Consider the following 95,214-nt stretch of genomic DNA (forward strand, 5'->3'; position numbering starts at 1 on the left):
GGCGCCGCGGCGGCGTCGGGGCCGGCCGACCCGCCCCCGCCGCCACCGGTGCGGGTCGACACCCCCGCGGGGAGCAGGCCGGGGCCCGCCCCGGGCCTGCGCAGACCCGAGCGCTGCACACCGCCCCCTGCCGACCCGGCCACCGCCCCGACCGGCCCCGACGCGCCGGGCTCCGCCCGCATGCAGCTCGCCAAGGTCCACCGGCTCGCCACCGGGCGCGGCCAGCTCATCGCGGTGATCGACACCGGGGTCTTCCCGCACCGGCTGCTCGGCGACCGGCTGCGCGGCGGCGGCGACTACCTCACCGGCGGCGACGGCCTCGACGACTGCGACGGGCACGGCACCGCCGTCGCCGGTCTGCTCGGGGCCGCCCCCGCGCCCGGCCGGGACGGCCGCGCACCTACACCGATCGGCATCGCCCCCGCTGCCGAGCTGCTCGCGATCCGGCAGTCGAGCCCGTCGTTCGAGGTGCCGGCGCCCGACGGCGGGCTGCGCCCGGCGGGCGACACCGACACCCTTGCCGACGCCGTGGTACTCGCCGTCCGCGGCGGGGCGGACGTCGTCAACATCTCGGAGGCGGTCTGCCTGTCACCGGACCGCGCGGCCGTGGCGGGCGCATCGCTGCATGCCGCGCTGCGGTACGCAGCAGCCGCGGACGTCGTGGTGGTGGCCGCGGCGGGCAACGCGGGGCCGTTGTCGTGCGCGGCGCCGGGCCCGGAGCAGGTCGCCCTGCCCGGCTGGTACGACGCGGAGATCCTCACGGTGGGTGCGGTCGGGCCGGACGACGCGCCCGCGCCGTTCACGGTGCCGGGCCCCTGGGTCGACGTCGCGGCGCCGGGCATCGGCCTGCGCTCGCTCGCCGTCGGGGGCGGCACCACCGGCAGCGGTCTCGACGGCACGAGCTTCGCCGCGCCGTGGGTGGCCGGCCTGGCCGCGCTGGTGCGCGAGCGGTTTCCCGATCTGACCGCCGAGCAGGTGGTCGACCGGATCCTCGCCACCGCCCGCAGGCCGGCCGGTGGCCACAGCGCGGCCCTCGGCCACGGCGTGATCGACCCGGTGGCAGCGCTCACCGCGGTGCCCGCCGTGCTCGAACCGGCCCCGGAGGGCACGGTCGGGGTGCGGACCGCCGAACTGCCGGGCACCGCCCCGCGGGCCGCGCGGTCGGAGTCGCCGTGGCCGGTCGACGTGCTCGCGGTGGCCCTGCTCGCGCTCGCGAGTGGCGCGACGGCAACGCTGCTGCGGCGCCGGCCGGCGCGACCCCGACGGGTGCCCTGACCCGACCATGCACACCTGGCGGTGGCCGTGCACGGCGCCGGACATGTGCACGGCCACCCGCGCGTGTGCACGCCGGTCGTCAGCCCGGGCCCAGCACGTCGACGACGCGGTCGGCGGCCGTGATCCCCAGCGCGGCTGCGGTGGCGTCGTCGGCCACCCCGTGTGCCACCCCGGTGGCCGACACGAGCCACAGTGGCCCCGCGCCCGGCGTCCGTCCCGGCCCGGTGGCGCGCACGGGCCCACCGGGCCCGACGGCGACGGCGTCGATGTCCTCGCCGGCGTCGTCGGCCTGGGCGAGCGCGACCGGGGCGGTGCCGGAGGCCACCGGCAGCCCGGCTCCGAACCACGCCGCCCCGTAGGGATCGCCGTCGGCGGCCCAGGTCCAGCACAGGGCCGGTGCCTCGGCCGCGCCGCGCAGCGGTGGTGCGGCCGCCGGCCACCCGGCGACGGGCAACTCTTCCACGAATGTGGCACGGGCGAGCACGTCGGCGCCGACGGGCACCACCGCGTGTGCGCCCGAGGCGACCCGCAGGAGCTCCGCCACGGGTTCCGGCACCTCCTGCAGGCCGCTCGCGAGCACGACGAAGTACTGCGCCCGGCCGTCCACCCGCTCGGCGACCAGCACGTCGCCGATGCGGCCCGGCAGCTCGCCGGGAGCGGGCTCGCCCCGCTGCGGCACGTGCGGGGTGGCGAGGACCGGGCCCTCCGGGAGCAGCGACACCAGCCCGGCGGACGCCGCCCGCGGCACCTCGTTGCGCAGGCCCAGCGCGACCATGAGCCCGCCGTCGCCCGTGTCGACGCGATGGCGGCGACCGCCCGCGACGAGCCAGGTGGAGCCGTCGGGCGCGGCCAGGAGCACCCGCTCTTCCGGCGGGAGCGGCGCGGACGGCGCCGCCCCGCCGATCACGGTGGTCGCGACGAGCGTCCCGTCGGCCGCGACCACGTCGCACACCGCCCACCGTGGGGCCACGCCCGACCCGTCCGGCCACACCGCGACCGCGCCCGGCACGGCTGCCGTGGCCGTCCGCGGTCCACCGTCGAGATCGGCATCGGGGACGAGGACGGGGGTGGCGGTGGCGGGATCGGCTTCGGTGGCCCCACCCCGGCGGAGCGCGGCGAGCACGAGCCGGCCCGCTGCCAGGTTCGCGACCGGCACCAGCCGGTCCGGATGGTGGGCCACGACGTACATCGCGCCCGAGCCGGCCCCGACGACGAGCGTGTTGCGGCGCCAGTCCGGGGCAGGCACCGCCCACGCGTACACCGCGACGCCGACGACACCGAGCAGCCCGAGCAGCACACCGGCGAGGGCGGCCCTGCGCTGCGAGCGGATCTGTTCGTGCAGGGGTACGGGGTCGCCGCGGACCAGCGCGGCGTCGAGCCTGCGCAGCCCGTACCGGTACGCGTCGGCCTGGTCCCGGGTGGCAGGCGCCCGCACGCTCGCTCTGGGCACCTCGCGACGCTAACCGGCGCGGCCCTCGTCCCGCGGGCGTTCGGCAGAAGAGGCGCCCGCCCGCCGGACGCGGGCGGCGCGCGTCACCGCGGCCCGGGTGCGTCCTGATCCGGCGCGATGGTCAGGTCGAGCGCACGCAGCACGGCCTGGAGCTGCTCGGCCGCGGTCTGGCCGCGACGCTCGCGCAGTTGCAACACGGCCCGGTTCACCTGGGCCGGGGTGACGACCCGTTCGCCGCGCGGAGCCGGGACGTGTGGCGTCCGCTCGGCCTCTGGGGCCGCCGGGCAGTCGGGTTCGGTCGGCCGCGTGGAGGGTGTCGGGATCACGGCGTCTCCGTTCTGGTCGGCATGCTGGGGAGCGGGGCCGGGGCGGCCCGCGGTGCCGGAGCAACCGGATGGGGGCAAGGTACGTCTTCGGCGCCTTTGCCCGCATGGGGAAGAACGTAGATTTCGCCCCGATCACGGGGAGTGTAGGGAAAACAGCTCTTTCGGGCGAATCCGTCCTCGCGCGTCACCCTCCATCAGGGCGTGCCACGTACGGACGAGAAGCGCGGACCGCGCCCGCCCGACCCACCCCGGGTCACGGGCCGATCACGGTGCGTCGGTCACGCGCAACCGGCGCGTCGCGTTCACGCGGTCCGCCAGCTCCGCGTCCGGCGGGTAGTCGACTCCGACGAGCGTGAGCCCGTGCGCGGGGGCGACACCGACCTCGCTGGCGCGCCCGCCGCGGGTCAGCAGCTCGGCGGGCCACGACACCGGCCTGCGGCCGCGGCCCACGTCGAGCAACGCGCCGACCAGGCTGCGGACCATCGAGTGGCAGAACGCGTCGGCGGACACGGCCGCCTCCACCACTCCGTCGTCCGCGCGCGTCCAGGCCAGTCGTTGCAGCGCCCGCACCGTGGTGGCGCCCTCGCGCCGCTTGCAGAACGCGGCGAAGTCGTGCTCGCCGAGCAGGCCCGCGGAGGCGGCGTTCAGTGCCTCCACGTCCACGGGGTACGGCCAGGAGAGGGTGTCGCGGGCGCGCAGCGGCTCGGCGCCGTGCGGCGCCGTGGCGACGCGGTAGCGGTAGTGGCGGCGCAGTGCGCCGAACCGGGCATCGAAGGCGGGTGGGACCGGCACGATCGCACGCACCCGGACGTCGGGCGGCAGCAGGCGGGCGAGCCTGCGCACGAGCCACGTGCCGTCGAGGTCGGCGGGCAGGTCGGCGTGCGCGACCTGGCCGGTGGCGTGCACTCCGGCATCGGTGCGGCCGGCGACGGTGAGCGCGACGGGCCGCCGCAGCACCCGCGAGAGCGACTCGGTGAGCTCGCCGCACACCGTGCGCCGTCCCGGCTGGATCGCCCAGCCCGAGAAGTCCGTGCCGTCGTAGGCGATGTCGAACCGGAACCGCGCCGACAGCGCCTCGACCGCCTCGGAAACGCCGCGGAGCCCGCCGTCCGGAGGGACGGCGGGCTCGCGCGGGTGGTGCGGGTGGGTCAGGACTTCGCCTCGGGCTTGCCGGGCTCGTCCGCACTCGAGGTGCTCTCCTCCTCGGCCCGGGCCTCGGCGGCGGCCTCGGCGGTCGCGTCGGCCGCTTCCTCCGCCGCCACGGCAGCGTCCACCGCGTCGTCCGCGGCCTGGCTGCCCGGGCTGGCCTCGTCCGCCGCGACGGCGGCGTCGAGAGCCTTGTCGGCCGCGTCCTCGGCGGCGTCGGCCGCCTCGCCCGCGGTGGCGGCGTCGGCCGTGTCGCCTTCGACGGTCTCAGCAGCGGCCGGGGCCGGCTTCTGCTGCTGGGACGCGGCGACGCGGCGCGCCCGGTCGGCCTCGTCGGTGACCGTCTTCTGCGCGACCAGCTCGATCACGGCCATGGGGGCGTTGTCGCCCTTGCGCGGCAGCGTCTTGGTGATCCGCGTGTAGCCGCCGTTGCGGTCGGCGAAGAACGGACCGATCTCGGCGACGAGCCGGTGCACGACCGACTTGTCCCGGATCACCTTCATGATCTCACGGCGGTTGTGCAGGTCGCCCCGCTTCGCCTTGGTGATCAGGCGCTCCGCGTACGGCCGCAGCCGCCGCGCCTTGGCCTCGGTGGTGGTGATCCGGCCGTGCTCGAACAGCGCCGTGGCCAGGTTGGCCAGGATCAGCCGCTGATGGGCAGGTGACCCGCCGAGACGAGGCCCCTTGGTGGGCTGAGGCATGGCTACAGCTGCTCCGTTTCTGCGTAGTCCTGGCCGTCGTCCCCGAACGTGTCGGGGTCGAACCCGTCGGAGCCGTACTCGGCGGCCGCGGCCGACGGGTCGAATCCGGGCGGGCTGTCCTTGAGGGCCAGGCCGAGGCCGACGAGCTTCATCTTGACCTCGTCGATCGACTTGGCGCCGAAGTTGCGGATGTCGAGCAGGTCGGCCTCGCTGCGGCCCACCAGCTCACCCACGGTGTGGATGCCCTCGCGCTTCAGGCAGTTGTAGGAGCGGACGGTGAGGTCCAGCTCCTCGATCGGCATCGCGAAGGCCGCGATGGTGTCGGCCTCCTGCGGCGACGGGCCGATCTCGATGCCCTCCGCGTCGACGTTGAGCTCGCGGGCGAGCCCGAACAGCTCCACGAGGGTCTTGCCGGCCGAGGCCAGCGCGTCCCGCGGGGTGATCGAGGGCTTGGTCTCGACGTCGAGCACCAGCTTGTCGAAGTCGGTGCGCTGCTCGACGCGGGTGGCCTCGACCTTGTAGGTCACCTTGAGGACCGGCGAGTAGATCGAGTCGACCGGGATGCGGCCGATCTCGGCGCCGGTGGCCTTGTTCTGCATGGCCGGCACGTAGCCGCGGCCCCGCTCGACGACGAGCTCGACCTCGAGGCGGCCCTTGTCGTTCAGGGTGGCGATGTGCAGGTCCGGGTTGTGCACGGTGACACCGGCCGGGGGCACGATGTCGCCTGCGGTGACCGGGCCGGGGCCCTGCTTGCGCAGGTACATGGTCACCGGCTCGTCCTCCTCGGAGCTCACGACGAGCTCCTTGAGGTTGAGGATGATGTCGGTGACGTCCTCCTTGACCCCGGGCACGGTGGTGAACTCGTGCAGGACGCCGTCGATGCGGATGCTGGTGACGGCCGCCCCCGGGATGGAGGAGAGCAGGGTACGCCGGAGCGAGTTGCCCAGCGTGTAGCCGAAGCCCGGCTCCAGCGGCTCGATGACGAACCGGGAGCGGGTGTCGACGACCGATTCCTCGGCCAGTGCGGGACGCTGAGAGATCAGCATGGGATGTGCCTCCTTAGCACCCGCGGCAACCGCTATTTGATGCCGCGGTGAACCCCCGGCCCCACCCTGCGGGACCGGGGGAGCCGAGCCTTACTTGCTGTAAAGCTCGACGATCAGCTGCTCGGTGACCTGCGTGTCGATCTGAGAACGCTCGGGCAGCTGGTGGACCAGGATGCGCATGTTCGACGGGACGACCTGCAGCCACGCGGGAACCGGACGGTCGCCGAGGAGCTCCTTGGCGATGATGAACGGATCGGTGTTCATCGACTTCGGCCGGACGTCGATGATGTCGTAGCGCGACACCTGGAAGCTGGGGATGTCGACCTTCTTCCCGTTGACCAGGAAGTGGCCGTGGTTCACCAGCTGGCGGGCCATCCGCCGGGTGCGGGCGAGCCCGGCCCGGTAGACGACGTTGTCCAGGCGGGACTCGAGGATCTGCAGCAGGTTGTCGCCGGTCTTGCCGGGACGCCTGTTGGCCTCCTCGTAGTAGCGGCTGAACTGCCGCTCCAGGACGCCGTACGCGAAGCGCGCCTTCTGCTTCTCCTGCATCTGCAGGAGGTACTCGGTCTCCTTGATCCGGATCCGGCCGTGCTGGCCGGGCGGGTACGGACGACGCTCGAACGCCTGGTCGCCGCCGACGAGGTCGACCTTCAGCCGGCGGGACTTGCGGGTCATGGGTCCGGTGTAACGAGCCATGTCTGGTTACTCCCTTTCCCTAGACCCGGCGCCGCTTGGGCGGCCGGCAGCCGTTGTGCGGCTGCGGGGTGACGTCGGAGATGGTGCCGACCTCGAGGCCGGCTGCCTGCAGCGAGCGGATCGCGGTCTCCCGGCCGGAGCCGGGGCCCTTCACGAACACGTCGACCTTCTTCATGCCGTGCTCGGCGGCCTTGCGGGCGGCGCTCTCGGCGGCCATCTGCGCGGCGAACGGCGTGGACTTGCGCGAGCCCTTGAAACCGACGTGGCCGGAGGAGGCCCACGCGATCACGGCACCGGTCGGGTCGGTGATCGACACGATGGTGTTGTTGAAGGTGCTCTTGATGTGCGCGTGGCCGTGCGCGACGTTCTTCTTCTCCTTGCGCCGGACCTTCTTGGGCCCGGACGCAGCGCGAGTGCGGGGCGGCATTACTTCTTACCTGCCTTCTTCTTGCCGGCGACCGTCTTCTTCGGGCCCTTGCGGCTACGGGCGTTGGTCTTGGTGCGCTGGCCGCGGACCGGCAGGCCCCGGCGGTGCCGGATCCCCTGGTAGGTGCCGATCTCGATCTTGCGACGGATGTCGGCCTGCACCTCACGGCGCAGGTCACCCTCGACGCGGTAGCTGTTCTCGATGTACTCGCGGAGCTTCGCGAGGTCCTCGTCGGTCAGATCGCGCGACCGCAGGTCCGGGCTGATCCCGGTTGCGTCGAGGATCTCCTTCGAGCGGGACCGGCCGATCCCGTAGATGTAAGTGAGCGCGATCTCCATCCGCTTCTCGCGGGGGAGGTCGACGCCGGACAGGCGTGCCATACGGCGGGTTCTCCTCGTTCTGTCGACCAGGTCTGCTCGGCGCCCGTCCCGGTTCGCCTGGTGATCCGGGCCCCGGCCTGGTTCCGGGGGTGAACCGGGCCCGTGTGGCCCGGCAGGTGCGCTGAGTTCCTCTGTGTTGCTGCGTCTCCGCCTGCGACGGCGGCGATCAGCCCTGGCGCTGCTTGTGGCGCAGGTTCTCGCAGATCACCATGACCCGCCCGTGACGGCGGATCACCTTGCACTTGTCGCAGATCTTCTTGACGCTTGGCTGGACCTTCACGTCCGTCGCTCTCTCGGTTGGTGGTGCGTCACTTGTACCGGTAGACGATGCGGCCACGGGTGAGGTCGTAGGGAGACAGCTCCACGACCACCCGGTCCTCGGGGAGGATCCGGATGTAGTGCTGCCGCATCTTCCCGCTGATGTGCGCGAGGACCCGGTGCCCGTTCTCCAGCTCCACGCGGAACATCGCGTTCGGCAGGGGTTCGACGACCCGGCCCTCGACCTCGATCGCCCCGTCCTTCTTGGCCATGTCCTCCGCGTTCCGTGACGATGTACGTACTCTTGGATGTGCGTGCTGTACTGCCTGGTGCAGGCACGCCTCTACTCCAGGTCCGTGGGGTGCGGGAGGCACGACGGAACTGGCGGCAACGGGCGCGCCGAAACACCAGTGTACGACCGTTGCGGAGCGGTACGCACATGGGGTAGTGAGCGCCACGTTCGCGGGACGCACCACACGTGGATCCGGTACTGCGAGCAGCATGACGTACCGCCGCACGTCACTCGGCCTGCCGGAAATCGGACGTCGGATGTCGGGGGTCCCGGCTACCGTTGGCCTGCTCTTGACCTCAACTCCGGTTCACGGTGTGCCATGAGGCCGTGACGACCCGACCCACAGCGACTGGACGGCCATGACCCCCGGCGACAACCCCACGGAGACGACGACCGGGGCGCGCCGCCCGCTCCCCCGGGCCCTGCGGCCCTTCCGCCACCGCGACTACCGCTTCCTGGTGGCGTCGATGGCCGCGTCGCTGTTCGCCAGCGGGCTGTGGATCGTCGCGGTCGTCTACCAGGTGATCGCGCTCGGCGGCGGGCCGTCGGAGCTGTCGCTCGTCGCCACGGCGTCGAGCGTCGGGCTGCTGGTCAGCGTGCTCATCGGCGGTGTCGCCGCCGACCGGCTGCCCAAGCGGGCCCTGCTGATCGGGGTCGAGGCCGTGCGGATCGGCGCGGCGGCGGGCGCCGGGGCGCTCGCGGTGACGGGAGCGCTCGAGCTGTGGCACCTGGCCGTCATCGCGTTCGTGGTCGGCGCGGCGGAGGCGTTCTTCTTCCCGGCGTATTCGGCGCTGCTGCCGACCCTGCTGCCGCAGGACGAGCTGCTGGCCGCCAACGGCGTGGAGGGCACGCTGCGGCCGATCGCGCAGCAGGCGCTCGGCCCGGCGCTGGCCGGCGCCCTGGTCGGGGCGTTCGCGCCGGCCATCGCCCTCCTGCTGGCGGCGGTGATCTACGCCCTGGCACTCGTCGCGCTGGTGGCGATGTGCTCCGTGCCGGTGGCGGCGACGGCGACCGGGCAGAAGCGGTCGGTGCTGGCCGACCTGGGCGAAGGGTTCGCCTATCTGTTCCGCACGGGCTGGCTGTTCGCCTCGCTCGCCTTCGCCACGCTCTACGTGCTCGTGCTCATCGGGCCGATCGAGGTGCTGCTGCCCTTCGCCGTGCGCGACCAGACCGGCGGCGGGGCGAGCAGCTTCGCCTTCGTCCTGGCCGCGTTCGGCGTGGGCGGGGCCGTCGGCTCGCTGCTCGTGTCCTCGTGGCGGATGCCGCGGCGCTACCTCACCGCGATGCTCCTGCTGTGGGGCGCCGGTGCCGCACCGATGACGCTCATCGGGATCACCGACCGGTTGTGGGTGATGGCCGCTGCCGTGTTCGTGGTCGGGTTCACCGGCGCCGCCGCCATGGTCATCTGGGGCACCCTGCTCCAGCGGCGGGTCCCGCCGCACCTGCTGGGACGCGTCTCGAGCCTGGACTTCTTCGTGTCGCTGGCCCTGATGCCGGTGTCCATGGCGCTGGCCGGCCCGGTGGGCGAATGGCTCGGGGTGCCGCTCACGTTCGTCCTCGCCGGGGCGATCCCGGTGTTCCTCGCCGTGGCCGCGATCCTGGGCTGGCGGCTGCCGCGGGACGAGGTCGCCCACCCGCTCGACCCGGCCCCGGCCGCGCCCGACGCACGGACCCCCACCCCCGCCTGACGCACCCCGAATCGGTCCGCGCACCTGCTCGACGGGGAGCGTGAGCCGCGACGGGGTGCGTGGGCGGAGACGGGGTGCGTGGGCGGAACGGAGGTGCCATGCTCGTGCCGTGGCCGCGACGGATCTCGTCGACGAGACGGAGCCGGGCGCCGAACCCGGCGGCCCGGTCGCCACGCTGCTGCCCGGGCGGGGCTACGGGCCGCAGGCGCCGCTGCTGTACTACGCGCGTGTCCTGCTCCGGCAGCGCGGGTGGGGCGTGCGGGTCGTCCAGTGGGACCGGGTGCCCGGCCTCGACCCGGCGGACGGGACGGCCGTGGCCGACGCCGCCCGCGCGCTGCTCGCCGACGCCGACCCGGGCCGCGACCTCGTCGTCGCCAAGTCGCTCGGCAGCCGAGCGCTCCCGGCCGCAGCCGAGCGCGGCCTGAGGGGCGTCTGGCTCACGCCGCTACTCGGCGTCGAGGAGGTCCGGCGGGCGGCCGCCCGCGCACCGGCCGGGACCCTGCTGATCGGGGGCGGTGCCGACCCGTACTGGGACCGCGCGGCGGCGGCGAGCACCGGCTGCACGGTCGTCGAGGTGCCGGGCGCGGACCACTCCCTGGAGCTGCCCGGCGATCTGGACGGCACGCTCACCGCGCTCGCGGCAGTGCTCGCGCGGGTGGGGGCTCACCTCGACGGGCTGTAGCCGCACTACAGGGCCTTGAGCTCCTCGGTCACCTCCAGCACCGACTTCTTCGCGTCCCCGAACAGCATGGACGTCCGGTCGGCGTAGAACAGCGGGTTGTCGATCCCGGCGAACCCGCTGTTCATCGAGCGCTTGAGCACGATCACGGACCGGGACTCGTCGACGTTGAGGATCGGCATCCCGTGGATCGGCGAGCTGGGGTCGGTGCGCGCCGCCGGGTTGGTGACGTCGTTCGCCCCGATCACGAGCGTGACGTCGGCGCGGGCGAACTCCCCGTTGATCTCGTCCATCTCCTTGAGCGCCTCGTAGGCGACGTCGGCCTCCGCGAGCAGGACGTTCATGTGGCCCGGCATGCGCCCGGCCACCGGGTGGATGGCGTACTTGACCTCCACCCCGCGCGCCTCGAGCAGCTTGGCCATGTCCTTCACGGCGTGCTGGGCCTGGGCGACGGCCATCCCGTAGCCGGGCACCACGATCACCTGCGACGCGTACGCCATCTGGATCGCCGCGTCCGCGGGCGACGTCGAGGTGACGGTGCGCTCCACGCCGTCGCCCGCCCCGGGCAGCGTGGCCGTGCCTCCGAAGCCGCCCGCCACGATCGCCGGGATCGAGCGGTTCATCGCCCGCGCCATCAGGTTGGTGAGGATCGAGCCGGACGCACCGACGATCATGCCGGCCACGATCATCGCCGTGTTGTCCAGCGCCAGTCCAGCCGCCGCGGCGGACAGGCCGGTCATCGCGTTGAGCAGCGAGATGACCACGGGCATGTCCGCGCCGCCGATCGGGAGCACCACGAGCACGCCGAGCACGGCGGCCAGCACGAGCACCCCGACGATCCACAGCTCGGCCGCCCCGCCCAGCCCCGCCACCACGGCGCACGCGACCGCCCCGAGGAGCAGCAGCCCGTTGACGACCTGCTGCGCGCTGCCGAGCCCGATCGGTCGCCCCGGCACGATCTCCTGGAGCTTGCCGAAGGCGACCAGCGATCCCCAGAACGACACCGACCCGACGATCGCCGCGAACAGCGACGCCACGATCACGTGGGTCGGCTCGGCGGTGAAGCCCTCGGTGGAGCGGAACTCCGACCACGCGATGAGCGCGACGGCACCGCCGCCGACGCCGTTGAACAGCGCCACCATCTGCGGCATCGCGGTCATCTTGACCTGCCGGGCCGACGGGACGCCCAGCGCGGCACCGACGACCAGGCCGACGGCGATGAGCAGCCAGTTGTGCTCCACCTGCAGCAGCGTCGCGACCACGGCGAGCGTCATGCCGACGGCCGCGATCCAGTTGCCCCGCACAGCGGTCTTCGGGCCGGTGAGGCCCATCAGGCCGTAGATGAACAGCGCGAACGCAACGATGTAGAGGACCGGGACGAGCGTGTCCATCAGCGCTGCTCCTTCTCCCGGTCGGGCCGCGCCTTGAACATGCCCAGCATCCGGTCCGTGACCAGGAACCCGCCGATCACGTTGATCATGCCGAAGGCGATCGCGACCACCAGGATGATCGCGTCGACGACCGAGGGATTCTCCAGCTCGCCGAGCACGATCAGACCGCCGAGCAGCACGATCCCGTGGATGGCGTTCGTTCCCGACATCAGCGGCGTGTGCAGCGTGTTCGGCACCTTCGAGATCACCGCGAAGCCGACGAAGCCGGCCAGCACCAGGATGGCGAGGTTCGCCAGCAGACCCGTTTCCATCACCGCTCCCCCCTCGTGACACACGACTTCGCGAGCACCTCGTCGTCCCAGTCCGGGGCGAGCGCGCCGTGCTCGTCGAGCATCAGCTCCAGCAGCGCGGACACGTTGCGGGAGTACAGCTCCGACGCGTGCTCCGGCATCGTCGCCGGCAGGTTGAGCGGCGCCGCGATCGTCACGTCGTGCCGCACCACGACCTCGCCCGGTTCGGTGAGCTCGCAGTTGCCGCCGCTCTCCCCCGCCAGGTCCACCACGACACTGCCGGGCCGCATCCCGGCCACCGCCTCCGCCGTGACGAGCGTGGGGGCCCGCCTGCCCGGAACGTTGGCGGTGGTGATCACGACGTCGAAGCCGCTGATCGCCTCCTCCAGGCGCTTCATCTGTTCGGCGCGCTCGTCCTCGGTGAGCTCCCGCGCGTAGCCGCCCTCACCCGCCGCCTCGATCCCGAGGTCGAGCCACTGCGCGCCAAGCGAGCGGACCTGGTCGGCGACCTCGGGGCGCACGTCGTACCCGGTGGTGCGAGCCCCGAGCCGCTTCGCCGTGGCGAGTGCCTGCAGGCCCGCCACCCCGACCCCCAGCACGAGGGCCGTGGCCGGCTTCACCGTGCCCGCGGCGGTGGTGAGCATGGGGAAGAACCGCGTCGACCGCTCGGCCGCCAGCAGCACGGCCTTGTATCCCGCGACGTTCGCCTGCGAGGACAGCGCGTCCATCGACTGGGCGCGGGAGATCCGTGGGATCGACTCCATGGCGAACGCCTGCACGTCCGCGGCGCGCAGGGCGGCGATCGTCTCCGGCGAGGTCAACGGGGACAGGAAGCCGATGAGCGTGCCACCGGCCCGCAGCCGCCCGATCTCCTCGCGGGTCGGCGGCGCGACCTTCACCACGACCTCGGACGGCCACGGGTCGCCCATCGTGGCCCCCGCGGCGCGGTATGCCTCGTCGGGGATCAGGGCGCCCGCGCCGGCGCCGGGCTCGACGACGACCTGCGCGCCCCGCGACCGGAGCCGCTCGACCGCCTTGGGCACCAGGGCGACCCGGCGCTCACCGGCGCCGGACTCCCGGGGCACACCGACGGTGACGGCCCCCTGGCCCGTCGCTTCGGATCTCATGGGGGGAACCTAGACCAGCATGGAGCAGACCACGCCCGCCGTGTGATCAGGTCTCCTGCACAGATCGCGCTCAACCGATTCAGGCCGGCAGCCCGGTCGCGTCGATCCGCACCTGGATCGCGTCGAGGACGAGACCGAGCCCGAAGGCGAAGCGGTCCAGCGCCCGCTGCAGCGTGTAGGGCAGCGCGGAGTCCGACACCGTGAACGCCCCGGCTTCCTCCAGCGCGGCGAGCCGCGGGAAGCGGTTGTTCATGCGCTCGCCGAGCAGCGGGGCGCGCCGCTCCCACCACTCGTCGTCACTGCTGCCGGTCCGCAGCGGCGCCTGCTCGGCCTCGACGACCGCCGACGCGGCCCCCCGGGTGCAGGACTCGACCGTCGCGACGCACCCCGTGACCTCGACCGCCGCCAGCCCGAGCCCGTCGAGCAGGGCCAGCGCGGCGTCGTAGCGGGCGAGGACGTGCGGACCGAACACCGTGCGCGACGTGGCCACCTGTAGCAGCCAGGGGTGGGACCGGTACACAGCGAGGTCGGACGTGGCGAGGTCGTGCAGTCCGGTCCGCCACCCGGCGTCCGCCGTGGGCAGGGGTTGGGCGCCCACGACCCGGTCGACCATCAGCTCCAGCAGTTCCGCCTTGCCCGGCACGTAGGTGTACAGCGACGCCGGGCCGATGCCGAGGGTCTGCGCGAGCGCCCGCATCGAGAGCGCGGCAGGCCCGCCGCGGTCGGCCTCGGCGATCGCGGCGTCGACGATCCGCGGAAGGTCGAGCCGTTGCCGCGGCCCGCGCCTGGGCACGGGCGCTCCGTCCCAGAGCAGCGCCATCGTCCGCGCCGGATCGCCACGTCCCGCGTACTCCACGCCGCGAACCTCCTTCCGCAAATACTCCGAACACCGTACGGTGTCGTGATGCCCGCCGAATCCGTCATCCCCGGCCTGCCCTGCCGGAACCTCGACGACATCCTGCCCTTCTACACGGCGCTCGGGTTCGACGTGACCTACCACCAGCAGCGCCCCAACCCGTACGCCGCGGTCCGGCGCGACGGGATCGAGCTGCACTTCTTCGCCGTTCCCGAGTTCGATCCGGCCGAGTCGATGGGCACGGTGATCGTGCTCGTCCCGGACACGGGAGCCCTGCACGCGGCGTTCGCCGCCGGGCTGCGCGCCGCGTTCTGGAAGGTGCCGATCTCCGGGATCCCGCGGATGACCCGCCCGCGCCGGATGCAGGGCACCCGCGGCGGGTTCATGGTCGTCGACCCCGGGGGCAACTGGCTGCGGATCAGCCGGCAGCGAACCGGCTCCGACGACGACCTGGACGGCGGACCACAGGACCGACCGGCGCCGTCCGAGGGACGGATCGCCCAGGTCGTGGCCGCCGCCGCCCGCCAGGCCGACTCCCACGGCGACGAGGCCGCGGGCATCCGCATGCTCGAGACCGGGCTCGCCCGGCACGCCGACTCACCGCCCGCCCAGCGCCTGCCGGCACTGGTCTACCTCGCCGAGCTACGGCAGCGCATCGGCGACCACGCCGCTGCGGCCGCGCTGCTCGCGGAGATCAATGCACTGGAGCTGTCCGCGACCGATCGCGAAGCACTCGCCACCGATCTCGCGGCCGCGGCCGAGCTGGCCGCCGCGCCGGGCTCCTGATGGAACGTCCGGGTCAGGCGGGCAGGGTGAGGATTCGCGGGCCGTCCTCGGTGACCGCGACGCTGTGCTCCCAGTGCACCGCACGGCTGCCGTCGGCGGTCACCACGGTCCAGCCGTCCTCGAGCTCCAGCGTCTCCGGGTCGCCGGCGGTGAGCATCGGCTCCACCGCGAGGGCCATTCCCGGCCGCAGCCGGGGGCCGTGCCCCGGGTCGCCGTAGTTGGGCAGGAACGGGTCCATGTGCATCGACGTGCCGATCCCGTGCCCGCCGTACTCGGCGACGATCCCGTACTCCACGCCGTCGCGCCGGCCCGCGGCCTCGGTGGCGACCTGTACCGCGTGGGAGATGTCCGAGAGCCGCCCACCGGGCAGCACCGCGGCGATCCCGGCGTGCAGCGCGGCCTCACAGGCCGCGGACAGCGCGAGGTCGGCATCGGACACCGCGCCGACCGCGATCGTCACCGCCGCGTCCCCGTGCCAGCCCTCCAGGACGGCCCCGCAGTCGACCGACAGCAGGTCGCCGTCGGCGAGCACCTGGGTGCGCGCCGGGATGCCGTGCACGATCTGCTCGTTCACCGACGCGCAGATCGACGCCGGGTACCCGTGGTAGCCCAGGAACGACGGGACGGCGCCCGCCCCACGGATGGTCTCCTCGGCCAGCGCGTCCAGCTCGCCGGTGCTCACTCCCGGCCGGGCCCGCTCGGTGACCGCGGCGAGAGTGCGCGCGACGAGCGCGCCCGCGACGCGCATCGCGTCCAGCTCGCCCGGGGTCTTGAGCTCGATGTCCCGGCCCCGCCAGCGGGCCAGCATGCCGCGGACCCCGCTCTTGCCGCCGGTCACCGCGACCGGAGCGCGTCGGACACCCGGTCGGTGATCTCCTCGACCGTGCCGACGGCGTCGATGGTGACGAGCCGGTCCGCGTAGTGCGCGAGCAGCGGGGCCGTCTCGTCACGGTAGATCTGCTGGCGGCGACGGATGACGTCCTCGGTGTCGTCGTCGCGGCCGCGGACGAGCAGACGCTGCACCAGCTCGTCCTCCGGCACCCGGAACTCCACGACGGCGTCGAGGTCCTCGCCCCGCTCCGTCAGCAGCTCGCCGAGCGACACCGCCTGGCTCCCGGTGCGCGGGAACCCGTCGAGGATGAACCCCTTGGCGGCGTCGTCGGAGTTGAGCCGTTCGCGCACCATCGCGACGGTGACGGCGTCCGGCACCAGCTCACCGGCATCCATGTACCGCTTGGCCTCGACCCCGAGCTCGGTCTCGTTCTTGAGGTTGGCCCGGAAGAGATCCCCGGTGGAGATGTGCGGTACGTCGAGACGCTCCGCGAGACGCACCGCCTGGGTGCCCTTGCCCGCTCCCGGCGGACCGACCAGCACGAGTCGCACGCGACACCGACCTCCCTGAACCCGAACTTCGACGACCGACGATCCGCTGGGCGGACGTCAGCGAAGGAAACCCTCGTAGTTGCGCTGCATCAGCTGGCTCTCGATCTGCTTGACCGTGTCCAGCCCCACCCCGACCATGATCAGTACTGCGACCCCGCCGAACGGGAAGTTCTGGTTCTGGCCGGTGCCGGTGATGCCGAGGAAGAAGTTGGGAATCACGGCGACGACGCCGAGGTACAGCGAGCCGGGCAACGTGATGCGCGAGAGCACGAACTGCAGGTACTCGGCCGTCGGTCGGCCCGGGCGGATGCCGGGGATGAAGCCGCCGAACTTCTTCATCTCCTCGGCACGTTCGTCGGGATTGAACGTGATGCCGACGTAGAAGTACGTGAAGAAGATGATCAGCGCGATGTAGAGGGTGATGTGCACCCAGCTCGACTGGTCGACCAGATACGTCTGGACGAACTGCTGCAGCCCGCCACTCGCGCTGCCCACGAGCTGAGAGATGAGCGTGGGCAGGTAGAGCAGCGAGGAGGCGAAGATGACCGGGATGACACCGGCCTGGTTGACCTTGAGCGGCAGGTAGGTGGACGTGCCGCCGTACATGCGGCGGCCGACCATGCGCTTGGCGTACTGCACCGGGATACGGCGCTGGCCCTGCTCCACGAACACGACGCTGGCGAGGATGGCGAGAGCGAAGACGCAGATGCCGGCGAACACCAGGCCGCCCGAGTTGGTGAGGATGTTGCCACCCTCGGACGGGATGCGCGCCGCGATCGAGGTGAAGATGAGCAGCGACATGCCGTTGCCGATGCCACGCTCGGTGATCTGCTCGCCCAGCCACATGACGACCGCGGTGCCCGCCGTCATCACGATCACGATGACCGAGAGGCGGAACACGTCGGAGTCCGGGATCACCGGCAGCGTGCACCCGACGAGCAACTGTCCGCGGTCGGCGAGCGCCACGATGCCGGTGGCCTGCAGGACGGCCAGCGCGATCGTGAGATAGCGGGTGTACTGGGTCAGCTTGTTCTGACCCGACTGCCCTTCCTTCTTCAACTGCTCGAACCGCGGGATCACCACGGTGAGCAGCTGGACGATGATGCTCGCCGTGATGTACGGCATGATGCCGAGCGCAAAGATCGACAGTTGCAGTAGCGCACCGCCGGAGAACAGGTTGATGAGCGAGTAGACGCTCGCGTTCTCGCTGCCCTGAACCTGCTCGATGCATTCCTGCACATTGGGGTACGACACGCCGGGCGACGGGATGGCCGCGCCGAGCCGGTAGGCCGCCGCCAACGCGAGCGTGAAGAGGATCTTCTTCCGGAGATCCGGCGTGGTCAGTGCCGACCGAAAAGCGCTGAGCACTCGGTGATCCTCCTGTACTGGTGGCCCGCTGCACGATGGACCCGCAGCGGACGTGCGGCGCCCGTGAGCGTGGCGCGCGCCCGGACCAGGCGGCGTCCGGGGTGAGAACGACTGTAACAGCGGCCGTGCCGCCCGCACGGCGCGGACCGGCGGGATACCGCCGGCCCGCACCGAACGGACCCGGTCACTCCTACAGCTCGGTGACCGTCCCGCCTGCGGCCGTGATCTTGTCACGAGCGCTGCCCGAGAAGGCGTGCGCGCTGACGGTCAGCGCGACGCCGTCCAGGTCACCGTTGCCCAGCACCTTGACCGGCTGGTTGCGCCGGACGGCGCCGGCCTCGACCAGCTCGTCCGGGCCGACCTCGCCGCCCTGCGGGAACAGCTGGGCGAGATCGCCCACGTTCACCACCTGGTACTCGACGCGGAAGCGGTTCTTGAAGCCCTTGAGCTTGGGCAGCCGCATGTGCAGCGGCATCTGCCCACCCTCGAAGGCCGGCGAGACGTTCTTCCGGGCCTTGGTGCCCTTGGTACCGCGGCCCGCGGTCTTGCCGCCCTTGCCGCCCTCACCACGACCGACGCGGGTCTTCTCGGTCTTCGACCCGGGGGCCGGGCGGAGGTGGTGGATCTTGATGGCACTCATCAGGAGGTGACCTCCTCGACCGTCACCAGGTGGCGAACGATGTGGATCATGCCGCGGATCTGCGGGGTGTCATCCCGCTCGACCGTCTGGCGGATCTTGCGCAGGCCCAGCGACTTGAGCGTGGCGCGCTGGTTCTGCTTGCAGCCGATGCTGCTGCGGACCTGGGTGACCTTCAGCTTCTCGGCCATCAGGACCTCGCACCCTGCGCCGCGGCAGCCCGGGCGCGCAGCATCTGGGCCGGCGCGACGTCCTCGAGCGGCAGGCCACGGCGGGCCGCCACCTCCTCGGGACGCTGGATCTGCTTCAGCGCGGCCACCGTGGCGTGCACGATGTTGATCGCGTTGTCGCTGCCCAGCGACTTCGAGAGGACGTCGTGGATACCGGCGCACTCCAGCACGGCACGCACCGGGCCACCGGCGATGACACCGGTACCGGCGCTGGCCGGACGCAGCAGCACGACGCCGGCAGCGGCCTCGCCCTGCACGCGGTGCACGATCGTGCCGCCGATGCGCGGGACGCGGAAGAAGTTCTTCTTCGCCTCCTCCACGCCCTTGGCGATCGCGGCCGGCACCTCCTTGGCCTTGCCGTAGCCGACGCCCACGAGGCCGTCGCCGTCGCCGACGATCATCAGCGCTGTGAAGCTGAAGCGCCGACCACCCTTGACGACCTTCGCGACGCGGTTGATCGTGACCAGCCGCTCGATGTACGGGGTCTTGTCCTGGGCCGCCCCGCCACGGCCTCCGTCCCGGCGGTCCCGGCGGTCGCGGTTGTCGCCGCCCCCGGGGCCCCCGCCGTCACGCCGTGCACGTCCCGGCATCAGACGTTCCCTTCCATCTTGTTCACGTTGTTGTGCATCAGAACTCCAGCCCGCCCTCGCGAGCGGCGTCCGCCAGGGCGGCGATCCGGCCGTGGTAGTCGTAGCCACCCCGGTCGAACACCACCGCGGTCACGCCGGCCTCGCGCGCACGGGCGGCGACGAGCTCGCCGACCTTGGCCGCGCGGGCCTTCTTGTCGCCCTCGAGCCCGCGGGCCTCGGCCTCCAGGGACGACGCCGACGCCAGCGTGTTGCCGGCGACGTCGTCGATCAGCTGCACGAGGATGTGCCGCGAGCTGCGCTTCACCGCGAGACGCGGACGCTCCGCGGTGCCGGCGACCCTCTTGCGCAGGCGGGCGTGCCGACGGGCGCGCGAGGTGCGGCGCTTGGCCGACACCTGGGACGCAGTGCGCTTCTTGGCGTTCGCAGAAATCGTCTCGGCCATGCTCACTTACCCGTCTTCCCGACCTTGCGGCGGATGACCTCGCCGGCGTAGCGCACGCCCTTGCCCTTGTACGGGTCGGGCTTGCGCAGCTTGCGGATGTTGGCGGCGGTCTCGCCGACCAACTGCTTGTCGATGCCGGACACCGAGAACCGGGTGGGCGTCTCGACCGCGAACGTGATGCCCTCCGGCGCCTCGATCACGACCGGGTGGCTGAACCCGAGCGCGAACTCCAGCGACGAGCCCTTCAGCGCGACGCGGTAGCCGACGCCGTGGATCTCCAGCTTCTTCTCGTAGCCGGCGGTGACACCGACGACGAGGTTGTTCACCAGCGAGCGGGACAGGCCGTGGTAGGCCTTGCTCTTCCGCTCGTCGTCGGGGCGGTTCACGAGGACGTTGCCGTCCTCCCCGCGCTCGACGGTGATCGGCTCGATCACGGTGTGCGACAGGGTGCCCTTGGGCCCCTTGACGGTCACCGTGCGGCCGTCGATGGTCACGTCCACCCCGGACGGCACGGTGACGGGCAGCTTCCCGATGCGGGACATGGTGTTACCCCCTCACCAGACGTAGGCGAGGACTTCCCCGCCCACGCCGTTCTTCTTGGCCTGCTGGTCGGTCTGCAGGCCGCTGGACGTCGAGATGATCGCGACGCCCAGGCCGCCGAGGACCCGGGGCAGGTTCGTGGACTTCGCGTAGACCCGCAGGCCCGGCTTCGAGACCCGGCGCAGGCCGGCGATGCTGCGCTCGCGGTTGCGCCCGTACTTCAGCTCGATGACCAGGGACTTGCCGACCTCGGCGTCCTCGACCGCGTGCGACGCGATGTAGCCCTCCTTCTGGAGGATCTCAGCGATCGCGACCTTGAGCTTGGAGTGCGGCATGACCACGCGGTCGTGGTACGCCGAGTTGGCGTTGCGCAGACGCGTGAGCATGTCTGCGATGGGATCGGTCATCGTCATGTGACGTCACTGCTTTCCCGCCTGGTTCCCCCGGGATCCCGGGGGCCTGTGGCGATAGAGGGAGTGCCTTACCAGCTGCTCTTGTTGACGCCCGGCAGCTCGCCGGCGTGCGCCATCTCACGGACGCAGACGCGGCAGAGGCCGAACTTGCGCAGCACGGCGCGGGGCCGGCCGCACTTGTTGCAGCGGGTGTAGCCGCGGACCGCGAACTTCGGCTTCTTCGCGGCCTTGATGATCAGCGCCTTCTTGGCCATCGCGGATCAGCTCTCCTTGAAGGGGAAGCCGAGCTTGCGCAGCAGCGCCCGGCCTTCCTCGTCGGTGGTGGCCGTGGTGACGACCGTGATGTCCATGCCGCGCGGCCGGTCGATCGTGTCCGGGTCGATCTCGTGGAACATCGACTGCTCGTTGAGCCCGAACGTGTAGTTGCCCCGCCCGTCGAACTGCGTGGCCGAGAGGCCGCGGAAGTCGCGGATGCGCGGCAGCGCGATCGTGAGCAGGCGGTCGAGGAACTCCCACATCCGGTCGCCCCGCAGGGTCACCTTCGCCCCGATGGGCATGCCCTCTCGCAGCTTGAACTGCGCGATGGACTTGGTGGCCCGGCGGATCTGCGGCTTCTGGCCGGTGATGGTGGCCAGGTCGCGGACCGCACCGTCGATCAGCTTCGCGTCACGGGCGGCGTCACCGACACCCATGTTGACGACGACCTTCACGACGCCGGGGATCTGCATGACGTTGCCGTAGGAGAACTGCTCGCGCAGCTCGCCCGCGATCTCGTCCCGGTAGCGCTGCTTGAGCCGCGGCGCCACGCGCTCTGCCGTGGTCATCGCTGTAGTCGAGGTCATTACAGCTCCTTCCCGGAACGCCGGGAGATCCGGACGCGCTTGCCCTCGTCCGTGACCTTCTTGCCGACCCGGGTGGGCTTGCCGTCGCCGTCGACCAGCATCACGTTCGAGACGTGGATGGCGGCCTCCTGCGTGACGATCCCGCCGGACTGCGCACCGCGCTGGTTCTGGCTGATCCGGGTGTGCTTCTTGATCCGGTTCACGCCTTCGACCAGCACGCGGTCGCGGTCGGGGTAGGCCTGGATGACCTTGCCCTTCGCGCCCTTGTCCTTGCCCGCGATCACCTGGACGGTGTCGCCCTTCTTGATCTTCATGTCAGAGCACCTCCGGAGCGAGGGAGATGATCTTCATGAACTTCTTGTCGCGCAGCTCACGACCGACCGGGCCGAAGATGCGGGTCCCCCGCGGTTCGTTGTTGTCCTTGATCAGGACGGCAGCGTTCTCGTCGAACCGGATGTAGCTGCCGTCCGGCCGGCGCCGCTCCTTGACGGTGCGTACGATGACGGCCTTGACGACGTCACCGCGCTTCACCCCGGCGGCGGGGATGGCGTCCTTCACCGTGGCGACGATGATGTCGCCGATACCGGCGTAGCGCCGACCCGACCCGCCCAGCACCCGGATGCAGAGGATCTCCTTGGCACCGGTGTTGTCGGCGACGCGCAGCCGCGACTCCTGCTGGATCACTTCGCCTTCTCCAGGATCTCCACCAGCCGCCAGCACTTGGTGGCCGACAGCGGGCGGGTCTCCATCAGCCGGACGCGGTCACCGACGCCGGCCGTGTTGGCCTCGTCGTGTGCCTTGACCTTGCTCGTCCGGCGGATGACCTTGCCGTACAGCGGGTGCTTCACGCGGTCCTCGAGCGTGACCACGATCGTCTTGTCCATCTTGTCGGACACGACGTAGCCCTCACGGACCTTCCGCTCCCCGCGCTGCCGCGCCGGAGGCGCAATGTTGTTACCAGCTTGAGTCTGGGTCTCTTCGCTCATGCCGCGCCCTCGTCGTTCTCCTCGGGGGCGGCCGAGAGGCCCAGCTCGCGCTCACGCATGATCGTGTAGATCCGCGCGATGTCGTGCCGGACGGTACGCAGCCGCCGGTTGTTGTCCAGCTGCCCCGTGGCCATCTGGAACCGGAGGTTGAACAGCTCCTCCTTGGCCTCCCGCACGCGCAGGACGAGCTCCTCGTCGGAGAGCTCGCGCAGTTCGGCGGCGGTGGTCGTGGCGGCCATCAGATGTCACCACCCTCACGGGTCACGATCCGGCACTTCATCGGCAGCTTGTGGATCGCGCGGCGCAGGGCCTCGCGAGCCATCTCCTCGTTCGGGTAGCTCATCTCGAACAGCACCCGGCCGGGCTTGACGTTGGTCACCCACTTCTCCGGGGAGCCCTTACCCGAACCCATGCGGGTCTCGGCAGGCTTCTTGGTGAGCGGGCGGTCCGGGAAGATCGGGATCCAGACCTTGCCACCACGGCGGATGTGCCGGTTGATGGCGATACGGGCCGACTCGATCTGCCGGTTGGTGATGTAGGCGGGCTCCAGGGCCTGGATGCCGTAGTCACCGAAGTTCACCTGCGTGCCGCCCGTGGCCAGGCCCGTGCGGTGCGGCCGGTGCTGCTTGCGGTGCTTCACCTTGCGTGGGATCAGCATGGGTCAGCCCTCCCCGCCCTGCTGCTGGACCTGCTGTGCGGCCTGGTCGGCCTCGATCGTGGCGATGCCACCCTCGTTGCCCGGGGCGTCGGCCCGCTCGGCGGCGGCCCGCCCGGCCTCGGTGCCCGAGCCGGTGGTGCCCGACGCGCCCGAACGGCGCCGCTGCGGGCGCTCGCGGCGCGGACGCTCCGGCGCGGCCGCGGCGGCGGGAGCGCCCTCACGGCGGCCACCGACGACATCGCCCTTGTAGATCCACACCTTCACGCCGATCCGGCCGAAGGTGGTGCGGGCCTCGAACAGGCCGTAGTCGATGTCGGCGCGCAGCGTGTGCAGCGGCACGCGACCCTCGCGGTAGAACTCCGAGCGCGACATCTCCGCACCGCCGAGGCGGCCCGAGCACTGCACCCGGATGCCCTTGACCTGCGGCGAGCGCATCGCCGACTGGATCGCCTTGCGCATCGCGCGGCGGAACGCCACACGGTTGGACAGCTGCTCGGCGACACCCTGCGCGACGAGCTGAGCGTCCGACTCCGAGTTCTTGACCTCGAGGATGTTGAGCTGGACCTGCTTCTTGGTCAGCTTCTCGAGCTGACCGCGGATGCGGTCCGCCTCGGCGCCGCGGCGGCCGATGACGATGCCCGGACGCGCGGTGTGGATGTCCACACGCACGCGGTCGCGGGTGCGCTCGATCTCCACCTTGGAGATGCCGGCCCGCTCCATGCCCTTGGAGAGCATGCGGCGGATCTCGACGTCCTCCTTGACGTAGTCGGCGTACTGCTTGTCGGCGTACCACCGCGACTTCCAGTCGGTGGTGATGCCGAGTCGGAACCCGTGCGGGTTGATCTTCTGACCCATCAGCGGGCCCTCCCCTTCGCGCCACGCGCGCCGGCCGTGGCCGTCGGCTGCGACTCGACCTCGACGGTGATGTGGCTCGTCCGCTTGAAGATCCGGTAGGCGCGCCCCTGGGCGCGCGGCCGGATCCGCTTGAGCGTCGGGCCCTCGTCGGCGTAGGCCGCGGCCACCACGAGGGTGTCGCGGTCCAGGTCGAGGTTGTTCTCGGCGTTCGCCGCAGCGCTCGCGATGAGCTTGTACAGCGGCTGTGCCGCAGCCTGCGGCGAGAACCGCAGGATGTCCAGAGCCTCCTGCAGCGGCCGCCCCTTGACCAGCGCGATCACGCGCCGGACCTTGGTCGGCGACATGTGCACGAACCGTGCCACCGCGCGCGCCCGAACCGGCTCGAGCGCGGCGACAGGGCTCTGGCTGGTAGTTGTCTCAGCCATTCCGTTCACCCTTCCTTATCGCTACGTCGAACCGGGTCAGCGCCTGCGCGCCTTGCGGTCGTCCTTGATGTGACCCCGGAAGGTCCGCGTGGGCGCAAACTCTCCCAGCTTGTGCCCGACCATCGAGTCCGACACGAAGACCGGCACGTGCTTGCGGCCGTCGTGCACCGCGATCGTGTGGCCGATCATGTCCGGGATGATGGTGGACCGGCGGGACCAGGTCCGGATCACGGTCTTCTTGCCCGACTCGTTGAGGGCGTCCACCTTCTTGAGCAGGTGGTCGTCCACGAACGGGCCCTTCTTCAGGCTGCGCGGCATTGGTTACCTCCCTGCTCAGCGCTTCTTGCCGGTACGGCGCCGGCGGACGATCAACTTGTCAGACGGCTTGGTGCGGCGCGTGCGGCCCTCGGGCTTACCGGCCGGGTTCACCGGGTGGCGACCACCGGAGGTCTTGCCCTCACCACCACCGTGCGGGTGGTCGACCGGGTTCATGGCGACACCGCGGACGGTCGGGCGCTTGCCCTTCCACCGCATGCGGCCCGCCTTACCCCAGTTGATGTTGGAGTGCTCGGCGTTGCCCACCTCGCCGACGGTGGCGCGGCAGCGCACGTCGACGTTGCGGATCTCACCGGACGGCATGCGCAGCTGCGCGTACGGCCCGTCCTTCGCCACGAGCTGCACGCCCGAGCCGGCCGAGCGGGCGATCTTCGCGCCGCCGCCGGGGCGGAGCTCGATCGCGTGCACCACGGTGCCGGTGGGGATGTTGCGCAGCGGCAGGTTGTTGCCGACCTTGATGTCGGCCCGCGGCCCCGCCTCGACCTTGTCGCCCTGCTTCAGCTTCGCCGGCGCGAGGATGTAGCGCTTTTCGCCGTCGGCGTAGTGCAGCAGCGCGATGCGGCTGGTGCGGTTCGGGTCGTACTCGATGTGCGCGACCTTGGCCGGCACGCCGTCCTTGTCGTTGCGCCGGAAGTCGATCAGGCGGTAGGCGCGCTTGTGCCCGCCGCCCTGGTGCCGGGTGGTGACCCGCCCGTGCACGTTGCGCCCGCCCTTGCTGTGCAGCGGACGGATCAGTGACTTCTCCGGCGTCGACCGGGTGATCTCAGCGAAGTCGGAGACGCTGGACCCACGCCGGCCGGGTGTCGTCGGCTTGTACTTGCGAATACCCATCGCTTCGCCCCTCAGCTCGCCCGGCCACCGAAGACGTCGATCTCACGGCTCTCCGCGGAGAGCGTGACGACCGCACGCTTCGTGTCCTTGCGCTTGCCGTAGCCGGTGCGGGAGCGCTTGCGCTTGCCCGGGCGGTTCAGCGTATTGACGCTGAGCACCTTGACCCCGAACACCTTCTCCACGGCGATCTTGATCTCGGTCTTGTTCGCGTTCGGCGCGACGACGAAGGTGTACTGGCGCTCCTCGAGCAGCCCGTAGCTCTTCTCCGACACCACCGGCGCGAGCAGGATGTCCCGCGGGTCGGGGATCACTTCGCAGCCTCCTTCTCCAGGCCCACCAGCTCGCTCTCGCGCGCCGTGGCCTTCGCCGACCGGGTCCCAGAACTCCGTGTCACAGCGGCGATCGGGCCGGCCAAAAATGCATCGAGCGCCTCACGCGTGAAGACCACGACGTCGTTGACGAGGACGTCGTAGGTGTTCAGCTGGTCGGGGGCGATCACGTGCACGGTCGGGAGGTTGCGCAGCGAGAGCCAGCTGACCTCGTCGTCGCGGCCGACGACCGCGAGCACGCGGCGCCCGGCCTCGCCCACCACGGCCTCCAGCGCGGTGCGCGCGGACTTGGTGGACGGGGTGTCGCCCGTGACCACCGAGGAGACGACCTGCACCAGGCCGCCACGGGCCCGGTCGGACAGCGCACCGCGCAGCGCGGCGGCCTTCATCTTCTTCGGGGTCTTCTGGCTGTAGTCACGCGGCGTGGGGCCGTGCACCGTGCCACCACCGGTGAACTGCGGCGCGCGGGTCGAGCCCTGCCGGGCGCGGCCGGTGCCCTTCTGGCGGTACGGCTTCTTGCCACCACCGCGGACCTCGCCGCGGGTCTTCGTGTCGTGCGTGCCCTGGCGCGCTGCGGCCTGCTGGGCCACCACGACCTGGTGCATCAGCGGCACGTTGGCCGTGACGTCGAAGACGTGCGCAGGCAGCTCGACGCTGCCGTCGGCCTTCCCGTCCGGGGTGCGGATCTCGACGCTCGTCCCAGAGGAAGTCATTACTGTGCACCGCCCTTCGCGGCCGTCTTGACCAGGATCAGGCCGCCGCGCGGGCCGGGGACGGCACCCTTGAGCAGCAGCAGGCCGTTGTCGGTGTCGACGCGGTGCACCGTGAGGTTCTGCGTGGTGGTGCGCGCGGTGCCCATGCGACCGGCCATCCGCAGGCCCTTGAAGACGCGACCCGGGGTGGCACACCCGCCGATGGAACCCGGCGAACGGTGCTTGCGCTGCGTGCCGTGGCTCGCGCCGAGGCCCTTGAAGCCGTGCCGCTTCATGACACCCGCGGTGCCCTTGCCCTTGCTCGTGCCCACCACGTCGACCACGGCGCCGGCCTCGAAGACCTCGGCCGTGACCTCCTGGCCGACGGTGTACTCGCCCGCGTCGGAGGTGCGCAGCTCGACCAGGTGCCGGCGCGGCGTGGTGCCCGCCTTGGCGAAGTGGCCGGTGCGCGGCTTGTTCACCTTGCGCGGGTCGATCGCGCCGTAGGCCAGCTGAACGGCGGTGTAGCCGTCGTTCTCCGGCGTGCGGACCTGCGTCACCACGTTCGGGCCCGCCTGGACCACGGTGACCGGGACCACCCGGTTGTTCTCGTCGAAGACCTGGGTCATCCCGAGCTTGGTGCCCAGGATCCCGGTGATTTGCCTATCAGTCATCGTCGGTCAGGCCCTACTGGATGTTCACGTCGACGCTGGCCGGCAGGTCGATGCGCATCAGCGCGTCGACCGTCTTGGGCGTCGGGTCGAGGATGTCGATCAGCCGCTTGTGCGTGCGCATCTCGAAGTGCTCGCGCGAGTCCTTGTACTTGTGCGGCGAGCGGATGACGCAGTACACGTTCTTCTCCGTCGGCAGCGGCACCGGCCCGACGACCCGAGCGCCCGTACGCGTGACCGTCTCGACGATCTTGCGTGCGGAGGCGTCGATGGCCTCGTGGTCATAGGCCTTCAGCCTGATGCGGATCTTTTGTCCCGCCATGGTCGTCGGTCGTCCTCTTCTTCCTGCCGCTCATGTACGCGTGCTCCGGGGTGGTGCACCCACAAGGAGCCCCGGATGGGTCTCACTCGTGGTGGCTCCGGTCCACGAGGTCGGGCGTGTCGCCGTGATCCTCATGCCTGCCGAATGCATCCGACTGGCACTGGGGGGTGTTCAGCGGATCCTGGGGCCACTCGCATGCATTCGTCCCCGGGTCACCTGCGTCCCCTGGGGGGTGCTGTGCTCAGGGGCTGGGCGTGGATGCGGCGCGCTCGAACCGGGGTTCGGGCGCGCCGCAGCCCAACGCGCAACCCGTCAAGGATGCCACACCGCGATGCGGCGCCCTCAACCGGGGGGGTGTTACTTGTTGATCTTGGTGACCTGGCCGGCGCCGACGGTGCGGCCGCCCTCGCGGATGGCGAGCTGCAGGCCCTCCTCCATCGCGATCGGCTGGATCAGCTGGACGCTGACCGCGGTGTTGTCGCCGGGCATGACCATCTCGGTGCCCTGCGGCAGCGTCACGACGCCCGTCACGTCCGTGGTCCGGAAGTAGAACTGCGGACGGTAGTTGTTGAAGAACGGCGTGTGGCGGCCACCCTCGTCCTTGGACAGGATGTAGACCTGCGCCTCGAACTCCGTGTGCGGCGTGATCGAGTTGGGCTTCACGACGACCTGGCCGCGCTCGACGTCCTCGCGCTTGATGCCGCGGAGCAGCAGACCGACGTTCTCACCCGCGCGACCCTCGTCGAGGATCTTGCGGAACATCTCGACACCGGTGACGGTGGTCTTGGTCGACTTCTCGCGGATGCCGACGATCTCGACCTCCTCGTTCACCTTCACGATGCCGCGCTCGATGCGGCCGGTGACCACGGTGCCGCGGCCGGTGATGGTGAAGACGTCCTCGACGGGCATGAGGAACGGCTTCTCGGTGTCGCGCTCCGGCTCCGGGATGCTCTCGTCCACGGCGTCCATGAGCTCGAGCAGCTTCGCGCCCCACTCGGCGTCGCCCTCAAGGGCCTTGAGCGCCGAGACGCGCACGATCGGCAGGTCGTCGCCCGGGTAGTCCTGCGACGACAGCAGCTCGCGGACCTCCAGCTCGACGAGCTCGAGGATCTCCTCGTCGTCGACCATGTCGGCCTTGTTCAGCGCCACCACGATGTAGGGCACGCCGACCTGGCGGGCGAGCAGCACGTGCTCACGCGTCTGCGGCATCGGGCCGTCGGTGGCCGCGACCACCAGGATGGCGCCGTCCATCTGCGCCGCACCGGTGATCATGTTCTTGATGTAGTCGGCGTGACCGGGGCAGTCGACGTGCGCGTAGTGCCGCTTCTCGGTCTGGTACTCGACGTGCGCGATCGAGATGGTGATACCGCGCTGGCGCTCCTCCGGCGCCTTGTCGATCATGTCGAACGCCGACGCCTCGTTGAGGTTCGGGTACTTGTCGTGCAGGACCTTCGTGATGGCCGCCGTCAGCGTGGTCTTGCCGTGGTCGATGTGACCAATGGTGCCGATGTTGACGTGCGGCTTGGTCCGCTCGAACTTCGCCTTCGCCACTGCAGTGTCCTCCTGGACTTGATGATTCGTGTCCGCCGTGCTGACGGCAGGTCTTCCGGTTGTGGTGCGGGCCGTGGACCTTACCGATCCGCGACCCGCCACTCGCGAGCGGTCGGGGCTACTCGCCCGTCGCCTTCACAGTGTTCGTCCGGGCTCGCGGCGCTCCTCGCTCGCTGGCGCTCGCTGCGGTGCTCACTCGCCCGTTGCCTTCGCGATAATCTCCTTGGCCACGTTGGTCGGGACCTCCGCGTAGGAGTCGAAGACCATCGTGTAGTTCGCCCGGCCCTGCGTCCGCGACCGCAGGTCGCCGACGTAGCCGAACATCTCCGAGAGCGGCACCAGCGCCTTGACGACGCGGGCACCCGCCCGCTCCTCCATGGCCTGGATCTGGCCACGGCGGGAGTTCAGGTCGCCGATCACGTCGCCCATGTAGTCCTCGGGCGTGGTGACCTCGACGGCCATCATCGGCTCGAGCAGGGCCGGGTCGGCCTTGCGCGCAGCCTCCTTCAGGGCCATCGAGCCGGCGACCTTGAAGGCCATCTCGGACGAGTCGACCTCGTGGTACTGACCGTCGAGCAGCGTCAGCTTGATGCCGACCAGCGGGTAGCCCGCCAGCACGCCGTACTGCATGGCGTCCTGGGCACCGGCGTCGACCGACGGGATGTACTCCCGCGGGATGCGGCCACCGGTGACCTTGTTGTCGAACTCGTACAGCGCACCGTCGGCCGCCGCGGTGTCGAGCGGCTCGAGCTTGATGATGACGCGGGCGAACTGGCCCGAACCACCGGTCTGCTTCTTGTGCGTGTACTCGTACTTGTCGACCGAGCGACGGATCGTCTCGCGGTAGGCCACCTGCGGCTTGCCGATGTTGGCCTCGACCTTGAAGTCGCTCTTCATGCGGTTGACCAGCACCTCGAGGTGCAGCTCACCCATGCCGGCGAGGATCGTCTGGCCGGTCTCGTCGTCCAGGCTGACCTGGAACGTCGGGTCCTCCTCGGCCAGCTTCTGGATCGCCGTGGACAGCTTCTCCTGGTCGGCCTTGGTCTTCGGCTCCACCGCGACCTGGATGACCGGCTCCGGGAAGGTCATCGACTCCAGCACGATCGGCGCCTGCGGGTCGCAGAGCGTGTCGCCCGTGGTGGTGTCCTTCAGGCCGATGACCGCGTAGATGTGACCGACAAGGGCCTCGTCGACCGGGTTCTCCTTGTTGGCGTGCATCTGGAAGATCTTCCCGATGCGCTCCTTGCGGTCCTTGGTCGAGTTGATGACCTGGGAGCCCGCGGCAACCCGGCCCGAGTACACCCGGACGTAGGTCAGCTTGCCGAAGAACGGGTGCGCAGCGATCTTGAAGGCCAGGGCCGAGAACGGCTCGTCCTTCACCGGCTTGCGGCTGGCCGGGGTCTCCCCGTCGGTCAGCGTGCCCTCGACCGGCGGCAGGTCGATCGGCGACGGCAGGTAGTCGATGACGGCGTCGAGCAGGGGCTGCACGCCCTTGTTCTTGAACGCCGAGCCGCACATCACCGGGTAGGCGCTGCGGTTGTTCACGATCTTCCGGATGCCGTGCTTGATCTGCTCGGTCGTGAGCTCCTCGCCGCCGAGGTAGAGCTCCATGAGCTCGTCGTCGGTCTCGGCGACGGCCTCCACGAGCGCCGTGCGGTACTCCGCGGCGCGGTCGGCGAGGTCGGCCGGGATCTCCTCGACCGCGTAGTCCTCGCCCTTCTGGACCTCACCGCGCCACGTCAGCGCCCGCATCTCGACGAGGTCGACGACGCCGATGAAGTCGTTCTCCGAGCCGATGGGCAGCTGGATCGGCAGCGGCGTGGCGCCGAGCCGCTCCTTGATCGTGCTGACGGTGAAGTAGAAGTCCGCACCCAGCTTGTCCATCTTGTTGACGAAGCAGATGCGCGGGACGTCGTACTTGGTGGCCTGCCGCCAGACCTGCTCGGACTGCGGCTCGACACCTTCCTTGCCGTCGAACACCGCGACGGCGCCGTCGAGCACCCGCAGGTTGCGCTCCACCTCGACGGTGAAGTCGACGTGCCCGGGGGTGTCGATCAGGTTGATCTGGTGGTCTTTCCAGAAGCAGGTGGTGGCGGCGGACGTGATCGTGATGCCGCGCTTCTGCTCCTCCTCCATCCAGTCCATGGTGGCGGCGCCGTCGTGGACCTCACCGATCTTGTAGTTGATCCCGGTGTAGAACAGGATCCGCTCGGTGGTGGTGGTCTTGCCGGCGTCGATGTGGGCCATGATGCCGATGTTGCGGACCTTGCCGAGGTCCGTCAGCACGTCCCGTGCCACTGTCAGCTCTCTTCCCTCTTCGAGGTTGGCGCGGACGTTCGGCCCGTCACCAGCGGTAGTGGGCGAAGGCCCTGTTGGACTCCGCCATCTTGTGCATGTCCTCGCGCCGCTTCACGCTGGCGCCGAGGCCGTTGCTCGCGTCGAGCAGCTCGTTCATCAGGCGCTCGACCATGGTCTTCTCGCGGCGCTGCTTCGCGAAGCCCACCAGCCACCGCAGCCCCAGCGTGGTCTGGCGGACGGCGCGGACCTCGACCGGCACCTGGTAGGTGGCGCCACCGACCCGGCGGCTGCGCACCTCGAGGGCGGGCTTGACGTTGTCCAGCGCGCGCTTGAGCGTGACGACCGGGTCGGTGCCGGTCTTGTCGCGCGTGCCCTCCAGGGCGGCGTAGACGATGCGCTCGGCGAGCGACCGCTTGCCGTCCTGCAGGATCTTGTTCACCAGCTGGGTGACCAGCGGCGAGCTGTACACCGGGTCAGCAACCAGCGGGCGCTTCGGCGCCGGGCCCTTGCGAGGCATCAGCTCTTCTCCTTCTTCGCGCCGTAGCGGCTGCGGGACTGCTTGCGGTTGCGGACGCCCTGCGTGTCCAGCGAACCGCGAATGATCTTGTAGCGAACGCCGGGGAGGTCCTTCACCCGGCCGCCGCGCACGAGCACGATGGAGTGCTCCTGGAGGTTGTGCCCCTCACCCGGGATGTAGGCCGTGACCTCGATCTGGCTGGACAGCTTGACGCGGGCAACCTTGCGCAGGGCGGAGTTCGGCTTCTTCGGCGTCGTGGTGTACACGCGAGTGCACACCCCGCGGCGCTGGGGGCTTCCCTTCAGCGCGGCGGTCTTGGTCTTGCCGACCTTGTCCTGACGGCCCTTGCGGACCAGCTGCTGGATCGTGGGCATGAACCGTCTACTTCTTCCCGTCGGTGGTGCTCTATCTGATGCTTGTCGTGCTGGTGCGGGGAGGCCGGTGGCACCGGCCGCCCTCCCCCGAGGTCGGGCGTGTCCCGCGTACTTGCGTGCTGACGCCCGGGCGCTGCGATGCGAGATCGGGGAACCTCACGAACTCCCGGGCCCACGCTCCCGACGACGCGTAGCCGCACCGTGATGCGGATCGGCGGGCGACAGGCACGCGGATCGGCCCGACCGTGGCCGAGCGCAAGACACAAGGGTACCCGCCCCGTCGGAAGGGGGTCAAAACGGGTCCCGGTCGACGCGTGCCGGTACTGGCAGGGTGCCGCAAACCCCGCCCCACCCGCAAGAGGACGCGCCGCTCGCCGCGCAGAAACCCCCGCTCGTCGCAACCGGATAGTGTGCCGACGTGCGCCTGCCCCGTGCTGCGGCCCGGCTGTTGGCCAGCGTCGTCATCGCACCGTTGCTCTCCCCTCGGCTCCCGCTGCCCGTCCGGCGGACCCTGCTCGACGCCACCGGTCACGTCGTGCCCGGCCCGCGCGGCACGCGCCGGAGCCGGGGCGCGCTCGGCGGCGTGCCGACAGAACGCGTGGCAGCCCGCGGCTCAGGAGGCCCGCACCAGGTGCTCTATCTGCACGGCGGCGGCTACCAGACGGGGTCACCACGATCGCACCGCGGGCTCGGCCGGGCCGCGGGCGCACCCGTGCACGTGCCGCACTACCGGCGCGCACCCGAGAGCCCGTACCCGGCCGCGGTCGACGACGCCGCGGCGGCCTACCACGCGCTCCGCGCGGCCGGCCACACTTCTCAACACATCGCGTTGGCCGGGGATTCCGCAGGCGGCGGGATCGTCCTCGCCCTCCTGCTGCGGCTGCGCGACAACGGGGAGGAGCTGCCCGGATCGGTCGGCCTGATCTCCCCGTGGCTCGACCTCGAGCTCCGGTCACCCACCCTGCGCGCCAACGCGCGCACCGACGCGATGCTCGATCCGGCCTGGCTGGGCGAGGCGGCCGCCGACTACCGCGGCGACGCCGAAGGTCCCGAGCTGCGACCCCTCGAGGCCGATCTCGCGGGGCTGCCGCCGGTGCACGTCGTCGCCGGGACCGACGAGATCCTGCTCGGCGACGCCGACGCCCTGGTCGAGCGGCTGCGCGCGGCCGGTGGGCCGGTCACCTACCGGCGGGCCGAGCGGATGTGGCACGCCTACCCCGTGCTGGCCAGCATGCTGCGCGAGGCCGACGACGCGGTGGCGGCGCTCGGTGCCGCGCTGCGGCGCGACTGCACGCCGGGGTGAGGCCGCAGCCCCGATCGCCGCCGGTCGGCGCGGCGGTCGGGTCGGTCGGGCCGCTCCGTCGGCGATCACGGGCGGAGGGCCGCGGCACGGCGCCGGGAATCCACCTTCTGCCCGTGATCACCGAGGCACGGGGCGGGCGGCGCTCCTCGGCGACGCGGCCTGGGCCGCCGGCCGCCGGGTAGGGCCAGGCGATGCCGATTCGCACCGGAACGACGAACGGGGCCGGATACCGCCACGGGAGAGCGGTACCCGGCCCCGTTCAGGTGCCGGACCTCAGGTCACGACCAGCCGCTCGTCAGCGGAAGTCGCGCCCGAAGTCGTAGTCGTCCAGGGGCACTGCGGCACCGGTGCCCGTGCCGAACACGTCGGGGCTGTAGTAGCCGTCGTCGTAGCTCGGCAGCGCGTAGGCGGCCGCACGGGCCTCCTCCGTGGGCTGGACCTGAATGTTGCGGTACCGGTTGATGCCGGTACCGGCCGGGATCAGCTTACCGATGATCACGTTCTCCTTGAGCCCGACGAGCTTGTCGCGCTTTCCGTTGATCGCGGCATCGGTGAGGATCCGGGTGGTCTCCTGGAACGACGCCGCGGACAGCCACGACTCCGTGGCCAGCGAGGCCTTCGTGATCCCCATGAGCACCGGACGGCCGGAGGCCGGCTCGCCGCCCTCGGCCACCACCTGACGGTTGGCGTTCTCGAACTCGGCACGCTCGGCGAGCGCACCCGGCAGGAACTCCGTGGAGCCCGAGTCGATGATCGTGACCCGGCGCAGCATCTGCCGGACGATGACCTCGATGTGCTTGTCGTGGATGTCCACGCTCTGCGTGCGGTACACCCGCTGCACCTCGCGCACCAGGTGCAGCTGCACCTCGCGCGGGCCCATGACGCGCAGCACCTCGTGCGGGTCGGCCGTGCCCTCGAGGAGCAGCTGGCCCACGTGCACGTGGTCGCCGTCGGCCAGCGGCCGCTCCTGACCGTCGACGACGGTCATCGCCAGCCACTGCCGCTTCGACAGCTTGTCGTAGACGATCTCCTCGCCGCCGTCGTCCGGCGTGAGGGTGATCTTCCAGAAGCGGTCGCCGTCCTCGATCGCGATGCGCCCGTCGACGTCGGCGATCGGGGCCTTGCCCTTGGGGACGCGGGCCTCGAACAGCTCCTGCACACGCGGCAGACCGGTGGTGATGTCGTCACCGGCCACACCACCGGTGTGGAAGGTACGCATCGTCAGCTGCGTGCCGGGCTCACCGATGGACTGCGCCGCGACGATGCCGACCGCCTCGCCGACGTCCACCAGCTTGCCGGTGGCCATCGAACGGCCGTAGCACATGCCGCAGATGCCGGTGGCCGACGTGCAGGTGAGCGCGCTGCGCACCTTGATCGTCTTGACGCCCGCGGCGACGAGCACGTCGAGCGCCGGGTCGCCCAGGTCGTCGTTGCGGCGCACGATGATCTCACCGTCGGGCCCGTACACGTCCTCCGCCGAATTGCGGGCGTAGACGCTGGTTCGCAGGTACCGGTGCGGGATCCGGCGGCCGTCCGAGGTCTCCTCCGTGACGGCCATCGCGATGCTGCGCTCGGTGCCGCAGTCGACCTCGCGGACGATGACGTCCTGCGACACGTCCACCAGACGACGGGTCAGGTAACCCGAGTCGGCGGTGCGCAGGGCGGTGTCGGCGAGGCCCTTGCGGGTGCCGTGCGTGGAGATGAAGTACTCCAGCACCGACAGGCCCTCACGGAAGTTGGCCTTGATCGGGCGGGGGATGTACTCACCCTTCGGGTTGGCGACCAGACCACGCATACCGGCGAGCTGCCGGACCTGCGTCATGTTGCCCGCCGCGCCGGACTTCACGATCGTGGGGATCGGGTTGTCGTCGGGGAAGTTGTCCTCCATGGCCCGGGCCACCTCTTCGGAGGCCTGGGTCCAGATCTTGACCATCTCGTCGTTGCGCTCCTGGTGCGACAGGGCGCCGCGCTGGTAGCGCTTGTTGACCTGGTCGGCCTTGGCCTCGTAGCCGTCGAGGATCTCCTGCTTGTTCGGCGGCACCACGACGTCGGAGACGGCCAGCGTGACCCCGGAGCGCGTGGCCCAGTAGAAGCCGGCCTCCTTGAGGCGGTCGAGAACCTGCGCGACCTCTGTCATCGAGTACCGCTCGGCCAGGTCGTTGATGATCGCGGCCTGGCGCTTCTTCGGCAGCGGCTCGTTGACGAACGGGTAGTCCTCCGGGAGCAGCTCGTTGAACAGCGCCCGGCCGAGCGTGGTCTCGGCGACCCACGGCTCGCCCGCGCTCCAGCCGCGCTCGGAGAGCGTGGGGTACAGCTCGGCGGGCGGCACCACACCGGTGAGCCGGATCTTGATCGGCGCCTGGAGGTGGAGCACCTTGCGGTCGTAGGCCATGATCGCCTCGGCCGGCGAGGAGTACACCTGGCCCTCACCGGTGGCGCCGGGACGCTCCCGGGTGAGGTGGAACAGGCCCGTGACCATGTCCAGCCGGGGCATCGCGAGCGGACGTCCCGACGCGGGCGACAGGATGTTGTTGCTCGAGAGCATCAGCACCCTGGCCTCGGACTGCGCCTCGGCCGACAGCGGCAGGTGCACCGCCATCTGGTCACCGTCGAAGTCGGCGTTGAACGCCTCGCAGACCAGCGGGTGCAGCTGGATGGCCTTGCCCTCCACCAGCTGCGGCTCGAAGGCCTGGATGCCGAGGCGGTGCAGCGTGGGCGCGCGGTTGAGCAGCACCGGGTGCTCGGAGATGACCTCCTCGAGCACGTCCCACACCTGCGAGCGGCCGCGCTCAACCATGCGCTTCGCGGACTTGATGTTCTGCGCGTGGTTGAGGTCGACCAGCCGCTTCATCACGAACGGCTTGAACAGCTCCAGCGCCATGCCCTTGGGCAGACCGCACTGGTGCAGCTTGAGCTGCGGGCCGACCACGATGACCGAACGGCCCGAGTAGTCGACGCGCTTGCCGAGCAGGTTCTGGCGGAACCGGCCCTGCTTGCCCTTGAGCAGGTCGGACAGCGACTTGAGCGGGCGGTTGCCCGGCCCGGTCACCGGCCGGCCGCGGCGGCCGTTGTCGAACAGCGCGTCGACGGCCTCCTGCAGCATCCGCTTCTCGTTGTTGACGATGATCTCGGGCGCGCCGAGGTCGATCAGTCGCTTGAGGCGGTTGTTGCGGTTGATGACCCGGCGGTACAGGTCGTTGAGGTCCGAGGTGGCGAAGCGGCCACCGTCGAGCTGCACCATCGGGCGCAGGTCCGGCGGGATGACCGGCACGCAGTCGAGCACCATGCCCATCGGCGAGTTGCCGGTGGACTGGAACGCCGCGACGACCTTGAGCCGCTTGAGGGCGCGGAGCTTCTTCTGCCCCTTGCCGCTGCGGATGGTCTCCCGCAGGCTCTCGGCCTCGGCCTCGATGTCGAAGTTCTGCAGCAGGGTCTGGATCGCCTCGGCGCCCATCGCCCCGGTGAAGTAGTCGCCGTAGCGGTCGTAGAGCTCGCGGTAGAGCCCCTCGTCCGCGATCAGCTGCTGCACCTCGAGCTTGGTGAAGGTGCTCCAGATCTCGTCGAGCCGGTCCAGCTCGCGCTGGGCGCGGTCGCGGAGCTGGCGCATCTCGCGCTCGCCGCCCTCCTTGACCTTGCGGCGGACGTCGCTCTTGGCGCCCTCCGCCTCCAGCTCGGCGATGTCGGCCTCGAGCTTCTGCGCCCTGGCCTCCAGATCGGCGTCGCGCCGGTTCTCGACCCGCTTGCGCTCCACGCTCATCTCGGTCTCGAGCGTGGACAGGTCGTTGTGGCGCAGCTCCTTGTTGACCGAGGTGATCACGTACGCGGCGAAGTAGATGATCTTCTCGAGGTCCTTGGGCGCCAGGTCGAGCAGGTAGCCCAGGCGGCTCGGCACACCCTTGAAGTACCAGATGTGCGTGACCGGGGCGGCCAGCTCGATGTGGCCCATCCGCTCGCGCCGCACCTTGGCGCGCGTGACCTCCACGCCGCAGCGCTCGCAGATGATGCCCTTGAACCGGACGCGCTTGTACTTACCGCAGTAGCACTCCCAGTCGCGGGTCGGGCCGAAGATCTTCTCGCAGAAGAGCCCGTCCTTCTCCGGCTTCAGGGTGCGGTAGTTGATGGTTTCCGGCTTCTTGACCTCGCCGTGCGACCACTGACGGATGTCCTCGGCGGTGGCCAGGCCGATGCGCAGCTCGTCGAAGAAGTTGACGTCGAGCACTAGTAGTCCTCAGTTCCTTCGTTCGTTCTCGGCTCTGGGCGGGGTCAGTTGACGACGTCGTCGACGGTCATCGACTCGGATCCGGGGCGGCTGGACAGGTTGATGCCCAGGTTCGCCGCGGCCCGCTCGAGGTCCTCGTCGTCGGTGTCGCGCATCTCGATCGCCGCGCCGTCGCTGGAGAGCACCTCGACGTTCAGGCACAGCGACTGGAGCTCCTTGAGGAGCACCTTGAACGACTCCGGGATGCCCGGCTCGGGGATGTTCTCGCCCTTGACGATCGCCTCGTAGACCTTGACCCGGCCCACCACGTCGTCGGACTTGATGGTGAGCAGCTCCTGCAGCGTGTACGCCGCGCCGTAAGCCTGCATCGCCCAGCACTCCATCTCACCGAAGCGCTGGCCACCGAACTGGGCCTTACCGCCGAGCGGCTGCTGGGTGATCATCGAGTACGGACCCGTGGAGCGCGCGTGGATCTTGTCGTCCACCAGGTGCGCGAGCTTCAGGATGTACATGTAGCCGACGGCCACCGGGAACGGGTACGGCTCGCCCGAGCGCCCGTCGAACAGCTGGGCCTTGCCGTCGGGGTTGACCATCCGCTCACCGTCGCGGTTGGGCAGCGTGGACGCGAGCAGCCCGCTGATCTCGTGCTCCCTGGCGCCGTCGAAGACCGGGGTGGCGGTCTTCGTGCCGGCGGGCACGGAGTAGAGCTCCTCGGGCATCTTCGACGCCCACTCGGGCTTGCCCTCGATCTCCCAGCCGGTCTTGGCGATCCACCCGAGGTGGGTCTCCAGCACCTGGCCGATGTTCATCCGTCGCGGCACACCGTGGGTGTTGAGGATGATGTCGACCGGGGTGCCGTCCGGGAGGAACGGCATGTCCTCGGCGGGCAGGATCTTGCCGATGACGCCCTTGTTGCCGTGGCGGCCGGCGAGCTTGTCGCCGTCCTGGATCTTGCGCTTCTGGGCCACGTAGACGCGGACCAGCTCGTTGACGCCCGGCGCCAGCTCGTCCTCGTCGTCGCGGGAGAAGACGCGGATGCCGATGACCTTGCCGGTCTCGCCGTGGGGCACCTTCAGCGACGTGTCGCGCACCTCGCGCGCCTTCTCACCGAAGATCGCCCGCAGCAGGCGCTCCTCCGGGGTCAGCTCCGTCTCGCCCTTCGGCGTGACCTTGCCGACCAGGATGTCGCCCGGCTGCACCTCGGCACCGATGCGGATGATCCCGCGCTCGTCGAGGTCGGCGAGGACCTCCTCGGACACGTTCGGGATGTCCCGGGTGATCTCCTCGGCGCCCAGCTTGGTGTCGCGGGCGTCGATCTCGTGCTCCTCGATGTGGATCGACGTGAGCACGTCGTCCTGCACCAGGCGCTGCGAGAGGATGATCGCGTCCTCGTAGTTGTGCCCCTCCCACGGCATGATCGCCACGAGCAGGTTCTTGCCCAGGGCCATCTCACCGTCCTCGGTGCACGGCCCGTCGGCGATGACCTGGCCCGCCTCGACACGGGCGCCCTCGTCGACGATCGGCTTCTGGTTGTTGCACGTGCCCTGGTTGGACCGGCGGAACTTGTTCAGCCGGTACGTGGTGCGCGTGCCGTCGTCGGCCATCACCGTGATGTAGTCGGCGCACAGCTCCTCGACCACACCGGCCTTGTCGGCGACGAGGACGTCACCGGCGTCGACCGCGGCGCGCAGCTCCATGCCCGTGCCGACCAGCGGCGACTCGCTGCGCAGCAGCGGCACCGCCTGGCGCTGCATGTTGGCGCCCATCAGCGCGCGGTTGGCGTCGTCGTGCTCGAGGAACGGGATCATCGCCGTGGCGACCGACACCATCTGGCGCGGCGACACGTCCATGTAGTCCACCGCGGCGGGGGTGACGAGGTCGACCTCGCCGCCCTTGCGGCGGACCAGGATGCGGTCCTCCTGGAAGTTGCCGTCGTCGGTCAGCGGCGCGTTGGCCTGCGCGACGACGAAGCGGTCCTCCTCGTCGGCCGTGAGGTAGTCGATCTGGTCGGTGACCCGGCCGTCCTCGACCTTCCGGTACGGCGTCTCGATGAAGCCGAACGGGTTGACCCGCCCGAAGCTCGCCAGCGACCCGATCAGGCCGATGTTCGGGCCTTCCGGGGTCTCGATCGGGCACATGCGGCCGTAGTGGCTGTGGTGGACGTCGCGGACCTCCATGCCCGCGCGCTCCCGCGACAGACCGCCCGGACCCAGCGCGGAGAGGCGACGCTTGTGCGTGAGCCCCGCGAGCGGGTTGTGCTGGTCCATGAACTGCGACAGCTGCGAGGTGCCGAAGAACTCCCGGATCGCCGCCACGACGGGCCGGATGTTGATCAGCGTCTGCGGCGTGATCGCCTCGACGTCCTGCGTGGTCATGCGCTCACGGACGACGCGCTCCATCCGGGACAGGCCGACGCGGACCTGGTTCTGGATGAGCTCGCCGACCGTGCGCAGCCGCCGGTTGCCGAAGTGGTCGATGTCGTCGGTCTCGACGGGCACCGTGGTGCCGCCGTTGCCCTCGGCGTCGGCGCCGACCGTCATCGAGGTGTCGCCGGCGTGCAGCCGGACGAGGTACTCGAGCGTGGTGGCGATGTCCTCCTCGGTCAGCGTGCCGACCGAGTTGTCGATGTCCAGCCCGAGCTTCTTGTTGACCTTGTAACGGCCGACCTTGGCCAGGTCGTAGCGCTTGTCCTTGAAGAACAGGTTCTCCAGGAGGGTCTGCGCGCTCTCCCGCGTGGGCGGCTCGCCCGGACGCAGCTTGCGGTAGATGTCGAGCAGCGCCTCGTCCTGCCCGGCGGTGTGGTCCTTCTCCAGCGTCGCCATGATCGTCTCGGAGAACCCGAACCGCTGCTGGATCTGCTCGGCGGTCCAGCCGAGCGCCTTGAGCAGCACGGTGACCGGCTGGCGGCGCTTGCGGTCGATGCGGACACCGACGGTGTCGCGCTTGTCGACGTCGAACTCGAGCCACGCGCCGCGGCTCGGGATGACCTTGACCGAGTAGACGTCCTTGTCGGTCGTCTTGTCGATCGTGTGGTCGAAGTACACGCCGGGCGACCGGACGAGCTGGGACACGACGACACGCTCGGTGCCGTTGATGATGAAGGTGCCCTTGCTCGTCATCACGGGGAAGTCACCCATGAACACCGTCTGGCTCTTGATCTCGCCGGTGGTGTTGTTGGTGAACTCCGCCGTGACGAACAGCGGGGCGGCGTAGGTCATGTCCTTGTCCCGGCACTCCTCCTCGGAGGCCTTGACCTCGTCGAAGCGAGGGTCGGAGAAGGACAGGGACATGGACCCGGAGAAGTCCTCGATCGGAGAGATCTCCCTGAGGATCTCCTCGAGGCCCCCCACCGGGTTGTCGTCGCCCGCGTCGATCCGCCGCTGGAACCACGCCTCGTTGCCGACCAGCCATTCGAACGACTGGATCTGCAGGTCGAGGAGATCGGGCACCTCGAGTGGCTCGCGGATCTTCGCGAAGGTGACCCGGGTGGGTGCGCCCGGAAAGTTCGGGTTGGCCGAGACGGCAGCGGTCGCGGGGATCGCGAGCGGGGTGGTGGCGCGGGACGAAGCCAAGATGCGTCCTTCCGAGAACTGCGCTCTCGTCTGGCGGGCACCGGGCCCCGCGCGCTACCGTCTGCTCGACCGACCCGGGCAGGAGGTCCGGGTCGAGCGGGCTTCACGGATGCGGGATCCGGCGATCGCCGTCTGTTGTCATACGCAGCCGCCGGCCGGACACGCGAGAGCACCCGGACGTACTCCCTGCAGTGGGAGAGACCCGTGTGCGAACATCGCGAGGCTGGACGGAGGCAGCGCAAAGAGGCAGTCTAGCTGCAAATGCAGCCGCTGTCGAGACGGGTCACCAAGGCAACCATCGAGACCTAAGAGTGACCTGACAGGCGCATCGAGTCAAGACGCTACGCCGCGGTAAGTGGTCCCTTTCGCGGGACGACCGGCAGAAGCACGCCGCGCGGCGGTGCTCGGAATCACCGGTCCGGAGGCGCCCTCCGACCGCCCGACCGGCCCCTGCAGCCCCTCCATGCACCCCGTCTCCGCCCAGGCCCCCCGTCGACGGGGCGCACCGGCCGAAACGAGGCGCATCGACGGAACGTCCGCGAACCCAGCGCACGACCAGACGGGTCGCCTTGACATCCGGCGAGCCCCGCCCGGACGATCAGCTCCGGCCAGGGGTCCGGCGGGGTGCACCGGGCCGGCGACGACGCCGACCGTGAGGAGACGACCGATGCCCGACTCCGCCTATGACGCGCGGCCCTGGCTCGACCGCTACGACCAGGGGCAGCCGTCCGACCTCACGCCGGAGTTCCCCGACGCGCTGGCGATGTTCCGGGCCGCCGTCGAGCACGCGCCCGACGTCGACGCCCTGCGCTACTTCGACGGGCACATCACCTACCGGGAGCTCGACGAGCTGAGCGACGCGTTCGCCGCCGGCCTGCTCGCCACCGGCTTCGACCGGGGCGACCGGGTGGCGCTCTACCTGCAGAACGACCCGCAGTTCGCCATCGGGCTGGTGGGCACGTGGAAGGCGGGCGGGATCGCGGTCTCGATCAACCCGATGAACCGGGAGCGGGAGCTGGAGCTGCTGCTCACCGACTCCGGGGCCCGGGTGCTGGTGTGCCTGCAGAGCCTCTACCGGGACGTCGCGGCACGCGTGCTGGCGCGCACGCAGGTGCGCACGGTCCTCACGACCTCGGAGCTGGAGCACCAGACCCGCGACGACCCGCGCGCGTTCACCGGCGTCGAGCGCCTCGACCTGCCCGATGCGGTCGACCTCGCGGACCTGCTGCAGCAGTACCGCGGGCAGCGGCCGTCCCCGGTGTCGTTCGAACCGGGCGACACGGCGTTCCTCACCTACACCTCGGGCACGACCGGGCCGCCGAAGGGCGCGATGAACACGCACGGCAACGTCGTGTTCAACAGCCAGACCTACCGCGAGCTGTGCCGCCTCGGGCCCGACGACGTGGTGCTGGGCGTCGCCCCGCTGTTCCACATCACCGGGCTGATCGGGCACATCACCCTCGCGATGCTGCTCCGCGCGCCACTGGTGCTGTTCCACCGCTTCGAGCCCTCGCTCGCGATCGACACGATCCGGGAGCACCGGCCGACGTTCACCATCGGGGCGATCACCGTGTTCATCGCGCTGATGAACGCCCCGAACGCGGAGCGGGACGCGCTGGCGTCCCTGGAGAAGATCTGGTCGGGCGGGGCGCCGATCCCGCCGTCGACGGTCAAGGCGTTCTCCGCGCAGTTCGGCCGCTACATCCACAACGCCTACGGGCTGACCGAGACCACCTCACCGTCGCACGCCGTTCCCGCGGGGGCGGAGGCTCCGGTGGACGACGCCTCCGGTGCGCTGTCGGTCGGCGTCCCGGTCTACAACACGGTGGTGCGGATCGTCGGCGACGACGGGCGCGAGCTGCCGGTCGGCGAGGTCGGCGAGATCGTCACGAGCGGCCCGCAGGTGGTGTCCGGCTACTGGGGCAAGCCGGAGGAGACCGAGCGCGCCCTCCCCGGCGGCGCGCTCCACACCGGGGACGTCGGCTACATGGACCCGGACGGCTGGTTCTACATCGTCGACCGCAAGAAGGACCAGATCAACGCGGGCGGCTACAAGATCTGGCCGCGCGAGGTCGAGGACGTCCTCTACGAGCACGACGCGGTGCGCGAGGCAGCGGTCGTCGGCGTCCCCGACGCGTACCGCGGCGAGACGGTGAAGGCGTTCGTCAGCCTCCGGCCGGGCCGGACGGTCACCCCGGAGGAGCTCATCGAGTTCACGAAGGAGCGGATGGCGGCCTACAAGTACCCGCGGCAGGTGGAGATCCTCGACGAGCTGCCGAAGACGGTCACGGGGAAGCTCCTGCGTCGCGAGCTGCGGACGAGGGACCGGCCCTGAGCCGGCTCTCCTCGCTCGGCGCGCTCGTCGGGCTGACGCTGCTCGCCGTCCTCGCGGTGCTCGCGCTCCTGCCGCCGGCGTCTCGGCCGGCCGACGCGCCGGCGGACGTGTTCAGCGGCGACCGCGCGTTCGCGCACGTGGAGCGGATCGCGGACGGCCCGCACGTCGCCGGCAGTGCCGCCAACGCCGCGGTGCGCGAGCACCTCGTGGCCACGCTGGAGGGCCTCGGGGTGCGCACCGAGGTGCAGGAGGCCGTCGGAATGACCGACGCGCTGCGGGACGCCGCCGCCGTGGCGCCGGTGCGCAACGTCGTCGCCGTGCTGCCCGGAGTGGCATCGACCGGGCGGGTGTTCCTCGTGGCGCACTACGACTCGGTGCAGGTGGGGCCCGGCGGCAACGACGACGCCGCCGGCGTGGCGGCGATCCTGGAGACCGTGCGCGCGCTGTGCACGGGCCCGCCGCTGCGCAACGACGTCGTCGTGCTGCTGACCGACGCCGAGGAGGCCTGCCTGTGCGGGGCCGAGGCGTTCGTCGCGCAGCACCCGCTGGCCGCGGACGGCGGCGTGGTCCTCAACCTGGAGGCCCGCGGGAGCACCGGCCCGCCGATCATGTTCGAGACGTCGGACGGCAACGCCCGGCTCGCCGAGGTGTTCGCGGCGGCCGCGCCGCACCCGGTGGCGACGAGCCTCGCCGTCGAGGTCTACCGGCGGCTGCCCAACGACACCGACTTCACGCCGTTCCTGGCCGCCGGCTTCGCCGGGCTCAACTCGGCCTACATCGACGGCTCGGCGACCTACCACACCCCCCAGGACACCCCGGCGAACGTGGACCGGGGCAGCCTGCAGGCGCACGGCGACAACGCGCTGGCGCTGGTGCGGGAGCTCGGCGCGGCGGACCTCGGCGCACTGGCCGAGCCCGGCGGCGCCGACGCCACCTACTTCCCGGTGCTCGGCGGCCTGGCCCGGCTGCCCGGCGCGCTGGTCTGGCCGGTCGCCGTGCTCGCGGTGGCCGCGGTGGCCGTCCTCGGCGTGACGGCGCTGCGCAGGGGCGCGGCCGGCGGGGCGCGCCTCGCCGCAGGTGCGGCGCTCGCGCTGGTGCCGCTCGTCGCCGCGCCGCTCGCGGCCACGGGGCTGTGGGCGCTGCTCGTCGCGCTCCGGCCCGGCTTCGCCGCGATGCTCGACCCGTGGCGGCCGGCGCCGTTCCGGCTGGCGGTGCCGGCACTGGTCGCCGCCGTGCTGGTGGCCTGGTACGGGACGGCACGCCGGCGGGTCGGCGCCGCGGCGCTCGCGTTCGGAGGGCTGGTCTGGCTCGCGGTGCTCGGGGTCGTCCTCGCGGCGCTCGCGCCCGGCGGCTCCTACCTCGCGGCGCTCCCAGCGCTGGCGGGAGGCGCGTTCGGCGCGGTCGCCCTGGCGGTGCGCCGCCCGGTCGTCACCGCGCTCGGGGCCGCCGTCGCGGTGGTCGTGATGGTGCCCGCCGTGCTGCTGTTCCTCCCCGCGCTCGGGCTGGCGAGCGCCGCGGCTCCCGCGATCATCGCGGCGTTGCTCGGCCTCGCGGTGCTGCCCGCCCTCGACGGGCTGCTCACCGCGCGAGTGGTCCCCGCCGCGATGTGCCTCGCCCTCGCCGGGACGCTGACGGTGGCCGGCCTGGTCGCCAACACGTTCGACGCCGAGCGCCCGGCCCCGGCGCACCTCCTGTACGCCCTCGACGCCGACGCGGGCGAGGCACGCTGGCTCAGCAAGGACGACCCCGGGCCGTGGACGCGGCAGTACGTGTCCGACCGCGCCGACGTCGCCGCCGCGTACCCCGTCCTGCACGGCGAGCTCACCGCCGGACCCGCGCAGGCCGCGCCCCTGCCCGCCCCCGAGGTGACCGTGGTGGCCGACACCACGGCGGGCCCGGAGCGGGTGGTCGACCTCGTGCTGCGCCCGCAGCGGCCCGTCCGGCTGCTGGCCCTGCGGGTCGACGGCGCGCAGGTGCTGCGGGCCACGGTGGTGGGCCGCGAGGTGGACCCGGCCGACGACGGCCCGTTCGGGGTGGTCGTGCACGCCCCGCCCGCCGGTGGCGTGCCGGTGACGCTGGTGCTGGCGGGCGGCGACAACCCCACGCTGTGGGTCGGGGACGGCAGCGACGGACTCGCCGGGCTGCCGGGGTTCATGCCGCGCCCACCGGAGGTGGGCATAGCGGGCTCGCACAGCTCCGAGCTGGTGCTCGTCTCGCGTACGGTGCCGCTGCCGTTCGTTCAGTGCGCTCGGCGCGCGCCGGATCAGCTCAGGCTGACCTTGGCGCCGGCCTCCTCGAGCTTGGCCTTCGCGGCGTCGGCCGCGTCCTTGGCCACGCCCTCGAGGATCGGCTTCGGGGCCGACTCGACGAGGTCCTTGGCCTCCTTGAGGCCCAGGCCCGAGACGAGCTCGCGGACGACCTTGATGACCTGGATCTTCTTGTCACCCGCGGCGTCGAGGACGACGTTGAACTCGTCCTTCTCCTCGACGGCCGGGGCGGCGTCGCCACCGGCAACGGCGCCGGGAGCGGCCACGGCGACCGGGGCGGCCGCGGTGACGTCGAAGGTCTCCTCGAACTTCTTCACGAACTCCGAGAGCTCGATCAGGGTGAGGTCCTTGAAGGCCTCGAGCAGCTCGTCGGTGGACAGCTTCGCCATGGTGGCGTTCCTCTCTGGGTGTTGCCGATCAGGGGGGTGGTGATCAGCTCTCGGCGTCGGCCGGAGCCTCGGTGGCGGCCGGAGCGGCGTCGCCGCCCTCCTCCGCGCGCTTGTCGGCCAGCGCCTGGGCCAGGCGGGCCACCTGCGACGCGGGCGCGGCGAACAGGCCTGCGGCCTTGGCCATCGTGCCCTTCATCGCGCCGGCCAGCTTGGACAGCAGGACCTCGCGGGACTCCAGGTCGGCGAGCCGGTTGACCTCGTCGACGGTCAGCGTGCGACCGTCCATGAAGCCGCCCTTGATCACCAGGCCCTTGTGGTCCTTGGCGAAGTCACGCAACGCCTTGGCGGCGTCGACGGGCTCGCCGGTGATGAAGGTGATCGCCGTCGGGCCGACGAGCAGCTGCTCGAGGCCGTCCATGCCCGCGTCCTCGGCAGCACGCTTCACCAGCGTGTTCTTGGCGACGCGGTAGCTGGCGCCGTCGCCGAGCGACCGGCGCAGCGTCGTCAGCTGGGACATGGTGAGGCCGCGGTACTCGGTGACCACCGAGGCGGACGAGCCCCGGAACTTCTCGGCGATCTCCGCAACCGCCTCGACCTTGTCGGGTCGGGCCATCCCTTGCCTCCTCTCGGTTGTCGTCGGTGGTTTCTCCCCACCGTCGACGACCCGGAGACGACGAACGCCCCGGCGCAGGAGCGCACGGGGCGTGGCAGAGGGGCGCACGGAACCCGTGCACGCACCTCGCGGTGACCTCGTCCTCCTGCGCGGGCCGTCCGCTGTCGCGGAGCCTTCGTACGCCATCCCGATCGCTCGGGCGGGCGCAGACCTGCGGTCTTCGGTGGAACCGCCGACCAGGATACGCGAACGCCGTCGCCACTGCGCCCCGGCCCCCGCCCGCGCGCGGACCGGGCGACTCGCGCGTCGAAAACGGGCGACTCGCGGGTCCGGATCGGGCGACTCGCGGGGTCAGCGGCTCTCGATGGCGGCGATCTTCCAGCGGCCGTCCACCCGCTCGCCCGTGACCGTCACGCGGCCCTCGGCGGTGAGCTGGGTGCTCTCCGCGTCGGCGGCGGCGCGGGTGGCGCGCTGGTCGAGGAACGCCACGAGCACCGCCCGGTCGCCCTCGATGCGCTGCACGGCCGAGCGCGTGACGGTGGCGGAGACGACGGCCTGCTGCTGCGGGGCCAGCTCCCGGACCTGGGCGAAGAGCTGGTCGAACTCGGCCGCGAAGGCCGGCGTGATCACGTCGCGGGCGGCGCGCTCGTTCTCGTCGAGCCGGGCGAAGTCGTAGGAGTAGACGGTCTCCAGCGCGTCCCCCAGCTGCCCCGCGACCTCGGCCGTGGCGCCGACGTCGACCAGCGCGGTGTTGAGCACGGCCGGGGTGGAGTTCATCCGGTGGGTGTCCACCGCGAAGAACCCGGCCGCGCCCACGAGCACGGCCAGCGCCGCGGCCAGGATCGGCACGAGCAGGCGTCCGCGCCGCGCGTCGTCGCGCGGCTCCTCCTCGGCGACCTCGGCCTCCTCGGCGTCGGCCTCGGGGTCGACGGCCGCGGGCTCGCCCACCTTGCGCTTCGACAGCGACACGGGCGCGTCGTCGGGGCTGGTGGTGGGGTCGTCGGCGAGGACGTCCTCCCGCTCGTCCAGTGCGGTGGCGCTCCGGCGGTCCGCGGGCTTCGTGAGCCCCGCGACGCGCGGGCGGCGGATCGTGCTGGTCCTCCGACGGGAAGCCATGGCGATCTCCTTCCTCCTAGGAAGCGGGCGAGCGGACGGGGGTCAGCGCGCCGACCTTCCAGCCCTGGTCGGTGCGGGTCATCTCCAGCTCGAGCCGCTGCCGCGTGACGACCGGCTCCTCCCCCTCGGGCCGCACGAGCACGTCGAGACCGACGAGCACCCGCGCGATGCCGGCGCGGACGTCGAGCTCCGCGACGGCGGCATCGGTGACGGTGGCCTCGGTCGTGCGCCTCGACTCGGCCACGAACTGCGCGTACTGCTCACGGTTGGCCCGGAACTCCTCGAGGACGGCCCCGGTGGACGACTGCTCCCACAGGTCCAGGCCCGCCTCCACGTTCCGGTGGTCGAGCGTGTTGAGGTTGATCGCGGCCTGCCGGGCGTCGATGAGCACCACCTCGCGGGCCTCGGCGAGCTCCCGGCCGTCGTCGGCGAGCACGAGGCCCCACCGGACGCCGAGGACCACGGCCGCGACGGCGGCCAGCGCCACGAGTACGGCGAGCACGCGAACCGGTCCCGGCGTGCCGCGGCGGCGATCGTCCGTGGGGCGTTCGGTCGCGTCGAGCAGAGCGGTCATGGAGGCCTCCGGCCGTCCGGGGACGGCAGTCGGGTTCGGTACCAACGGGGTCAGGGCAGCACCAGGATCTGTGCCGGTGTGCTGAGCGGGGGCGTCGACGCCACCGGGGCGGACCCGGCGGGCAGGGAGTGGTCGGGGCCCGGGCGGGCGGTGGCGGGCGGCATCGGGGTCTCCGCCCTCGGCACATTCTGAGCACCGCGGACGGCGCTCGGGCTCCCGGGGGGCTCCGCGCAGTAGGCGTCCTCGTTCACCGGGATGTCGCGGACGTCGTTGCCGGGCCGGTGCGGGGTGTCCTCGTAGCCGTCGGCGCACGGCAGCGGGTCGAAGACGTTCAGCACGAGGCCGAGGTGGGCGGTGCCGTCCCCGGGCGCGACCGTGTAGGCGTTCGAGGCGACGCCGGGGTAGGTGACGAGGAGCTGGCGCAGCGCGTCCTGCCGGGGCTCGGCGACGCGCGAGACCGTCAGCAGGTCCGCGACCAGCTGCGACAGGCCAGGTCCGCTCTCGTCGAGCAGCGCGACGAGCTCCGCCGAGACCTCGGGGCCGGTGACCAGGAGCCTGCGGAAGTCGGGGTCGGACTCGACGAGCTGCTCGGCGAGCAGCCGCAGGTCCCGGCTGAAGTTCTGGAACGAGCCGGCGAGCTCGTTCTGGGTGGAGAGCACCGTGCGCCCGTCGCGGAGCAGCGTGAGCGTCTGCGGCAGCGCCTCGACCGCGTCCTCGGTGAAGTCGTTGGTGGTGTCGAGGATCTTCTGCAGCGGCTGGGCCGTGTCGGTGAACGCGGTGCCGAGCTCGTCGACGACGGTGCGCAGCGAGTCCAGCGGCACCGACCGGGCGAGGTCGTCGACGCCCGCCACGAGCTCCTCGATCGGCACCGGGGTGGAGGTCCGCTCGACCGGGATCACCGACCCGGCCTCGAGGAACGGGCCGCCGTCGCGGGCCGGCACCAGGTCGACGTACTGCTCGCCGATGGCCGACAGGTTGTGCACCGCGGCGTCGACGTCGGCCGGGATGGCCGGGGCGTCCCGGTCGATGTCGAGCTGGACCTCGACGCCGGACTCCGTGAGCCGCAGCGGCCCGACCCGGCCGACGCTGACACCGCGGTAGGTGACGTCGGCCCCGGTGAAGATGCCCCCGGACGCGGCCAGCTGCACGCGGACCGGATAGGTGGTGGCGCCGAAGAGGTCGCCGAACCCGCCGTAGCGGAACCCGGCGTAGGCCACGCCGAGCACCGCGACCAGCAGGAACGCGATGAGCTGGAACCGCACGGTCCTGGTGATCACGAGTCGCCCCCTCCGAACAGCCTGCCGAGCAGGCCGGGCTCCGGCGTCGGTGTCGCGGACGGGGTCGGGACGATCGTCGTCGGCGCGGTCTCCTGGTCGCCCTGCGGCGTGGGCCGGATCCCCGGCAGCGGCACCGGCAGCTCCCCGTCCTCGCCGTAGAGCGGGAACTGCGGCAGCGGCGGCACGCCCGTCGGCCCCAGCAGCGGGCCAAGCAGCTGCGACGTCGGCGGCAGGTTCGCCGAGGGCCCGTCCGGTCCCGGGAACGGCTGGTTGGACCGCGAGAGGTTCTCGAGGACGTTGGCCAGGTCGAGGTCGGCGCGGACGTAGAGGTTGGCGTAGTCGCCGGCGAAGGCGTCGACCGCGGAGTCGGGGAACGGCGGCGTGAAGAAGAACTCCAGCGACTTCGGCAGGGCATCCCCGGACTCGGCGAGGTTCCGCAGGATCGGCCGCAGCAGCTCGAGGTCGGCGAGGACGTCGTCGCGGCTGCGGTTGACCACATCGGTGGCCACACCGGAGAGCCGGTCGAGCGCCTGCAGCATGTCGACGAGCAACCCCCGCTGCTCCTCCAGCTCGGCCAGGCCGGGCCCGAGGTCCTCCAGCGCCACCGCGATCTGGTCGCGCCGCTCCGCCAGCACCGAGGAGAGCCGGTTGATCTCGTCGAGCGCCCTGGTGATCTCCGACTTGCGGTCGTCGAGCGCGCCGACGAGCTGGTCGAGGTCCTCGAGCAGGGTGCGGATCTCCGGCTCGTTGCCGGTCAGCGCCGCGTTGAGCTCCACGGCGATCGTGCGGATCTGGGCCAGCCCACCGCCGTTGAGCAGCAGCGACAGCGCGCCGAGCACCTCTTCGACCTCGGCGGCGCGGCTGGTGCGGGCGAGCGGGATCGTGGCCCCGTCGGCGAGCACGGGCTGCGCGTCCGCTGCGGCGTCGGCGGGCGCGAGGAGCTCCACGAACTTCTCCCCGAGCAGGCTCGTGGTGCGCACGCGGGCCAGCGCGTCGGCGGGCACGCGAACGTCGCGGTTGACCAGCAGCGTCACCATCGCCGTCCAGTCCGGCCCGACCGCGATGTCGGTGACCGACCCGGCCGGCACGTCGTTGACCTTGACCAGCGACTGCGGCACCAGGTCCAGCACGTCGGCGAACTCGACCGTGACCCGGTACGGGTCGTCGCCGAGGTCGGCGCCGCCGGGCAGGTCGACGCCCCGCAGGCCGCCGGACAGCACCCCGCAGCCGCTGGAGAACACCGCCGCCGCGGTGAGGACAGTGGCCAGCCGCACGCGCCGCATCACCGGTCTCCCCGCAGCGGGAACGGGAGCTCGTGGTCCTCGGGGGCGGGCGGCTCGGCCGGCTCCGTGGGCAGGGCGAGCCCCGGCACCGGCGGTGGCGACCCCGCCTGCAGCGCGGTGATCACCTCGGCGGGGCTGGGCAGCGGGATGGCCCCGGAGAGCACCGGCTCGAGATCGGTGCAGATCCGGTCGAGGCTCTCCGGCAGGTCGGGGGGCGTGGTCCGCCCGATGACCTCGCAGATCAGCACCACCGGCGGCAGCGTCAGCTCGTTGATGTCGGCGCGGGTGTCGAGCGTTCCGGACGAGCCGTTGTAGAGGTTGGCGAGGTTGCCGAGTGCGGCCGGGGCGACGTCGAGCGTCTCGGCCAGCGCCCGCTGCTGCTTCACCAGCACGGCGGTGACGTCGGTGAGCCGGTCGACGTTCGATCGCAGTGCCGACCGGTTGTCCCGCACGAACGCCGCGACGTCGCCGAGCGCGATCGAGAGCTCCCGCACGGCGGCACCGAGGTCCTCGCGCTCGTCGGCGAGGAAGCCCGCCACGTCCTCCAGGCGGGTGGTGAACTCCCGGACCTCGGCGTCGTTCTCCGCGATGTTGGACACGAACGACTGGAGCTCGGTGACCGTGCCGAACAGCTCCTCCCGCGAGTCGGCGAGCGTGCCCGACAGCTCCCCGAGGTTGCGGATCGTGCTGTTCAGCGCGGCGCCGTTGCCCTCCAGGTTCGCGGCGCCGACATCGAGGACGTCCGACAGCGCGCCCGTGGAGTTGAGCCCGTTCGGCCCGAGTGCGCGGGACAGCTCCGTGGCGGTGCGGGTCAGGTCGTCGACGCCGAGCGGCACGGCGGTGCGCTCGAGCGGGATCACCGCACCGTCGGTCAGCTCCGGGCCGCCGCTGTAGGTCGGGGTGAGCTGCACGTAGCGGCCCGTGACCACGCTCGGCGAGACCACCACGGCGTGGATGTCGGCCGGGAGCTGCAGGTCATCGTCGATCCGCATCTCGACGCGCACGCGGGTGCCCTCCGGCTCCACCTGCGTGATCGTGCCGACCCGGACGCCCAGCACCCGCACCGAGTTGTCCTCGAAGACGGCGGCGGCGTCGGTGAAGTAGGCCGTCACCAGCCGCCCCGGTGGCTGGAGCACGAGGTACAGCCCACCCGCGACGAGGACGGCGACGGCGGCGAGCAGCCCGGTGAACTGGAGCTGGCGACGATCGGTCCCGGTGAGTGGCATCAGCAGCCCCCTTCGTTGATGGGACCGAACTCGGGCGGCACCATGCCGCAGACGTAGTTGTCGAACCAGCGGCCGTTGCCGGTGGCGTTGGTGAACAGCCGGGTGAAGACGGCCTGCAGCTCCAGGGCCTGGTCCAGGTTGTCCCGGTTGCGCTGGAGTGTGGCGGCCACGCGGTCGAGCGACTCGAGCGTGGGCCGCAGCTGCTCGGAGTTGTCGGTGACGAGGCCGCGCAGCTGCTCCGACACCGACCGGGTGCCGTCGAGCAGCGCGCTGATCGCGTCGCGGCGCCGCTGCACCTCGGCGAGCAGCAGGTTCCCGTCCTCCAGCAGCCGGTCGAACTCCGCGTTGCGGTCCGCGAGCACGGCGGACAGGTTCTCGGTGCCGGCGAGCAGCTCGCGGATCTCGTCGTCGCGGCTCGCGATCGTGGTGGAGAGCCGGGACAGCCCGTCGAGGGCTCCGCGGATCTCCGGCGGCGTGTCGCGGAAGGTGTCGGCGAGGGTGCGGAGGCTCTCCGCGAGCTGCGCGGTGTCGAGCTCGTCGATCGTGCCGGAGAGCCCGTTGAACGCCTCGACGACGTCGAACGGCGACATGGTGCGCGCCAGCGGGATGGGCCGCTCCGGGTCGAGCTCCCGCTCGCCCTGCGGGTCGAGCGCCAGGTACTTGGCCCCCAGCAGCGTCCGGATCTCGATCGACGCCGACGTGCGGTCGCCCACCCACGCGTCCTCGACGGTGAACGTGACGAGGACACGGTCGCCCGCCAGCTCGACCGCATCGACCCGCCCGGCCTCGACGCCCGCGACCGTCACCAGGTCGCCGTCCTGCAGCCCGGCCGCCTCGGCGAACTCCGCGCGATAGGTCGTCCCGCCGCCGAACAGGTCGCGGGCGTTGAAGACCAGCACGGTCCCGAGCACGATCACCAGCAACCCGATGATCGCGACGGGTACGGGCCTGCGGTCCGCGATCCCCGCCATCAGCCGTCCACCTCGCCCGCCGCGTCGGCCTCGTTGTCCTCGGTGGGCAGCGACGGGACCAGCGGCGGGATCAGCGGGGGCCGCTCGCCCTGCACGCCGTCGGGGTCGGGTCCGCACCGCGGCGCCGCGTTCGTGTAGGCCGGGATCTCCTGCGCGGGCAGCAGCTCACCGAACCCGACCGAGCCGCTGAGCCCGCAGAGGTAGAACTGGAACCAGCTGCCGTAGCTCGCCGCCCGCGAGATCGTGTTGAGCTTGCCCGGCCAGTTCCGCAGGAAGCTCTCCACCGTCGCCTCGTTGGCGTTGAGGTTGTCGGTCAGGTCGCCGAGCGCGGCGATGTCGTCGCGCAGCGCGGGCCGAGCGTCCTCGACGAACCCGGCGGTGACCTCGGTGAGGTCGCCGATCGCCACGATCGCCTCCCCGATCGGCTCCCGGTCCTGCGCCAGCCCCGAGACCAGCGCCTGCAGGTTCACGACGAGGTCCGACAGCTGGTCGTCGCGGGTGTTGACGGTGTCGAGCACCGCGTTGAGGTTGTCGATCAGCTCGCCGATCACCGCGTCGCGGTCGGCGATGGTGTTGGTGAGGGACGCCGTGCTGGCCAGCAGGCTCCGCACCGTGCCGCCCTGACCCTGCAGGACCTGGATGATCTCGAACGTCAGCTGGTTGACCTGCTCCGGGTCGAGCGCCACGAACAGCGGCTTGAACCCGTTGAACAGCGTGGTGAGGTTGAGCGGCGGCCGGGTGCGTTCCACCGGAATGGTGCCGCCCTGCTCGAGCACCTCGCCGGTGGGCCCGGGGCCCTGCGTGAGCTGCAGGTAGCGCTGGCCGATGAGGTTCTTGTAGAGGATCGACGCGCCGGCCGACGCGGGCACCGGCTGGTCGGCCGCCACCGTGAACGACACCTCCGCCACCCGGCGGTCAACGATCGCGACCTCCTCGACCCGGCCCACGACCACCCCGGCGATCCGGACGTCGTCGCCCGGGATCAGCCCCGAGGCGTCGGTGAAGCGGGCCCGGTAGCTCGTGACGTCACCCGAGCCCTGGTTGGAGATCGTCAGCGCCAGCACGGTGGTGGCCAGCGCGACCACCACGGCCAGGCTGAGGAACTTCACCAGCGGCGCGACCGGGAACCTGGTCATGTCAACATCACCTCGCTGCCGCGGTAGAGCGGCCCGACGAGCAACGTGCTCCAGCCGGGCACCGCCTCCGGCGACCCGCCGGTCTGCGCCGCGACGAGCTCGGCCACCACCTGCTGCTCACCCGGCGAGTTCGCGATGCCCATGCCGGTGTAGGAGGCGGGCGCGGTCCCGTACGTCTCGGCCCCGAGGTCATCGGGGTCGCCCATCGGGGTGCCCACCGGCGGCTCGGGCGCCTCCGACCCGTCCCGGAACGGCCCGTCCGGCGGCTCCTGCGGACCCAGCGGGAGGATTGGGTAGCAGCGCGGGCCGCGGTCGTCGAGGTAGCGCGGCTCGTCCTGGTTCGGGACGTACTTGCCCTTGTTGTTGACCACCTCGAGCGTGATGTGGATGCCCGGGCGGTCGGTGCCCTCGCCGAAGACCTTGTCGAGCTCGGGGATGACACCGGCGAGCTGGGTGAACAGGCAGGGGAACTCCGGCGAGTACCGGGCCAGGCTCTCCAGGGTCGGGCGGCTCGAGGCGGCCAGCCCGATGAGGTTCTCCCGGTTGGCGTCGAGGAACGCGCGCAGGTCGTCCGACGCCCCGGTGACGCCGGTGAACAGGGCGCGCAGGTTCTCCCGCTGCTCCACGATCGTGCGGCTGGGGACGGTGAGGTCCTCCAGCGCGTCGAGCAGATCGGGGGCGGCGTCGGACAGGTTGCCGGCGAAGTCGGCGAGCTCGACGATGTCGGCCTGCAGGTCCGGGATGCCGGGCTCGAAGCCGGTGGTCAGCTCCTGCAGGCGCACGAGCGTCTCCCCCAGCTCGGCGCCCCGTCCCTCCAGCGCCCGCGACAGCGCGCCCAGCGTGGTGGCCAGGTCCTGCGGCTCGACGGCCTGCAGCAGCGGCAGCAGCGCGTCGAGCGCGCGCTCCAGCTCGCGGGCGTTCTCGCTGCGGTCCATAGGAATGACGTCGCCCGAGGCGATCGGGCGGGCGACCGCGCCGGGTGAGGTGCCGTCGGGCAGCACGAGCGAGACGTAGTTCTCGCCGAAGAGCGTCTTGGGGAGCACGCGCGCGGAGACCCCGGCCGGGATGAGGTCCGCCATCTCCGGGTCCAGCTGCAGCTGCACTGTGGCGCCCGAGGCGGCTCGCTCCGTGGAGATCGACTCGACCTGACCGACGATGAGGCCGCGCACCTTCACGTCGGAGCGCTCACCGAGCTGGCTGCTGGCCCGGTCGACCTGCAGCGTCACCGGGACGCCGCTGTCGAAAGCGCCGGCGTACTTGCCGACGGCGAGCCCGGCCAGCGTGATCAGCACCGCCAGGAAGGCGATCCCCTGGACCCTGCGCCCCCGTGCCGTGGTCATCCGGCCACCCGCACGGAGGTCTCGGTCCCGAAGATCACCAGCGTGAGGAAGAAGTCGAGGACGGCGGTGCTCACGATCGACAGCCGCACCGAGCGGCCCACCGCGATGCCGACACCCGCCGGCCCGCCCTTGGCGTTGTAGCCGTAGTGGCAGTGGATCAGGATGATCACCATCGCGAACACGATGACCTTGAGGTACGAGTAGAGGACGTCGCTGACCGGTAGGAACAGGTCGAAGTAGTGGTCGTACGTGCCGCCCGGCAGGCCGTTGATCAGCGTGACGTTCAGCCGCGACGCCGCGAAGCTCGCGAGCAGGCCGATCGTGTACATCGGGATGATCGCGATGACGCCCGCGATCACGCGGGTGGTGATCAGGAAGGGCACGCTGGTCACCGCCATGACCTCCAGCGCGTCGACCTCCTCGGAGATCCGCATCGCGCCGAGCTGCGCGGTGAAACCCGCGCCGAGGGTGGCCGTGAGCGCGGACGCCGCCACCAGCGGGGCGATGTCACGGGTGTTGAAGTAGGCGGTGATGAAGCCCGTGAGGGCCTCGACGCCGAGGGAGTCCAGCGCCCGGAAGCCCTGCAGGCCCACCAGGCTGCCGACGAACAGCGACAGCGACAGCATCACGCCCGCGGTGCCGAGGATGACGATCAGCGCACCGGAGCCGAAGCTGACCTCGGCCAGCAGCCGGGCGATCTCCCCGCGGTAGCGGCGCAGCGTGCGCGGGATCCACGCGATGGCGCGGGCGTACAGCGACAGCTGCTCGCCCAGCTCCTCGAGCGTGGTGAGCGGCACGGTCGCGGCGCGCTGCACGCGGCGGTTCAGCCCGCGGGTCAGCCCTCGGTTCAGCGTCGCCACGTCACGACCCCTTCGGCGGCACGAGCTCGAGGTACAGCGAGGTCAGCACCAGGTTGATGAGGAAGACGAGCACGAAGGAGATGACGACCGACTGGTTGACCGCGTCGCCGACGCCCTTCGGGCCGGGCGGCGGGTTGAGCCCGCGGTAGGCCGCCACGATGCCCGCCGTGAACCCGAACAGCGCCGCCTTGATCTCGCTGACGACGATGTCGGAGACCTGCGCGATCGAGCTGAAGCTCGCGATGTAGGCGCCCGGGGTGCCGCCCTGGACGATGACGTTGAAGAAGTAGCCGCCGCCGACGCCCACCACCGTGGCGAGCCCGTTCAGCACGATCGCGGTGGTGGCCATGGCGAGCACCCGCGGCACGACGAGCCGCTGGATCGGGGAGATCCCCAGCACCTCCATCGCCGCGATCTCCTCGCGGATCGTGCGCGCCCCCAGGTCGGCGCACACCGCGCTGCCACCCGCGCCGGAGATCAGCAGCGCGGTGACGATCGGCGCGGCCTGCTGCACGATCGCCAGCACGCTGCCGGCCCCGGTCTGGCTCTGCGCACCGAACTGGCGGGTGAGCTCGGCCAGCAGCAGCGCGATCGTGGCGCCGAAGGGGATCGTGAACAGCGCCGTCGGCAGCGCCGACACCTTCGTGACGAACCACGTCTGCTCGATGTACTCGCGCAGCTGGAACGGGGGCCGGAACGTGTTGCGGACGACGTCGATGCCCAGGCCGAAGAGCTTGCCGACCGGCGTCAGGGCGCGGGTGATCGGGGCGGGAGATGTCATGGTCGCGCCCTCCTACCGCCACGGCCGGTGCCGGCCGGGGCCTGCGGGCGGGGGCGGGGCGTCCGGCCGGGCCGACGGCGGGGCCGCAGCCCCCTCACCGCTGTAGCCGGGGTCGTAGGCGTCGAACGTGTCGTGCTCCGGCCCGTACCCCAGGGCCGCCGGCGGGTAGCCGGGCACCTCCCCGGTACGCGGCCGTGGCGCGGCGGGCGCCGGGCGCGCCGGTTCCGGCGCGGGCCGCAGCGGCAGCGGGTCGTCGGCGTAGCTGTCGCGGATGGCCTGCTGTGCCGCGGGCGGCAGGGTGTGCAGCATCTGCAGCACGCGCTCCCGGCGGCGTCCCACCGCCTTGCGCTCGCCCACACCCGGGCTCGGCTGCAGCTGGGGCTTGAGCGGCGGCAGCCCCGCCAGCTCCCCGACCTCGGCCATCTCGCGCGCCGCCTGCGAGGTGTCCTTCTCCTCGCTCATCCCGATCGGGCCCTGCCTGCGGCCGTTGAGGAACTGCGCGACCACCGGCTCCTCGGAGGTCAGCAGCACCTCACGGGGCCCGAACATCGCCAGGTGCTTGCGGTAGAGCATCCCGATGTTGTCCGGCACGGTCTGCGCGGTGTTGATGTCGTGGGTGACGATCAGGAACGTGGCGTCGGTCTGCGCGTTCAGGTCGATGATCAGCTGGTTGAGGTAGGCGGTGCGCACCGGGTCGAGCCCGGAGTCCGGCTCGTCGAAGAGGATGATCTCCGGATCGAGCACCAGCGCCCTGGCCAGGCCGGCCCGCTTGCGCATCCCGCCGGAGATCTCGCCGGGCAGCTTGTTCTCGTCGCCGGTGAGGCCGACCATCGCCATCTTCTCCGCGACGATGTCGCGGATCTCCGGCTCCGACTTCTTCGTGTGCTCGCGCAGCGGGAACGCGATGTTGTCGTAGAGGTTCATCGACCCGAACAGCGCGCCGTCCTGGAACAGCACGCCGAACAGCTTCCGCAGCTCGTAGAGCCGAGACTCCGAGCACCGCACGAGGTCGGTGTCGTGGATGACGATCGAGCCGCGCTCGGGCTTGAGCAGCCCGATGAGGGTCTTGAGGAACACCGACTTGCCCGTGCCGGACGGACCCAGCAGCACCGACACCTCGCCGGGCGGCAGCGTCAGGGTCACGTCGGACCAGATGTTGGCGCGCCCGAAGGACTTCGTCAGCCCTTCGACCTGCACTTCCACGCCAGCCAACGACGCCTCCTGGAGCCCGTGGGGGGACGGGGCGAGCCGACGCTGACGGGGAGCGGGCGGCCGGCTGCCCACAACCGGTCAACGAGACCGGGCGGAGGCAGGTTACTCGCGAGTTAGGTTAGGTCGTCAAGTTGCTCCGAACGGAGCGTTGCTGGTCGGCCGGTTGCAGTAGGAGCGTCGCACTCCGTGGCGAAGCCGGGGTGACACCGCCCGTCGGGCCGCCGACCGAGGACCAGCGCGCGCGGACGCGCCAGCAGGTGATCAACAGGCTCGCGCACCCCGTCTCGGTCGATGCACCCCGCCTCGGTCGATGCACCCCGTCAACGGGGGGCGTGGGCGGAAAAGGGGAGCATGAACGACGTGGCCGCACGACGCACCCCGTCTCCGCGGACGCACCCCGTCTCGGCCCATGCCCCGCGTCTCGGCCGATGCGCCCCATCGACGGGGGGCATGGGCGGAAAAGGGGAGCGTGAACGGTCGGATCCGGCGGCCCGTGCCGGGACCGGGGGCGCGAGCGCGTGCCCGTCAGGTCGCTTCGGCCAAAGCCTGCTCGTCCTCGGCGTGGAAGCGCTCCTCGAGCGACTCCGGGCTCGCGTCCACGTCGATGGCCGCCAGGTCGGCACCGCGGGCCGACTCGATCGCGCCGAGCCGGCGGCCGACCTTGTCCATCGCGTACCGGGCGAGCTCGTCGCGGTCGATGGCGAACGGCGGCTCACCGCCCTCGTACAGGTCGAAGGTGGCGGTCACCACGCCCATCGCCGGCCCGACCAGCTCCTGCACGCGCTCCTGGACCACGCCCCACATCGCGTCGTCGGCGGCGACGTGGCGCCGACAGGTGAAGGTCCCCCACGCCATGTGGCGGCGCTCGTCGTCGCCGATGTGCTTGATGATCCGCTGCATCCCCGGCAGGATCCCCCGGCTCGCGCAGACCTTCTGCCAGGCGAAGTAGCCGGTGAGGGCGAGCGTTCCCTCGACGATGTGGTTGTAGGTCACCGAAGCCCGCACCTGATTGCGCGGTGACGGGTCGCCGGCGAGGGCGTGCAGGCTGCGCGGCAGCTCCGCGGTGAAGATCTGCATGTAGTGCTCGTTGGGCTCGATGAACCCGTGCAGGTCCTCGCGGATGCCCACCGAGTCGAACCAGCGGCGGAACGCCTCGGTGTGCTTGGCCTCCTCGTAGACGAACTGCGTCAGGTACATCTCGTCGCCGAGCCTGCCGTCGGCCGCCATCGCCGCGATGAACGGCTGCAGGTCCTGGGTGACCGACTCCTCGCCCGCCAGGAACTGCGCGGCCAGCGTGCAGGTCCACCACCGCTCGTCGTCGGTCATCGCGGCGAAGTCGCGTGCGTCCTGGTCGAGGTCGACGTCCGCCGGGTTCCACTGCCTGCCGTTGCCCTTGGCGAACAGCCGCATGGGGAACGAGTCGAAGTTCAGGCCGCCGCGTTGGAGCGAGGCGAACCCGCCCCGCGTGCCGTGTGCGATGGACCGCGTCCCTGTCATGGCGCCTCCCTGAGCCGATCGCGCGGTGAACGTGCCGGCCGCCGCGCGGAGCGCCGGCACGGCCGCCCACCGCGCTTGCGACGGCCGTCCAGCACTCGTTTGAGTGGTCTTCGCCACGTGGCGGAGATGCGCCACCGATACTCCCCGACATGGACGTGGTATGGCTCGACGTGCAGATGTGGACCGGGCTGCGCGGCACCTTCCACCCGTTCACCGACGTCGCGTGCGAGGCACCCGACCCGCTGCCCGCGATCGAGGGTGAGTGGCAGCGGTGGGCGAGCCAGTACCTGGGCGTCGTCGCGATGCAGGAGGGCTGGCAGGCGGGGCGCTACGCCTACAGCGCGGAGCGGCGCGACGACGGGGGCCACACCCTCAAGATCTTCGCGCGCGGCCAGTGGCAGTGGAACACCTGACGCCGTCACCGGCCTAGAATTGGCCCCTGCCCAGGGAGCCAATTCGTCGGGAGTGCATGCCGTGAACCGCGACGACCTCGAGCGGCGGATCGGCGCCCGCAGCTTCGCCCGTCTGCTCGGCGACTGGCGCCCACCGGAGGGGCGCGGCCTCGCGGACGCCCTCGCCGACCGCATCCGGCTGCTCGTGCTCGACGGACGGCTGCCGCTGCAGACCAGGGTGCCCGCCGAGCGGGAGCTCGCGGCCGCACTGCTCGTCAGCCGCACCACCGTCGCCGGCGCCTACGACGCGCTCCGCGTCGCCGGAGTCCTGCGCAGCAGGCGCGGGTCCGGCAGCTGGACGCAGCTGCCCGAGCACCGCGGCGGGGGCCACCTCGGCCCGTTCGCCCCGCTCGGTGACACGTCGCTGTTCGACCTCGCCCACGCCGCCCTCCCGGCGCCGTCGGAACAGCTGCGAAGCTCGGCGGCCGCCGCCCTCCACGACTTCGACGCCCACCTCGGCGGGCACGGCTACGACCTCGCAGGTCTGCCGGTGCTGCGGGCCGCGATCGCCGACCGGTACACCGCCAGGGGGCTGCCGACCGGGCCGGACCAGGTACTCGTCACGGCGGGCGCCATGAACGCCATCACCATCGCACTCACCGCACTGACCGGGCCGGGTGACCGGGTGCTCGTCGAGCACCCGACCTACCCGAACGCCCTCCAGGCGATCGCGACCCGCGGCGCGCGGGCCGTGCCGGTGCCGATGGCCCCGCAGGTGGACGGCGCGAGCGCCTGGGACCTCGAGCTGCTCACCGCCGCCGTGCGCGACGCGGCGCCCCGGCTGACCTACCTCATCCCCGACTTCCAGAACCCCACCGGCGCGCTGCTCGACGCCGCGGGGCGCGAGCGGCTGGTCGACCTGGCCCGCCGCACCGGCACGCCCCTGGTGGTGGACGAGACGCTCGCCGAGCTGGCCCTGGACACGTCCCCGGTGCGCCCGGTCGCCGCCCACGGCGCCGCCGACTCGCCGCTGGTGCTGACCGTCGGGTCCGCCAGCAAGATCTTCTGGGGCGGGCTGCGGGTCGGCTGGATCCGGACGTCGGCACCGATGGTGCGCAGGCTCGCCGCCGCACGCGCCCCGCTCGACCTCGGCGGCCCGACGCTCGAGCACCTCGTCGTCGCCCGGCTGTTGCCCGAGGTGGAGGCCGTGGCGGCGACCAGGCGCGCCGAGCTGACCGCGGCCCGCGACGACCTCCTCACCAGGCTCGCCGCCGCGTTCCCGGGATGGCGGCCGGCCCGCCCGTGCGGCGGGCTGAGCCTGTGGATCGACCTGGACGAGCCGGTGTCCAGCCGGTTGACCGTCGCGGCGCGCCGGCACGACGTCCTGCTCGCCGCCGGTCCCCGGTTCGGCCTGGACGGCGCCTTCGAACGCCACCTCCGGCTGCCCTACACGCTGCGTCCGGACCGGATGGCCGCCGCGCTCGACCGGCTGGCGCGCGCGTGGCAGGACCTCGACCGCGCGGCGCCCACCACGGATGTGGAGCCCGTCGCAGTGGCGTGACGCCCGCCGCAACGTCCGTAGAGTGCGGTGGGGTCGACCAACGGAGGTAGTGGATGTCAGGCATCGGACCGCTGGCGGGGCTCAAGGTCGTGGAACTGGCCGGCATCGGGCCCGGCCCGCACGCCGCGATGGTGCTCGCCGACCTCGGCGCGGACGTCGTGCGCGTGGACCGCCCGTCGGGTGGCCTGGAGCTGGGCCGCAAGGACGCGCCGGACCCGACGCTCCGCGGCCGCCGCCGGGTGGCGGCCGACCTCAAGGACCCGGCGGGCCTGGAGACCGTGCTGCGCCTGGTCGAGCACGCCGACGTGCTGCTCGAGGGCTACCGCCCCGGCGTCACGGAGCGGCTCGGCGTCGGCCCGGATGACTGCCTCGCGCGCAACCCCCGCCTCGTCTACGCGCGGATGACGGGCTGGGGCCAGGACGGGCCGATGGCGGCGCGGGCCGGGCACGACATCAACTACATCTCGCTCACCGGGGCCCTGCACGCGATCGGCCGGAACGGCGAGCGGCCGGTGCCGCCGCTGAACCTCGTCGGCGACTTCGGCGGCGGATCGATGCTGCTGGTGCTGGGGGTGCTGGCCGCGCTGTGGGAGGCCCAGCGCTCCGGGGAGGGCCAGGTCGTGGACGCCGCGATGGTCGACGGCGCCTCGCTGCTCATGCAGATGGTGTGGGGCATGCGCGGCCACCGGGCGTGGGCCGACAGCCGGGAGAGCAACCTCCTCGACGGGCACGCCCCGTACTACGACACCTACACCTGCTCCGACGGCCGGCACGTCGCCGTCGGAGCGCTGGAGCCGCAGTTCTACGCGGCGCTGCTGACCGGCCTGGGCCTCGACCCCGCCGACCTCCCCCAGCAGTACGACCGGGCCGGATGGCCGACGCTGCGTTCCCGGTTCACCGAGGCGTTCGCCGGGCGGACCCGCGACAAGTGGGCGGAGGTGTTCGCCGGCACCGACGCATGCGTCACGCCGGTGTTGGCCCTCGACGAGGTGGCCGCCCACCCGCACATCGCGGCGCGGGACACCGTGGTCGAGGTCGACGGCGTGGCCCAGGCCGCCCCGGCCCCGCGGTTCTCCCGCACCGCCCCGAAGCTCCCGCCGTGGGCGCGCGACCCGGAGCCGGTGGACGAGGTCCTGGCCGACTGGACGCGCTGAGACCTGACCGGATTGCAGCAAAGCCACTTTCACGCAACGTCGTGGCATGAAAGTGGCTTTGCTGCAACGAGGGTGGGGAACGGCGGGCTCGGGAACGACGACACCCCGCCGCCCGGGTCGGGCGACGGGGTGCGTCGGGCAGGTCGTGCGTGCGCGTCAGGCGCTGTGCAACTCAGGCGCTGTGCAACTCAGGCGCTGGGGGTCTCGTCCACCAGCAGGTTGCGCGTGCGGTTCGGGTCGACCGGGATGCCCGGGCCGGTGGTCGTGGAGACCGTGATCTTCTTGATGTACCGGCCCTTCGCCGCCGACGGCTTGGCCCGCAGGATCTCGTCGAGCGCGGCGCCGTAGTTCTCCACCAGCTTCTCGGTGTCGAACGAGGCCTTGCCGATGACGAGGTGCAGGTTGGCCTGCTTGTCGACCCGGAAGTTGATCTTACCGCCCTTGATGTCCTGGACGGCCTTGGTGACGTCCGGGGTGACGGTGCCGGTCTTCGGGTTCGGCATCAGGCCACGCGGGCCGAGGATGCGGGCGATGCGGCCGACCTTGGCCATCTGGTCCGGCGTCGCGATCGCGGCGTCGAACTCCAGCCAGCCGCCCTGGATGCGCTCGATGAGGTCCTCGGCGCCCACCACGTCGGCGCCGGCGGCCTCGGCCTCGGCGGCCTTGTCACCGGTGGCGAACACGATCACGCGCGCCGTCTTGCCGGTGCCGTGAGGCAGGTTGACGGTGCCGCGGACCATCTGGTCGGCCTTGCGCGGGTCGACGCCCAGACGCATGGCGACCTCGACGGTCGGGTCCATCTTGGAGGTGCCCGCGGTCTGCTTCGCCAGGCCGGCGGCCTCGAGCGGGGTGTAGAGCCGCTCGGCCTCGATGAGCTCGGCTGCCTTGCGGTAGTTCTTGCTGCGCTTCATGTGTCTGTCCTCGATTAGGTCAGGTCGTGGTGCGGGCCGCGCCCGGCCCTTCCACACGTGCTGCGGGTGAGGGCGACGCCTCAGCCGTTGACGGTGATCCCCATCGACCGGGCGGTGCCGGCAATGATCTTGGCGGCCTGGTCGACGTCGGTGGCGTTGAGGTCGCGCATCTTCGTCTCGGCGATCTGCCGCACCTGCTCCATGGTCACCGAGGCGACCTTGGTCTTGTGCGGCTCACCGCTGCCCTTCTCCACGCCGGCGGCCTTGAGCAGCAGCCGCGCGGCGGGCGGGGTCTTGAGCTCGAAGGTGAACGAGCGGTCCTCGAACACCGAGATCTCGACCGGCACCACGTCGCCCCGCTGGGACTCGGTGGCGGCGTTGTAGGCCTTGCAGAACTCCATGATGTTGACGCCGTGCTGACCCAGCGCGGGGCCGACCGGCGGTGCGGGCGTGGCCGCGCCCGCCTTGATCTGGAGCTTGATGATCGCGGAGAGCTTCCGCTTCTTGGGGGGCATCTCGGGTTCCTCGTAGTCGGTGCGTGCTCGCCGCGGACCTGCCTGCCGCGGCGGGGGTCAGATCTTCGAGACCTGGCTGAAGGCCAGCTCGACGGGGGTCTCGCGCCCGAAGATGGACACGAGCACCTTGAGCTTCTGGGCGTCGACGTTGACCTCGTTGATCGTGGCGGGCAGCGTGGCGAACGGCCCGTCCATGACCGTGACGGACTCGCCGACCTCGAAGTCCACCTCGACGGCCGCCTTGTCCTGGCCCGTCGCGGTATCGGTCTTGCCGCCCCCGGCCGCGGCCTGCTTCGGATCGGTGCGCGGCAGCAGGAACTTGATGACCTCGTCGTGCGTCAGCGGCGACGGGCGCGAGGTGGCGCCCACGAAGCCGGTGACGCCGGGCGTGTTGCGGACCGCGCCCCACGACTGGTCGTTGAGCTCCATCCGCACGAGGATGTAGCCGGGCAGGACCTTGCGCTGCACCTGCTTGCGCTGCCCGTTCTTGATCTCGGTGACCTCTTCGGTGGGCACCTCGACCTGGAAGATGTAGTCCTCGACGTCCAGGGTCTGCACCCGGGTCTCGAGGTTGGTCTTCACCTTGTTCTCGTAGCCCGCGTAGGAGTGCACGACGTACCAGTCGCCGGGGGCGCGGCGCAGCGCGGCGCGCATCTCCTCGATCGGGTCGGCCTCCTCGGCCGCGGCGTCGTCGGCGCCGGACTCTTCCGCAGCCGCGTCGTCCGCGTCGGCGGTCTCGTCGGCAGCGGCTGCATCGGCCGCCGCATCGACGTCGTCGGTCGCCTGCTGCTCGTCGGCGTCCGCGACGTCCTCCATCGCGACGTCGCCCCGGTCGGCATCGGGCTCGACGTCGGTGGGCCGCTGCTCGCCGTCCTGCGAAGTCACGTGCTTCTCGCTTCCTTCGTCCATGTCGTGCGTGTCGCCGGAGCCGGTCTCAGTTGCCGAACAGGAACAGCACACCCTGCGCGAACACGAAGTCCAGCAGCCAGACCAGCGCGACCATGAACGACACGAAGATCAGCACGACGATCGTGTAGGTGACCAACTGCTTGCGGCTGGGCCAGATGACCTTCTGCAGCTCAGCGACCACCTCGCGCAGGAACCTGGCGATTCTGCTCGGCAGAGAGCCCTTGCCCGGACGGGCGTCGCGGAGCGCGGTGGCCCGGTCCTTGGCGCCGCCGGTGGGCGCCGGGCCGGAGCGCCGACCCCGACGGTCGGCGGCGGTGCTCGGGCGTTCCTGCCCGTCTCCGCTCGCCTCGCGTTCCTCAGCCACGCCCGTTTCCTCCAGCTCGCCCGCCGGCCCGGCCTCCGGGTCCGCCGCCGTTCGTTCCGTGCTCCGATCCGACAATTCCTGCAGTGGCAGGGGCGACAGGACTTGAACCTGCAACCTGCGGTTTTGGAGACCGCTGCTCTGCCAATTGAGCTACACCCCTAGACCGACCCCGCCGTGGGCTCGCGGACCCACATACGAGGGGGTGCATCGCAAGCGACGCACCCAGCGGAACAAGTGTACGGCACGCGACGTGCACGCCCGACACCCGCTCCCCGCGACGGCCTCGCGGCTCGTCCGGTCGTTGCATAGGCGAGGATGCCAGCATGGCTGCGACCACGACCGACCGCCCCCGGATCTCCGCCCGCATCGGCGGTATCGCCGAGTCCGCCACGCTCGCCGTCGACTCGAAGGCGAAGGCCCTCAAGGCCGCCGGACGGCCGGTCATCGGCTTCGGTGCCGGGGAGCCCGACTTCCCCACCCCGCAGCCCATCGTCGAGGCCGCCCAGGCTGCGTGCGCCGACCCCCGCAACCACCGCTACTCGCCCGCGGCCGGCCTTCCCGAGCTGCGCGAGGCGATCGCGGCGAAGACGCTGCGCGACTCCGGCCTGGAGATCCCCGCGTCCCGGGTGCTCGTCACGAACGGCGGCAAGCAGGCCGTCTACCAGGCCTTCGCCACCCTGCTCGACCCGGGCGACGAGGTGCTGCTGCCGGCGCCCTACTGGACCACCTACCCGGAGGCGATCGGCCTCGCCGGCGGGGTGCCGGTCGCGGTGACCTGCGGCCCGGAGGCCGACTTCCTGCCGTCGGTGGAGCAGCTCGACGCCGCCCGGACCGACCGCACGAAGGTGCTGGTCTGGTGCTCGCCGTCCAACCCGACGGGCGCGGTCGCGTCCCGCGAGCTCACGGAGGCCGTGGGGCGCTGGGCCGTCGAGAACGACGTGTGGGTGATCACCGACGAGATCTACGAGCACCTCGTCTACGACGGCGCCGAAGCGGTCTCGATGCCCGTGGCGGTGCCCGAGCTGGCCGACCGCTGCGTGGTGCTGAACGGCGTCGCGAAGACCTACGCGATGACCGGCTGGCGGGTCGGCTGGCTGACCGGGCCGGCCGACGTGGTGAAGGCGGCCACGAACCTGCAGTCACACCTGTCGTCGAACGTCTGCAACGTGGCGCAGCGCGCCGCCCTGGAGGCCGTCTCCGGGTCGCTCGACGCCGTGGCGGAGATGCGCGCCGCGTTCGACCGGCGCCGCCGCCTGATGGTGGACCTGCTCCGCGCGATCCCCGGCGTCGAGTGCCCCACCCCGCGCGGCGCGTTCTACGCCTACCCGTCGGTGCAGGCGCTGCTGGGGCGGGAGCTGCGCGGGACGCGCCCGGGGACGAGCGCCGAGCTGGCCGCGGTCGTGCTGGAGCACGCCGAGGTGGCAGTGGTGCCCGGTGAGGCATTCGGCACGCCCGGCTTCTTCCGGCTGTCCTACGCGCTGGGCGACGACGACCTGCGGACCGGCGTGGAGCGGATGGGGGCCCTGCTGGCGGAGGCCCGGTAGGCGCTGCCGTTACGCCGTCGCGCTGCCCGCGGTCGGGAAGTACGGGACGCGGTCGACGGCGTGCGGGCGGTCGCCGGCGCCGAACCCGGTGTCGTGCCACCAGCGGTGCCAGCAGCCGGGGCACTGCACGAACAGGCGCCTGCCCTCCGCCGCGAGCAGGAAGCACCAGTGCGCGTCGCAGTTGCGACCGGTGTCGCAGGCCGCGCAGCTCGCCGCGACCGGGCAGCGCGGGCAGCTCGTCCACGCCCGGCGCCCGATGTCGGCCTGGGCGTCACGCATCCAGGACCCCGGCGTCCACGAGCATCCGGTAGATGGCGCGCTGCTCGGCGTCCAGGTCGCTGTAGAGCATCCGGTGCGCCTCCGCCTCGATCGCGAGCACCGCGCCGGGGTCCAGGTCGGGGCTCGCGGCGATCACGGCGGCGAGCCGGTGCTGCTCGTGCGCGGTCAGGTCGAACGCGTGCCGGACGAGGGCCGCCGACGGCTCCGTGGGGTTCACCCCCTTACCGATACGTCGAAGGCCCCGGTGCGGCCAGTGCATCGCGAGCGGGGTCACGGGTAAGCCGCGTCACTCCGGGGTCCCCGATCAGCGCAGCAGGGGCTCGAGGAACCGCCCGGCCGCCTGGACCGCCGGGGCCGACGAGCCGCCGTCGACCACCAGCACGGCCACGGCGAGGTCGCCCGCGGTCGCCACGAACCAGCCGTGGGCGCGGGTGCCGTCGCCGAACTGGGCGGTACCGGTCTTCCCGGCGACCCCCGGGAGGTCGGCCAGCGCACTGGCGCTGCCCGCGGTGACGGTCTCGCGCATCATCGCGCGCAGGTCCTGCGCCACGCCCGGATCCAGGGGCGGCGGGGTGGCGTCGGACGTCGTCGGGCGCCCGGGCAGCAGCACCGGGGTCGCCGCCCCACCCCGCACCACCGCGGCTGCCACCAGCGCCATCCCGAACGGGCTGGCGAGCACCTCGCCCTGCCCGATCGACCACTCCACGCGCTGTTCCGGACGCGGAGCGGGCGGCACCGAGCCGGTCAGCGTGGTCATGCCGGGGGCCACGTGGTCGATGCCGAGACCCAGCTGGGCGGCCGTCTCGGCCAGCGCGTCGGGCGGGAGGTCGACGGCCAGCCGGGCCATCGTCGTGTTGCACGAGTTCGCGAAGGCCGTGTGCAGCGGCACCTCGCCGAGGGCGAAGCCGTCGTTGGTGATCTGCCTGCCCTGGACGTTCTCGGTGTAGGGGCACGGCAGGATGGTGTCGGCGGTGGCGGCCCCGGCCTGCAGCGCCGCCGCCGTCGTCACGATCTTGAAGGTGGAGCCGGGTGGGTAGCGGCCGACGAGGGCGGGGGCGCCCTCACGGTCGGCGGCCGGTGTCTGCGCCGCCGCGAGCACCTCCCCGGTGGAGGGCTGCACGGCCACGAGCATCGCCTGCCCGTCGATCGGGGCGAGCGCGTACTGCGCGGCGCGCTGCACCTGCGCGTCGACGGCGGTGACCAGCGGCTCGACGGGCGCCGGCGGGACCTCGTGCAGGACGTCGGTCCCACCGTCGGCGCCGACCGCCGCGATGCGCCAGCCCGGCTCGACCGCCCACAGGTCCTCGACCTCGGCGGCCAGCCCGGACAGCAGCGGGGACGCGAGACCGGGGTCGGCGGACAGCAGCCGGGTGTCCTCGACCGTGCTGACCCCGGGCAGGTCCGCGACCGCGGCCCGGACCGCGTCGTAGTGCGGTCCGCGCAGCGTGACGACCGGGTGGCGCTGCCCGGCGGGGGTGCCCGCCGCGCCGTCGAGGACCGACCGTTCGGTGATCGCGGGGTCGAACTGCTGCAGCGGCTCCGCCAACCAGCGCGCCACGCCGGCGTCCGCCGCCGCGGGATCCAGCAGCACCGTCACCACGCGCTGCGGGGACATCAGCTCGCCGCCGTCGCGGTCCAGCACGGGCGGGACCGGGACCTCCAGGGTGTCCAGCCGCAGCCCGTCGCCCTGGTCCAGGCCCGGGTGCAGCACGGACGGCGCCCAGGCGACCCGCCAGCCGTCGGCGGTGTCGCGCAGCGCCGCGGTGGCGTCGTAGGTCCAGGTGCGCCCCTCGCCGAAGTCCCAGGAGAGCCGGAACGACGCCGTGGTGGCCGCGCCGTCCTCCGTCACCTGCAGTCCGTCGGCGCGCACAGCCACCGGTTCGAGCGCGGTCCGGTAGTCCAGGAGCTCCGCGGCCGCGGCCGGATCGTCGGTGGCCGCGGCGGCGGCCGGCACGTCGCCCGCGCCGATCTGCACCTGCCCGCGGTCGACGCGGTGATCGGCGGCGCGGCGCGTGTGGCCGTCGGGGCGCTGCGCGCCTGACCGACCGTGCACACCGTGGGAGGACCGTGCACATCGCCGGCCGTATGCACGGCAGCCCGAGGGTGTGCACGGTGGGGGGAAGGCCCCCGCGTCACTCGAGGGTGGGCAGCTCCGCGGGCACGGCCACTTCGGCGACGGCGCGGCCGAGCACGGTCTTCCCCTCGAACGTCGCGGTGACGGCGACCCGGGCGATGCGCGCACCGTCGTCGGTGTCGGTCACATCGGTGACCTTCGCCGTGACCTCGACGAGCGCGCCCTCCTCGTCGTCCGGCACGACGACCGGACGCGTGAAGCGGACGCCGTAGCTGCGAACAGCGGCGGGGTCGCCCGCCCAGTCGGTGACTATGCGGCCGGCGAGCGCCATCGTGAGCATCCCGTGCGCGATGACGCCGGGGAGCCCGACGCCGGTGGCGACCCGGTCGCTCCAGTGGATCGGGTTGAAGTCGCCGGACGCGCCCGCGTAACGGACGAGGTCGGCGCGGGTGACGCGCAGCGACAGCGGGGGGAGCTCCTGACCTGCGGCCGTCACGCCCGCGCCCCCTCTGCCGGCTCCGCCTGCGTCACGAGGAGCGCCTTCGTGGTGGCCACGGGCTCCCCGTCGATGTCGGCGACCTCACACCGCAGCGTGAGCATGTGGCTGCCGCCGCGGGTCTTCAGGTCCTCGACGTGGATGGTGGTGACCAGGTCGTCACCGCCGCGGATCGGGCGGTGCAGCGTGATCGACTGGTCGCCGTGCACCATCCGCGAGTAGTCCCAGCCGAACGCCGGGTCGCGCAGGAACGCCTCGATCGCCGGCATCGTGAAGGTGACGGCGAACGTGGGCGGCGCCACGACGTCGGGGTGCCCGGCGGCGCGGGCGGCGTCGACGTCATGGCACACGGAAGCGCCCTCGCCGATGGCGAGGGCGAATTCGCGGATCTTCTCCCGGCCGACCCGGTACGGAGCGCCTGCCGGCAGAGCCCGGCCGACGAACGAGGCGTCCGGCACGCTCAGCGGGTCTCGCGGTGCTCGCGGTGGATGCCGCAGTTCGGGCAGAACTTCTTGATCGCGAGCCGGTCGGGGTCGTTGCGCCGGTTCTTCTTGGTGATGTAGTTCCGGTGCTTGCACTGCTCGCACGCCAGCGTGATCTTCGGCCGGACGTCGGTGGCCTTCGCCATCGCGGGTGCCTCCTGCTTGCTGTGGATCTTCAGTCTGGTAGCGGTGGCCGGACTTGAACCGGCGACACAGCGATTATGAGCCGCTTGCTCTACCGACTGAGCTACACCGCTTCGCGACGCTGGTCACACCAGCTCGCAGAGCCCCTTTACGGAATCGAACCGTAGACCTTCTCCTTACCATGGAGACGCTCTGCCGACTGAGCTAAAGGGGCGGCACGCCCGCGCGGTTGGTCTCTCCCGCGGCGGGCGTCGACAACTCTACACAACCCTCCGGGGGACCCGACAACGGGTCCCTCTCACCAGCTCGACTTGCGAACTCCGGGCAGGTACCCGTCGTGCGCGAGCTCCCGGAGCCGCACCCGGGAGACCCCGAACGCCCGCAGGTACCCGCGCGGCCGCCCGTCGACACCGTCGCGGTTGCGCACCCGGGTGGCGCTGGCGTCCCGCGGCTGCCGATGGAGCTCACGCTGCGCCGCCGTGCGCTCCTCCTGGGTCGTCGCTGGGCGCGCGATGATCGCCTTGAGCTCGGCCCGCCGCGCCGCGTAGCGGGCGACCACGGCCCGCCGGTGGGCGTTGCGCGCGATCTTCCCCTTCGTGGCCATCAGACCTTCCCCCCTCGGGCGCGGATCCTGGCGACCGCAGCGTCGACCCCGATCCGGTCGATCGTGCGGATCGCGTCGGTGGACAGCTTCAACCGGACGAAGCGGTTCTCCGCGGCGAACCAGTAGCGCTTCGTCTGGATGTTCGGGTCGAACCGGCGGCTGGTGCGCCGGTGCGAATGGGACAGGTTCTTGCCGAAGCCGGGTTCGCGCCCGGTCAGCTGGCAGCGTCGGGACACGGTCAGCCCCTCCCGGCGCGCGGGTAGGGCAGCAGCGCCATCTCGCGGGCGTTGCGGATGGCGGTGGCCACCTGCCGCTGCTGCTGCGGCGTCAACCCGGTCACCCTCCTGGCGCGGATCTTGCCGCGGTCGGAGACGAACGTGCGCAGCAGCGTCACGTCCTTCCAGTCCACGTCGGCGATCTGCTTGGCGTGCAGCGGGTTCGCGCGGCGCTTGAGCGGCCTGCGGGTGGGCACCTGCGGCATCTCAGCGCTCCTCGCGGAACTCGACGTGGCGGCGCACCGCCGGGTCGTACTTGCGCAGCACCATCCGGTCGGGGTCGTTGCGCCGGTTCTTGCGCGTGACGTAGGTCGTGCCCGTGCCCGCCGTCGAGCGCATCTTCACGATCGGCCGGAGGTCGTTGCGCGCCATAACCACCCTCCACTCAGTAACGATTTTCGTTTTCATCTACCGTAACGCTAGCGCACGCCCGAACATGCCCGCCCGCCGGAGGAGGAACCCGTGCCCCGACCCGAGCTGCTCGTGCTCACCGGGCTGACCACGCCCGGGGCGGAGGCCGTGATCGGCCGCATCCGCTCCCTCGACCCGGACGTTGCCGTGCTGCACCACGACCTGCGCGACGTCGCCTCCGGCGTCGTGCACCGCCGCCTCCGCCGCGGCGACCGCGACGAACGGAGCGTGCTGGAGCTCGCGCACGGCTGCGTGTCCTGCACGCTCCGCGAGGACGTCCTGCCGCAGCTGATCGCGCTCGCCGGCCCCGGTGGATCGGGCCGGATCGTGCTGCACCTGGACCCCGCGCTCGAGCCGGAGCAGGTCTGCTTCGCGCTGCTGCACGTGCTCGTCGACGGTGTCCCTGCAGGCGACCTCGTCGACCTGTGCGGCGTCATCACCTGCGTCGACCCGCACACCTGGTTGGACGACGCCACCGGCGACGACACGCTCCCCGAGCGCGGCCTCGCCGACCTGCCCGACGACGAGCGGACGGTGGCTCAGGTGGCGGTCGGCCAGGCCGAGTTCGCCGACCTGATGGTGCGCACGGGAACGACCGACGCCTGGCAGCTCGCCCGCACCGACGCCGTCCTCGCCCGGCTCGCCCCCATGGCGCAGCGGGTGCCGCTCGCCGACCTCGACGACCGGGTGTTCCTCACCGACCTGCCCCCCGGCGCCCGCCGCGGCGTGCCGTCCGACGTCCACGCGCCGCTGCTGCACGGGCAGCCGCCGCTCGGCTCGGACTGCGGGGTGCGGGTGTTGCTGTTCTCCGAGCGCCGCCCGTTCCACCGGAGCGGTTCCACACCGCGATCGACACCCTGCTCGACGGCGTGGTACGCACCGTGGGCCGCATCTGGCTCGCCACCCGTCCCGACGCCGTGCTGTGGGTGGAGTCGGCGGGCGGCGGCCTGCAGGTCGGGTACGCGGGCGACTGGCTCGCCGACGCCGACGACGCCGTCTGGGAGTCGGCGTCCCCGGAGCGCCGCGCGCTGGCCTCGCTGGCGTGGGACCCGCGCTTCGGCGACCGCGCCCAGGACCTGGTGGTGCTCACCCACGACGCCGACCCCGACGCGATCGAGGCGGATCTACAAGCCGCCCTGCTCACCGACGCCGAGCTGGCGGCGGGCGAGGTCGCCTGGCGGGAGCTGCCGGACCCGTTCGGGTTCTGGCATTCCGACCCCTGCGCACCCGACACCCCGGCCGACCTGACCGCGGGGCGCAGCCACCACGAGGAGGAGCACTGATGGCCGTCCCGAAGCGGCGCATGTCCCGGTCCAACACCCGCAGCAGGCGGGCGCAGTGGAAGGCGACGCCGCCCGACCTGGTGCCGGTGACGATCGCCGGCCGGAAGCACATGGTGCCGCGCCGGCTGGTGCGGGCCTACCAGCGCGGCCTCCTCGAGCCGCCCGCCTGAGGCGCCCCGCTCGCGCACGCACCCTTTCATCGCTCGCGCCCCCCGTCGACGGGGTGCGCCGGCCGAGAAGGGGGGCATCGACCGAAAGGCGGTGCGTCGACCGAAAGGCGGTGCGTCGACCGAGACGGGGTGCGGTGAGCCGGCCGGGGTAAGGGGTGCCGCGGGCCCCTTACCCCCGTACCCGGCGGCGGGGGCCGGAGTGCGACGTGATCGTCCGATGCCGGGACGCCGGCCTCAGGACGAATCTCGTGTCATGTTCATCGATCTGGTTCACGGAGTCACCGCCGCCGAGCACCACCGCCTCGCCCTCATGGCCGACGCGGACAACTTCCGTCTCGCCCGGCTGGCGAAGGCCGCCCGCCGCCGGGCGCGGCGGGCGACGCCGCCTGCGGAACCGCCGGGTCCGTCGCAGCACGTGTCCCCGCCGGGCCTTCGCCCGGAGCAGAACGATGCACCCCGCAACAACGACGCGGATCGTCGGTACGCCGTGTCACGATGACCGATGTGGCACGGCTCGGGGCGGGAATCGGACTGGTCGGGCGCCGGCGGGAGATGTCGGCGCTCGGCGCCGCGCTCGACCGCGCCGCAGCGGGCAGGCCCACCGGCGTTCTGATGTCGGGGGACGCCGGGGTGGGCAAGTCCCGGCTGGTGGCCGAGGCGGTCGAGCGGGCGGCGGGAGCCGGGTTCACGGTGCTCGTCGGACGCTGCCTCGACACGGCCGAAGCGGCGTTGCCCTACCTGCCGTTCACCGAGATCGTCGGCGCGCTGGCGGCCACCCGTCCCGAGCTGGTCACCGAGCACGTGGCGCTGGGTCACCTCCTCCCGGGCCACCTGCTGCCGGGCGGCTTCCCGCGGGGCGAGCGGAGCGGCGAGGGCCGCGACCTCGGTCAGCTGCAGGTGTTCGACGCGGTCCTGTCGGTGCTCGACGACCTCACCGCCACCACGCCCGTGCTCGTGGTGCTGGAGGACCTGCACTGGGCCGACCGCTCCAGCCGCGACCTGCTCGTCTTCCTGCTGTCGCGGCTCACCGGACAGCGGCTCGTGGTCCTCGCCACCTACCGCAGCGACGACCTGCACCGCCGCCACCCGCTGCGGCCGGTGCTGTCGGAGCTGGTGCGGCTGCCCGCGGCCGAGCGGGTGGAGCTCGCCCCGCTCGACCCCGCCGATGCGCTCGCACTGGTCCGCCTGCTCGCCGACGGGAGCATGCCCGAGCCGATGCTGCAGGGCATCGCCCGGCGCAGCGAGGGCAACGCGTTCTTCGCCGAGGAGCTGGTGTCCGCTGCGTCCCACGGGCTGCCGCACGGCCTCGTCGAGGTGCTGGTGGCGCGGATCGAAGGTCTCTCCCCCGCCACGCAGCGGCTGCTGCGGATCGCGTCCGTGGCCGGGCGGCGGGTGCGCCACGACCGGCTGGCCGCGGTGTCCGGGATGGATGTCGACGCGCTCGAACAGGCCCTGCGCGAGGCCGTGGCCCATCACGTGCTGGTCGGGGCCGACAGCGAGCCGGGCGGCACCGACGACGCCTATGTCTTCCGCCACGCGCTGCTCCGCGAGGCGATCTACCACGAGCTGCTGCCCGGGGAGCGCAGCAGGCTGCACGCCGCCTACGCCGGCCTGCTGGCCGCGGAGGCCACGGCCGGCACGCCCGGCTCGGCCGCCGAGCTCTCCCACCACGCGATGGCCGGCCACGACCTCCCGCTCGCGCTGTCGGCGTCGGTGCGCGCCGCCAACGAGGCCAACGACCGCGAGGCGCCCGCGGAGATGCTGCTGCACGCCGAGCGGGCCATCGAGCTGTGGCCCGCGGTGCCCGACGCGGAGGCGGTGGCCGGGGTCCCGGAGGCCACGCTCACGCGCTGGGCGGCGTGGGGCGCGAGCGCCACGGGCGACCCCGACCGCGGCATCGCGCTGGGCCGCCGCGCGCTCGAGCTCGCGGAGGAGCGCGGCGACCCCGTGCTCACCTCCGCGATCGGGCGCCGCTACGCGCTGCGGTTGCTGGAGCTCAGCGACCGCGACCACGAGGCGCTGGCGGTCGCCCGGCGAGCGCTGGAGCTGATCGACGGCGGCGCTCCGTCGGCGGACCTCGCGTGGGCCCACTCGGTGCTGGCCCGCACGCTGGTGCGGCTCGACCAGTTCACCGAGGCCGTGGCGCAGGCCGAGACTGCGCTGCAGGTGGCCCGCGCGCTGCCCCCCGACGACATGAGCGCGGTCGGCGCCACCGGCGACGCGCTGGTCACGCTCGCGGTGTGCGAGGAGTACCGCGGCCACCCGGAGTGCGCCCGGGCACGGCTCGACGAGGCCAAGCCACTGGCCCGCCGTTCCGGGAACCTCGGGGTGGAGCTGCGGGCCTACTACGCCGTCGGCATCTCGCTCCTCGACGAGGGCAGGCTCGCCGACGCCGCCGCGGAGTTCGCGGCAGGCGCGGACCGCGCGGTCGCCACGGGCACGACGTGGAGCGGCTACGGGCTGGAACTGCGGGTCGCGCACGCGATCGCCCTCTTCCTGAGCGGCGAGTGGCAGGCCGCGGAGGAGGTCACCGAGCTGGCCGGGGAGTCGGTCTCCGCCACGGTCGCCACCCGGCTCGCGGCCGCGCGGCTGCTGCCTGCCGTGGCGTGGGGCCGGTTCGCCGCCGCCGAGCGCCGGCTCACGGAACTGCGCGAGTCGCGGCCCGTCGACGACCAGGTGATCATGTTGCTCGGGGAGGCCGGCGCCGAGGCCGCGCTGTGGCAGGGCAGGCCCGACGAGGCGCTGCGGTGCGCGCAGGAGGCACTCACCGGCCTCAACAGCGGCCCCTACGCCGGGCTCGCCCCGCACCTCGGCGGGATCATGCTCGCCGCGCTGGGGGTCGGCGCCCACGCCGACCTCGCCGCCACCGGCCGGATGCCCCGCGACGAGGCCACGGCGGCGGGGCAGGAGCTCGTCGCCGCCGCGGAGTACGCCGCCGCCCACGGGCTGGCGCGCGCGGGCAGTCTCGGCCCCGAGGGCCGGGCGTGGCTCGCCCGGGCCCGCGCCGAGCTCACCCGACTCACCGGACCGCCTGCCCCGGAGGCGTGGACCGCGGTCTTCGAGGCCTTCCGGTACGAGACCGCCCACCTCGGCGGCACCACGGGTCCCGCCGGTTACCGGCAGGCGTACGGGCTGCTGCGCCGGGCGGAGGCGCATCTGGCGGCGGGCGTCCCGCGCGCCGCCGTCGAGCCCGACCTGCGTGCCGCCCTCGACACGGCCGAACGGCTCGATGCCCGCCCGCTCGCCGACGCCGTGCTGGGGTTGGCGGAGCGCGCCGGCGTGCGGCTGCGGCCCGAGCCCGCGGCCCCACGCCCGCAACCGCCCACCCTCGATCCGCTCACGCCCCGCGAGCGCTCCGTGCTGGCGCTGGTGGCGAGCGGTCGCACCAACCGGCAGGTCGGCGCCGAGCTGTTCATCAGCGAGAAGACGGTGAGCGTGCACCTGTCCCGGGTGATGGCCAAGCTCGGCGCGGGCAGCCGCACCGAGGCGGTGAGCGTTGCGTACGCGCGCGGGCTGCTCTCCCCGCCCGACCGCGAGCTCGCCGTTTCGGACCCTTGATCTGTACTCCCCGGTAACTAGGGTGGGGTGATCGGCCCCACTCACCGAGGAGGCTCGGCAATGACGCCTGCGGGAACGAGTACGGAAAGCAGCAGTACCTGGACCGGGCGCCCCGACGTGTCCGACATCGACCGGTTCTGGACCGCACCCATCGCGGAGCGGGCGGCGGCGTTCGCGGCCCTGCGAGAGCGTGAACCGGTGCCGTTCTTCCCGGAACCGGAGCAGAGCTACTTCCCCCGTGGCGCCGGCTTCTGGGCCCTGACCCGGCTCGACGATCTCGCCGAGGCGAGCCGCAACGCGGCGATCTTCACCTCCGGCCGCGGGGCCACGAACATCCCGGACATGCCGCCGGAGTTCCTCGAGTTCTACGGCTCCATGATCAACATGGATGATCCGAGGCATGCCCGGCTGCGCCGGATCGTCTCGCGCGGGTTCACGCCGAAGCGGCTCGCCCTGCTCACCGAGGAGGTGGAGCGCACCGCGCGCACGATCGTCGACGACGTGATCGACGCGGGCGAGTGCGACGCCGTCAGGTCCATCTCGGCGCGGCTCCCGTTGAAGATCGTCTGCGACATGATGGGCGTGCCGGAGAGCCAGTACGAGTTCGTCCTCGACCGCTCCAACATCATCCTCGGCGCCGCCGACCCCGAGTACGTGCCCGGCACGGACAACATCGTCATGGCGCTGCTGCAGGCCGGCAACGAGCTGGCCGAGCTGATGCGCGACCTCGGCAGGCACCGGGTCGACAACCCCACCGACGACGTCACCTCGGCGCTGGTCAACGCCGAGATCGACGGCGAGCGGCTCACCCCGGACGAGCTCGCGAGCTTCTTCATCCTGCTCGTCGTGGCGGGCAACGAGACCACCCGCAACGCCATCAGCTGGGGCCTGCACCTGCTCACCGAGTACCCCGAGCAGCGTGCGGCGTGGCTCGCCGACCTCGACGCGGTCACCCCCACCGCGGTGGAGGAGATCGTCCGCTGGGCGTCTCCGGTGATCTTCATGCGCCGCACGCTCGCCACCGACGCCGTGCTCGGCGGGCAGCAGATGCGCGAGGGCGACAAGGTGGCGCTGTTCTACTGGGCCGCCAACCGCGATCCTGCCCACTTCCGCGACCCCGACGTGTTCGACGTGCGGCGCTCCCCCAACCCGCACGTCGGCTTCGGCGGCGCGGGCCCGCACTTCTGCCTCGGCGCGCATCTGGCGCGCCGCGAGATGTCGGTGATGTTCCGCGAGTTGCTCACCCGGGTCCCCGACATCCACGCCACCGCCCCGCCGCAGCGACTCAAGTCGATGTTCATCAACGGGATCAAGCACCTGCCCGTTGCCTTCACCACCCCGCGCAGCGCAGGCGGAGCGGGCATCAACACCGGAGGTGCCCGTTGACCGGGACGCTCGAACCCGCCCGCACGTCCCTCGACTACCCCGAGGTCCCTGTCGGCGCGCTGCTGGCCGGGTCGGCCCGCCGCTTCGGTGACCGCACCGCCGTCCACTTCACGGGCCGCGACCTGACGTTCACCGAGCTGCACGAGCGGGCGTGCGCGTTCGCCAACGCGCTGGGCGGGGCCGGGATCGGGCGCGGCGACGTCGTCGCGATCCACCTTCCCAACTGCCCGCAGTACGCCGTCGCCTACTACGGGATCCTGCTGGCCGGGGCCACGTTCTCGCCCACCAACCCGCTGCTGCCGCCCGCCGACCTGGCCGCGCAGCTGGCCGACTGCGGGGCGGTCGCAGTGGTGAGCTGGGTGCCCGCTGCGCCCGCGCTCGCGGCCGTGCAGCGGCAGACCGCGGTGCGGCTGGTGCTGCTGACCGACCGCGACCAGGCGCTCGACCCGAACCATCGGGCGCCGCTCGATGCCGTGCCGGGCGCGCAGGACTTCGAGGCCTTCCACGCCGACGCCCCCACCGTCGACCCGGGCGTGCCGATCGACGTGTACGGCGACCTCGCGCACCTGGCCTACACCGGCGGCACCACGGGCCGCTCCAAGGGCGTGCGGCTGCCGCACCGCAACGTGGTGGTCAACTCCCTGCAGTACGCCTGCTGGGGCACCGGATCGCTGCCCGCGCTCGACGACGCGGGCGGCGTCGTGCTCGAGCAGGTCGCCCCGGCCGAGGAGTACCCGGTCCGGCTGGGCACCGGGGTCGGGATCAACCTCACCCCGTGGTTCCACGCCATGGGCACGATCGGCGGCCTCAACGTCCCGGTGCTGGGCGGCGGCACCACGGTGCTGCACGAGCGGTTCGACCCGGGCGCCTACCTCGCGGACGCCGAGCGGTTCCGCGTCACGAGCATGGGCGGGGCGCCGCCGCTGTTCGGCGCGTTGGTGCGGCACCCGGAGTTCGCCACGCGCGACCTGTCCTCCGTCCGCGGCATCTCCTCGGGAGCCGCCCCGCTGCCGGTCGAGCTGATCCAGGCTCTGCAGCGCCGGTTCGGCGACGACGTCGTCATCACCGAGGGCTACGGCCTCACCGAGGTGACGATGGGCGCCACCATCGGGCCTGCGGCGCGGTCGGCGGTGCGCAAGGTCGGCACCGTCGGGCTGCCCGTGTACGACACCGAGGTGCGCATCGTCGACCCGGCGGGCACCGACCTCGCCCCGCTGCCCACGGGGGAGGCGGGCGAGGTGTGCATCAGTGGCCCGCAGGTGATGCTCGGCTACAAGGACCGCCCGGAGGAGACGGCGGCCGCACTCGTGGACGGCTGGCTGCGGACCGGCGACGTCGGGGTGCTGGACGAGGACGGTTACCTCGCGATCGTCGACCGCAAGAAGGACATGCTGCTCTACAAGGGCTACAACGTGTACCCGCGTGAGCTGGAGGAGCTGTTGTTCGCCCGCCCGGGGGTCGCCGGCGCCGCCGTGGTGGGGCGACCGGACCCGATGGTGGGCGAGCTGCCGGTCGCGTTCGTCGTGGCGCCCGGCCTGTCGCAGGCCGACGGGGAGGCGCTGATGGCGGCGGTCAACGAGCAGGTGCTGCCGTACAAGCGGCTGCGCGAGCTGCATCTCGTGGACGAGATCCCGGTGTCGGCCGCGGGGAAGGTGCTCAAGCGCGAGCTGCGGGAACGTTTGCAATGACCTGATCACCCGGTCGGGGGACGGCGGTGCGTTAACGGGAGGTTGCCGGGGGGCGATTCCCCCCACGCCACCACTCCCTGCCGGAAAGCAGGTGGTCCGTTTGCCCGTGCCCCACCAGCCCACCGCCGCCCGGTCGCGCTCGCGTACCGGCCGCACCCTGGACGTCATCGGTCATGTGGGTAGCCTCATCACGCTGGCCGCCCTGATGGTGCTCGCCGGCACGGCGGGCGGGCTCGCCGACGGCATGCCCGCCACCGACGGCGCCACCGTCACGGTGACGTTCGACGGTCGGCCGTGAGCGCGGTCAGGCGGCGCCGGCGTGCGTGTCGGGCGCCGTCAGCACCTGGTCCACCAGACGCATGACGGGCTGCCCGCCGCCGAGGCGGTAGCCGAAGTCCTCCCAGCCGATCAGCTCCCTCGCCAGGATCTCCCCCGCCGGGCCCGGGTACAGGCGCGTGACGCGGTACGCCGCCTGGCGCAACCGCATCTTCTCGTGATCGTCCATCGGAACGGGGACCATCTCGCAGCCTTCCCGCTGGGTATGCGGGAAAAACGGGACCGTACCCAGGACCGGTTCCTGCGCTCGGCGGCCACGACTAGCGTGACCGCCATGGTGAACCCGATCGAGTCCACCCCGCGCACCCGCGACGTCCTCTGGTCCGACGTCGAGGACATCTACGCGGCGATCCTCGCCCACCCGTTCCTCGCCGGGCTGGCCGACGGCACGCTGCCGCGCGAGTCGTTCCGGCACTACATCGTCCAGGACGCCCACTACCTGCGCGGCTACGCGAAGGCGTTGGCGGTGTGCGCGGCGAAGGCCCCCGACGAGGACGGCACGGTGATGTTCGCCGAGCACGCGGCGGGGGCGATCGCGGCCGAGCGCGACCTGCACGCCGCGCTGATGGGCGAGATGGGTTCCTCGCCCGAGGAGGCCGCGCTGGAGCCGGTGGCGCCCACCACCCAGGCGTACGTCAGCTACATGCTCGCCTCCGCGCTCGGCGGCTCGTTCGCCGAGGCCGTCGGCGCCGTGCTGCCGTGCTACTGGATCTACGCGAAGGTCGGCGACGAGCTGCTGGCCCGCAGCTCGCCCGACCCCCTGTACGCCCGCTGGATCGCGATGTACGGCAGCGAGGAGTTCCAGGCGGTGGTGGACTCGGTGCTCGACCTCACCGACCGGATCGGCAAGGACCTCTCCGACGGCGAGCGCAGGCTGATGCGCCTGCACTTCACCACGACGTCCCGCTACGAGTGGATGTTCTGGGACGCCGGGTACCGCTGCGAGACCTGGCCCGTCTGACCGACGGTGCACACCGGACGGTGACCGTGCACACCGCGGGAGGTGTGCACGGTCCCCCGGGGGTATGCACGCCTAGCGCTGGTCGAGGCGGTCGGGGATGGCGACGTGCAGCAGGAAACCCACCACCCCGACCACGATCGCGCCGAAGAACGCCGCCCAGAAGCCATCGACGGTGAACGGCAGCCCGATGCCGGACGCGATGGCACCGACCAGCAGGAACAGCAGCGCGTTCACGACCAGCCCGATCAGTCCCAGCGTCAGGATGTAGAACGGGCAGCCGACCACCTTGATCAGTGGCTTCAGCACGGCGTTCACCACACCGAAGACGATCGCCACGACGACGAGCGTGGCGACCTGGGTGCCCGTGTCGCCCGTCGAGGTGGCGATGCCGGGGACGATCAGGGTGGCCACCCAGAGGCTGACGGCCACCACCGCCACCCGGATCGTGAGTGCAAGGGCGTTCGACATCAGTCCATGATCGCCTGACTGACCAGCGCCCGCAGCTGGGGCCGGATCGGGTACGTGCTCGAGGGCATCAGCTGCGTGAAGAACATCGCCGTGACGTCCTCGGCGGGATCGACGTAGAAGGCCGTGCTCGCGAGCCCACCCCAGGCGTACTCGCCCTCGTTGGTGATCGCCTTGCCGGCCGCGGCGTCGGTGACGACCGAGAAGCCCAGCCCGAACCCGACACCGCGGAACGTGGACTCGGCGAAGATCGGCCGGCCGAACGTCTCCAGGTCGGCGCCCCCGGGCAGGTGGTTGCGGGTCATGTACGCGACGGTGCGCGGACCGAGCAGCCGCGCACCGTCGAGCTCGCCGCGGCGGGCGAGCATCTGCGTGAAGGCGTGGTAGTCGGCGGCCGTGGAGACCAGGCCGCCACCGCCGGAGAGGAAGACGGGCTCGCGCGTGACCGCCTCGCCCATCGCGGTGTTGCGGAACAGCCCGCCGGCCGGGTTGGGCATGTACAGCGCGGCGAGCCGGTCGAGGTCGTCGGGCGTGACCGAGAACGCCGTGTCGTCCATGCCCAGCGGGCCGAACACGTGCTCGGCGAAGAACGCGTCGAGCGACTGGCCCGAGGCGACCTCGACGACACGGCCCAGCACGTCGGTGGCCACGGAGTAGTTCCACTCCGCCCCCGGCTGGAACACCAGCGGCAGCTGCGCCCAGTGCTCGCACGCCGTGGCGAGGTCCATCCCGCGCGGCACCCCGAACTCGAAGCCCTTCGCCCGGTAGATCTCGTCGACGGGATGGGCGTGGTGGAAGCCGTAGGTGAGCCCGGCGGTGTGGGTGAGCAGGTGCCAGACCCGCACCGGCTCGGTGGCCGAGACGGTGGCCGGGTTGGCCGCCGAGCCCGCCTTGTAGACGCGCATGTCGGCGAACGCCGGGATGTAGCGCGCCACCGGGTCGGTGAGCTCCAGCGCCCCGCGCTCGTACAGCATCAGCGCCGCGACCGAGGTGATCGGCTTGGTCATCGAGTAGATGCGCCACAGCGTGTCGTCGGCCACCGGGCGATCGGCCTCGACGTCGGCGAGCCCGTGGTGGCTCACGTGCACCACCCGGCCGCGCCGTGCGACGGCGATCGTCCATCCGGCCAGCTTGCCGTCGTCGACATAGCGACGGAAATGAGAGTCGACCCGCTGCAGTCGCCCGGCGTCGAGTCCGACCTCGCCCGGCTCCGCGTCCACCTTGAGCTGCGTCACACGGCCGACCCTACCCCGGAGTAGCCTTCCGTCGGGCCACTTCGTCGCTGCGCTCCAGACCGAGCACGGCGAGCGCGGCGCCCGTGTCGGAATACCGCAGCACGCGAGCGATCCGCCCGTCGACGACGGTGAACGCCGTGGCCAGCCGCACCGGTGCGCCGAGCTCTCCGGTGGCCTGGTCCGTCCAACGCGCGTCCTGCTCCACCACCACGCCGTCGCGGCCGCAGTACCACCGCACCGGGTCCAACCGGATGCCCGCGTGCCCCACCCAGTCGACGACGAACGCCCGCCCGTGCCCCGACCCGCGCGGCCCGCCGACCTCCACGTCATCACTGAAGAGCGCGCCCGCGCGGGCGCCGTCGCCCGCTCCGACCGCCGCGTGCCAGTCCTCGATCACCGCGAGCTGCCCCATCGCCATGCCGCCACGGTATCCATCCGCCGGACCGGAATCTTGTGCCGGCGCGCTCATCAGGGGGAACGTGTGGTCCGCTCTGCTAACGCCCATCGGCGCCGGCGCGACTTCCCGAACGACCGCCGCGCACAGCGGCCCACTCAGGACCGGTGATCCCACACATGACCGCACGCCCCACTCCGGCCGGCGCGCTGCCACCCGACCCGCCTGTCGACCGGCCGGAGGCATCTGCGCCGGCGCGCCCGAGACAGGTCGGCGCCACCGGCCACCGCGCCGTCGTCGAGGCGCTGACGGTCGTGCTCACACTGCTCGCGCTGCTCGTACTCGTGAGCGCGCTACTGGAGGCCGGCGGCGTCCCTCTCGGCTGAGCAGGACCCTAGGGCGCGGGCTCATCCGGCACGGTCGGCTCCCCCTGGGCGGGCGGCTCCTGCGGCGCGGCGGGCTCCTGCGGCGCGAACGGCGTGCCCGGCGGGGCGAAACCGCGCGCTGCGTCGTCGACGACCAGCACCCAGTCCGGGCCGTCGTCGCCCTTCTCCGTCTCGGGTGGGAAGAACTCCACCGACTCCTCCCGCGGCACCGAGCCCGCGTCGATCGCCTCGCCCGTGCGCGGGTCGTACCACCATGCGCGCAGATCCGAGCCGGACAGGACGCTCGTGTCCACGTCGAACTCGCGGCCGGCGGCCGTGTAGACCATCAGGTAGGAGCCCTCCTCGTCGCGCGTGGCGCGGATGCTCTCGGCGCCGAGATCCGTGACGTCCGAGGTGAGGACCTCCTGGTCCGGGACGCGCGTGAGGTACGGGCGGGACTCCATCAACGCCCGCAGGTGCTGCATCTGCCCGCCTGCCGGGAAGTCGAGGGCGTCGGTCCAGCTGCCGCGGGCCCCGAGCTGCGCACGCGCCCCCTCCTCCAGGAACTGCCACACCGCGTGGTGGCCGTACGTGTGGCCCGCCGCGCCGCCGAACACGCTCCAGTAGGCGTTGCGCCGCACGTCCTCGTCCGTGGAGAAGCCGTCCTCGGGCTTCCAGCAGATGGGGTGGTCCTCGTAGATGGACTCACCGTCCAGGAACGGCTTCGGCGGCCGCTCCGAGAAATTGCCGTCGATGAGTCCGAACAGGTTGTTCCAGCGCCGGCAATGGCCGCCCTGGAGCATGTTGAACGACAGCCATTCGTCGTCGTGGAACCAGGTCGCCGACGTCTGGTCGCCCCGCGGATGGTAGGTCATCAGCAGGTCGGTGTAGTCGACGGAACCGTTCGCGCCGACGGCCACGCCCTCCGCGAGGTCGCGCCAGACGTCCTCCACCCCGTCGGCCGGGGAGTCGCCGCCCATCACCCACACGACGTCGTCGCCGTAGCGTTCCCCGAGGAACTCGCCGTACTCCTTGGCGTTCTTGGTCGTGACGAGGCTGCCGGCCTGCTTGTCGGCCCACGCCGGCAGCAGCGCGATCCGCATCCCGCGCTGCGCGGCGGCGTCGACGACGAAGTCGACGTGGTCCCAGAAGTCGTACTGCTCGTCGTCGCCGGGATCGGCGCCCTCGGTGACGGCGGGCGTCATCCCTCCGTCGAGCGGGTCGTCCCCGTACGGGTTGGGGCCCGGACCCCCGGCCTGCGGGAAGACCCCGACGGCCTGGATCACGTTGAACCCCTGCTCGGCCCGGGCGTCGAGATAGCGCTCGACCTCGTCCCGGTCCAGGTTGACGAACAGGCTCCACGCGGTGTCGGCCAGCCAGAAGAACGGCCTGCCGTTCTCCCGCACGAAGTACCGGCCGTTCTCGCTGACGTGCAACGGGCCGAGCGGATCGGCCTGCTGGGCCGCGACGGCACGCGTCGCGTCGACCGGGTGCGCCGTGGCCGGGAGCACGACCGCCGCCGCGACCGCCGCGGCGACCAGTCCGCGCGTACCGGCCCGGACCGATGTGGCGAGTTGTCCCATGGCGTGCGCCCTCTCATCCGTGACGACGGCGTCCGCGACCAGTCGGAAGGGCCCCGACGGATACTCCCGGAAAATGCGCCGATTCCGTTCCCGGCGAATTTGCGTGATCAACAGTAGGTGCCCGAATTTGCCGGGTCAATTGCCACCTTCGGGTACGCGGAGTGAGTGCGGGTGAACCCCGTGCGACGGTATTCAAGACTCGATCGAGCGAATTCCCGGCGCGCCTCCGTGCCGTTCGCGACCACGCAGTGTCCGGCTCGTTCCCGACATCCCGGTGGTGTCGCCCGGACGGGAAGGGCGGATCCGTGCGGAACCGGGTCACCCGGGGCCGTGGCCGACCGTGGTCGGGAGCACTGCGCACCGACCGGGAGAATCGAGGCGTGACAGCACTCCCGGAGCCCGTACCCGACGCCGCTCCCGCGCTCCCCGGCGACGACGAGGTCCTCCGTGCGCTGCTGCGCAGGAGGGACGGCGACGGTCGGGCCGACGGGCACCGGATCGCCCTGGTCGTGGGCGGCGGCGGCATGCGCGGGGCGTACTCGGGCGGCATGGTCCACGCGCTCCAGGACGCCGGGCTCGCCGACTGCTTCGACGTGGTCTACGGCAGTTCGGCGGGCGCGTACGTCGGCGCGGGGCTGCTGCTGGGGGACGGTCGCGGCTCGGCGCGCATCTTCGTCGAGGACATGACCTGTCGGGCGTTCATCGACCCGCGGCGGCTGGGCACCGGCAGGCCGATGGTGTCGCTGGACCACCTGCTCGACCACATCCTCGCCGTCGCAAAACCGCTGCCGTGGGAGCGGCTGCGCGACTCGCCCATCCCCTTGCGGGTGGTCGCCACGGCAGCGGACGACCTGCAGCCGCACGTGCTCGAGCCCCGGTCCTGTGCCGACTGGAAGCTCGCCCTGCGCGCGACGGCGTCGATCCCGCTCCTCGCCGGGCCGCCCGTGGAGCTGCACGGGCGGACCTGGATCGACGGTTCGGTGACCGAGCCGCTGCCGGTGCTGCGGGCCCTGCGCGAGGGCGCCACCCACGTGCTCGCTCTCGTCAACCGCGCAGCGCCCGAACTGCGCCGCGCGGACCCCGGGGCCGGGCCGGCGCGGTGGGCGCGGGCGTTGGACCGGCTCGCTCCCGGCCTGGGGATGATGGCGCAGGAGACCCACCGGCACGGGCCCGTGCTCGCCGTCCTCGACGACGCCGCGCACCCCTCCCGGGACGGGGCCCACCTCCTCGCGCTCATGCCCGCGCAGGACGTCGGCGTCCGCGGCCTCACCACCGACGCCACGCGCGTGGAACGGGCCGCGCTCGCCGGGTACGCCACCGCCGCGGCGGCCCTGCTCCGCGTGCAGGACGATCACCGGGCCGCGTCGTGATCGTGTCTTGACCGCACCCACCGCCCGCACCAGGGTGGCCGGATGGACGCCGATGTCATCGTGGTGGGGGCCGGGCTCGCGGGCCTGGTGGCGACGGCCGAGCTGGCCGACGCTGGCAAGCAGGTGCTGCTGCTCGACCAGGAACCCGAGACGAACCTCGGCGGGCAGGCCTTCTGGTCGTTCGGCGGGCTGTTCCTCGTCGACTCGCCCGAGCAGCGGCGGATGGGCATCCGCGACTCCCACGACCTGGCGATGCAGGACTGGCTCGGCAGCGCGGGCTTCGACCGCGGCGTGGACGACCCGGCGGGCGAGGACTTCTGGGCCCGCCAATGGGCCACCGCCTACCTGGACTTCGCCGCCGGCGAGAAGCGCGCGTGGCTGCACGGGATGGGCGTGCGCTGGTTCCCCGTGGTCGGCTGGGCCGAGCGCGGCGGCTACCTCGCCGACGGGCACGGCAACTCGGTGCCACGGTTCCACGTCACCTGGGGCACGGGGCCGGGACTGGTCGCGCCGTTCGAACGGCGGGTGCGCGACGCGGTCGGGCGCGGGCTCGTCGAGCTGCGGTTCCGGCACCGGGTGGACGGCCTGACGGTCACCGACTCCCGCGTCGACGGCGTCCGTGGCGCCGTGCTCGAGCCGAGCACCGCGGAGCGCGGCACGGCCAGCTCACGCACGGAGGTCGCGGAGTTCACGCTGCACGCCCAGGCCGTGGTCGTCACGTCCGGCGGGATCGGGTCCGACCACGACCTCGTCCGCGCCAACTGGCCGTCGCGGCTCGGCACTGCCCCGAGGCACATGATCTCCGGGGTGCCCGAGCACGTCGACGGCCGGATGCTCGCGATCAGCGAGGCGGCGGGCGGCCGGCTCGTCAACCGCGACCGGATGTGGCACTACACGGAGGGCGTCAAGAACTGGGACCCGATCTGGGCCCGGCACGGCATCCGGATCCTGGCCGCACCCTCGTCGATGTGGTTCGACGCCCGCGGCAGGCGGTTCCCGGCGCCGAACTTCCCCAGCTTCGACACGCTCGGCACGCTGAAGGCGATCGCCGACACCGGTTACGACCACTCCTGGCTGGTGCTCACCCAGAAGATCATCGAGAAGGAGTTCGCGCTCTCGGGGTCGGAGCAGAACCCGGACCTGACCGCGAAGGACGTCCGGGCGACGTTCGGGCGGATCCGGCCCGGCGCCCCGGCCCCGGTGGAGGCGTTCAAGAACAAGGGCGAGGACTTCGTCGTGGCCGACACGCTCGCCGAGCTCGTGGCCGGCATGAACCGGCTGGTCCCCGACCCGGCGATCGACGTGGCCGACCTGCGGCGCCAGATCGTCGCGCGCGACCGCGAGCTGGACAACCCGTTCACCAAGGACCTGCAGGTCGCCGCGATCCACAACGCCCGGCGCTACCGGGGCGACCGGCTCTCGCGCGTCGCGACGCCGCACAAGATCCTCGACCCGAAGGCGGGGCCGCTCATCGCCGTGCGCCTGCACGTCCTCACCCGCAAGACGCTCGGCGGGCTGCAGACCGACCTGTCCTGCCGCGTCCTGCAGGCCGACGGCACCCCGTTGCCGGGGCTGTACGCGGCGGGCGAGGTCGCCGGGTTCGGCGGGGGTGGCGTGCACGGCTACCGGTCGCTGGAGGGGACGTTCCTGGGCGGCTGCGTGTTCTCCGGGCGGCAGGCGGGACGGGTGGTCGCGGCGGCAGTGTCGTGACGAACCACTGCTGGTGTAAGCCCCGACTCGGCTGCGCGAGCGGCACGTTCGCGCGATAGGTCTGCTCGAGAGTGCCGTTCGCGCGGGGTGAGCCCCGCTAGCTCTCTGGTGCCGAACCCGGCACCACCAGCCCCGTCTCGTAGGCCAGCACCACCAGCTGCGAGCGGTCCCGTGCCCCGAGCTTGCCCAGCAGCCTGCTCACATGGGTGCGGGCGGTGGCCGGGCTGATGTAGAGGCGGCGGGCGATCTCGTCGTTCGAACGGCCCGCTCCGACCTCGGTGAGCACCTCCCGCTCGCGGGCGGTGAGGTCGGCCAGCCGCTCGGTGGACAGCATCCGGTGGCCCGCGGCCGCGCTCTCCATCACGCGCCGGGTCACCGACGGCGACAGCAGCGCGTCGCCGCCCGCGACGAGGCGCATGGCCCGGCGCAGCTCGTCGGGCGGGGTGTCCTTGAGCAGGAACCCGGCGGCATCGGAGCGGATCGCCTCGGCGATGTGGTCGTCGGTGTCGAAGGTCGTCAGCACGACGACGTGCACGCCGGCCAGCCGCGGGTCGCCGACGATCCGGCGGGTGGCGGCGAGCCCGTCGGTGCCGGGCATCCGGATGTCCATCAGCACGCGTCTGGGCGTTCCCTGGCGACGACCGCGAACCCCGCCGCGCCGTCGCCCGCCTCGCCGACCACGGTGATGTCGTCGGCGCGTTCGAGCAGGGCCCGCAGGCCGGCGCGGACGAGGTGCTGGTCGTCCACCAGCGTCACCCGGATCACTCCTGGCCCCCGAGCGGCAGGACCGCCTCGACGACCCATCCCCGGTCTCCCGGGCCCGCCTCCAGGCTGCCGCCGAGCAGCACGGCGCGCTCCCGCATCCCGGCGAGCCCGTACCCCTCGGCGGGCCGAACTCCGGGGCGGCCGCGCCCGTCGTCGTCGACCCGGACGGTCAGCGCGTCGGCGTCCTGGTGCACCGCGACGGTGGCGGTGCGCGCGCGGGTGTGGCGCACGACGTTGGTCAGCGACTCCTGCACGATCCGGAACGCCGTGGCGTCGGCGACTGCCGGCAGGTCGGCCGGCACGGCGTCGCTGTCCACCCGCACCCGCACCCCGCCGTCGACGGCGGCCTGCACCAGCCGGTCGAGCTGGTCGAGCCCCGGCACCGGCCCGTCGTCGCCGTCCCCCGGTGCGCGCAGCAGCGTGACGGTGGTGCGCAGCTCGCGCGACGCCCCGCCCGCCGCCGTGCGGACGGCCGCGAGCGCGTGCCGGGCCGCCGGGAGGTCGGGCCCGTCGTCCTCCAGCGCCTCGCGCGCGACGTCGGTGTGCAGCGTGACGACCGACAGCGTGTGGGCCAGCACGTCGTGCAGCTCCCTGGCGATCCGCAGCCGTTCCTGCTCCACCCGGCGGCTCGCCTCCCGCTCCCGTTCTGCCGCCGCCGCAGCGGCCTGCCTGCGCAGCTCGGCCCGCCAGCCGCGACGGGACCGCACGCCGTCGCCGAGCGCGATCACGGCGGCCATCAGCCCGGCGCTGGACGCGAGCTCGTAGCCGAACAGGAGCGCCAGGTCGTCGCCCTCGCGGACCCGGAACACGACGGAGACGGTGAGCAGCGCCGCGGCGGTGCCCACGGCCCAGCACGCCCGCCCGTGCTCGGCCGCCGAGTACAGGGCCGCCGCCACCGGCACGGCCAACCCGATGGCCGGGTGCCCGAGCGCGTAGTACCCGATCAGCAGGGCGGCCGTGGCGAGCAGCGTGACCACGGGCCGCCGCCTGCGCACGAGCATCAGCGCACCGAAGCCCAGCACGAGCAGGTACGCCGACGGGCCCGGCCGGCGGTCCTCGAGATCGGCGGCGACGGCGACGCCCACGACCACCACGACGAGCAGCCCGAGACCCAGGTCCACGGCGAGCGCCCGGGAGCGGTACGACTGATCCACGACGCGGAGCCTAGAGGCGGCGTCGGCGCAGCTCAGCCCCATCGCGGCGATTGTCGACACCGGACGTACGCCCCGGCGGCGCGCTACGTCAGGGCGCGCAGCGAGGACGAGCGCCGCGACCGACGCCCCGCGCCGCCGACCTTCCTAGCGTCGGTCCCGTTCCCGTTCCCGACCTCGAGGAGGACTCGTGAAGATGCTCGGAGCCGTGCTGATCGGCATCGTCGGCGGCGCCCTGACCGGGTTCGCGCTGAGCGAGCTGATCGGCATCGTCGGGTTGTTGATGTTCGACCGGCCGATCGGCCTGCCGTACCTGCCGATCGTGCTCGGCGTGGCGGGCGGCGTGCTGGCGGGCGTCGTCGTCCAGCGCCAGGACCGCCGCGACGACCGGGAGCTGCGATGAGCGAGCGTCAGCGAGCGAATCATCAACACAGCGCCCGCGCGAAGCGCCGCCCGAGCGCCAGCGAGGGCGAGCGATGAGCGAGCGTCAGCGAGCGAATCATCAACACAGCGCCCGCGCGAAGCGCCGCCCGAGCGCCAGCGAGGGGGAGCGATGAGTGGGCCCGTCCCCGCCGTAGTGGTCACGGTCGCCTTCGCCTGGGTGGCGACGTTCGCGTTCGGCGCGCTCGTGGTGGAGACGCTGCTGCTCTACCCGAACATCTTCGCCGACGTGCCGCGGTCGCTGGTCGACTCGCTCGAGTTCATGGCGGTGACGGCCCCGAGCGACGTGCTACCTCCGCTCGGGATGGCCACCGTGGTCACGGCGGTCGCCGCCGTCGCGCTGACGCTGCGGGCGCCCGCGGTGCGGCTCTGGACGGCCGGTGCTTCGCTCACGCTGCTGGTCGGCGAGTTCCTGTTCTCCGCCGTCTGGTTCTGGCCCCGGAACACGATCATGTTCATCGAGGGGCCCGCCGTGCACGCCGCCGCCTACCTGCAGCAGGTCGCCGCCGAGTTCCAGGCCGGCCATTGGGTGCGGGTGGCGATGGGCGCGGCCACCGCCGTGCTCGCGTTCGTCGGGATGCTCCGGATGCAGCAGGAGCGGGCTGCGGCCGCCGCGCGGTGAGGCGTCACCCCGGCAGGCCCGCACCGCTGCTCAGCCTGCGGTACTCGACGGCATCGTGGGCCGAGAACACCGTGACCTGCGTCCCGTGGTCGTGCACGAGCGTGCGCAACCGGTGCCGGTTGGTTGTCCAGGCGGGCGCGCCGTTCGGTCTGTACCAGAGCCTCGAAGGCGGCGATGCCCGGCGGGCGACGCGGTCCCGCCGGGTCCATCTGCCCGTGGAAGAAGTACGCGTCCCCGGCGTGCAGCAGCCATCCGCGCCCGGTGTCGACGGCCACGCCGGCGTGGCCCCTCGTGTGCCCGGCCAGCGGGACGAGCAGGATCTCCGCGGGCAGCCCGGCGAGCTCCCGCACGGCGGCGAAGCCGAACCACGGCTCGCCGCCCACCTCGTAGGGGCGCCAGCGCGGACCATGCGCGAACTGCACACCGCGGTAGCGGTTGCGCTCGGCGCGGTCCCGCGGCGACCGCAGCGCCCGCAGCTCGGTGGCGTACACGTGCACCGTGGCCTCCGGGAAGTCGACCAGGCCGCCGACGTGGTCGAGGTCCAGGTGGGTCAGCACCACGTGCCGGACGTCCCGGGGATCGAACCCCAGCCGCCGCACCTGCTGCACCGCGGTCTCCTCCTCGGTGAGCACCGGGCTCGTCAGCCGCACGAACCTGCGCCCGAGCCACTCGTCCGGCCGCCGCCCCGCGGGACTGCCCATCCCGGTCTCGACGAGGACCAGGCCTGCCGAGGTCTCCAGCAGCAGGCAGTGGCACACCATCTCGGCACGCCGGCGGATCCCCGGCCGGCCGTCGATCAGGAAGCCACCTCGCGGTCGCATGGTCCCGCAGTCGAGGTGGTGGACGCGCATCAGGTGATCTCCCTCGTGACGAGCGCGGTCAGGTGATCGCGGACGGTGCGCAGGGGCGCGTCGTCCCGATCCGTGCGGGCGAGCAGCAGCGCGCCTTCGATCGCGGCCAGTACCACGGTGGCGAGCTCGGCGGCGCGCTCCGCGGGCACGCCACCGCGGGCCAGCAGCGCCGCCACCGCCGCACGCCAGGACGCATAGCCCGCACGGCAGGCGACCGCGATGGTTTCGCTCTGCGCCGCCGCGTCGAGCGCGACCGTCGCCAGCGGGCAGCCCGCCCGGAAGTCGGTGGCGACCAGCTCCGCCGCCAATGCGTCGACCACAGCGCCGATCGCCGTCTCGGCGTCCGGTGCGTCGGCAACCGCCTCCGTCAGCCGCTCCTGCACCCGGGCGGCGGCCTCGCGCATCGCCTCGGCCGCCAGCTGCTCCTTTCCTCCGGGGAAGTGGAAGTAGAGCGACCCCTTCGGTGCCTTGCCGGCCTCGACGATCTGGTTGAGGCCGGTGGCGTGGTAGCCGCGGGTACGGAAGAGCTCGCCGGCCGCGTCGAGCATCCGGCGGCGGCTGTCGGATCGGGGCACGGAGGCGACGGTACCGAAATATGACGACCGGTCTAGCCACTTCCCGGGAGCACTGCCGGGTGCCCGAGATCCTGGATCGCTAGGCTGGACGGATGCGTCAAGGGCGAGCCGATGTCGTGGCGCAGCAACTGCTGCAGCTCATCCTCGACGGGACCTTCCCGATCGGCGGTGCGCTGCCCAGCGAGTCCGAGCTGGCCACGCGGTTCGGGGTGAGCAGGCTCACCGTGCGCGAGGCCATACGGTCGCTCGTCTCCACCCGCGTGATCCACGTGCAGCAGGGGCGGTCCAGCGTGGTGAACCCGGCGAGCCGGTGGTCCCCGCTGGACGGCAGGCTGCTGCTCGCCCGCAGCCGGGCCGAGAGCGACGCCCTGCTCCTGCCCCGGCGGCTGCTCGAGGCGCGGCGCGCCGTGGAGGTGGCCATCGTCGAGCTCGCCGCCATCCGGCGCCAGGAGTCGCACGTCGAGCGGCTGGGCGCGCTGCACGAGGAGATGCTGCAGGCCCACGACCGCGGGGACGTCAGCGCCGCGACCGAGGCCGACCTCGCGTTCCACGCGCTGCTGTTCGAGGCCGCCGACAACGTCTTCCTGGACGCCCTGTTCGAGCCACTCGCCTCCGTGCTCCGGACGCTGCGGCAGGAGACGTCGTCGGTGCCCGAGATCCGCAGCCACGCCCTGGACCGGCACGCCGCCATCCTGCGCGCCGTGGCTGCGGGCGACCCGGAGGCCGCCCGCGAGGCGATGCAGGCCCACCTGATGCAGACCGAGGAGGACCTGGAGCACTACCTCGGCCCGGACGCCGTCGCCGGGTCCGCGGTCGGCTGATCGCCGCGTCCGATCACCGCCGGATCCGGGCCGCGGTTCCGCAGAGGATCAGGGCATGGATCTCGAACTGCAGAACAAGGTCGCGGTCGTCACCGGAGCCTCGAAGGGCATCGGCCTGGCCGTCACCCGCACGCTCCTCGGCGAGGGCGCCCGCGTCGTCGCCGCCTCCCGCAAGCCCGGCCCCGAGCTCGACGCGCTCGCGGGCGCCGACCTCGTGCACGTCCCCGTCGACCTCACCGAGCCGGACGGCCCCGCACAGCTGATCGCCACCGCGGTGCGGGAGTTCGGCGGCCTCGACATCCTCGTGAACAACGCAGGCGGGCCCCCGCCGGGGGTGCGGCTGCCGCAGTTCGGCTTCCTCACCCCCGGCGACGCCGACTGGCAGCTGATGTTCGAGTTCAACCTGTTCTCGGTGGTCCGCGCGGTGCGCGCCGCCATCCCGGCGATGCTCGAGCGGGGCGGCGGCGCGATCGTCAACGTCTCCAGCGGCAACGCTCGCCAGCCGGGGCCGATGAACGTGGACTACTCGGCGGCCAAGGCCGGCGTGAACACGCTCACCCTGGCCCTGTCCGAGGAGTTCGGCCCGCAGGGCATCCGGGTGAACACCGTGTCCCCCGGCCCGGTGCGCACGGCGTGGTGGACCGAGGAGGGCGGTGCCGCCGACATCATCGCCGGCGCGGCCGGGACCGACCGCGACACCGTGATGGACACGGTGGCCCCGGAGATGATGAAGCTGACCACCGGCCGCCTCGTCGACCCGCAGGAGGTCGCCGACGTGATCGCGCTGCCGGTCTCGCCCCGCTCGGCCAGCACCACCGGCGCCGACTTCGCGGTCGACGCCGGCTTCTTCAAGGCCGTCTAGTGCGGTGACCACATACGTTCGCCGGTTGTGGTCATGCTGCGGTGGTGCGGGGTCGGCCCCAGCGTTGTTGACGTTCGCTGCGGACGCGGGCGCGTTCGCGGCGTTGGGCGGCGAGGACGTCGGGGTGTCGTGCGTTGGCGTTGCGCCAGCGCAGGTAGTCCTGCAGCCGGCGGGCCAGCACGGTGTGGTTGGGGTGGTTCGAGGCGCCCATCACGAAGGTGCGCAGCGGCCCGAACTGGGCCTCGATCGGGTTGGCCCACGACGCGGAGGTCGGGGTGAAACACAGCTCGACCTTGTTGCGGGCTGCCCACGCTCTGATCGCGGGGGTCTTGTTCGCCGACAGGTTGTCCATGATCACGTAGATCGGTGCGCCGTCCGGGCGTGCCGCACGGATGGACTTGAGCGCGGCGAGGGTGTGATCACCGCCTTTGC

The 95,214-nt window shown here is 72.1% G+C and carries 105 protein-coding genes, 3 tRNA genes and 4 pseudogenes; 27 read left to right on the forward strand and 85 right to left on the reverse strand.

Annotated features, from left to right (window positions below):
* A partial coding sequence (gene mycP, locus KME75_RS01825; protein WP_219412740.1) for a type VII secretion-associated serine protease mycosin occupies window positions 1–1,275 on the forward strand: 1,275 nt, incomplete at its 5' end.
* 79 nt (window positions 1,276–1,354) lie between these two features.
* Here mycP and eccB read toward each other — a convergent pair.
* From eccB to infA, 10 genes are all read right to left on the reverse strand, one after another.
* Window positions 1,355–2,725, reverse strand: a complete 1,371-nt coding sequence (eccB, locus tag KME75_RS01830; RefSeq protein ID WP_219412741.1) for a type VII secretion protein EccB — start codon at window positions 2,723–2,725, stop codon at window positions 1,355–1,357.
* A gap of 83 nt (window positions 2,726–2,808) precedes the next feature.
* A complete protein-coding gene (locus tag KME75_RS01835; protein ID WP_219412742.1) occupies window positions 2,809–3,051 on the reverse strand; it encodes a hypothetical protein in 243 nt (80 codons plus the stop codon).
* Between the two features lie 264 nt (window positions 3,052–3,315).
* The gene (gene truA, locus KME75_RS01840; RefSeq protein ID WP_219412830.1) at window positions 3,316–4,122 is read right to left on the reverse strand and encodes a tRNA pseudouridine(38-40) synthase TruA; all 807 of its coding nucleotides are present in this window, start codon (window positions 4,120–4,122) and stop codon (window positions 3,316–3,318) included.
* 77 nt (window positions 4,123–4,199) lie between these two features.
* Window positions 4,200–4,898, reverse strand: a complete 699-nt coding sequence (rplQ, locus tag KME75_RS01845) for a 50S ribosomal protein L17 (RefSeq protein ID WP_219412743.1) — start codon at window positions 4,896–4,898, stop codon at window positions 4,200–4,202.
* Window positions 4,899–4,900: 2 nt separating this feature from the next.
* Window positions 4,901–5,944, reverse strand: coding sequence for a DNA-directed RNA polymerase subunit alpha (locus KME75_RS01850; RefSeq protein ID WP_219412744.1), 1,044 nt, complete (start codon window positions 5,942–5,944; stop codon window positions 4,901–4,903).
* A gap of 90 nt (window positions 5,945–6,034) precedes the next feature.
* Window positions 6,035–6,640 (reverse strand): 30S ribosomal protein S4, encoded by a 606-nt coding sequence (gene rpsD, locus KME75_RS01855; protein WP_219412745.1) that lies wholly within the window; start codon window positions 6,638–6,640, stop codon window positions 6,035–6,037.
* A 19-nt stretch (window positions 6,641–6,659) separates the two neighbouring features.
* Complete coding sequence (rpsK, locus tag KME75_RS01860) at window positions 6,660–7,067, reverse strand: 30S ribosomal protein S11 (RefSeq protein ID WP_219412746.1); 408 nt, start codon at window positions 7,065–7,067, stop codon at window positions 6,660–6,662.
* Window positions 7,067–7,447, reverse strand: coding sequence for a 30S ribosomal protein S13 (gene rpsM / locus KME75_RS01865; protein ID WP_219412747.1), 381 nt, complete (start codon window positions 7,445–7,447; stop codon window positions 7,067–7,069). The genes rpsK and rpsM overlap by 1 nt, the downstream gene beginning before the upstream one ends.
* 166 nt (window positions 7,448–7,613) lie before the next feature.
* Window positions 7,614–7,727, reverse strand: a complete 114-nt coding sequence (gene rpmJ, locus KME75_RS01870; protein ID WP_010148647.1) for a 50S ribosomal protein L36 — start codon at window positions 7,725–7,727, stop codon at window positions 7,614–7,616.
* Between the two features lie 28 nt (window positions 7,728–7,755).
* The gene (gene infA, locus KME75_RS01875) at window positions 7,756–7,977 is read right to left on the reverse strand and encodes a translation initiation factor IF-1 (protein WP_028929190.1); all 222 of its coding nucleotides are present in this window, start codon (window positions 7,975–7,977) and stop codon (window positions 7,756–7,758) included.
* Window positions 7,978–8,356: 379 nt separating this feature from the next.
* On the opposite strand from infA, the gene KME75_RS01880 reads away from it, so the two are divergent.
* Window positions 8,357–9,685, forward strand: a complete 1,329-nt coding sequence (locus KME75_RS01880) for an MFS transporter (RefSeq protein WP_219412748.1) — start codon at window positions 8,357–8,359, stop codon at window positions 9,683–9,685.
* Between the two features lie 109 nt (window positions 9,686–9,794).
* A complete protein-coding gene (locus KME75_RS01885; protein WP_219412749.1) occupies window positions 9,795–10,367 on the forward strand; it encodes a hypothetical protein in 573 nt (190 codons plus the stop codon).
* Window positions 10,368–10,372: 5 nt separating this feature from the next.
* Here KME75_RS01885 and KME75_RS01890 read toward each other — a convergent pair whose 3' ends face one another.
* The 4 genes from KME75_RS01890 to KME75_RS01905 all read right to left on the reverse strand — a co-directional run bounded on the left by KME75_RS01890 (window position 10,373) and on the right by KME75_RS01905 (window position 14,028).
* Window positions 10,373–11,755 (reverse strand): NAD(P)(+) transhydrogenase (Re/Si-specific) subunit beta, encoded by a 1,383-nt coding sequence (locus tag KME75_RS01890; RefSeq protein WP_219412750.1) that lies wholly within the window; start codon window positions 11,753–11,755, stop codon window positions 10,373–10,375.
* The gene (locus KME75_RS01895; protein ID WP_219412751.1) at window positions 11,755–12,066 is read right to left on the reverse strand and encodes an NAD(P) transhydrogenase subunit alpha part 2; all 312 of its coding nucleotides are present in this window, start codon (window positions 12,064–12,066) and stop codon (window positions 11,755–11,757) included. The genes KME75_RS01890 and KME75_RS01895 overlap by 1 nt, the downstream gene beginning before the upstream one ends.
* Window positions 12,066–13,172 carry a Re/Si-specific NAD(P)(+) transhydrogenase subunit alpha gene (locus tag KME75_RS01900; protein WP_219412752.1) on the reverse strand — a complete coding sequence of 369 codons (1,107 nt, stop codon included), beginning with the start codon at window positions 13,170–13,172 and terminating at the stop codon, window positions 12,066–12,068. The genes KME75_RS01895 and KME75_RS01900 overlap by 1 nt, the downstream gene beginning before the upstream one ends.
* 79 nt (window positions 13,173–13,251) lie before the next feature.
* Window positions 13,252–14,028 (reverse strand): TetR/AcrR family transcriptional regulator, encoded by a 777-nt coding sequence (locus tag KME75_RS01905; protein WP_219412753.1) that lies wholly within the window; start codon window positions 14,026–14,028, stop codon window positions 13,252–13,254.
* A gap of 48 nt (window positions 14,029–14,076) precedes the next feature.
* Here KME75_RS01905 and KME75_RS01910 point away from each other — a divergent pair, with 48 nt between their 5' ends.
* Window positions 14,077–14,814: a DUF8817 family protein gene (locus KME75_RS01910; RefSeq protein WP_219412754.1), complete on the forward strand. Its 738-nt coding sequence runs from the start codon at window positions 14,077–14,079 to the stop codon at window positions 14,812–14,814.
* Window positions 14,815–14,827: 13 nt separating this feature from the next.
* Here KME75_RS01910 and map read toward each other — a convergent pair whose 3' ends face one another.
* The 28 genes from map to rpsL form a co-directional block, all read right to left on the reverse strand.
* Window positions 14,828–15,622 (reverse strand): type I methionyl aminopeptidase, encoded by a 795-nt coding sequence (map, locus tag KME75_RS01915; protein ID WP_219412831.1) that lies wholly within the window; start codon window positions 15,620–15,622, stop codon window positions 14,828–14,830.
* 26 nt (window positions 15,623–15,648) lie between these two features.
* Window positions 15,649–16,197: an adenylate kinase gene (locus tag KME75_RS01920; protein ID WP_219412755.1), complete on the reverse strand. Its 549-nt coding sequence runs from the start codon at window positions 16,195–16,197 to the stop codon at window positions 15,649–15,651.
* Window positions 16,198–16,254: 57 nt separating this feature from the next.
* Entirely contained in the window at window positions 16,255–17,565 is a 1,311-nt protein-coding gene (gene secY, locus KME75_RS01925) for a preprotein translocase subunit SecY (protein ID WP_219412756.1), read from the reverse strand.
* Between the two features lie 190 nt (window positions 17,566–17,755).
* Window positions 17,756–18,205 carry a 50S ribosomal protein L15 gene (gene rplO / locus KME75_RS01930; protein ID WP_219412757.1) on the reverse strand — a complete coding sequence of 150 codons (450 nt, stop codon included), beginning with the start codon at window positions 18,203–18,205 and terminating at the stop codon, window positions 17,756–17,758.
* Window positions 18,205–18,393, reverse strand: coding sequence for a 50S ribosomal protein L30 (gene rpmD, locus KME75_RS01935; protein WP_219412758.1), 189 nt, complete (start codon window positions 18,391–18,393; stop codon window positions 18,205–18,207). The genes rplO and rpmD overlap by 1 nt, the downstream gene beginning before the upstream one ends.
* Window positions 18,393–19,022 carry a 30S ribosomal protein S5 gene (rpsE, locus tag KME75_RS01940; protein WP_219412759.1) on the reverse strand — a complete coding sequence of 210 codons (630 nt, stop codon included), beginning with the start codon at window positions 19,020–19,022 and terminating at the stop codon, window positions 18,393–18,395. Before rpsE ends, rpmD begins: the two co-directional genes overlap by 1 nt.
* A 37-nt stretch (window positions 19,023–19,059) precedes the next feature.
* Entirely contained in the window at window positions 19,060–19,464 is a 405-nt protein-coding gene (gene rplR / locus KME75_RS01945) for a 50S ribosomal protein L18 (RefSeq protein ID WP_219412760.1), read from the reverse strand.
* A 2-nt stretch (window positions 19,465–19,466) separates the two neighbouring features.
* Window positions 19,467–20,006: a 50S ribosomal protein L6 gene (gene rplF / locus KME75_RS01950; RefSeq protein WP_219412761.1), complete on the reverse strand. Its 540-nt coding sequence runs from the start codon at window positions 20,004–20,006 to the stop codon at window positions 19,467–19,469.
* A gap of 12 nt (window positions 20,007–20,018) precedes the next feature.
* Window positions 20,019–20,417, reverse strand: coding sequence for a 30S ribosomal protein S8 (gene rpsH / locus KME75_RS01955; RefSeq protein WP_219412762.1), 399 nt, complete (start codon window positions 20,415–20,417; stop codon window positions 20,019–20,021).
* Window positions 20,418–20,485: 68 nt separating this feature from the next.
* On the reverse strand, window positions 20,486–20,671 hold the full coding sequence (locus KME75_RS01960) for a type Z 30S ribosomal protein S14 (protein WP_219412763.1): 186 nt from the start codon (window positions 20,669–20,671) through the stop codon (window positions 20,486–20,488).
* A gap of 6 nt (window positions 20,672–20,677) precedes the next feature.
* Window positions 20,678–21,241: a 50S ribosomal protein L5 gene (gene rplE / locus KME75_RS01965; protein ID WP_219412832.1), complete on the reverse strand. Its 564-nt coding sequence runs from the start codon at window positions 21,239–21,241 to the stop codon at window positions 20,678–20,680.
* A 17-nt stretch (window positions 21,242–21,258) separates the two neighbouring features.
* Window positions 21,259–21,573: a 50S ribosomal protein L24 gene (gene rplX, locus KME75_RS01970; protein ID WP_219412764.1), complete on the reverse strand. Its 315-nt coding sequence runs from the start codon at window positions 21,571–21,573 to the stop codon at window positions 21,259–21,261.
* A 1-nt stretch (window position 21,574) separates the two neighbouring features.
* The gene (rplN, locus tag KME75_RS01975; RefSeq protein WP_219412765.1) at window positions 21,575–21,943 is read right to left on the reverse strand and encodes a 50S ribosomal protein L14; all 369 of its coding nucleotides are present in this window, start codon (window positions 21,941–21,943) and stop codon (window positions 21,575–21,577) included.
* Window positions 21,940–22,245 (reverse strand): 30S ribosomal protein S17, encoded by a 306-nt coding sequence (gene rpsQ, locus KME75_RS01980; protein ID WP_219412766.1) that lies wholly within the window; start codon window positions 22,243–22,245, stop codon window positions 21,940–21,942. Before rpsQ ends, rplN begins: the two co-directional genes overlap by 4 nt.
* Window positions 22,242–22,484, reverse strand: coding sequence for a 50S ribosomal protein L29 (rpmC, locus tag KME75_RS01985; RefSeq protein WP_219412767.1), 243 nt, complete (start codon window positions 22,482–22,484; stop codon window positions 22,242–22,244). The genes rpsQ and rpmC overlap by 4 nt, the downstream gene beginning before the upstream one ends.
* Window positions 22,484–22,903, reverse strand: a complete 420-nt coding sequence (rplP, locus tag KME75_RS01990) for a 50S ribosomal protein L16 (protein ID WP_219412768.1) — start codon at window positions 22,901–22,903, stop codon at window positions 22,484–22,486. Before rplP ends, rpmC begins: the two co-directional genes overlap by 1 nt.
* Window positions 22,904–22,906: 3 nt before the next feature.
* Window positions 22,907–23,758, reverse strand: a complete 852-nt coding sequence (gene rpsC, locus KME75_RS01995) for a 30S ribosomal protein S3 (protein ID WP_219412769.1) — start codon at window positions 23,756–23,758, stop codon at window positions 22,907–22,909.
* Window positions 23,758–24,183: a 50S ribosomal protein L22 gene (rplV, locus tag KME75_RS02000; RefSeq protein ID WP_219412770.1), complete on the reverse strand. Its 426-nt coding sequence runs from the start codon at window positions 24,181–24,183 to the stop codon at window positions 23,758–23,760. Before rplV ends, rpsC begins: the two co-directional genes overlap by 1 nt.
* 36 nt (window positions 24,184–24,219) lie before the next feature.
* Entirely contained in the window at window positions 24,220–24,501 is a 282-nt protein-coding gene (gene rpsS, locus KME75_RS02005) for a 30S ribosomal protein S19 (RefSeq protein WP_020622935.1), read from the reverse strand.
* Between the two features lie 15 nt (window positions 24,502–24,516).
* Entirely contained in the window at window positions 24,517–25,350 is an 834-nt protein-coding gene (rplB, locus tag KME75_RS02010) for a 50S ribosomal protein L2 (protein WP_219412771.1), read from the reverse strand.
* Window positions 25,351–25,361: 11 nt separating this feature from the next.
* Window positions 25,362–25,661, reverse strand: coding sequence for a 50S ribosomal protein L23 (gene rplW, locus KME75_RS02015; protein ID WP_219412772.1), 300 nt, complete (start codon window positions 25,659–25,661; stop codon window positions 25,362–25,364).
* The gene (gene rplD / locus KME75_RS02020; RefSeq protein ID WP_219412773.1) at window positions 25,658–26,392 is read right to left on the reverse strand and encodes a 50S ribosomal protein L4; all 735 of its coding nucleotides are present in this window, start codon (window positions 26,390–26,392) and stop codon (window positions 25,658–25,660) included. Before rplD ends, rplW begins: the two co-directional genes overlap by 4 nt.
* On the reverse strand, window positions 26,392–27,045 hold the full coding sequence (gene rplC, locus KME75_RS02025; protein WP_219412774.1) for a 50S ribosomal protein L3: 654 nt from the start codon (window positions 27,043–27,045) through the stop codon (window positions 26,392–26,394). The genes rplD and rplC overlap by 1 nt, the downstream gene beginning before the upstream one ends.
* A 13-nt stretch (window positions 27,046–27,058) precedes the next feature.
* Window positions 27,059–27,364 carry a 30S ribosomal protein S10 gene (rpsJ, locus tag KME75_RS02030; protein WP_003938093.1) on the reverse strand — a complete coding sequence of 102 codons (306 nt, stop codon included), beginning with the start codon at window positions 27,362–27,364 and terminating at the stop codon, window positions 27,059–27,061.
* Between the two features lie 357 nt (window positions 27,365–27,721).
* Window positions 27,722–28,915 carry an elongation factor Tu gene (tuf, locus tag KME75_RS02035; protein WP_219412775.1) on the reverse strand — a complete coding sequence of 398 codons (1,194 nt, stop codon included), beginning with the start codon at window positions 28,913–28,915 and terminating at the stop codon, window positions 27,722–27,724.
* Window positions 28,916–29,107: 192 nt separating this feature from the next.
* Entirely contained in the window at window positions 29,108–31,213 is a 2,106-nt protein-coding gene (gene fusA / locus KME75_RS02040; RefSeq protein ID WP_219412776.1) for an elongation factor G, read from the reverse strand.
* A 46-nt stretch (window positions 31,214–31,259) separates the two neighbouring features.
* Complete coding sequence (gene rpsG, locus KME75_RS02045) at window positions 31,260–31,730, reverse strand: 30S ribosomal protein S7 (protein WP_219412777.1); 471 nt, start codon at window positions 31,728–31,730, stop codon at window positions 31,260–31,262.
* Window positions 31,730–32,104: a 30S ribosomal protein S12 gene (gene rpsL, locus KME75_RS02050; RefSeq protein WP_219412778.1), complete on the reverse strand. Its 375-nt coding sequence runs from the start codon at window positions 32,102–32,104 to the stop codon at window positions 31,730–31,732. The genes rpsG and rpsL overlap by 1 nt, the downstream gene beginning before the upstream one ends.
* A 418-nt stretch (window positions 32,105–32,522) precedes the next feature.
* Here rpsL and KME75_RS02055 point away from each other — a divergent pair, with 418 nt between their 5' ends.
* Complete coding sequence (locus KME75_RS02055) at window positions 32,523–33,407, forward strand: alpha/beta hydrolase fold domain-containing protein (protein WP_219412779.1); 885 nt, start codon at window positions 32,523–32,525, stop codon at window positions 33,405–33,407.
* A gap of 295 nt (window positions 33,408–33,702) precedes the next feature.
* On the opposite strand, the gene KME75_RS02060 is transcribed toward KME75_RS02055, so the two are convergent.
* On the reverse strand, window positions 33,703–37,626 hold the full coding sequence (locus tag KME75_RS02060; protein ID WP_219412780.1) for a DNA-directed RNA polymerase subunit beta': 3,924 nt from the start codon (window positions 37,624–37,626) through the stop codon (window positions 33,703–33,705).
* Between the two features lie 44 nt (window positions 37,627–37,670).
* Window positions 37,671–41,198 (reverse strand): DNA-directed RNA polymerase subunit beta, encoded by a 3,528-nt coding sequence (rpoB, locus tag KME75_RS02065; RefSeq protein ID WP_246631299.1) that lies wholly within the window; start codon window positions 41,196–41,198, stop codon window positions 37,671–37,673.
* Window positions 41,199–41,865: 667 nt separating this feature from the next.
* Between rpoB and KME75_RS02070 the strand changes: the two genes are divergently transcribed.
* The gene (locus KME75_RS02070) at window positions 41,866–43,533 is read left to right on the forward strand and encodes a class I adenylate-forming enzyme family protein (protein WP_219412781.1); all 1,668 of its coding nucleotides are present in this window, start codon (window positions 41,866–41,868) and stop codon (window positions 43,531–43,533) included.
* 260 nt (window positions 43,534–43,793) lie between these two features.
* Window positions 43,794–44,396, forward strand: a pseudogene (locus tag KME75_RS42495) (M28 family peptidase); the annotation flags it as partial.
* A 1,400-nt stretch (window positions 44,397–45,796) separates the two neighbouring features.
* Here the strand turns inward: KME75_RS42495 and rplL are convergent.
* The 14 genes from rplL to KME75_RS02145 all read right to left on the reverse strand — a co-directional run bounded on the left by rplL (window position 45,797) and on the right by KME75_RS02145 (window position 60,075).
* Entirely contained in the window at window positions 45,797–46,189 is a 393-nt protein-coding gene (gene rplL, locus KME75_RS02080) for a 50S ribosomal protein L7/L12 (protein WP_219412782.1), read from the reverse strand.
* A 43-nt stretch (window positions 46,190–46,232) separates the two neighbouring features.
* Window positions 46,233–46,802, reverse strand: coding sequence for a 50S ribosomal protein L10 (rplJ, locus tag KME75_RS02085; protein WP_219412783.1), 570 nt, complete (start codon window positions 46,800–46,802; stop codon window positions 46,233–46,235).
* 351 nt (window positions 46,803–47,153) lie between these two features.
* Entirely contained in the window at window positions 47,154–47,918 is a 765-nt protein-coding gene (locus KME75_RS02090; RefSeq protein ID WP_219412784.1) for a hypothetical protein, read from the reverse strand.
* Window positions 47,919–47,934: 16 nt separating this feature from the next.
* Entirely contained in the window at window positions 47,935–48,492 is a 558-nt protein-coding gene (locus KME75_RS02095) for an Rv1363c family protein (RefSeq protein WP_219412785.1), read from the reverse strand.
* 50 nt (window positions 48,493–48,542) lie between these two features.
* The gene (locus KME75_RS02100) at window positions 48,543–49,769 is read right to left on the reverse strand and encodes an MlaD family protein (RefSeq protein ID WP_219412786.1); all 1,227 of its coding nucleotides are present in this window, start codon (window positions 49,767–49,769) and stop codon (window positions 48,543–48,545) included.
* Window positions 49,766–51,052, reverse strand: a complete 1,287-nt coding sequence (locus tag KME75_RS02105) for an MCE family protein (protein ID WP_219412787.1) — start codon at window positions 51,050–51,052, stop codon at window positions 49,766–49,768. The genes KME75_RS02100 and KME75_RS02105 overlap by 4 nt, the downstream gene beginning before the upstream one ends.
* Entirely contained in the window at window positions 51,052–52,278 is a 1,227-nt protein-coding gene (locus KME75_RS02110) for an MCE family protein (protein ID WP_219412788.1), read from the reverse strand. Before KME75_RS02110 ends, KME75_RS02105 begins: the two co-directional genes overlap by 1 nt.
* The gene (locus tag KME75_RS02115; protein ID WP_219412789.1) at window positions 52,278–53,249 is read right to left on the reverse strand and encodes an MCE family protein; all 972 of its coding nucleotides are present in this window, start codon (window positions 53,247–53,249) and stop codon (window positions 52,278–52,280) included. The genes KME75_RS02110 and KME75_RS02115 overlap by 1 nt, the downstream gene beginning before the upstream one ends.
* A complete protein-coding gene (locus KME75_RS02120) occupies window positions 53,249–54,385 on the reverse strand; it encodes an MCE family protein (protein WP_219412790.1) in 1,137 nt (378 codons plus the stop codon). The genes KME75_RS02115 and KME75_RS02120 overlap by 1 nt, the downstream gene beginning before the upstream one ends.
* On the reverse strand, window positions 54,382–55,725 hold the full coding sequence (locus tag KME75_RS02125; protein ID WP_219412791.1) for an MCE family protein: 1,344 nt from the start codon (window positions 55,723–55,725) through the stop codon (window positions 54,382–54,384). The genes KME75_RS02120 and KME75_RS02125 overlap by 4 nt, the downstream gene beginning before the upstream one ends.
* The gene (locus KME75_RS02130; protein ID WP_219412834.1) at window positions 55,722–56,552 is read right to left on the reverse strand and encodes an MlaE family ABC transporter permease; all 831 of its coding nucleotides are present in this window, start codon (window positions 56,550–56,552) and stop codon (window positions 55,722–55,724) included. Before KME75_RS02130 ends, KME75_RS02125 begins: the two co-directional genes overlap by 4 nt.
* Before the next feature lie 34 nt (window positions 56,553–56,586).
* Complete coding sequence (locus tag KME75_RS02135) at window positions 56,587–57,366, reverse strand: MlaE family ABC transporter permease (protein WP_219412792.1); 780 nt, start codon at window positions 57,364–57,366, stop codon at window positions 56,587–56,589.
* A gap of 12 nt (window positions 57,367–57,378) precedes the next feature.
* Window positions 57,379–58,578 carry an ABC transporter ATP-binding protein gene (locus KME75_RS02140; RefSeq protein ID WP_246631300.1) on the reverse strand — a complete coding sequence of 400 codons (1,200 nt, stop codon included), beginning with the start codon at window positions 58,576–58,578 and terminating at the stop codon, window positions 57,379–57,381.
* Window positions 58,579–59,103: 525 nt separating this feature from the next.
* Window positions 59,104–60,075 carry a R2-like ligand-binding oxidase gene (locus KME75_RS02145; protein WP_219412793.1) on the reverse strand — a complete coding sequence of 324 codons (972 nt, stop codon included), beginning with the start codon at window positions 60,073–60,075 and terminating at the stop codon, window positions 59,104–59,106.
* Window positions 60,076–60,224: 149 nt separating this feature from the next.
* On the opposite strand from KME75_RS02145, the gene KME75_RS42500 reads away from it, so the two are divergent.
* The 3 genes from KME75_RS42500 (at window position 60,225) to KME75_RS02155 (ending at window position 63,182) form a co-directional block, all read left to right on the forward strand.
* Entirely contained in the window at window positions 60,225–60,488 is a 264-nt protein-coding gene (locus KME75_RS42500) for a hypothetical protein (protein ID WP_246631301.1), read from the forward strand.
* 61 nt (window positions 60,489–60,549) lie between these two features.
* On the forward strand, window positions 60,550–62,028 hold the full coding sequence (yczR, locus tag KME75_RS02150; RefSeq protein ID WP_308282497.1) for a MocR-like transcription factor YczR: 1,479 nt from the start codon (window positions 60,550–60,552) through the stop codon (window positions 62,026–62,028).
* Window positions 62,029–62,081: 53 nt separating this feature from the next.
* Window positions 62,082–63,182 carry a CaiB/BaiF CoA transferase family protein gene (locus tag KME75_RS02155; protein WP_219412794.1) on the forward strand — a complete coding sequence of 367 codons (1,101 nt, stop codon included), beginning with the start codon at window positions 62,082–62,084 and terminating at the stop codon, window positions 63,180–63,182.
* Between the two features lie 188 nt (window positions 63,183–63,370).
* Here KME75_RS02155 and rplA read toward each other — a convergent pair whose 3' ends face one another.
* The 5 genes from rplA to KME75_RS02180 all read right to left on the reverse strand — a co-directional run bounded on the left by rplA (window position 63,371) and on the right by KME75_RS02180 (window position 66,041).
* Complete coding sequence (rplA, locus tag KME75_RS02160; RefSeq protein ID WP_219412795.1) at window positions 63,371–64,093, reverse strand: 50S ribosomal protein L1; 723 nt, start codon at window positions 64,091–64,093, stop codon at window positions 63,371–63,373.
* A gap of 80 nt (window positions 64,094–64,173) precedes the next feature.
* Window positions 64,174–64,608 (reverse strand): 50S ribosomal protein L11, encoded by a 435-nt coding sequence (gene rplK, locus KME75_RS02165; protein WP_219412796.1) that lies wholly within the window; start codon window positions 64,606–64,608, stop codon window positions 64,174–64,176.
* A gap of 57 nt (window positions 64,609–64,665) precedes the next feature.
* On the reverse strand, window positions 64,666–65,493 hold the full coding sequence (nusG, locus tag KME75_RS02170) for a transcription termination/antitermination protein NusG (RefSeq protein ID WP_308282498.1): 828 nt from the start codon (window positions 65,491–65,493) through the stop codon (window positions 64,666–64,668).
* Between the two features lie 49 nt (window positions 65,494–65,542).
* The gene (secE, locus tag KME75_RS02175; protein WP_219412798.1) at window positions 65,543–65,881 is read right to left on the reverse strand and encodes a preprotein translocase subunit SecE; all 339 of its coding nucleotides are present in this window, start codon (window positions 65,879–65,881) and stop codon (window positions 65,543–65,545) included.
* 84 nt (window positions 65,882–65,965) lie between these two features.
* A tRNA-Trp gene (locus KME75_RS02180) sits at window positions 65,966–66,041 on the reverse strand.
* 163 nt (window positions 66,042–66,204) lie between these two features.
* Here KME75_RS02180 and KME75_RS02185 point away from each other — a divergent pair.
* Complete coding sequence (locus KME75_RS02185; RefSeq protein WP_219412799.1) at window positions 66,205–67,425, forward strand: pyridoxal phosphate-dependent aminotransferase; 1,221 nt, start codon at window positions 66,205–66,207, stop codon at window positions 67,423–67,425.
* A 9-nt stretch (window positions 67,426–67,434) separates the two neighbouring features.
* Here KME75_RS02185 and KME75_RS02190 read toward each other — a convergent pair whose 3' ends face one another.
* The 12 genes from KME75_RS02190 to rpmG (KME75_RS02245) all read right to left on the reverse strand — a co-directional run bounded on the left by KME75_RS02190 (window position 67,435) and on the right by rpmG (KME75_RS02245) (window position 72,151).
* On the reverse strand, window positions 67,435–67,704 hold the full coding sequence (locus KME75_RS02190; RefSeq protein WP_219412800.1) for a hypothetical protein: 270 nt from the start codon (window positions 67,702–67,704) through the stop codon (window positions 67,435–67,437).
* Window positions 67,697–67,921, reverse strand: a complete 225-nt coding sequence (locus KME75_RS02195) for a DUF6400 family protein (RefSeq protein WP_219412801.1) — start codon at window positions 67,919–67,921, stop codon at window positions 67,697–67,699. The genes KME75_RS02190 and KME75_RS02195 overlap by 8 nt, the downstream gene beginning before the upstream one ends.
* A gap of 87 nt (window positions 67,922–68,008) precedes the next feature.
* Window positions 68,009–69,757, reverse strand: a complete 1,749-nt coding sequence (locus tag KME75_RS02200; RefSeq protein ID WP_219412802.1) for a penicillin-binding transpeptidase domain-containing protein — start codon at window positions 69,755–69,757, stop codon at window positions 68,009–68,011.
* Window positions 69,758–69,836: 79 nt separating this feature from the next.
* Window positions 69,837–70,274, reverse strand: a complete 438-nt coding sequence (locus KME75_RS02205) for a MaoC family dehydratase (RefSeq protein WP_219412803.1) — start codon at window positions 70,272–70,274, stop codon at window positions 69,837–69,839.
* The gene (locus KME75_RS02210; RefSeq protein ID WP_219412804.1) at window positions 70,271–70,732 is read right to left on the reverse strand and encodes an FAS1-like dehydratase domain-containing protein; all 462 of its coding nucleotides are present in this window, start codon (window positions 70,730–70,732) and stop codon (window positions 70,271–70,273) included. Before KME75_RS02210 ends, KME75_RS02205 begins: the two co-directional genes overlap by 4 nt.
* A gap of 2 nt (window positions 70,733–70,734) precedes the next feature.
* Window positions 70,735–70,902 (reverse strand): 50S ribosomal protein L33, encoded by a 168-nt coding sequence (rpmG, locus tag KME75_RS02215; RefSeq protein ID WP_219412805.1) that lies wholly within the window; start codon window positions 70,900–70,902, stop codon window positions 70,735–70,737.
* Window positions 70,903–70,937: 35 nt separating this feature from the next.
* A tRNA-Met gene (locus tag KME75_RS02220) sits at window positions 70,938–71,013 on the reverse strand.
* Between the two features lie 28 nt (window positions 71,014–71,041).
* Window positions 71,042–71,114 (reverse strand) — tRNA-Thr (locus KME75_RS02225).
* Between the two features lie 84 nt (window positions 71,115–71,198).
* Window positions 71,199–71,504: a 30S ribosomal protein S14 gene (rpsN, locus tag KME75_RS02230; protein WP_219412806.1), complete on the reverse strand. Its 306-nt coding sequence runs from the start codon at window positions 71,502–71,504 to the stop codon at window positions 71,199–71,201.
* Complete coding sequence (gene rpmB, locus KME75_RS02235; protein WP_219412807.1) at window positions 71,504–71,740, reverse strand: 50S ribosomal protein L28; 237 nt, start codon at window positions 71,738–71,740, stop codon at window positions 71,504–71,506. The genes rpsN and rpmB overlap by 1 nt, the downstream gene beginning before the upstream one ends.
* Before the next feature lie 2 nt (window positions 71,741–71,742).
* Window positions 71,743–71,985 (reverse strand): 30S ribosomal protein S18, encoded by a 243-nt coding sequence (gene rpsR, locus KME75_RS02240; RefSeq protein ID WP_219412808.1) that lies wholly within the window; start codon window positions 71,983–71,985, stop codon window positions 71,743–71,745.
* A gap of 1 nt (window position 71,986) precedes the next feature.
* Window positions 71,987–72,151 carry a 50S ribosomal protein L33 gene (gene rpmG / locus KME75_RS02245; protein WP_219412809.1) on the reverse strand — a complete coding sequence of 55 codons (165 nt, stop codon included), beginning with the start codon at window positions 72,149–72,151 and terminating at the stop codon, window positions 71,987–71,989.
* 291 nt (window positions 72,152–72,442) lie between these two features.
* On the opposite strand from rpmG (KME75_RS02245), the pseudogene KME75_RS42505 reads away from it, so the two are divergent.
* From KME75_RS42505 to KME75_RS02280, 8 genes and pseudogenes are all read left to right on the forward strand, one after another.
* Window positions 72,443–72,727 (forward strand): annotated as a pseudogene (locus tag KME75_RS42505) (ribosome hibernation factor-recruiting GTPase MRF); the annotation flags it as partial.
* A gap of 332 nt (window positions 72,728–73,059) precedes the next feature.
* Entirely contained in the window at window positions 73,060–73,473 is a 414-nt protein-coding gene (locus tag KME75_RS42510; RefSeq protein ID WP_308282499.1) for a GTP-binding protein, read from the forward strand.
* Complete coding sequence (gene rpmF / locus KME75_RS02255) at window positions 73,473–73,643, forward strand: 50S ribosomal protein L32 (RefSeq protein WP_219412810.1); 171 nt, start codon at window positions 73,473–73,475, stop codon at window positions 73,641–73,643. Before KME75_RS42510 ends, rpmF begins: the two co-directional genes overlap by 1 nt.
* Before the next feature lie 253 nt (window positions 73,644–73,896).
* Entirely contained in the window at window positions 73,897–74,142 is a 246-nt protein-coding gene (locus KME75_RS02260; protein WP_219412811.1) for a hypothetical protein, read from the forward strand.
* A complete protein-coding gene (locus KME75_RS02265) occupies window positions 74,139–77,201 on the forward strand; it encodes a helix-turn-helix transcriptional regulator (RefSeq protein WP_219412812.1) in 3,063 nt (1,020 codons plus the stop codon). The genes KME75_RS02260 and KME75_RS02265 overlap by 4 nt, the downstream gene beginning before the upstream one ends.
* A gap of 117 nt (window positions 77,202–77,318) precedes the next feature.
* Complete coding sequence (locus tag KME75_RS02270; protein ID WP_308282500.1) at window positions 77,319–78,587, forward strand: cytochrome P450; 1,269 nt, start codon at window positions 77,319–77,321, stop codon at window positions 78,585–78,587.
* Window positions 78,584–80,275 (forward strand): class I adenylate-forming enzyme family protein, encoded by a 1,692-nt coding sequence (locus KME75_RS02275; RefSeq protein WP_219412814.1) that lies wholly within the window; start codon window positions 78,584–78,586, stop codon window positions 80,273–80,275. The genes KME75_RS02270 and KME75_RS02275 overlap by 4 nt, the downstream gene beginning before the upstream one ends.
* A 100-nt stretch (window positions 80,276–80,375) precedes the next feature.
* On the forward strand, window positions 80,376–80,573 hold the full coding sequence (locus KME75_RS02280) for a hypothetical protein (protein WP_219412815.1): 198 nt from the start codon (window positions 80,376–80,378) through the stop codon (window positions 80,571–80,573).
* 6 nt (window positions 80,574–80,579) lie between these two features.
* Here the strand turns inward: KME75_RS02280 and KME75_RS02285 are convergent, their stop codons facing one another.
* Complete coding sequence (locus KME75_RS02285; protein ID WP_246631302.1) at window positions 80,580–80,795, reverse strand: hypothetical protein; 216 nt, start codon at window positions 80,793–80,795, stop codon at window positions 80,580–80,582.
* Between the two features lie 90 nt (window positions 80,796–80,885).
* Here KME75_RS02285 and tenA point away from each other — a divergent pair, with 90 nt between their 5' ends.
* Window positions 80,886–81,572 (forward strand): thiaminase II, encoded by a 687-nt coding sequence (gene tenA, locus KME75_RS02290; RefSeq protein WP_219412816.1) that lies wholly within the window; start codon window positions 80,886–80,888, stop codon window positions 81,570–81,572.
* Window positions 81,573–81,644: 72 nt separating this feature from the next.
* On the opposite strand, the gene KME75_RS02295 is transcribed toward tenA, so the two are convergent.
* From KME75_RS02295 to KME75_RS02305, 3 genes are read right to left on the reverse strand one after another with little or no spacing between them, the layout of a single operon-like run.
* Window positions 81,645–82,040: a phage holin family protein gene (locus KME75_RS02295; RefSeq protein WP_219412817.1), complete on the reverse strand. Its 396-nt coding sequence runs from the start codon at window positions 82,038–82,040 to the stop codon at window positions 81,645–81,647.
* Complete coding sequence (locus tag KME75_RS02300; protein WP_219412818.1) at window positions 82,040–83,272, reverse strand: serine hydrolase domain-containing protein; 1,233 nt, start codon at window positions 83,270–83,272, stop codon at window positions 82,040–82,042. The genes KME75_RS02295 and KME75_RS02300 overlap by 1 nt, the downstream gene beginning before the upstream one ends.
* A 10-nt stretch (window positions 83,273–83,282) precedes the next feature.
* Window positions 83,283–83,690 (reverse strand): nuclear transport factor 2 family protein, encoded by a 408-nt coding sequence (locus tag KME75_RS02305; protein WP_219412819.1) that lies wholly within the window; start codon window positions 83,688–83,690, stop codon window positions 83,283–83,285.
* Between the two features lie 155 nt (window positions 83,691–83,845).
* Between KME75_RS02305 and KME75_RS02310 the strand changes: the two genes are divergently transcribed.
* Window positions 83,846–84,052, forward strand: coding sequence for a hypothetical protein (locus KME75_RS02310; protein WP_219412820.1), 207 nt, complete (start codon window positions 83,846–83,848; stop codon window positions 84,050–84,052).
* 8 nt (window positions 84,053–84,060) lie between these two features.
* Here KME75_RS02310 and KME75_RS02315 read toward each other — a convergent pair whose 3' ends face one another.
* On the reverse strand, window positions 84,061–85,614 hold the full coding sequence (locus KME75_RS02315; protein WP_219412821.1) for a glycoside hydrolase family 140 protein: 1,554 nt from the start codon (window positions 85,612–85,614) through the stop codon (window positions 84,061–84,063).
* 380 nt (window positions 85,615–85,994) lie between these two features.
* Here KME75_RS02315 and KME75_RS02320 point away from each other — a divergent pair, with 380 nt between their 5' ends.
* Both KME75_RS02320 and KME75_RS02325 read left to right on the forward strand, forming a co-directional pair.
* Window positions 85,995–86,984 carry a patatin-like phospholipase family protein gene (locus tag KME75_RS02320; protein WP_219412822.1) on the forward strand — a complete coding sequence of 330 codons (990 nt, stop codon included), beginning with the start codon at window positions 85,995–85,997 and terminating at the stop codon, window positions 86,982–86,984.
* A 42-nt stretch (window positions 86,985–87,026) separates the two neighbouring features.
* Complete coding sequence (locus KME75_RS02325) at window positions 87,027–88,694, forward strand: FAD-binding dehydrogenase (RefSeq protein WP_219412823.1); 1,668 nt, start codon at window positions 87,027–87,029, stop codon at window positions 88,692–88,694.
* Window positions 88,695–88,791: 97 nt separating this feature from the next.
* Here KME75_RS02325 and KME75_RS02330 read toward each other — a convergent pair.
* Together KME75_RS02330 and KME75_RS02335 are read right to left on the reverse strand one after the other, a co-directional pair.
* Window positions 88,792–89,459: pseudogene (locus KME75_RS02330) on the reverse strand (response regulator).
* The gene (locus KME75_RS02335; RefSeq protein WP_308282503.1) at window positions 89,456–90,613 is read right to left on the reverse strand and encodes a sensor histidine kinase; all 1,158 of its coding nucleotides are present in this window, start codon (window positions 90,611–90,613) and stop codon (window positions 89,456–89,458) included. The pseudogene KME75_RS02330 and the gene KME75_RS02335 overlap by 4 nt, the downstream one beginning before the upstream one ends.
* A 193-nt stretch (window positions 90,614–90,806) precedes the next feature.
* Between KME75_RS02335 and KME75_RS02340 the strand changes: the two genes are divergently transcribed.
* Both KME75_RS02340 and KME75_RS02345 read left to right on the forward strand, forming a co-directional pair.
* Window positions 90,807–91,013, forward strand: coding sequence for a DUF5957 family protein (locus KME75_RS02340; RefSeq protein ID WP_246631325.1), 207 nt, complete (start codon window positions 90,807–90,809; stop codon window positions 91,011–91,013).
* A 150-nt stretch (window positions 91,014–91,163) separates the two neighbouring features.
* Complete coding sequence (locus KME75_RS02345) at window positions 91,164–91,673, forward strand: DUF1772 domain-containing protein (protein ID WP_219412826.1); 510 nt, start codon at window positions 91,164–91,166, stop codon at window positions 91,671–91,673.
* A gap of 4 nt (window positions 91,674–91,677) precedes the next feature.
* On the opposite strand, the pseudogene KME75_RS02350 reads toward KME75_RS02345, so the two are convergent.
* Together KME75_RS02350 and KME75_RS02355 are read right to left on the reverse strand one after the other, a co-directional pair.
* Window positions 91,678–92,524 (reverse strand): annotated as a pseudogene (locus tag KME75_RS02350) (MBL fold metallo-hydrolase).
* Window positions 92,524–93,072 carry a TetR/AcrR family transcriptional regulator gene (locus KME75_RS02355; protein ID WP_219412837.1) on the reverse strand — a complete coding sequence of 183 codons (549 nt, stop codon included), beginning with the start codon at window positions 93,070–93,072 and terminating at the stop codon, window positions 92,524–92,526. The pseudogene KME75_RS02350 and the gene KME75_RS02355 overlap by 1 nt, the downstream one beginning before the upstream one ends.
* 119 nt (window positions 93,073–93,191) lie before the next feature.
* Here KME75_RS02355 and KME75_RS02360 point away from each other — a divergent pair, with 119 nt between their 5' ends.
* Together KME75_RS02360 and KME75_RS02365 are read left to right on the forward strand one after the other, a co-directional pair.
* The gene (locus tag KME75_RS02360) at window positions 93,192–93,920 is read left to right on the forward strand and encodes a FadR/GntR family transcriptional regulator (protein WP_219412827.1); all 729 of its coding nucleotides are present in this window, start codon (window positions 93,192–93,194) and stop codon (window positions 93,918–93,920) included.
* A gap of 55 nt (window positions 93,921–93,975) precedes the next feature.
* Window positions 93,976–94,782 (forward strand): SDR family NAD(P)-dependent oxidoreductase, encoded by an 807-nt coding sequence (locus KME75_RS02365; RefSeq protein ID WP_219412828.1) that lies wholly within the window; start codon window positions 93,976–93,978, stop codon window positions 94,780–94,782.
* 31 nt (window positions 94,783–94,813) lie between these two features.
* Here the strand turns inward: KME75_RS02365 and KME75_RS02370 are convergent.
* Window positions 94,814–95,214 (reverse strand): transposase (locus KME75_RS02370; protein WP_219412829.1); only part of this gene is annotated, 401 nt, incomplete at its 5' end.

Origin of the sequence: Pseudonocardia nigra (assembly GCF_019396355.1) — a bacterium.
GTDB classification, from domain to species: Bacteria; Actinomycetota; Actinomycetes; order Mycobacteriales; family Pseudonocardiaceae; genus Pseudonocardia; species Pseudonocardia nigra.

Bases quoted from the DNA above. Each gene is read 5' to 3' on its own strand.
- rplQ (WP_219412743.1), bottom strand. From the start codon at position 4,898: ATGCCTCAGCCCACCAAGGGGCCTCGTCTCGGCGGGTCACCTGCCCAT.
- KME75_RS01850 (WP_219412744.1), bottom strand. From the start codon at position 5,944: ATGCTGATCTCTCAGCGTCCCGCACTGGCCGAGGAATCGGTCGTCGAC.
- rpsD (WP_219412745.1), bottom strand. From the start codon at position 6,640: ATGGCTCGTTACACCGGACCCATGACCCGCAAGTCCCGCCGGCTGAAG.
- rpsK (WP_219412746.1), bottom strand. From the start codon at position 7,067: ATGCCGCCCCGCACTCGCGCTGCGTCCGGGCCCAAGAAGGTCCGGCGC.
- rpsM (WP_219412747.1), bottom strand. From the start codon at position 7,447: ATGGCACGCCTGTCCGGCGTCGACCTCCCCCGCGAGAAGCGGATGGAG.
- infA (WP_028929190.1), bottom strand. From the start codon at position 7,977: ATGGCCAAGAAGGACGGGGCGATCGAGGTCGAGGGCCGGGTCGTCGAA.
- KME75_RS01880 (WP_219412748.1), top strand. From the start codon at position 8,357: ATGACCCCCGGCGACAACCCCACGGAGACGACGACCGGGGCGCGCCGC.
- KME75_RS01890 (WP_219412750.1), bottom strand. From the start codon at position 11,755: ATGGACACGCTCGTCCCGGTCCTCTACATCGTTGCGTTCGCGCTGTTC.
- KME75_RS01895 (WP_219412751.1), bottom strand. From the start codon at position 12,066: ATGGAAACGGGTCTGCTGGCGAACCTCGCCATCCTGGTGCTGGCCGGC.
- KME75_RS01900 (WP_219412752.1), bottom strand. From the start codon at position 13,172: ATGAGATCCGAAGCGACGGGCCAGGGGGCCGTCACCGTCGGTGTGCCC.
- KME75_RS01910 (WP_219412754.1), top strand. From the start codon at position 14,077: ATGCCCGCCGAATCCGTCATCCCCGGCCTGCCCTGCCGGAACCTCGAC.
- map (WP_219412831.1), bottom strand. From the start codon at position 15,622: ATGCTGGCCCGCTGGCGGGGCCGGGACATCGAGCTCAAGACCCCGGGC.
- rplO (WP_219412757.1), bottom strand. From the start codon at position 18,205: ATGAGTGCCATCAAGATCCACCACCTCCGCCCGGCCCCCGGGTCGAAG.
- rpmD (WP_219412758.1), bottom strand. From the start codon at position 18,393: ATGGCCGAGAAGCTGAAGGTCACCCAGGTCCGCAGCAGCATCGGCTGC.
- rpsE (WP_219412759.1), bottom strand. From the start codon at position 19,022: ATGCCGGGACGTGCACGGCGTGACGGCGGGGGCCCCGGGGGCGGCGAC.
- rplR (WP_219412760.1), bottom strand. From the start codon at position 19,464: ATGGCCGAGACGATTTCTGCGAACGCCAAGAAGCGCACTGCGTCCCAG.
- rplF (WP_219412761.1), bottom strand. From the start codon at position 20,006: ATGTCCCGCATCGGGAAGCTGCCCGTCACCGTGCCGTCCGGGGTGGAC.
- rpsH (WP_219412762.1), bottom strand. From the start codon at position 20,417: ATGACGATGACCGATCCCATCGCAGACATGCTCACGCGTCTGCGCAAC.
- KME75_RS01960 (WP_219412763.1), bottom strand. From the start codon at position 20,671: ATGGCCAAGAAGGCGCTGATCATCAAGGCCGCGAAGAAGCCGAAGTTC.
- rplE (WP_219412832.1), bottom strand. From the start codon at position 21,241: ATGACCACGGCAGAGCGCGTGGCGCCGCGGCTCAAGCAGCGCTACCGG.
- rplX (WP_219412764.1), bottom strand. From the start codon at position 21,573: ATGAAGATCAAGAAGGGCGACACCGTCCAGGTGATCGCGGGCAAGGAC.
- rpsQ (WP_219412766.1), bottom strand. From the start codon at position 22,245: ATGAGCGAAGAGACCCAGACTCAAGCTGGTAACAACATTGCGCCTCCG.
- rpmC (WP_219412767.1), bottom strand. From the start codon at position 22,484: ATGGCCGCCACGACCACCGCCGCCGAACTGCGCGAGCTCTCCGACGAG.
- rplP (WP_219412768.1), bottom strand. From the start codon at position 22,903: ATGCTGATCCCACGCAAGGTGAAGCACCGCAAGCAGCACCGGCCGCAC.
- rpsC (WP_219412769.1), bottom strand. From the start codon at position 23,758: ATGGGTCAGAAGATCAACCCGCACGGGTTCCGACTCGGCATCACCACC.
- rplV (WP_219412770.1), bottom strand. From the start codon at position 24,183: ATGGCTGAGACAACTACCAGCCAGAGCCCTGTCGCCGCGCTCGAGCCG.
- rpsS (WP_020622935.1), bottom strand. From the start codon at position 24,501: ATGCCGCGCAGCCTGAAGAAGGGCCCGTTCGTGGACGACCACCTGCTC.
- rplB (WP_219412771.1), bottom strand. From the start codon at position 25,350: ATGGGTATTCGCAAGTACAAGCCGACGACACCCGGCCGGCGTGGGTCC.
- rplD (WP_219412773.1), bottom strand. From the start codon at position 26,392: ATGACTTCCTCTGGGACGAGCGTCGAGATCCGCACCCCGGACGGGAAG.
- rplC (WP_219412774.1), bottom strand. From the start codon at position 27,045: ATGACTGATAGGCAAATCACCGGGATCCTGGGCACCAAGCTCGGGATG.
- rpsJ (WP_003938093.1), bottom strand. From the start codon at position 27,364: ATGGCGGGACAAAAGATCCGCATCAGGCTGAAGGCCTATGACCACGAG.
- rpsG (WP_219412777.1), bottom strand. From the start codon at position 31,730: ATGCCTCGCAAGGGCCCGGCGCCGAAGCGCCCGCTGGTTGCTGACCCG.
- rpsL (WP_219412778.1), bottom strand. From the start codon at position 32,104: ATGCCCACGATCCAGCAGCTGGTCCGCAAGGGCCGTCAGGACAAGGTC.
- KME75_RS02070 (WP_219412781.1), top strand. From the start codon at position 41,866: ATGCCCGACTCCGCCTATGACGCGCGGCCCTGGCTCGACCGCTACGAC.
- rplL (WP_219412782.1), bottom strand. From the start codon at position 46,189: ATGGCGAAGCTGTCCACCGACGAGCTGCTCGAGGCCTTCAAGGACCTC.
- rplJ (WP_219412783.1), bottom strand. From the start codon at position 46,802: ATGGCCCGACCCGACAAGGTCGAGGCGGTTGCGGAGATCGCCGAGAAG.
- KME75_RS02090 (WP_219412784.1), bottom strand. From the start codon at position 47,918: ATGGCTTCCCGTCGGAGGACCAGCACGATCCGCCGCCCGCGCGTCGCG.
- KME75_RS02095 (WP_219412785.1), bottom strand. From the start codon at position 48,492: ATGACCGCTCTGCTCGACGCGACCGAACGCCCCACGGACGATCGCCGC.
- KME75_RS02105 (WP_219412787.1), bottom strand. From the start codon at position 51,052: ATGCGGCGCGTGCGGCTGGCCACTGTCCTCACCGCGGCGGCGGTGTTC.
- KME75_RS02110 (WP_219412788.1), bottom strand. From the start codon at position 52,278: ATGCCACTCACCGGGACCGATCGTCGCCAGCTCCAGTTCACCGGGCTG.
- KME75_RS02115 (WP_219412789.1), bottom strand. From the start codon at position 53,249: ATGGCGGGGATCGCGGACCGCAGGCCCGTACCCGTCGCGATCATCGGG.
- KME75_RS02120 (WP_219412790.1), bottom strand. From the start codon at position 54,385: ATGACCAGGTTCCCGGTCGCGCCGCTGGTGAAGTTCCTCAGCCTGGCC.
- KME75_RS02125 (WP_219412791.1), bottom strand. From the start codon at position 55,725: ATGACCACGGCACGGGGGCGCAGGGTCCAGGGGATCGCCTTCCTGGCG.
- KME75_RS02135 (WP_219412792.1), bottom strand. From the start codon at position 57,366: ATGACATCTCCCGCCCCGATCACCCGCGCCCTGACGCCGGTCGGCAAG.
- KME75_RS02145 (WP_219412793.1), bottom strand. From the start codon at position 60,075: ATGACAGGGACGCGGTCCATCGCACACGGCACGCGGGGCGGGTTCGCC.
- KME75_RS42500 (WP_246631301.1), top strand. From the start codon at position 60,225: ATGGACGTGGTATGGCTCGACGTGCAGATGTGGACCGGGCTGCGCGGC.
- KME75_RS02155 (WP_219412794.1), top strand. From the start codon at position 62,082: ATGTCAGGCATCGGACCGCTGGCGGGGCTCAAGGTCGTGGAACTGGCC.
- rplA (WP_219412795.1), bottom strand. From the start codon at position 64,093: ATGAAGCGCAGCAAGAACTACCGCAAGGCAGCCGAGCTCATCGAGGCC.
- rplK (WP_219412796.1), bottom strand. From the start codon at position 64,608: ATGCCCCCCAAGAAGCGGAAGCTCTCCGCGATCATCAAGCTCCAGATC.
- KME75_RS02185 (WP_219412799.1), top strand. From the start codon at position 66,205: ATGGCTGCGACCACGACCGACCGCCCCCGGATCTCCGCCCGCATCGGC.
- KME75_RS02190 (WP_219412800.1), bottom strand. From the start codon at position 67,704: ATGCGTGACGCCCAGGCCGACATCGGGCGCCGGGCGTGGACGAGCTGC.
- rpmG (WP_219412805.1), bottom strand. From the start codon at position 70,902: ATGGCGAAGGCCACCGACGTCCGGCCGAAGATCACGCTGGCGTGCGAG.
- rpsN (WP_219412806.1), bottom strand. From the start codon at position 71,504: ATGGCCACGAAGGGGAAGATCGCGCGCAACGCCCACCGGCGGGCCGTG.
- rpsR (WP_219412808.1), bottom strand. From the start codon at position 71,985: ATGCCGCAGGTGCCCACCCGCAGGCCGCTCAAGCGCCGCGCGAACCCG.
- rpmG (WP_219412809.1), bottom strand. From the start codon at position 72,151: ATGGCGCGCAACGACCTCCGGCCGATCGTGAAGATGCGCTCGACGGCG.
- rpmF (WP_219412810.1), top strand. From the start codon at position 73,473: ATGGCCGTCCCGAAGCGGCGCATGTCCCGGTCCAACACCCGCAGCAGG.
- KME75_RS02260 (WP_219412811.1), top strand. From the start codon at position 73,897: ATGTTCATCGATCTGGTTCACGGAGTCACCGCCGCCGAGCACCACCGC.
- KME75_RS02265 (WP_219412812.1), top strand. From the start codon at position 74,139: ATGACCGATGTGGCACGGCTCGGGGCGGGAATCGGACTGGTCGGGCGC.
- KME75_RS02285 (WP_246631302.1), bottom strand. From the start codon at position 80,795: ATGGTCCCCGTTCCGATGGACGATCACGAGAAGATGCGGTTGCGCCAG.
- tenA (WP_219412816.1), top strand. From the start codon at position 80,886: ATGGTGAACCCGATCGAGTCCACCCCGCGCACCCGCGACGTCCTCTGG.
- KME75_RS02295 (WP_219412817.1), bottom strand. From the start codon at position 82,040: ATGTCGAACGCCCTTGCACTCACGATCCGGGTGGCGGTGGTGGCCGTC.
- KME75_RS02305 (WP_219412819.1), bottom strand. From the start codon at position 83,690: ATGGCGATGGGGCAGCTCGCGGTGATCGAGGACTGGCACGCGGCGGTC.
- KME75_RS02310 (WP_219412820.1), top strand. From the start codon at position 83,846: ATGACCGCACGCCCCACTCCGGCCGGCGCGCTGCCACCCGACCCGCCT.
- KME75_RS02315 (WP_219412821.1), bottom strand. From the start codon at position 85,614: ATGGGACAACTCGCCACATCGGTCCGGGCCGGTACGCGCGGACTGGTC.
- KME75_RS02325 (WP_219412823.1), top strand. From the start codon at position 87,027: ATGGACGCCGATGTCATCGTGGTGGGGGCCGGGCTCGCGGGCCTGGTG.
- KME75_RS02340 (WP_246631325.1), top strand. From the start codon at position 90,807: ATGCTCGGAGCCGTGCTGATCGGCATCGTCGGCGGCGCCCTGACCGGG.
- KME75_RS02345 (WP_219412826.1), top strand. From the start codon at position 91,164: ATGAGTGGGCCCGTCCCCGCCGTAGTGGTCACGGTCGCCTTCGCCTGG.
- KME75_RS02355 (WP_219412837.1), bottom strand. From the start codon at position 93,072: ATGCTCGACGCGGCCGGCGAGCTCTTCCGTACCCGCGGCTACCACGCC.
- KME75_RS02360 (WP_219412827.1), top strand. From the start codon at position 93,192: ATGCGTCAAGGGCGAGCCGATGTCGTGGCGCAGCAACTGCTGCAGCTC.
- KME75_RS02365 (WP_219412828.1), top strand. From the start codon at position 93,976: ATGGATCTCGAACTGCAGAACAAGGTCGCGGTCGTCACCGGAGCCTCG.